Annotated in this window: 107 protein-coding genes (2 of these 107 cut by a window edge); 55 read left to right on the top strand and 52 right to left on the bottom strand. The window is 51.1% G+C overall.

Going from position 1 to position 115,093, the window contains the following annotated elements; translation table 11 throughout:
* Window positions 1–377, bottom strand: partial view of a LysR substrate-binding domain-containing protein gene (locus CRO57_RS16515; protein ID WP_097154592.1) — the beginning only. The gene continues 598 nt to the left of window position 1, outside the view; 377 of the gene's 975 nt are visible here — the first part of the coding sequence; its start codon is at window positions 375–377; its stop codon lies beyond the left edge, outside the window.
* A 9-nt stretch (window positions 378–386) separates the two neighbouring features.
* The gene (locus CRO57_RS16520) at window positions 387–1,181 is read right to left on the bottom strand and encodes an aspartate dehydrogenase (protein ID WP_097154593.1); all 795 of its coding nucleotides are present in this window, start codon (window positions 1,179–1,181) and stop codon (window positions 387–389) included.
* Window positions 1,182–1,433: 252 nt separating this feature from the next.
* Here CRO57_RS16520 and CRO57_RS16525 point away from each other — a divergent pair, with 252 nt between their 5' ends.
* A complete protein-coding gene (locus CRO57_RS16525; RefSeq protein WP_097154594.1) occupies window positions 1,434–2,387 on the top strand; it encodes a dihydrodipicolinate synthase family protein in 954 nt (317 codons plus the stop codon).
* Between the two features lie 40 nt (window positions 2,388–2,427).
* Window positions 2,428–3,297, top strand: coding sequence for an EamA family transporter (locus tag CRO57_RS16530; RefSeq protein WP_141401266.1), 870 nt, complete (start codon window positions 2,428–2,430; stop codon window positions 3,295–3,297).
* 10 nt (window positions 3,298–3,307) lie between these two features.
* Here CRO57_RS16530 and CRO57_RS16535 read toward each other — a convergent pair whose 3' ends face one another.
* Complete coding sequence (locus CRO57_RS16535; protein WP_097154596.1) at window positions 3,308–4,336, bottom strand: LacI family DNA-binding transcriptional regulator; 1,029 nt, start codon at window positions 4,334–4,336, stop codon at window positions 3,308–3,310.
* A gap of 128 nt (window positions 4,337–4,464) precedes the next feature.
* Between CRO57_RS16535 and CRO57_RS16540 the strand changes: the two genes are divergently transcribed.
* From CRO57_RS16540 to CRO57_RS16570, 7 genes are all read left to right on the top strand, one after another.
* A complete protein-coding gene (locus CRO57_RS16540) occupies window positions 4,465–5,325 on the top strand; it encodes a sugar phosphate isomerase/epimerase family protein (RefSeq protein WP_097154597.1) in 861 nt (286 codons plus the stop codon).
* Between the two features lie 5 nt (window positions 5,326–5,330).
* On the top strand, window positions 5,331–6,905 hold the full coding sequence (locus CRO57_RS16545; RefSeq protein WP_097154831.1) for a sugar ABC transporter ATP-binding protein: 1,575 nt from the start codon (window positions 5,331–5,333) through the stop codon (window positions 6,903–6,905).
* A complete protein-coding gene (locus CRO57_RS16550) occupies window positions 6,902–7,867 on the top strand; it encodes an ABC transporter permease (protein ID WP_097154598.1) in 966 nt (321 codons plus the stop codon). The genes CRO57_RS16545 and CRO57_RS16550 overlap by 4 nt, the downstream gene beginning before the upstream one ends.
* Entirely contained in the window at window positions 7,864–8,862 is a 999-nt protein-coding gene (locus CRO57_RS16555; RefSeq protein ID WP_097154599.1) for an ABC transporter permease, read from the top strand. Before CRO57_RS16550 ends, CRO57_RS16555 begins: the two co-directional genes overlap by 4 nt.
* Before the next feature lie 40 nt (window positions 8,863–8,902).
* Complete coding sequence (locus tag CRO57_RS16560; RefSeq protein WP_097154600.1) at window positions 8,903–10,033, top strand: substrate-binding domain-containing protein; 1,131 nt, start codon at window positions 8,903–8,905, stop codon at window positions 10,031–10,033.
* Window positions 10,034–10,178: 145 nt separating this feature from the next.
* Window positions 10,179–11,234, top strand: a complete 1,056-nt coding sequence (locus tag CRO57_RS16565; protein WP_097154601.1) for a sugar phosphate isomerase/epimerase family protein — start codon at window positions 10,179–10,181, stop codon at window positions 11,232–11,234.
* A gap of 32 nt (window positions 11,235–11,266) precedes the next feature.
* Window positions 11,267–12,418, top strand: coding sequence for a Gfo/Idh/MocA family protein (locus CRO57_RS16570; protein WP_097154602.1), 1,152 nt, complete (start codon window positions 11,267–11,269; stop codon window positions 12,416–12,418).
* On the opposite strand, the gene CRO57_RS16575 is transcribed toward CRO57_RS16570, so the two are convergent.
* Window positions 12,419–14,839, bottom strand: coding sequence for a methyl-accepting chemotaxis protein (locus tag CRO57_RS16575; protein WP_170956148.1), 2,421 nt, complete (start codon window positions 14,837–14,839; stop codon window positions 12,419–12,421).
* Window positions 14,840–15,365: 526 nt separating this feature from the next.
* Between CRO57_RS16575 and CRO57_RS16580 the strand changes: the two genes are divergently transcribed.
* The 3 genes from CRO57_RS16580 to CRO57_RS16590 all read left to right on the top strand — a co-directional run bounded on the left by CRO57_RS16580 (window position 15,366) and on the right by CRO57_RS16590 (window position 22,868).
* Complete coding sequence (locus CRO57_RS16580) at window positions 15,366–17,294, top strand: autotransporter assembly complex protein TamA (RefSeq protein ID WP_170956149.1); 1,929 nt, start codon at window positions 15,366–15,368, stop codon at window positions 17,292–17,294.
* 328 nt (window positions 17,295–17,622) lie between these two features.
* Window positions 17,623–21,624, top strand: coding sequence for a translocation/assembly module TamB domain-containing protein (locus CRO57_RS16585; RefSeq protein WP_097154605.1), 4,002 nt, complete (start codon window positions 17,623–17,625; stop codon window positions 21,622–21,624).
* A gap of 185 nt (window positions 21,625–21,809) precedes the next feature.
* Window positions 21,810–22,868 (top strand): siderophore-interacting protein, encoded by a 1,059-nt coding sequence (locus tag CRO57_RS16590; protein WP_097154606.1) that lies wholly within the window; start codon window positions 21,810–21,812, stop codon window positions 22,866–22,868.
* A 41-nt stretch (window positions 22,869–22,909) separates the two neighbouring features.
* On the opposite strand, the gene gcvA is transcribed toward CRO57_RS16590, so the two are convergent.
* Window positions 22,910–23,791 carry a transcriptional regulator GcvA gene (gene gcvA, locus CRO57_RS16595; RefSeq protein WP_097154607.1) on the bottom strand — a complete coding sequence of 294 codons (882 nt, stop codon included), beginning with the start codon at window positions 23,789–23,791 and terminating at the stop codon, window positions 22,910–22,912.
* Window positions 23,792–24,038: 247 nt separating this feature from the next.
* Here gcvA and CRO57_RS16600 point away from each other — a divergent pair, with 247 nt between their 5' ends.
* Window positions 24,039–25,637 carry an aldehyde dehydrogenase (NADP(+)) gene (locus CRO57_RS16600; RefSeq protein WP_210200921.1) on the top strand — a complete coding sequence of 533 codons (1,599 nt, stop codon included), beginning with the start codon at window positions 24,039–24,041 and terminating at the stop codon, window positions 25,635–25,637.
* Window positions 25,638–25,767: 130 nt separating this feature from the next.
* Here CRO57_RS16600 and CRO57_RS16605 read toward each other — a convergent pair whose 3' ends face one another.
* From CRO57_RS16605 to CRO57_RS16615, 3 genes are read right to left on the bottom strand one after another with little or no spacing between them, the layout of a single operon-like run.
* Entirely contained in the window at window positions 25,768–26,502 is a 735-nt protein-coding gene (locus CRO57_RS16605) for an amino acid ABC transporter ATP-binding protein (protein WP_097154608.1), read from the bottom strand.
* Window positions 26,499–27,329 carry an amino acid ABC transporter permease gene (locus tag CRO57_RS16610; RefSeq protein ID WP_097154609.1) on the bottom strand — a complete coding sequence of 277 codons (831 nt, stop codon included), beginning with the start codon at window positions 27,327–27,329 and terminating at the stop codon, window positions 26,499–26,501. The genes CRO57_RS16605 and CRO57_RS16610 overlap by 4 nt, the downstream gene beginning before the upstream one ends.
* Entirely contained in the window at window positions 27,329–28,153 is an 825-nt protein-coding gene (locus CRO57_RS16615; protein ID WP_097154833.1) for an ABC transporter substrate-binding protein, read from the bottom strand. The genes CRO57_RS16610 and CRO57_RS16615 overlap by 1 nt, the downstream gene beginning before the upstream one ends.
* A 304-nt stretch (window positions 28,154–28,457) precedes the next feature.
* Here CRO57_RS16615 and CRO57_RS16620 point away from each other — a divergent pair, with 304 nt between their 5' ends.
* The 4 genes from CRO57_RS16620 (at window position 28,458) to CRO57_RS16635 (ending at window position 30,811) form a co-directional block, all read left to right on the top strand.
* A complete protein-coding gene (locus tag CRO57_RS16620) occupies window positions 28,458–28,838 on the top strand; it encodes a hypothetical protein (RefSeq protein ID WP_097154610.1) in 381 nt (126 codons plus the stop codon).
* A gap of 111 nt (window positions 28,839–28,949) precedes the next feature.
* The gene (locus CRO57_RS16625; RefSeq protein ID WP_097154611.1) at window positions 28,950–29,654 is read left to right on the top strand and encodes a L,D-transpeptidase; all 705 of its coding nucleotides are present in this window, start codon (window positions 28,950–28,952) and stop codon (window positions 29,652–29,654) included.
* 39 nt (window positions 29,655–29,693) lie between these two features.
* A complete protein-coding gene (locus CRO57_RS16630) occupies window positions 29,694–30,161 on the top strand; it encodes a disulfide bond formation protein B (protein WP_097154612.1) in 468 nt (155 codons plus the stop codon).
* Window positions 30,158–30,811: a DsbA family protein gene (locus CRO57_RS16635; protein WP_097154613.1), complete on the top strand. Its 654-nt coding sequence runs from the start codon at window positions 30,158–30,160 to the stop codon at window positions 30,809–30,811. The genes CRO57_RS16630 and CRO57_RS16635 overlap by 4 nt, the downstream gene beginning before the upstream one ends.
* A gap of 94 nt (window positions 30,812–30,905) precedes the next feature.
* Here the strand turns inward: CRO57_RS16635 and CRO57_RS16640 are convergent, their stop codons facing one another.
* Window positions 30,906–31,724 (bottom strand): hypothetical protein, encoded by an 819-nt coding sequence (locus CRO57_RS16640; protein ID WP_097154614.1) that lies wholly within the window; start codon window positions 31,722–31,724, stop codon window positions 30,906–30,908.
* Window positions 31,725–31,793: 69 nt separating this feature from the next.
* The gene (nhaC, locus tag CRO57_RS16645) at window positions 31,794–33,230 is read right to left on the bottom strand and encodes a Na+/H+ antiporter NhaC (RefSeq protein ID WP_097154615.1); all 1,437 of its coding nucleotides are present in this window, start codon (window positions 33,228–33,230) and stop codon (window positions 31,794–31,796) included.
* Window positions 33,231–33,328: 98 nt separating this feature from the next.
* Here nhaC and CRO57_RS16650 point away from each other — a divergent pair, with 98 nt between their 5' ends.
* On the top strand, window positions 33,329–34,267 hold the full coding sequence (locus CRO57_RS16650) for a LysR family transcriptional regulator (RefSeq protein ID WP_097154616.1): 939 nt from the start codon (window positions 33,329–33,331) through the stop codon (window positions 34,265–34,267).
* Window positions 34,268–34,302: 35 nt separating this feature from the next.
* On the opposite strand, the gene CRO57_RS16655 is transcribed toward CRO57_RS16650, so the two are convergent.
* The 7 genes from CRO57_RS16655 to CRO57_RS16685 all read right to left on the bottom strand — a co-directional run bounded on the left by CRO57_RS16655 (window position 34,303) and on the right by CRO57_RS16685 (window position 41,351).
* Window positions 34,303–35,511: a tyrosine-type recombinase/integrase gene (locus CRO57_RS16655; RefSeq protein WP_097154834.1), complete on the bottom strand. Its 1,209-nt coding sequence runs from the start codon at window positions 35,509–35,511 to the stop codon at window positions 34,303–34,305.
* A gap of 68 nt (window positions 35,512–35,579) precedes the next feature.
* Entirely contained in the window at window positions 35,580–36,380 is an 801-nt protein-coding gene (locus CRO57_RS16660) for a phosphodiesterase (protein WP_170956150.1), read from the bottom strand.
* A gap of 80 nt (window positions 36,381–36,460) precedes the next feature.
* The gene (locus CRO57_RS16665) at window positions 36,461–37,261 is read right to left on the bottom strand and encodes a carbohydrate ABC transporter permease (RefSeq protein ID WP_097154618.1); all 801 of its coding nucleotides are present in this window, start codon (window positions 37,259–37,261) and stop codon (window positions 36,461–36,463) included.
* Window positions 37,258–38,151 carry a carbohydrate ABC transporter permease gene (locus tag CRO57_RS16670; protein WP_097154619.1) on the bottom strand — a complete coding sequence of 298 codons (894 nt, stop codon included), beginning with the start codon at window positions 38,149–38,151 and terminating at the stop codon, window positions 37,258–37,260. Before CRO57_RS16670 ends, CRO57_RS16665 begins: the two co-directional genes overlap by 4 nt.
* A 62-nt stretch (window positions 38,152–38,213) precedes the next feature.
* Window positions 38,214–39,473: an ABC transporter substrate-binding protein gene (locus CRO57_RS16675; RefSeq protein ID WP_097154620.1), complete on the bottom strand. Its 1,260-nt coding sequence runs from the start codon at window positions 39,471–39,473 to the stop codon at window positions 38,214–38,216.
* Window positions 39,474–39,528: 55 nt separating this feature from the next.
* The gene (locus CRO57_RS16680) at window positions 39,529–40,593 is read right to left on the bottom strand and encodes an ABC transporter ATP-binding protein (RefSeq protein WP_210200910.1); all 1,065 of its coding nucleotides are present in this window, start codon (window positions 40,591–40,593) and stop codon (window positions 39,529–39,531) included.
* A complete protein-coding gene (locus CRO57_RS16685) occupies window positions 40,590–41,351 on the bottom strand; it encodes a DeoR/GlpR family DNA-binding transcription regulator (RefSeq protein WP_210200911.1) in 762 nt (253 codons plus the stop codon). The genes CRO57_RS16680 and CRO57_RS16685 overlap by 4 nt, the downstream gene beginning before the upstream one ends.
* A gap of 539 nt (window positions 41,352–41,890) precedes the next feature.
* Here CRO57_RS16685 and CRO57_RS16690 point away from each other — a divergent pair.
* From CRO57_RS16690 to CRO57_RS16700, 3 genes are all read left to right on the top strand, one after another.
* The gene (locus CRO57_RS16690) at window positions 41,891–42,190 is read left to right on the top strand and encodes a hypothetical protein (protein WP_141401267.1); all 300 of its coding nucleotides are present in this window, start codon (window positions 41,891–41,893) and stop codon (window positions 42,188–42,190) included.
* A gap of 275 nt (window positions 42,191–42,465) precedes the next feature.
* Entirely contained in the window at window positions 42,466–42,759 is a 294-nt protein-coding gene (locus CRO57_RS16695; RefSeq protein WP_097154624.1) for a hypothetical protein, read from the top strand.
* Window positions 42,760–43,028: 269 nt separating this feature from the next.
* Window positions 43,029–43,325 carry a hypothetical protein gene (locus tag CRO57_RS16700; RefSeq protein ID WP_097154625.1) on the top strand — a complete coding sequence of 99 codons (297 nt, stop codon included), beginning with the start codon at window positions 43,029–43,031 and terminating at the stop codon, window positions 43,323–43,325.
* 250 nt (window positions 43,326–43,575) lie between these two features.
* On the opposite strand, the gene CRO57_RS16705 is transcribed toward CRO57_RS16700, so the two are convergent.
* The 5 genes from CRO57_RS16705 to CRO57_RS16725 form a co-directional block, all read right to left on the bottom strand.
* On the bottom strand, window positions 43,576–44,694 hold the full coding sequence (locus CRO57_RS16705; protein WP_097154626.1) for a fumarylacetoacetate hydrolase family protein: 1,119 nt from the start codon (window positions 44,692–44,694) through the stop codon (window positions 43,576–43,578).
* 12 nt (window positions 44,695–44,706) lie between these two features.
* A complete protein-coding gene (locus CRO57_RS16710) occupies window positions 44,707–45,543 on the bottom strand; it encodes an amidohydrolase family protein (protein WP_244580129.1) in 837 nt (278 codons plus the stop codon).
* On the bottom strand, window positions 45,540–45,971 hold the full coding sequence (locus CRO57_RS16715; protein WP_097154627.1) for an RbsD/FucU family protein: 432 nt from the start codon (window positions 45,969–45,971) through the stop codon (window positions 45,540–45,542). Before CRO57_RS16715 ends, CRO57_RS16710 begins: the two co-directional genes overlap by 4 nt.
* Window positions 45,972–47,030 (bottom strand): aldo/keto reductase, encoded by a 1,059-nt coding sequence (locus tag CRO57_RS16720; protein ID WP_097154628.1) that lies wholly within the window; start codon window positions 47,028–47,030, stop codon window positions 45,972–45,974.
* A 110-nt stretch (window positions 47,031–47,140) separates the two neighbouring features.
* Window positions 47,141–47,851: a GntR family transcriptional regulator gene (locus CRO57_RS16725; RefSeq protein WP_097154629.1), complete on the bottom strand. Its 711-nt coding sequence runs from the start codon at window positions 47,849–47,851 to the stop codon at window positions 47,141–47,143.
* 111 nt (window positions 47,852–47,962) lie between these two features.
* On the opposite strand from CRO57_RS16725, the gene CRO57_RS16730 reads away from it, so the two are divergent.
* The 6 genes from CRO57_RS16730 (at window position 47,963) to CRO57_RS16755 (ending at window position 54,830) form a co-directional block, all read left to right on the top strand.
* The gene (locus CRO57_RS16730; RefSeq protein ID WP_097154630.1) at window positions 47,963–49,489 is read left to right on the top strand and encodes a UxaA family hydrolase; all 1,527 of its coding nucleotides are present in this window, start codon (window positions 47,963–47,965) and stop codon (window positions 49,487–49,489) included.
* Between the two features lie 96 nt (window positions 49,490–49,585).
* Window positions 49,586–50,335: an SDR family oxidoreductase gene (locus tag CRO57_RS16735; RefSeq protein ID WP_097154631.1), complete on the top strand. Its 750-nt coding sequence runs from the start codon at window positions 49,586–49,588 to the stop codon at window positions 50,333–50,335.
* Window positions 50,335–51,861, top strand: a complete 1,527-nt coding sequence (locus CRO57_RS16740; protein ID WP_097154632.1) for a sugar ABC transporter ATP-binding protein — start codon at window positions 50,335–50,337, stop codon at window positions 51,859–51,861. The genes CRO57_RS16735 and CRO57_RS16740 overlap by 1 nt, the downstream gene beginning before the upstream one ends.
* A complete protein-coding gene (locus CRO57_RS16745) occupies window positions 51,858–52,862 on the top strand; it encodes an ABC transporter permease (protein ID WP_097154633.1) in 1,005 nt (334 codons plus the stop codon). Before CRO57_RS16740 ends, CRO57_RS16745 begins: the two co-directional genes overlap by 4 nt.
* A gap of 105 nt (window positions 52,863–52,967) precedes the next feature.
* Window positions 52,968–53,915 (top strand): ABC transporter substrate-binding protein, encoded by a 948-nt coding sequence (locus CRO57_RS16750; protein WP_097154634.1) that lies wholly within the window; start codon window positions 52,968–52,970, stop codon window positions 53,913–53,915.
* Between the two features lie 60 nt (window positions 53,916–53,975).
* A complete protein-coding gene (locus CRO57_RS16755; RefSeq protein ID WP_097154635.1) occupies window positions 53,976–54,830 on the top strand; it encodes a fumarylacetoacetate hydrolase family protein in 855 nt (284 codons plus the stop codon).
* Between the two features lie 71 nt (window positions 54,831–54,901).
* On the opposite strand, the gene CRO57_RS16760 is transcribed toward CRO57_RS16755, so the two are convergent.
* The 3 genes from CRO57_RS16760 to CRO57_RS16770 form a co-directional block, all read right to left on the bottom strand.
* Window positions 54,902–56,299 carry an aminotransferase-like domain-containing protein gene (locus CRO57_RS16760; RefSeq protein WP_097154836.1) on the bottom strand — a complete coding sequence of 466 codons (1,398 nt, stop codon included), beginning with the start codon at window positions 56,297–56,299 and terminating at the stop codon, window positions 54,902–54,904.
* 73 nt (window positions 56,300–56,372) lie between these two features.
* Entirely contained in the window at window positions 56,373–57,821 is a 1,449-nt protein-coding gene (ccoG, locus tag CRO57_RS16765; RefSeq protein WP_097154636.1) for a cytochrome c oxidase accessory protein CcoG, read from the bottom strand.
* 288 nt (window positions 57,822–58,109) lie between these two features.
* Entirely contained in the window at window positions 58,110–59,123 is a 1,014-nt protein-coding gene (locus tag CRO57_RS16770; protein WP_097154637.1) for an Ldh family oxidoreductase, read from the bottom strand.
* 218 nt (window positions 59,124–59,341) lie between these two features.
* Between CRO57_RS16770 and CRO57_RS16775 the strand changes: the two genes are divergently transcribed.
* Complete coding sequence (locus CRO57_RS16775) at window positions 59,342–60,643, top strand: glycerate kinase type-2 family protein (protein ID WP_097154638.1); 1,302 nt, start codon at window positions 59,342–59,344, stop codon at window positions 60,641–60,643.
* A gap of 111 nt (window positions 60,644–60,754) precedes the next feature.
* Here CRO57_RS16775 and CRO57_RS16780 read toward each other — a convergent pair whose 3' ends face one another.
* The 8 genes from CRO57_RS16780 to cofG all read right to left on the bottom strand — a co-directional run bounded on the left by CRO57_RS16780 (window position 60,755) and on the right by cofG (window position 68,448).
* Window positions 60,755–61,384: a TetR family transcriptional regulator C-terminal domain-containing protein gene (locus CRO57_RS16780; RefSeq protein WP_097154837.1), complete on the bottom strand. Its 630-nt coding sequence runs from the start codon at window positions 61,382–61,384 to the stop codon at window positions 60,755–60,757.
* Between the two features lie 310 nt (window positions 61,385–61,694).
* Window positions 61,695–62,696, bottom strand: a complete 1,002-nt coding sequence (locus tag CRO57_RS16785; protein ID WP_097154639.1) for a TIGR03842 family LLM class F420-dependent oxidoreductase — start codon at window positions 62,694–62,696, stop codon at window positions 61,695–61,697.
* A 75-nt stretch (window positions 62,697–62,771) separates the two neighbouring features.
* Entirely contained in the window at window positions 62,772–63,440 is a 669-nt protein-coding gene (npdG, locus tag CRO57_RS16790) for an NADPH-dependent F420 reductase (protein WP_097154640.1), read from the bottom strand.
* Window positions 63,437–64,261: a coenzyme F420-0:L-glutamate ligase gene (gene cofE, locus CRO57_RS16795; RefSeq protein WP_097154641.1), complete on the bottom strand. Its 825-nt coding sequence runs from the start codon at window positions 64,259–64,261 to the stop codon at window positions 63,437–63,439. The genes npdG and cofE overlap by 4 nt, the downstream gene beginning before the upstream one ends.
* A complete protein-coding gene (cofC, locus tag CRO57_RS16800) occupies window positions 64,258–64,938 on the bottom strand; it encodes a 2-phospho-L-lactate guanylyltransferase (protein ID WP_097154642.1) in 681 nt (226 codons plus the stop codon). The genes cofE and cofC overlap by 4 nt, the downstream gene beginning before the upstream one ends.
* Window positions 64,935–65,918 (bottom strand): 2-phospho-L-lactate transferase, encoded by a 984-nt coding sequence (gene cofD / locus CRO57_RS16805; RefSeq protein ID WP_097154643.1) that lies wholly within the window; start codon window positions 65,916–65,918, stop codon window positions 64,935–64,937. Before cofD ends, cofC begins: the two co-directional genes overlap by 4 nt.
* A complete protein-coding gene (gene cofH / locus CRO57_RS16810; protein WP_097154644.1) occupies window positions 65,918–67,312 on the bottom strand; it encodes a 5-amino-6-(D-ribitylamino)uracil--L-tyrosine 4-hydroxyphenyl transferase CofH in 1,395 nt (464 codons plus the stop codon). Before cofH ends, cofD begins: the two co-directional genes overlap by 1 nt.
* Complete coding sequence (gene cofG / locus CRO57_RS16815; protein ID WP_097154645.1) at window positions 67,309–68,448, bottom strand: 7,8-didemethyl-8-hydroxy-5-deazariboflavin synthase CofG; 1,140 nt, start codon at window positions 68,446–68,448, stop codon at window positions 67,309–67,311. The genes cofH and cofG overlap by 4 nt, the downstream gene beginning before the upstream one ends.
* 426 nt (window positions 68,449–68,874) lie before the next feature.
* Between cofG and CRO57_RS16825 the strand changes: the two genes are divergently transcribed.
* From CRO57_RS16825 to CRO57_RS16855, 7 genes are all read left to right on the top strand, one after another.
* A complete protein-coding gene (locus tag CRO57_RS16825) occupies window positions 68,875–70,446 on the top strand; it encodes a Re/Si-specific NAD(P)(+) transhydrogenase subunit alpha (RefSeq protein ID WP_097154647.1) in 1,572 nt (523 codons plus the stop codon).
* Window positions 70,447–70,456: 10 nt separating this feature from the next.
* Entirely contained in the window at window positions 70,457–71,890 is a 1,434-nt protein-coding gene (locus CRO57_RS16830; RefSeq protein ID WP_097154648.1) for an NAD(P)(+) transhydrogenase (Re/Si-specific) subunit beta, read from the top strand.
* Between the two features lie 284 nt (window positions 71,891–72,174).
* On the top strand, window positions 72,175–73,503 hold the full coding sequence (gene aptA / locus CRO57_RS16835; RefSeq protein ID WP_097154838.1) for an omega-aminotransferase AptA: 1,329 nt from the start codon (window positions 72,175–72,177) through the stop codon (window positions 73,501–73,503).
* A 174-nt stretch (window positions 73,504–73,677) separates the two neighbouring features.
* Window positions 73,678–74,928, top strand: a complete 1,251-nt coding sequence (locus CRO57_RS16840) for a Zn-dependent hydrolase (protein ID WP_097154649.1) — start codon at window positions 73,678–73,680, stop codon at window positions 74,926–74,928.
* Between the two features lie 61 nt (window positions 74,929–74,989).
* Window positions 74,990–76,444, top strand: coding sequence for a dihydropyrimidinase (gene hydA, locus CRO57_RS16845; protein WP_097154650.1), 1,455 nt, complete (start codon window positions 74,990–74,992; stop codon window positions 76,442–76,444).
* A gap of 132 nt (window positions 76,445–76,576) precedes the next feature.
* The gene (locus tag CRO57_RS16850) at window positions 76,577–78,076 is read left to right on the top strand and encodes an NCS1 family nucleobase:cation symporter-1 (RefSeq protein ID WP_097154839.1); all 1,500 of its coding nucleotides are present in this window, start codon (window positions 76,577–76,579) and stop codon (window positions 78,074–78,076) included.
* 84 nt (window positions 78,077–78,160) lie between these two features.
* Window positions 78,161–78,448, top strand: coding sequence for a DUF1330 domain-containing protein (locus tag CRO57_RS16855; RefSeq protein WP_097154651.1), 288 nt, complete (start codon window positions 78,161–78,163; stop codon window positions 78,446–78,448).
* Between the two features lie 388 nt (window positions 78,449–78,836).
* Here CRO57_RS16855 and CRO57_RS16860 read toward each other — a convergent pair whose 3' ends face one another.
* Window positions 78,837–79,067 (bottom strand): hypothetical protein, encoded by a 231-nt coding sequence (locus CRO57_RS16860; protein ID WP_097154652.1) that lies wholly within the window; start codon window positions 79,065–79,067, stop codon window positions 78,837–78,839.
* Window positions 79,068–79,087: 20 nt separating this feature from the next.
* On the bottom strand, window positions 79,088–79,555 hold the full coding sequence (locus CRO57_RS16865; RefSeq protein WP_097154653.1) for a group III truncated hemoglobin: 468 nt from the start codon (window positions 79,553–79,555) through the stop codon (window positions 79,088–79,090).
* A gap of 235 nt (window positions 79,556–79,790) precedes the next feature.
* Between CRO57_RS16865 and CRO57_RS16870 the strand changes: the two genes are divergently transcribed.
* From CRO57_RS16870 to CRO57_RS16880, 3 genes are all read left to right on the top strand, one after another.
* Window positions 79,791–80,237, top strand: coding sequence for an RrF2 family transcriptional regulator (locus CRO57_RS16870; protein ID WP_097154654.1), 447 nt, complete (start codon window positions 79,791–79,793; stop codon window positions 80,235–80,237).
* A gap of 165 nt (window positions 80,238–80,402) precedes the next feature.
* Window positions 80,403–80,804: a hypothetical protein gene (locus CRO57_RS16875; protein WP_097154655.1), complete on the top strand. Its 402-nt coding sequence runs from the start codon at window positions 80,403–80,405 to the stop codon at window positions 80,802–80,804.
* Window positions 80,782–82,239: a methyl-accepting chemotaxis protein gene (locus CRO57_RS16880; RefSeq protein WP_097154656.1), complete on the top strand. Its 1,458-nt coding sequence runs from the start codon at window positions 80,782–80,784 to the stop codon at window positions 82,237–82,239. Before CRO57_RS16875 ends, CRO57_RS16880 begins: the two co-directional genes overlap by 23 nt.
* Window positions 82,240–82,312: 73 nt before the next feature.
* On the opposite strand, the gene CRO57_RS16885 is transcribed toward CRO57_RS16880, so the two are convergent.
* Window positions 82,313–83,152: a helix-turn-helix domain-containing protein gene (locus CRO57_RS16885; protein WP_097154657.1), complete on the bottom strand. Its 840-nt coding sequence runs from the start codon at window positions 83,150–83,152 to the stop codon at window positions 82,313–82,315.
* A 124-nt stretch (window positions 83,153–83,276) separates the two neighbouring features.
* Here CRO57_RS16885 and CRO57_RS16890 point away from each other — a divergent pair, with 124 nt between their 5' ends.
* A complete protein-coding gene (locus CRO57_RS16890; protein ID WP_097154840.1) occupies window positions 83,277–83,489 on the top strand; it encodes a DUF2061 domain-containing protein in 213 nt (70 codons plus the stop codon).
* Between the two features lie 59 nt (window positions 83,490–83,548).
* On the opposite strand, the gene gph is transcribed toward CRO57_RS16890, so the two are convergent.
* The 12 genes from gph to CRO57_RS16950 all read right to left on the bottom strand — a co-directional run bounded on the left by gph (window position 83,549) and on the right by CRO57_RS16950 (window position 95,878).
* Complete coding sequence (gene gph / locus CRO57_RS16895) at window positions 83,549–84,226, bottom strand: phosphoglycolate phosphatase (protein ID WP_097154658.1); 678 nt, start codon at window positions 84,224–84,226, stop codon at window positions 83,549–83,551.
* 10 nt (window positions 84,227–84,236) lie between these two features.
* Window positions 84,237–84,938 (bottom strand): HAD family hydrolase, encoded by a 702-nt coding sequence (locus tag CRO57_RS16900; protein WP_097154841.1) that lies wholly within the window; start codon window positions 84,936–84,938, stop codon window positions 84,237–84,239.
* Window positions 84,935–85,633, bottom strand: a complete 699-nt coding sequence (gene rpe, locus CRO57_RS16905) for a ribulose-phosphate 3-epimerase (protein WP_097154659.1) — start codon at window positions 85,631–85,633, stop codon at window positions 84,935–84,937. Before rpe ends, CRO57_RS16900 begins: the two co-directional genes overlap by 4 nt.
* Window positions 85,630–86,592 carry a CbbX protein gene (gene cbbX / locus CRO57_RS16910; RefSeq protein WP_097154660.1) on the bottom strand — a complete coding sequence of 321 codons (963 nt, stop codon included), beginning with the start codon at window positions 86,590–86,592 and terminating at the stop codon, window positions 85,630–85,632. Before cbbX ends, rpe begins: the two co-directional genes overlap by 4 nt.
* 79 nt (window positions 86,593–86,671) lie before the next feature.
* Complete coding sequence (locus CRO57_RS16915) at window positions 86,672–87,058, bottom strand: ribulose bisphosphate carboxylase small subunit (RefSeq protein WP_097154661.1); 387 nt, start codon at window positions 87,056–87,058, stop codon at window positions 86,672–86,674.
* A 96-nt stretch (window positions 87,059–87,154) separates the two neighbouring features.
* Window positions 87,155–88,624, bottom strand: a complete 1,470-nt coding sequence (locus tag CRO57_RS16920) for a form I ribulose bisphosphate carboxylase large subunit (protein WP_097154662.1) — start codon at window positions 88,622–88,624, stop codon at window positions 87,155–87,157.
* A 21-nt stretch (window positions 88,625–88,645) separates the two neighbouring features.
* Complete coding sequence (gene fba / locus CRO57_RS16925) at window positions 88,646–89,728, bottom strand: class II fructose-bisphosphate aldolase (RefSeq protein WP_097154663.1); 1,083 nt, start codon at window positions 89,726–89,728, stop codon at window positions 88,646–88,648.
* Window positions 89,729–89,746: 18 nt separating this feature from the next.
* On the bottom strand, window positions 89,747–90,955 hold the full coding sequence (locus CRO57_RS16930) for a phosphoglycerate kinase (protein WP_097154664.1): 1,209 nt from the start codon (window positions 90,953–90,955) through the stop codon (window positions 89,747–89,749).
* A complete protein-coding gene (gene gap / locus CRO57_RS16935) occupies window positions 90,952–91,953 on the bottom strand; it encodes a type I glyceraldehyde-3-phosphate dehydrogenase (protein WP_097154665.1) in 1,002 nt (333 codons plus the stop codon). The genes CRO57_RS16930 and gap overlap by 4 nt, the downstream gene beginning before the upstream one ends.
* 9 nt (window positions 91,954–91,962) lie before the next feature.
* Window positions 91,963–93,954 (bottom strand): transketolase, encoded by a 1,992-nt coding sequence (gene tkt, locus CRO57_RS16940; RefSeq protein ID WP_097154666.1) that lies wholly within the window; start codon window positions 93,952–93,954, stop codon window positions 91,963–91,965.
* Between the two features lie 14 nt (window positions 93,955–93,968).
* The gene (locus tag CRO57_RS16945) at window positions 93,969–94,841 is read right to left on the bottom strand and encodes a phosphoribulokinase (RefSeq protein ID WP_097154667.1); all 873 of its coding nucleotides are present in this window, start codon (window positions 94,839–94,841) and stop codon (window positions 93,969–93,971) included.
* A 29-nt stretch (window positions 94,842–94,870) separates the two neighbouring features.
* On the bottom strand, window positions 94,871–95,878 hold the full coding sequence (locus CRO57_RS16950) for a class 1 fructose-bisphosphatase (RefSeq protein WP_097154668.1): 1,008 nt from the start codon (window positions 95,876–95,878) through the stop codon (window positions 94,871–94,873).
* A 103-nt stretch (window positions 95,879–95,981) separates the two neighbouring features.
* Between CRO57_RS16950 and cbbR the strand changes: the two genes are divergently transcribed.
* From cbbR to CRO57_RS17010, 12 genes are all read left to right on the top strand, one after another.
* Window positions 95,982–96,905, top strand: coding sequence for a LysR family regulator CbbR (gene cbbR / locus CRO57_RS16955; protein ID WP_097154669.1), 924 nt, complete (start codon window positions 95,982–95,984; stop codon window positions 96,903–96,905).
* 240 nt (window positions 96,906–97,145) lie between these two features.
* Window positions 97,146–98,048: an FAD binding domain-containing protein gene (locus tag CRO57_RS16960; protein WP_097154842.1), complete on the top strand. Its 903-nt coding sequence runs from the start codon at window positions 97,146–97,148 to the stop codon at window positions 98,046–98,048.
* Window positions 98,033–98,524, top strand: coding sequence for a (2Fe-2S)-binding protein (locus tag CRO57_RS16965; RefSeq protein ID WP_097154670.1), 492 nt, complete (start codon window positions 98,033–98,035; stop codon window positions 98,522–98,524). Before CRO57_RS16960 ends, CRO57_RS16965 begins: the two co-directional genes overlap by 16 nt.
* On the top strand, window positions 98,524–100,950 hold the full coding sequence (locus CRO57_RS16970; protein ID WP_097154671.1) for an aerobic carbon-monoxide dehydrogenase large subunit: 2,427 nt from the start codon (window positions 98,524–98,526) through the stop codon (window positions 100,948–100,950). Before CRO57_RS16965 ends, CRO57_RS16970 begins: the two co-directional genes overlap by 1 nt.
* A 93-nt stretch (window positions 100,951–101,043) precedes the next feature.
* Complete coding sequence (locus CRO57_RS16975) at window positions 101,044–101,922, top strand: AAA family ATPase (protein ID WP_097154672.1); 879 nt, start codon at window positions 101,044–101,046, stop codon at window positions 101,920–101,922.
* Window positions 101,913–103,142 (top strand): vWA domain-containing protein, encoded by a 1,230-nt coding sequence (locus CRO57_RS16980; RefSeq protein ID WP_097154673.1) that lies wholly within the window; start codon window positions 101,913–101,915, stop codon window positions 103,140–103,142. The genes CRO57_RS16975 and CRO57_RS16980 overlap by 10 nt, the downstream gene beginning before the upstream one ends.
* Window positions 103,132–103,905, top strand: coding sequence for an XdhC family protein (locus CRO57_RS16985; RefSeq protein ID WP_097154674.1), 774 nt, complete (start codon window positions 103,132–103,134; stop codon window positions 103,903–103,905). The genes CRO57_RS16980 and CRO57_RS16985 overlap by 11 nt, the downstream gene beginning before the upstream one ends.
* Window positions 103,902–104,516, top strand: coding sequence for a nucleotidyltransferase family protein (locus CRO57_RS16990; protein WP_097154675.1), 615 nt, complete (start codon window positions 103,902–103,904; stop codon window positions 104,514–104,516). Before CRO57_RS16985 ends, CRO57_RS16990 begins: the two co-directional genes overlap by 4 nt.
* Window positions 104,517–104,520: 4 nt before the next feature.
* Window positions 104,521–105,075, top strand: coding sequence for an SRPBCC family protein (locus CRO57_RS16995; RefSeq protein WP_097154676.1), 555 nt, complete (start codon window positions 104,521–104,523; stop codon window positions 105,073–105,075).
* Window positions 105,075–105,386: a hypothetical protein gene (locus CRO57_RS17000; RefSeq protein ID WP_141401268.1), complete on the top strand. Its 312-nt coding sequence runs from the start codon at window positions 105,075–105,077 to the stop codon at window positions 105,384–105,386. The genes CRO57_RS16995 and CRO57_RS17000 overlap by 1 nt, the downstream gene beginning before the upstream one ends.
* The gene (locus CRO57_RS17005; RefSeq protein WP_210200914.1) at window positions 105,383–106,387 is read left to right on the top strand and encodes an XdhC family protein; all 1,005 of its coding nucleotides are present in this window, start codon (window positions 105,383–105,385) and stop codon (window positions 106,385–106,387) included. Before CRO57_RS17000 ends, CRO57_RS17005 begins: the two co-directional genes overlap by 4 nt.
* A 64-nt stretch (window positions 106,388–106,451) precedes the next feature.
* A complete protein-coding gene (locus tag CRO57_RS17010) occupies window positions 106,452–107,573 on the top strand; it encodes an MHYT domain-containing protein (protein WP_097154678.1) in 1,122 nt (373 codons plus the stop codon).
* A 52-nt stretch (window positions 107,574–107,625) separates the two neighbouring features.
* On the opposite strand, the gene CRO57_RS17015 is transcribed toward CRO57_RS17010, so the two are convergent.
* Window positions 107,626–108,198: a cupin domain-containing protein gene (locus tag CRO57_RS17015; RefSeq protein ID WP_210200915.1), complete on the bottom strand. Its 573-nt coding sequence runs from the start codon at window positions 108,196–108,198 to the stop codon at window positions 107,626–107,628.
* 165 nt (window positions 108,199–108,363) lie between these two features.
* Between CRO57_RS17015 and CRO57_RS17020 the strand changes: the two genes are divergently transcribed.
* The 4 genes from CRO57_RS17020 (at window position 108,364) to CRO57_RS17035 (ending at window position 113,107) form a co-directional block, all read left to right on the top strand.
* Complete coding sequence (locus tag CRO57_RS17020) at window positions 108,364–109,641, top strand: 4-aminobutyrate--2-oxoglutarate transaminase (RefSeq protein WP_097154680.1); 1,278 nt, start codon at window positions 108,364–108,366, stop codon at window positions 109,639–109,641.
* A gap of 3 nt (window positions 109,642–109,644) precedes the next feature.
* Window positions 109,645–111,087 (top strand): NAD-dependent succinate-semialdehyde dehydrogenase, encoded by a 1,443-nt coding sequence (locus tag CRO57_RS17025; protein ID WP_097154681.1) that lies wholly within the window; start codon window positions 109,645–109,647, stop codon window positions 111,085–111,087.
* A gap of 229 nt (window positions 111,088–111,316) precedes the next feature.
* Entirely contained in the window at window positions 111,317–112,612 is a 1,296-nt protein-coding gene (locus CRO57_RS17030; RefSeq protein WP_097154682.1) for a molybdopterin-dependent oxidoreductase, read from the top strand.
* A gap of 99 nt (window positions 112,613–112,711) precedes the next feature.
* Window positions 112,712–113,107: a hypothetical protein gene (locus CRO57_RS17035; protein ID WP_097154683.1), complete on the top strand. Its 396-nt coding sequence runs from the start codon at window positions 112,712–112,714 to the stop codon at window positions 113,105–113,107.
* A 115-nt stretch (window positions 113,108–113,222) separates the two neighbouring features.
* Here the strand turns inward: CRO57_RS17035 and CRO57_RS17040 are convergent, their stop codons facing one another.
* The 3 genes from CRO57_RS17040 to CRO57_RS17050 all read right to left on the bottom strand — a co-directional run.
* On the bottom strand, window positions 113,223–114,023 hold the full coding sequence (locus CRO57_RS17040) for an anti-sigma factor family protein (protein ID WP_141401269.1): 801 nt from the start codon (window positions 114,021–114,023) through the stop codon (window positions 113,223–113,225).
* 7 nt (window positions 114,024–114,030) lie between these two features.
* Window positions 114,031–114,564 carry an RNA polymerase sigma factor gene (locus CRO57_RS17045; RefSeq protein ID WP_170956151.1) on the bottom strand — a complete coding sequence of 178 codons (534 nt, stop codon included), beginning with the start codon at window positions 114,562–114,564 and terminating at the stop codon, window positions 114,031–114,033.
* Between the two features lie 255 nt (window positions 114,565–114,819).
* On the bottom strand, window positions 114,820–115,093 hold the end of the coding sequence (locus CRO57_RS17050) for a PLP-dependent cysteine synthase family protein (protein ID WP_097154686.1). The gene runs 638 nt beyond the window's last position; the window shows 274 of its 912 coding nt (coding positions 639–912); the start codon falls outside the window, past its right edge — the gene reads right to left on this strand; it ends in the stop codon at window positions 114,820–114,822.

Here is a 115,093-nt window from a genome sequence, read left to right on the forward strand (position 1 = left end):
TCAATGGCTTTGGGCAGAATCCAGGGGGAAGCGGCAAGGAGTGAGCCAACCACGACCCGGCCGGAGCTGCCATCATTGAGGTCGTCCAGTTCCTGCGCGGCATTGGCAACCTGCGCCAAGATCAATTGTCCATGGCGGATCAGAGCTTTGCCAAATTCTGTAGGAATGACACCGCGATTGGTGCGATCGAACAGCTGCACTTCAAAATCCAGCTCCATGTCCTGGATCATCTTGGTCGCAGCGGGTTGTGAGACATTCAGATCTCGCGCAGCACTTTGAATATTGTTGTGTCGCCCTACGGCGACAAGCAATCGCAATTGTCTGAATTTAAGACGGGTTTGAACCTTCTCGACAATTCGTGTGTGCCGACTGACCAATGGATGCTCCTAGAATTTTAGCCGTTCTGCATATTGGGTTATGTTAGCGATTACACTCATGGCTGCAAGAGCAGAGGTGCGGGGATTGGAAGGCATAGGATTGCATTCGATTTCGAATTTGCATTTTCCAAAAGCGCCTTCGGCTTCAATCTCATGAATGTTGCGTTCAATGGAAGGGTCGGCGACCAGCTCCACCATGGTTTCGTCAAAACCGATACCGGAGAGTGCAACAGCGGCTGCAACGTTGGCATTCTTTGGATATTGAAGAGCGGCTTCTCGTGCTGTGCCTCGGAAATGCTGTTGTGGTCCTTCAAACTCGCCGTCCAAATCCAAAACATTCTCAGCCGGGGAACCTTTCCAACTTTTGGGTGGTTTACGGCCTTTATAGCAGACAGATTTCAGTGTTCCGGTTCGTGCGGATCGCAGGATATCAAGTGCGCCAATGGCCCCAGATGCAAGAATGATATTGCTATCGCCTTCGTTGGCGGCCTGATAAAGCCTGTCATGAACGCTTTGATCTGCAAATGCACCAATGGAAACAGTGAGCAGATCATGGCCAGCTCTTAAAATGTCTTCGCCATGAGCCATCAAGCCTCCATGTCCGGCGCAATCGACAAACAAATCGATTGTGCCTTCGATATCGGCAAATGCTCTGGCAAATTGCAGATCTTGGGGGAGCCTATCGCCATCAGGTGCCTTGAACGATGGAGATGCGATGACTGCGGCCACCTGATGCTCTGAATTTGCCAGTTGCTCAATTACATAATTTGCAATGGTGCCATAGCCGATAAGGGCAAGTTTCATGGAGCAGTCCTTTCAATGTTGCTAATTCAATAGCTGAATTGAAAGGCTTCTGATAACGGTTTTTGTTATATCAAGATATTTTCTTTCGATTTGTCTTTCCAAACGCAAAGACCATACTCGCCACGAACAACCTACATAACCGGGTGTGCTCTCGCACCTTGGTGTTTTTGGTGCCGATGGATGATCGGTTACAGCGGTTCCCGAAAAGTTATTCGGCTTTTCGGATAAGAGCTCGCTTTAAGGAAGCTGGTGATGAAATATTCCAAACATGATGCAAAAGATTATGCCCGTGCCAATATGAAGGGCATCTGGGCCGCAGCACTGAACCCGTTCAATAATGACATGTCTTTGGATGAGGCTGGTCTTCGCTCAAACATTCGTCACTGGGTTGATGATCTGGATATTCAAGGCCTTTTCATTGCGGGAAAGCAGGGCGAATTCTTTTCCATGAGCCTGGAAGAGCGCAAGCGCAATTTTGAAATTGCGGTCGATGAATGCGGTGATAAAGCGGGCACGATCATGTCGGTCTCGGACCAGAATTTCAATACGGTTCTGGAACTGGCCCAGCATGCCCAAGATTATGGTGCGGACTATATTGTGGTTCATGCGCCAGTTCTGAGCTTCGTGCAGGATCGAGGCGAGGTGCTTTATCAATATTATAAGGCGCTTTGCGACAAGCTTGATATTGGAATTGCCATGTGGAGCCATCCGGACAGCGGCTATCTGATGAAACCGGAAGAATGCGCCCGTATTGCAGATTTGCCCAATATTGTGGCCATCAAATATTCTGTTCCGCGCGATATGTATGTGAAACTTACCGGAATGGTTGGCGACAAGATTCACGTCTCCACGGCAGCGGAACACGAATGGATGGACAATATCGAGGAGCTGAATTGGAAACTCTATCTCTGCTCCTCTCCGCCTTATCACTTGCAGACCAAAAATGACAAACGCATGCATGACTATACACAGCTTGCATTCGAGGGGAAATTTGCCGAAGCTCGCAAGGTTTGCGACAGCCTGAACCCGGTAAGGGATGCCATGGCTCGATCTCGTCCTGCGGACAAACCGCAAGCCTTTGGCAAATATTGGCAAGAGCTTTTGGGGCAAGTCGGCGGCCGCGTGCGCCATCCTATGCTGGAGCTGACCGAGAATGAAAAAGCGGTCATTCGTGAAGCTTTTGAGGGATGTGGGCTGAAGCTCTAAAACCCGACTATATGATCTCATCCAATTGTGGAGACTGACAGTGGGTGAGCTACTCGCAATCCTGTCTGCCGCCTTTTACGGTCTGGCGGGTGTGACAATCGCCAAGGGACGCCACGATTCCAAAGGGGATAATGGCGTCTTTCTATCTGTTGTGGTGACGGCTCTTCTCAGCTTCTTTCTGTGGAAAGGGAGTGAAGCCACTCAACAGAACGTAATAGCGCAGGAAATCTGGATTGTGGCAGTTATGCTGTTTGCAGCTGCCGGGCTTTTCTCAACAGTGCTTGGCCGTATCACCATGTATCGCTCGACCGAGTTGATTGGCTCGGTCGGGGCAAGCATGACGCGGCGCTTGATCCCGATTTTTGCAATCCCTATCAGTATCTTGCTGATCAGAGAATGGCCTGTATCCAATGATCTTGTTGGGGGACTTCTGATCTTTTTTGGAGTTTTCGTCTTCTGTGCGAGGAGAGGGCAGCTTGAGCTGTCAAAAGGATTGCTTCTGGGGATAGCTTCTGCCGCCTGCTACGCGTTGTCCTATGTCTTGCGCAGAGCTGGGTTAGAAGACTTGGCTGATCCCGCATTTGCGACTTTCATTGGAGCTGCAACCGGACTGCTTGTCTTTTTAGGATTGGCTCTCGTAGCGAATAATCCTAGAGAGAAACTGCACTATATGACGATTGATCGAGGGATTTGGCCGCTCTGCACCGCGACATCACTGGCGATTGGTCAAACTCTGCAACTCTATGCCTTGCAAACCGCGTCAGTTGCCATTGTTGCCTTCATCGGTTCCATCGACATTCTTTTCACCACACTCTTCGCCGCTCTCCTGATGGGAGACAAAAATATTCGCAGTTTACGCTTTTTGCTCGCAATTCTGTTTGTTCTTGCTGGTTCGGCATTTCTGGTGTGATTGATAAATCTTAGGTTTGGATTTTCCGAACGCTTTGACGCTGAATGAGGCTGAATTCCAGATTGGAATGCTCTTGCGTGATTGCCTCGCCATTCAATATTTTCAGCAACTTATGCATTGCTAGCTTGCCAATTTCGCTGCGTGGCTGGTGAATGGTGCTGATTGGTGGAATGAAAGTACGGGCGAACTGAATATCGTCAAAGCCCATCAGGGATAAATCATCTGGCACTTTTAGCCCGGCTTGGGTGAGACCAAAGGCTGCCCCCATCGCCATTTCATCATTGGCGCAGAAGAGAGCGGTCGGTCGTGCAGGTTTGTCGAGCAATTGCGCTATGACATCAATGCCGCTTTGAATAGAGAAATCACCGGGAAGAATAGAAATATGGTCGCCGAGGCCAGCCTCACGCATCGCAGTTTCATAACCTTTGATACGCAGTTGGGTCAGAATATTGCTTTCGGGGCCGGATAAGTGGGCGATTTTCTGGTGACCCTGCGTAATCAGATGGTCAACGGCTGCTTTGGCTGCCGCTTTATTATCTATGCCAACATGGGCAATATTGGCTTCGGGAACAGCCTCACAAACCGAAATGACAGGAATGTTGCCGCCATCGCTGGTTGGCAAACTGCTGATCACTTGGTCAGGTAGATAGCCATTGAGTAGAAGAGCACCATCAGCTTTGCCATTTCGCAGAAAATCCATCAACCCTTCTGTGCGGCTGCCATCCTTGGAAGCATCCCCTATCAGGATGGTGTAGCCTGCCTCAGAGGCAATTTGTTCAATCCCGAGCAATATTTCAGAAAAAAATGTATTGCCGATATCAGGGACAATTACCAAGACAGATCCAGCTCGATTCCGACGTAGATTCTGAGCTGCAGAATTGATGCGATAGCCAGTTTTTCGGACAGCGTCCTGAACAGCTATCCTCGTCTTTTCTCTCACCAATTCCGGTTTCTGCAAAGTGCGGCTGACGGTTGCGGTCGAGACGCCAGCAATCTGTGCAACATCCTGAATCGTGGGCCGTGTGTCATGCTTCTCCATGGGTCTCTTTCATAACGATCTTGGCAATCAGGTCAAATGTAATCCTTTACAAATAATAATGTAATGGATTACATTTCATGGCAAGCAGGAAAATAACCGGGAAAAACCGGACTGTTTGGGAGGTCTGAATGCGGCTGAGTGTCAATCTGCTTTGTGCGACGGGATTCGTTGCGAGCGATGATTTATATCTGATCGATCTGGCGCAGCAGTGCGGATATGACGGAGTGGAAATTCCGCTGCTATCCGGTGATGTGGATCATTATCAATGGTTGGGTGGCGAGTTGGACAAGAGAGGCATTGCTCGCACCTGTACAGCCATTTGTCCCGACGCAGAAACGGATCCAACCAGCGCAGATAGCGAGGTCCGGTCGAAAGGTGTGTCTCATCTGGATTGGATTGTTGATTGCGCCTCGGCCATGGGAGCAGAAGTGATTGGTGGACCTTTCCATGCCCCTATCGGCCATTTTACCGGATCCGGCCCTACATCCGATGAATGGAAGCGGGGAGCAGAAGCGCATCACAGAATGGCTGAACGTGCGACGAAACTTGGAATGAAGTTGGCGCTGGAACCGTTGAACCGTTTTGAGAGCCATTATCTCAATACATCTGAGCAAGCCAAGCGCTATGCCGGGATGGTTGATCATCCCGCCTTCGGCATCATGTATGATACCTTCCATGCCCATATCGAGGAGAAGTCTCAAACAGAGGCGATCCATGAGCTTGGCTCGGTCATGAATGTTCTGCATGTATCCGAAAATGATCGCGGTATTCCGGGAACTGGTCAAATCGACTTTGCGGGCATATTCGCAGCAGCTCAAGACCAAAAATTTGATGGCTGGGTAGTACTGGAAGCGTTTGGTTCCGGATTGCCGGAGCTGGCTGCAGCCACACGCATCTGGCGGCCCATGTTCAAGGATCACGAAACCCTGTTTCAAGAGGGGGGTGATTTCATTCGCTCATGCTGGAGCCAGGTGGAGGTGCAAGTGTGAGTGAGATGGAAACAGGCCATTCGGTTTTTGAGTTGCGCGGTATCACCAAGAGCTTTCCCGGCATCAAGGCACTGGATGATGTGAGCTTTGATTGCAGAGCAGGAGAGGTTCATGCACTAGCCGGGGAGAATGGTGCAGGCAAATCCACGCTGATCAAGACCTTGTCCGGCGTCTATCAGGCGGATGAAGGCTCGGTTCATTTGTTGGGGGAGGAGGTGCGTTTCACCCATCCTCTGCAGTCCATTGAAGCTGGCATCAGCGTTATCTATCAGGAATTCTCTCTACTGCCGGATCGTAGTATTGCCGAGAATATCTTTCTGGGCCGAGAGCCGGTGCGTTGGGGAATTATCGATCATGCGCGTATGCGTGAGGAAACCAATGAAATCCTGACCATGTTTGGTGATCAGCACCAGCTCCATGCGGATAAATTGGTAGGAGAGTTGGCTGTTGCTGAGCAGCAGATGGTGGAGATTGCCAAAGCCATCTCATTGGATGCACGCGTGATTGTCATGGATGAGCCAACTGCGGCATTGAATGAGCAGGAATGTGAAATTCTATTTGCACTGGTTGAGACGCTTCGCGAGCAGGGACGTTCCATCGTCTATATCACTCATCGTATGCGCGAGATTCAACGGCTTGCCAATCGTGTGACTGTCCTCAAGGACGGTAGTGTTGCCGCCCGGTTTGATCATGTGCCCGAGGCTGACAAAATCGTCCATGCGATGGTTGGCAGGGATATCGGAAACTTCTATCCGGATCCTGCAAAAGCGCATGAAATCGGCGAAGTGGTTCTTTCCGTTGAAGAGGGAGGAAATGCGAGCTTATCTCAAATTTCTCTTGGCTTGCGAGAAGGCGAGATCACCGGATTTGCCGGGGTGCAAGGCGCTGGGCGCAATGCTTTGGCGCAAGCCTTGTTCGGGATAACCCCGTTTACAGAAGGGTCAGTCCATATCAATGGAAAGCGAGTGAGCTTTACCAGCCCACGCGATGCTATCCGATCAGGTCTTGTCATGCTGCCCGGAGATCGAAAATCTGAAGGTCTCGCTTTGATGCAATCGGTCGAGGACAACGGCATGATTTCGCCACGGGCTTTCTCGTCAATGTTTGGGTATCCGAAGCAAACAGCTCATGGCGATGTGAAAGACATGACAGTGGCCTTCAATGCGCTGGATCTGCGCGCTGCCCATTATGGCGTTGAAATCCAATCGTTATCTGGTGGTAATCAGCAAAAGGCCATTGTGGCTCGCTGGCTGGCGCTAGCACCCAAAATTCTGATCTTTGTCGAACCAACCCGCGGTATTGATGTCAATACCAAAGCAGGCATCTACCACCGCATGCGAGAGTTGGCGAGAGAGGGAGCAGCCATCATGGTGATCTCGTCTGATCTGCCGGAAGTGTTGGGTGTTTCCGATCGGATTTTGGTGATGAATGCAGGCAGGATTGTTGCCGAATTTGGTCGCGATGCAAGCGAGCAGGAAGTCATGCATGCTGCAACCGACGATGATCTGCTCAACACCCCAGCTCTTGGCACTGTAGGGCAATCTCCCGAAGTCACCTCTAGTGAGGGAGCGTTGCAATGATCGCATCAAAAAGCCAACGTTTGTCCCGTTTTGTGCCGGTATTCTTGTTACTGGCAGCTTTCGCAATCTACATTGCTATCGCTCTGGCTACCGGACAAGCGCAATATCTGACACTGGGCAATCTGGAAGGTTTGCTCGGACGCTCCATTGCGCTCGGTATAACGGCCATTGGTCAGACCTTTGCCATCCTGATCGCTTCGATTGATTTAAGCGTAGCCAACCTGATTTCAGTTTCTGCCGTCCTGGCTTCCTTCATCATGTCCGGGGACCCTGGCATGATCATTCCGGCAGTTTTGGTCGTCCTCTTGGTCGGCACTGTGGTTGGGGTGGCAAATGGATTGATCATCACACAATTGGAGGTCAATCCGCTGATTGCGACCCTTGGTATGGCTTTGCTTCTGCAAGGCCTGCTCTCAGCCTCTTTCAATAATTTTGCAGGGGCTGTACCTGAGGAGTTTCAGGCTTTTGCCTATGGCGAGGTTGCTGGTCTCTCCGTCAGTCTGGCCTTCTTGCTGCTGCTCACCCTGGCGGCATGGCTGGTGCTTCGCTTCACTCGTTTTGGCTCCAATATCTACTCGGTCGGTGGCAATGCAGATGCTGCGCGTCTGGCTGGAGTGAAGACCAAGCGCACAATCATCTTTGCTCATGTCATTTGCAGTCTTTGTGCCTCTGTGGCCGGGCTTTATCTCGCCAGTCGCTTGCGTTCTGGCGCACCATGGATCGGCCGAGATGGAGTCTATGATCTTGAATCCATTGCAGTTGTCGTGATTGGCGGTACGGCTCTCGCCGGAGGGCGAGGGGGTGTCTGGGGCACACTGGTGGGGGTGATGATCTTCTCGCTCATCGATTCCATTTTCAATCTTTCAGGCGTTGATGCCTTTGCCAAACAGATATTGCGCGGTGTCGTGATCGTGGCTGCCGTTGCGCTTTATGCCGCCAGAAGCAAGAGGATCGAGGCATGAGTGAGAGAACTGAAATCCAACCAATATCAGGATTGTCGCGCATGTGGGATCGTCTGAAGCAGATCAATCCGGTCTTTCTGGTGCTGCTGGCTCTGATCATTGTCATTGCAATCATTAGCCCGCATTTTCTGGCTCCGACCGGCTATATGAATTTCCTGAAACGAGCGGCACCCATCGCCATTCTGGCAGCAGGGCAATTGTTTGTGATTACATCCGGTGGCTTCGATCTCTCATCTGGTGCCTTGGTCACTCTGACGGTGATTGGAAGCTCAATCCTGCTCAATGGAGACCCCAATGCCACATGGTGGGTGATCTCTGTCATGCTGGGTGTCGGTGTGTGTGTTGGTGTCATCAATGCTCTGGTTGTCGCCTATCTGCGGGTACCGTCCATCATCGCCACACTGGGCATGATGATCACATTGGGTGGGATCGCCTTGACATGGTCAGGTGGTGCACCGCGTGGATATCTGCCCGATACGTTCCGTTTCTTTGGCCGAACGCTGATCAAGGATGTGCCACTGATCAAGATCCTGCCAGTTTCAGTCATCGTAATGGTGGTGATCTGCGGGCTCCTCTGGTGGCTCATGCACCGCACCAATTATGGCAAGATGCTGCATAGCCTTGGCGATAATCCGAAGGCAGCTGCTTTTGCTGGCGTGCCGACCGTTCCTGTGCGGATGCTCGCCTTCGTGCTCTCATCCTTATCCGCTGTGATTGCAGGTATTCTGCTTGGCGGTTTTGCGGGGGTTTCGACCGATGTGGGCACAGGGTTAGAACTTCAGGCGATCACCGCCGCTGTGATCGGTGGTGCGCAATTGTTGGGCGGACGCGGTGCCGTTGGCGCGACTGTTGCGGGGGCGTTGGTTCTACAGGCCATTTTCACACTTCTCAATATGCTCGGATTTCCCAAACCATTGCGCGATGTGGTGCAGGGATTGATCCTGATTTCCGCCGTTGCTTTGGCAACATATCGAAGACGTAAATCCGCCGGGTGATGCCGACCGGTAACAAGAACACGGCACAAGGGAGGAACATATGAATTTACTAAAACTCACCACAGCTCTGGTAGGCCTGTCCTTCATTGCAGGGGCCGCTCAGGCGCAAAATTATGATGATCCAAAGGAGTTTGCCAAACAAAAGGCCATGCTATCGGCCAAGGCCAATGGTCCGGCTGATAAGCCTTGGGAGCAGTATTTTGGCGATGTCACGGCTGATACGGCCAAATACAAGAAGGATGGCAAGGCCACCATCTGTTTTTCCAATGCAGGCGTGAACAATCCATGGCGCGTGGTTGGTTGGAACACCATGCAGGCCGAGGTCGATCTGCATAAGGATGAGATCGCGGACTTCGTCGTGACTGATGCAGAAGGGTCCGACGACAAGCAGATTGCCGATATCGATGATCTGTTGGCTGGCGGTAAATGTGACGTTTTGATCGTCTCACCCAACACGACCGCTGCTTTGACACCGGCGGTTGAAAAGGCCTGCGAGAAAGTGCCGGTCGTAGTCTTCGACCGTGGTGTGAACACCACTTGCCCGGTCAGCTTTATCAAGCCAGTCGGTGGTTATGGTTTCGGTATCCAGTCCGGTGACTATATCGCTCAGAATGCCCCAAAAGGTGGCTCGGTTCTGATGCTGCGTATCCTGCCCGGCGTGGATGTTCTGGAGACCCGTTATTCCGCTGCCAAACGCGTCATGGAAGAAGCTGGCATGAAGATTGTCGGTGCCGAATTCACCGATGGTGATCGTGCCAAGACCAAATCCATCGTCGAGGACTATCTGCAACGCGAAGGCAAACTGGATGCGGTCTGGATGGATGCGGGGGCGACTTCTGTTGCCGCAATCGAAGCCTTTGAAGATATGGGCATGGATGTTCCGATTGTCACTGGTGAAGATCAGCAGGATTTCTTGCAAAAGTGGCAGGCACTGGGTCTGAAAACCATCGCTCCGACCTATCCAACCTACCAGTGGCGCACGCCAATCATCGCATCCCTGAAGATCCTGAAAGGCGAAGCCATTCCGGGACCTGAATGGAACTTGCCGCAACCTGCTATCACAGCAGACAATCTGGCCGATTTTGTCAATCCAGATATGCCACCTCTGCATTATGCAGCCTGCGGCTGCGAAGGCATGCCGGATTATCCAAAGCGCTGGGGTGGCAAATAAGCCCCGGATTTCGCTTTAAAACCCAAGCCCTGACTTCGACGCCATAACCCCACCACCCATGTTGTCGAGGTCAAACCGGGCGGATCATGTTTGGTCCGTCCGGAACCAATATGTTTCAAGATATTGATTTCAAGGATCTTTCGCCATGCCGGGAACCATCAAAGGACCAGCAATCTTTCTGGCGCAATTTGCGTCCGACGAAGCACCGTTCAACTCCTTGCCTTCCATTGCAAAATGGGTGGGAAAGCTTGGCTATAAAGGGGTGCAGGTTCCGGCTTGGGATACGCGCTTTATTGACCTCGATAAGGCGGCGATCAGCAAGGGCTATTGTGATGAACTGAAAGGCCAATGCGCGGAGCATGGGGTCGAGATTACTGAGCTGGCCTCTCACCTGCTCGGGCAATTGGTTGCCGTGCATCCGGTCTATGATGCGCAATTTGATGCGTTTGCTCCATCGCATGTTCATGGAAATCCGCAAGCCCGGCGAGAATGGGCAGAAGATGCTTTGATCAAAACTGCCAAGGCTTCACGCAATTTCGGGCTCGATGTCAGTGCCTCCTTCACCGGTGCTCTGGCTTTTCCTTTTCTCTATCCTTGGCCACAACGTCCTGAAGGGCTGATTGAAGAAGCCTTTTCAGAACTCGCTCGTCGGTGGACACCGATCCTTGATGTTTATGAGGATCATGGTGTTGATGTGGCTTATGAGCTGCATCCCGGTGAGGATGTCTTTGACGGCGCCACCTTTGAGATGTTTCTGGAAGCTCTGGGTGGGCATCCACGTTGCTGTATCAATTATGATCCATCGCATTTCCTGCTTCAGCAGATGGATTATCTCGCCTTCATTGATATCTACCACGATCGGATCAAGGCGTTTCACGTTAAGGATGCAGAGTTTAATCCTGACGGACGGCAGGGTGTCTATTCTGGCTATCAGCCTTGGCTGAACCGGGCCGGGCGTTTCCGCTCGCTTGGCGATGGACAGGTGGATTTCAAAGGTATTTTCTCCCGCCTTGCCACACATGGCTATGAGGGTTGGGCCGTGTTGGAATGGGAATGTTGCCTCAAACACCCGGAGGACGGAGCGGCCGAAGGTGCGCCATTCATCGCCGATCACATCATACGTGTGACCGACAAGGCGTTTGACGATTTTGCAGGTGGAGAAACCGATCCAGCGATGCTCCGTCAATTGCTGGGATTTTGAATGGGTGAGAATGGAAGGGGAGAGACTAACAAATGAGCGTGATTAATCAGCCAATCAGATTGGGTATGGTCGGTGGTGGTCAAGGAGCCTTTATCGGTGCGGTTCATCGCATAGCATCTCGCATGGATGGGCAATATCAGTTGGTTGCTGGTGCTTTGTCATCAAACCCTGATCGCGCTCGTGCTTCTGGTGAAGAACTGGGGTTCGAACCTGATCGCATTTATACCGATTTCAATGAGATGGCTGAGCAAGAAGCCAATCGGCCTGATGGGATTGAAGTCGTTGCGATCGTTACACCCAATCACATGCATTTTGCGCCTGTGAAAGCTTTCCTTGAAGCTGGTATTCATGTCATTTGCGACAAGCCTCTGACGGCAACATTGGAAGAAGCGCAAGCGCTTGCCCAAATCAAACCAGTCAACAATGCCCGCTTTTTGCTGACGCATAATTACACTGGCTATCCGATGATCCGCTTGGCGCGGGAGATGGTCGCTGCGGGAAAGATTGGTAAGATCCGCCTTGTGCAAGTGGAATATCTGCAAGACTGGTTGGCTGAGGATGTTTCAAATAAACAGGCTGATTGGCGAACAGATCCTGCCCGTTCCGGGGCAGGTGGTGCCATCGGTGATATCGGCACCCATGCCTATAATCTACTGCGGTTCGTTACCGATCTGATACCTGCTCAGATCAGTGCCGAGTTGGATAACTTCGTCCCGGGTAGAAAGCTTGATGACAATGCGCAAATGATGTTGCGCTTTGAGGGCGGGGCCAAGGGTATGCTTTGGGCCAGCCAAGTTGCTACGGGGTGTGAGAATGATCTTTCCATCCGCATCTATGGCGATAAAGGTGGTTTGGAATGGTCACAAAAAGATTGCAACTCTCTCTGGTTCACAGAGCTCGACCAACCTCGCCAACAACTACGTAGGGGCGGACCAGCACCAATTGATTTCGAGTGGCCAATCCGTGTCCCCCCCGGCCACCCGGAGGGTTATCTGGAAGCATTTGCCAATCTCTATCAAGATTTTGCAAGAATCTTATATGGGGAACAAGGCTATACTGTTGTTCCCGGTATGAGCGATGGTCTGGAGGGGCTGATTTTCATTCAAGCAGCCATCAGATCCAGCCAGAACAATGGAATCTGGCAGGATCTGAATATTCTTGAAGAGCCTTTTACGTCATTTTGATCATGCACTTCGTTGCAGGCCGATCTGCTTATGCCCCAGGTCGGAAGTAAAGCCTGCCTGGCCATTTTTGATCCAGACTGTTTTCAAAGTGGCCTGAGTGCCATCGTCCAAGATCATGGTGACGATTTGATCATCTTGCAAATTGTCGGGAATGTTGGTCAGGCAGAAGCCTGTATCCGTGCGATTGATCATGACACAATCAAATTCACGATTATCAATCAGTAAGGTCACCGGATCATTGGTCGCTGTGCGCAAGGCTTTTCGGCGTTCTTCGACATCCCTTGACACATCGGACAGGAAGGCTTCTACAGATTTGGAGAGCTTTTCAGCGATTTTCGACAGATTGTCCGAGACTGTCTGGACATGTTCTGCCTGTTGGCTGGTCTCATCAATGGCTTGGCCTACGCCCTCAACATTCTCTGATGCTTCGGTACTCCCATCGGATGCCAATGAAATGCTTTTTGAAATTTCTTGTGTGGCAGCATCCTGCTGGTCGGCAGAAGCCGCGATACTGGCGGTCATGTCATCGATCTCCGTGACCGCCCCGGCAATACCTTCAATTGCTGATACAGCATCCTTTGTGGACATCTGAATGGAACTGATCTGGTTGGCGATTTCTTCCGTTGCCTTGGCCGTTTGGGTAGAGAGATCTTTTACCTCTGCTGCAACGACGGCAAATCCCTTGCCAGCTTCTCCCGCACGAGCAGCTTCAATGGTGGCATTGAGAGCCAGAAGATTGGTCTGTTCGGCAATGTCGCGGATCATGCCAACCACAGTACCCACCTGATCGACCGATTGGGCAAGCCCGGATACGTCGCTTTCTGCTTTTTCTGCAGTATTGCGTAACTTTCCGACAACTTCATAAGTGCGTCCGGACTGTTGAGCAATTTCGCGAATAGAGCCGGACAATTCCTCAGCCGCGCTGGCAACTGTCTGAACGTTGCTTGAGGCACTTAGCGTTGCGTTGGACGCATTATTGGCTTTCTGGTTGGCTGTCTGTGCCGTGGAATTCAGCGTATCTGCGGTATCCGCCATACGTTCATTGCCATCACGCATATCGCCTAACACACCGGAAATGGTGCCACGGAAACTATCAACAATATTGCTGATATGGTGCTGACGTCGCTCCTCACGCTGACGTTCTTCGACGGCTTTGGCCTCGAGTTCCTGACGCTTGATTGTATTGTCGCGGAATATTGACAAGGCGCGTGTCATGTCACCGAGCTCGTCCGTTCTTTCCATGCCACCAAGGCTGACATTTGGATCATCTTTGGCGAGTATCTTCATGTCGTCCAGTAACTCTGCCATCGGGCGGGTGATGCCGCGGGCAATAAAGAAACCCAAAGTGCCAAGTATGGCAACAAGAGCAACAACGGTAATGAGAATGGCATTGCGCATCGCATAAACCGGTGCCTCGAACTCATCAACACTAACGACCGCCGCTACAACCCATTTGATGCCATGAAATTGCAGAGGGACGGCAGCAAACTTCATGTCCAGATCGCGATAGATATCGGTGGTTTCCAAGCCGGATTTGCCATTGATGGCATTTTTGATAACGGGGGCTTCGATCCGTGTTTGCAGGAAGCTTTTGCCATCGGCGAAAGGAGAGTTGTTGCGTAGGATCAGATCTGAACCAATAACAACAAATTCACCAAACTCTCCCAATCCAGCCCGGTCTTCGAGAATTTCCCCGGCAACATTTGGCAATTGGAAAACCAATGCGCCGGCTGCTTTGCCTTTGTCATCCAGGATCGGAGTGGACATGAAGCTGGCTGGAGCGTCGTTGCTCGGGCCGTATGGACGGAAATCAAAAAAGGAGATGGAGCCGCGTGTGCCATTCATTGCTTTTCGATAAGCATTGGCCAAGTCTGTTGTTTTCCAGCGACCGTTCTGCATGTTGGTTGCATAGTCGAGTTCTTTGAAAACGGAATAAACCAGATTGCCATCTCTATCGATTATGAAGACATCGTAGAAGCCATTTTGTTCGAGAAGATCCCGATACCAAGGATGATAGGTGCCGTGCACCTCGTCATAGCTGGAGCCGGTGGATGCTTTATCCAGCTTGTCTTTTTGCCCGGTGGGATGCGGATTTTTCGTAATATAAGCTTGTTGCAATTGGTTCTCAACGCCATCGCCCATCTCTCTCCAGGCGTTTGAGAATGAACTCAGTGCTTGTCGTGTTTGCGGGCTGTTTGCGGTGAGAGAGAGCGTGCGATCAATCTCTTTCAGGCGATCTTGAACTCGTTCCTTGCGTTCTTCTGCCATAATGACGAGATCGTCGCTGACCAGACCATGAACGATATCGCTGGTGAATGTGAAGGCCAGAACACCAACCAACATTGTTGAGAGGAGGACACTGGCAAAGATTATTGCAGGAATTTTTTTGCTTAATCTGATGTTGAAAATATTTGCAAGCATAAGAGTCACCTTCCGATAGCCTGCGATCATGAGAGTATATCAAGGTTAAAAATTCATTTTGAATATCACTACTTAAAATAAAAGCTGCTCGAATTCTGAGTTTATTTGTCATTTTTATTTTGACTATATTTGTTCAAAATGAATTTTGCCTATTTGATCTATAAATTAAATTTGAATGTTGGTTGATATCTGCACATTCTCAAGTGTGCAAATTTACACTCAATCTTGCATACATTCTGATCGCTCAGCAATGAATTGTCATGCGATAGCCGCGGTCATAGGAAATTCGGACACAATTGTGAAATCAGTGCTTTCCTATCAATTTGGAAAGAAACTTCCTTTACCATGTCGATGTGTTCCAATAAGATTGCTCGCCGGGTTTACTGAGTCTGTGTCTCAAAATGGGTGCGAGAGCGGATCTTTTGGTGCCAAGTTTCAGTGTGTATTGCTGGACATTGCGCCGGTCATGATTGAGTATTTGTGTATGTGGTTCGGGATGCAAGTCTTCGAGAAAAAGAGAAAAAGCGTGCGGTTTTTGGCCGGGCGGCATTTTCTATTTGCTTCTCTTGCAAGTACATTCCTGATTGGTAGTGTTGCTATTGTTACACCAGCTTCTGCATTGGATTTGTTCGGTTACTCCTTTACTGCATCGGGCATTAAAGAAATTGAGGCCAGCAAACCAAGTGAAGATGTTCCAGATCCCACTCCTTATACGGCAAATCTGACGGTTTCAGGTCAAGGTGATGTTGAAGCTTTGCGCAAAAACCTTGAAGAAGCTTCGATATTGCTTGGCAAACAAGAGAACCCGCCTTCGGGTAGTGTTGGTTTGCTGACCAGGGCGAGAGCCGATCGCAAGCGTCTTGTTGGTGCTTTGTTTGGTGCGGCGCATTATGGCGGTGTGGTCGAGATCAAGATAAATGGGCACAATCTGGATGAAATTGCTCTGGATGCGGATTTGAAATCCTCTGGTCCTGCTTCCATCAGCATAAATGTGGATACTGGTCCGGTCTTTTCCTTTTCGCAGCCAAAGGCAGTGACAATGGATGGCGCGCCTATTGCGCTGGATGCATACGATATCCGTGCAGGCGATGCGGCCCGCTCTTCTCTGGTGCTTGAGGCGGAAGAGGCTATCGTGAAGGATTATCAATCACGCGGTTACCCCTTCGCACGTATTGAGAAACGAACGTTGGAGGCAGATCACAAAATCAATCAACTGGATGTGTCTCTGATGCTGGATCCCGGACAGCAAGCACGGTTTGGCCGGGTGACGGTTGAGGGGGCTGAGGAAGTTGACGCCACCTTCATTGCTCAGCAAGCCAATATTCCGCAGGGTGAACTTTACAGTCCAGACCAGATTGCCAAAGCCACCAAACGGTTACGGACTCTTGGTGTTTTTGCTAGTGTGATCATTCGTCCGGCAGAAACCTTGGACGCCGACGGCAGTGTGCCCATGATTATCGAGGTCAAGGAGCGCAAGCATCGTACAATTGGTGCAGGTATTACCGCAGGTAATCTGGACGGTGTTGGAATGGAGGGCTTCTGGACAACACGCAATCTGTTTGGTAGGGCCGAAAGCTTGCGTTTTGAAGGATCAGTTTCAAAGATCGGGCAGAATTCCATCGACAAGCTCGATTATCATTTGGCTTTGTTGTTTGCAAAGCCCGGTGCTTTTGGGCCATCCAGTGTGTTTGATGCCAAGATTGCCGCAGACATCAACAATTCCGATGCATTTGAGAAGCGCGCCATTTCTGGAGAAATGGGTGTCAGCCATCAGTTTTCCGAGCAGATTTCTGGTCGGGCAGGTGTTAAGGTTGAATATTCCCGTCTCAAGGAAAGCTCTGGTATCTCAAATAGCCTGCTTGTTTCCACGCCACTGGAACTTTCCTACGATAGTCGAGATAATGTTCTGGATCCAAGCGAAGGTATTCACCTGCTTCTGAAAACAGAACCAACCATTTCCAATCGCAACAAGGCGAAATTTGTCAAATCGAGTGTGTCACTATCTGCTTATCAGGCATTGGACGATGCCAAACGCTTTGTGATTGCGGGGCGTGTCGAGGCAGGCACTATATTGGGGGCTTCCAGGGCCGATATTCCAAAAGATCGATTGTTTTTCGCAGGGGGTGGTAATTCCATCCGTGGCTATGCTCATCAGGCGGCAGGCCCAAGAGGGACAGATGGCAAGCCCTCTGGTGGACGTTCCTTTACCACGGCATCGCTGGAAGCAAGGGTAAAGATGACTGATACCATTGGCCTTGCTGCGTTTGTTGATACTGGTGGTGCTTTTGATGGCACAAAGCCAGGCAAAAACGGACAATGGTTCACCGGTGTCGGTGCTGGCGTGCGCTATTTGACGCCGATTGGGCCATTGCGCGCCGATGTTGCCATTCCTTTGAAGAAAATCAAAGGAGAGCCACAATATGGTGTTTATTTGGGATTAGGTCAGGCATTTTAGGACGTAGACTCATAAATGCGTTGCATTTGGTAGAGGCAAGTTTTTCCGATCACAAGGAGGAAGGATGCAGACAATGTGTTGCATTTTCAAATCCTTGCGACGTGGTGATCGGAAAAAATCGCTCTATCCTTTGGACGACAAAATGGTCAAGATCTGACGCCGGCAAAGAGCTTGAATGGGCAACAAGCCCATCCTTCCCTCTTTTTCTAGCCATATCAGACCATTTTGGCGCCAAATCCAGCTCATTTATGAGTCTACGTCCTATACCTTGATTTGCTCCTGATGCATATGGCCGGGACACTAAGCTCCGGCAAGACCGAGAAAAAGCATGACAAGACCCGGCATCTGGCTGACCCGCACACTGATAGCGGTTTTCGCAACCATTCTGATGCTCGTTTTGTGTCTTGTTTTGCTGCTGGGTACATCCTTTGGGCGCGATGTGACGTCCAAGCTGGTCAATTCCCTTGCCTCCAGTGATCATTTCAAAATTGAGCTAAGTGGATTTGATGGTGCTCTTGGTGAGATTGTACTCCAACGCCTGACACTGGCGGATGCGGAGGGCATCTGGCTGGAAGCAAAGGATTTGAACGTTGATTATGCGTTTGGGGATTTGTTTTCTGCGCAGATTAGTTCCGAACAGATCAAATTGCAGCAGTTGAATATTCTGCGAAAACCTCTTCCCTCGCAAGAAACTGATCCCAGTGAACCGGGACCACTAGTTCCTGAAATTCCACTTCTTCGCGCCTCTATAAAAGATATCAGCATAGAGCAAATTTCTCTCGGTAGAGACATTCTAGGCATCCGGGCTGAGCTGGCTTTGAAAGCCAATCTCGCACTTGATGATGCACCAATGATGATCAAGGGAGGGTTTGAAGTTCTACGTCGAGATGGTGCGGCGGGTACAATCAAGGGAAATTGGAATATTCGGCCGGATAAAGACGTTCGGCATCTCTCTTTTCAAATTAGCGAGCCGCGTGGGGGACTTGCAGCGCGGTTGCTGGATATTGCAGACCTCCCATCCCTTGATTTGTCTATTGAGGGTGACGGGCTTCCTTCTGATTGGGTCGGAACTCTGGCCCTGCAGTTGGATGGCAATGTTGCGGTTGAAGGTGAGACGAGGCTGGCGCTCGCTGATCAAGCTCAACGCATCCGTGCCTCGTTGGATGGACAATTGGCGCCATTGGTACCGTCCTCTGTTCTGCCGCTGGTGGCGGGTAAAAGCGAACTTCGGCTCGATATCGCTCGAAACAACTCTGGTGTTATTGATGTGAAATTGGCGGAATTCTCATCCGCTCTTAGCCAATTGAGGATACGTGGTAGCATTGATCAGGCGCGTAATGTTGTTGATCTTACTTCGCTTTTCATATTGGGAGAAGAAGGAACAGAGATTGCACTTGCTCTGGATGAAGCAGGGCAACCAGCCGTTAGCGCAGGTAGAATTTACCTGACAAGCCAACTGAGCGGAAAGCTCGATCATGCGGTGCTTTCCAGCCGGCTGGATATTGCTTCGCTACAACAGCAAACTCGCTCGCTGGGCCCTGTTCGCATTGATGTTCAGTCCAGTGGTTTGAATTTATCTGCTGGAACCGGTCCGCTAAATGTTGTTGTTCAGACCAGCAATGTCGAGACCGGTTCTCCAGCGCTGAATGCCATGCTTGGCTCCACACCGAGTTTGACATCCAATCTGGAATTGACTGGTGGCGGTGCGATGACTTTGGAAAGTGTCGAACTTGCCGCGAAAACTCTGGGTGTCAATCTTGCAGGTAATATCGGCCCGCAACAACTCGCTCTTGATGGCAAGGTTCTTTTGTCAAAGCTGGAGCTTATTGATCCGGCTTTATCGGGTGATTTACTCACTACGCTCAAGTTCGAAGGAACACCTGCAAAACCAACTCTATCGCTGGACTTGGCTGGCAGGGCATTGAGTGTTGCCCGGATCCCTCTTGAGGATTTGCGCGGCGTGGTAGAGGCTGATGCCGAGCAAAATGCGCGTGTTCGCTTATCTGCAAATTATGGCGAGGCTCCGTTGAATATTCAACTGGATGCATCTCGTGATGAAAGTGGCAGTCGTAGGCTCGAGAATATCTCCATTCTTGCACCTGGGAGTGAAATCAAGGGAGCCATCCTGATAAAAGATAATGGATTGGCGACAGGGGATTTGGTGTTGAATTTTGCCGACCTTGGCAGATTGGGGCCTTTGCTATTACAGCCCGATCTGTCGGGCTCACTGACCGGTAATTTGCAATTGGCAGAGAGCAATCAGGCGCAGACCATCAAGTTGAAGGTGCGTTCCGATCGATTGACAATGGGCCTTAATCGCATAACCAACCTTTCGCTGGATGCTGATGTAACGGATCCCGCCAACCGGGCCAATGTCACGGCCAATCTAACGGTCGGTCAGTTGATTGCTGGAGGTGAAAGTGTCAAGAATTTGGCTTTTCGTGTCAATGGTCAGGAGGGCGTGTTACCATTCCAACTGAGCGGGCACATGTCGGGCAAGCCATTGCGGGCGTCCGGCACCGTGCGACAAACTCCGACAGCGACCAATATCGAGCTTGCGCAATTTGCTGCAAACTGGCGCGGGGTTGCGGCCTCGTTGGTTCAGTCGACAACGGTCCGGTTGCAAAATGGTCAAACTATCCTGACCGACTTCATCACCTCCATCGATGGTGGGAGAGTAGGAATCTCCGGTAGTGTCGGTGAGCAATTGGCACTCGATGTGAGTGTCTCCAATCTGCCACTTTCCATTGCCAACAAGTTGGCGCCAACCGGGCAAGCGGTACAAGGCAGGTTGGATGCATCTGCTCGTATTACTGGTCCATCAAGTGCTCCGAATATAGCCTGGAGTACAAGGATCAATTCTCTATCTGTCCTTGCTACCCGTCAGCAGGGTTTGCCCGCCTTGGGCATCGAAGCCAACGGCACCTTGAGAGGCGAAAAACTCTCTTTGCAAAGCCGTACCAGCGGCGGTGGACTAGATCTCAATGTTTCTGGTGATGTCAATCTTGATGGCCCAAGGCTCAATTTGGCGGCCAAAGGCAGGCTTCCATTCACATTGGCAGCCAAGACGCTAGCTGAATCCGGATTGCAATTGAGTGGTAGCGCAAATTTGGATGCACGCATCACAGGTCTTGCCGGTAAGCCGGATATTTCGGGCTCCATTGTCACCAAAGGGGCACGCTTTGCGGAGATTTCTTCAGGCCTTGTTATTCGAAATCTTGGTGGAACAATTCGTCTGGCGCGGCAAACTGCGACACTGGAGAATATTCGCGGTAATATCGGCAAGGATGGTGTGCTCTCCATCAAAGGCTCCATCGGAATTGATGCGGAACAGGGACTGCCGGTTGATATCAAGCTTGGCATTTCGAATGGTACATTCAATCACGAGGATATCCTGACCACGAGCTTTGGAGCAGATATGGCACTGTCAGGTCAGCTGGCTGGCCGTTCGAAAGTTTCTGGTATCGTCAATCTGTCCCGCACGGATATTTCCATCCCGGAAAGCCTTCCCGGTTCTGTCTCACCTGTCTCGGTAAAACACAAGAATGCCCAAGGCAGGATTGCCAAGCAAGCCGAGGATTTCCAGCCCAAATCCGATGCGAACAAAGGATCGGGTGCTGGTCCTTCCATGACATTGGATCTGACCATTGCATCCCCCCGTCGCATATATCTACGTGGACGCGGCATTGATGCCGAATTGGGCGGCACTATTCAAATTCGTGGCACCACTTCTGCTCCACATCCGGTTGGGTCCGTATCGCTATTGCGTGGACGTATGGATGTTCTTACCAAACGCTTTGACTTCGATCGCGGTTCTGTCGCCTTTTCCGGCACACTCGATCCGGCGCTTGATTTCAGCGCCAGCATGTCTGATAGCTCTGCCACCTATACAGTGGGTGTTGGGGGATATGCATCTGCGCCGGAAATCATTCTTTCCTCCTCGCCGGATCTGCCGCAGGATGAAATCCTTGCCAAGATGTTCTTTGGCAAGGAATTGGCCAATCTGTCACCCGTGCAAATCGCACAACTTGCCAATGCCGTCGCCACCTTGAGCGGTGTGAATTCCGGTCCCGGTGTTCTTGATAGGCTTCGCAATTTGGCAGGTATTGACAACATCGATGTGAAGTCGGACGAAAATGGCGGTGGAACAAAGGTAGGTGTCGGACGTTATCTGAATGATCGGACCTATGTGAATGTTGAAAAGGGTAGCAGTGCGCAAGATGGTAAGGTGACCATTGATCTTGGTATTACCGATAGCTGGAAGGCGCGTGGTGAAGCGGGTCAGGATGGGAGAACCAAGGCTGGGATTTTCTTCGAAAAAGACTATTGAAGTTGGTTGTCAACACTGTATGACCAAAAGATGTACAAAAAACTCAGGAATTATGATAGGGCTGCTTTGTCGGCTCTGGCTGGCATCTTTGTTTTTAAAAGCAAAATGGAAGAGATCAAGCCGAACATCCTGCATTGGATAGCGTTTCTCGGCTTTTCTCCAAAAGTAAAAGAACGGTCCAGCCAATGCTCACTCTTGATCCGATTATCTTCAAGCTCGAAAGCCAGATCCCCTATGTTTCACCTGATCAGGCTATTGCGTTGTTCGATGCCGAAGCAAAGGAGCATAATCTTGTTTTGGCTCCTTTGGGAAAAGATCAATACCGGATCGAGACACCGATGGGCATGATTGATTTGCTCACCCATGACGACGCAGTACGGCTCAAAATTTCCTCACCCAATAAGGAAGCGCTTTATCTGCTGAAAGAGGGCGTGGATGATCATATTGGCCATAGCACCAATCACTCACAGGAGCCGCTTCAATGGCGTGGCGATCTGCCTGCAGGAGAGACACCGCCAAATTTTCGTGAAGTGAGTGTGACCTCTACTCAGCCGATTGGTCGGACCTTTGTGCGGGTGACCGTGCGAGGCAAAGGGATTGAACGCTTCTTCGATACCGGCATGCATTTCCGTCTTGTGTTCCCCAAGCAGGCTGGCTCCGTCCCTGTGTGGCCCTATTTGGATGAGGCAGGTCGTACCGTCTGGCCAAAGGGAGAGCAGGAATTGATGCGTCCAGTTTATACCGTTCGCAAGATCGATAAAGAGATACCGGCCTTTGATTTTGATGTTTTCCTGCACGAAGGTGGCCCAACCGCAGACTGGGCAAGCCAAGCCAAGGAAGGCGACAAGGTAGGTTTGATGGGTCCATCTGGTGGCTGGATTCCAGAGGCTGATAATATCTTGATCGCAGGGGACGAGACTGCCATTCCCGCCATTTCGCGTATTCTGGAGACCATCCCGGTTTCGACAAAAGGCACTGTGTTTCTGAGCATTGAAAAAGAGGGTGACCAGATTCCAGTGACACATTCTCCCTCGATTTCGGTCGAATGGGTCATTCGTGATGGGCGGTCCCATGAGTGTTTGCTGGATCAGGCGAAGAAGGCCGAATTACCCGAAGGCAAAGGAGCTTTTGTCTGGCTTGCCGCCAAGAAGAGTGTTGCGCGCAAGGCCAAGCATTATTTCCGCGATGAAAAGGGCTTCAATACCAAGAACAGCTATATCGCTGGCTATTGGGAAGAGGTTTGAGTATTCGATTGACCTCCGCTTTTTGGTGGAGGTCTTTGTCTTTATGTGGCTTCCCCTGCCAACAGGCTCTGGATCCAGTCACGAAAGAGCGGGATGGATCGGCGTTGCTCATGGCTTTCCGGATAGACGAGATAATAGTTGCGCATACCGGCAACTGAATGATCCAAGACTTGGGTAACGCGTCCGCTTGCCAGATCATTTTTCAGCAATTGTGGATCCATCAGTGCGATACCCGCGCCCATGAGACAGGCCTCCAATATTTGCGAATTGTTTTGAAATTCCAGCCGGGCAGAGGAGGGGGTGAATTCATGCCCCAGTTTAGCGAACCATTCCGGCCATTCACTTGGTACTTGAGAGTTATAGAGCAGGCTCGCCTTTTGCAGATCTTGTAAGGACGATATCTGATCGGCAACGGAAGGCAGAGCCACGGCGATCAATTGCTCCTCCATCAGGAGATGCTGATGCATACCTTCCCAGGAGCCGCCACCACGACGGATGACGAGATCAAGGTCTTCCAGATCAAAGTCTGATTTCTGCGTGCTAGTCTGGATTGCCAATTCCCAGCCGGGATGCTGAATCTGAAAGGTCTCGAGCTTTGGCATCAGCCAACGGGTGGCGAAAAAGGGAACCACGGACATGCGGATTTGCCGGTCTCGCATCGGGTCCATGATCGAGTTTGTCGCTTGAACAAGGATCTGGATTCCTTGCTGTACATTGTTGAAGTAATACTCACCTTTTTGCGTCAAAATCACCCTCCGCCCTGTGCGGCCAAACAGTTTCACGCCAAGAATGTCTTCCAGTTGTCTTATCTGATGTGACACCGCAGAAGCACTAATATGTAGCTCTTCCGCTGCTTTTTGGAAACTTTCATGGCGAGCAGCAGCTTCAAAAGTGCGTAAAACGTTGAGAGATGGAAAGGCCATGGCAGGTTCCGTGATTGAACTCTATTAATGAGTATTTATTCATCTATAGGCATGAATTCCTCTTTTGTCACTATTGAACAGGATTTCTATGATGGGGCAACTTTCAAACTACCCTTCCAATCCATGTTAAAGCCTTATTGAATGATAATCGGACCATACGAAAGGCTTTAACACTTTATTTCGAAGCGAATTCTTATCCGAAAAGTGCTTCAACTTTTCGGGAACGCGCTTTAAGTCAGATAGGATGATGAATATGAGTCTTACCGGCAAGCAACTGATCAATGGAGCTTGGAAAAGCGACGCCGAAGATGGTGCATTTGCGGCACTGAACCCGGCAACCAACGAGAAACTGCCAACCGAGTTTCAAAATGCAAATCTGGATGAAGTGAACGAGGCAGTGGCTGCTGCTGATGCGGCATTCCCGATTTTCTCCACCTTGACTGCAGAAGAACGTGCGTCTTTCCTCGATGAGATCGCCTCTCAGATGGAAGCGGCAGCTGACGTTATCGTTGAGCGCGGCATGGCTGAAACCGGTCTTCCAGAAATGCGTTTGCGTGGTGAGCTGGGCCGTACCACCGGTCAGCTGCGTCAATTCTCCAACGTGTTGCGCCGTGGCGACTGGAAGCGTGCTGTTATTGATACCGCTATCCCGGATCGCCAGCCTGTACCAAAACCAGACATTCGATTGACCCAGATCGCTCTTGGTCCTGTTGTGGTTTTTGCGGCTTCCAACTTCCCATTGGCATTCTCCACCGCTGGTGGTGATACGGCTTCAGCTCTGGCAGCTGGTTGCCCGGTTATCGTCAAAGCCCACTCCGCTCATCCTGGTACGTCCGAGTTGGTTGCTAAGTGTATCAAAAAAGCCATCGAAAAATCCGGTGTGCCCGCTGGTACCTTTGGCCTTATCCATGGTCCAGGCCAGACGGTTGGTGCAGCTTTGGTACAGCATCAGGACATCAAGGCAGGTGGCTTTACCGGTTCTGTTGGTGGCGGTCGTGCGCTGTTCAACCTCGCAAGCCAGCGTCCTGAGCCAATTCCTTTCTTTGGTGAACTGGGTTCTACCAACCCTGTTTTCCTGCTGGACAAAGCCCTTAACGAGAAAGCGGAAGGCATTGCAGAAGCGTTCGTTGGTGCGATGGTGCTTGGCGCAGGTCAGTTCTGCACCAATCCTGGTATTCTGGTGGTCAAAGACGGCAAAGATACCGATGCATTCCTTGGTAAGGCTGCCGAAGGCATTGCCGCGCAGCAGGCACAATGCATGCTGACACCGGGCATTAGCAGCTCTTTCAATGATGGCAATAAAAAGCGTCAGGCTTCCAATGGCGTTAGCGTCAAGGCTTTCGGTCCTGAGACTGACGGCAACAATGCCCAGCCGGTTTTGATGGTGGTTTCAGCTAGTGATTATCTGGCTGATGAAGAGTTGCAGGAAGAGATCTTTGGTCCATCCACGCTCGCGATTGTCTGCGGATCTGACGAAGAAATGTTGCAGATTGCTGCCAGCTTCCACGGTCACCTGACCAGCTCCATTTTTGCTGAAAGCGGTGATCTGGTGATGAGCCAGCGCCTGTCTGCAGTGATACAGAACAAAGTTGGTCGTTTGATCTTCAACGGTTACGGCACTGGCGTGGAAGTGTGTGCTGGCATGTCTCATGGCGGCCCATATCCTTCAAGCACCAATGTGCAGTCCACTTCCGTTGGTGAGCGTGCCATTGATCGTTTCGTGCGTCCGCTCTGCTACCAGAACACCCCGCAGGAATTGCTGCCACTTGAACTGAAAGATGAAAATCCGCTGGGTATTCCACGTCTGGTCAATGGTGCCTGGACCACTGATCCGGTTTCTGCTTAAGGCATATCCCAAAAATAAAACGCTTTTGATCAAAAGCGCTTTATTGCAACGATTTAAGGCCCTTCTAATGATTTTTTGATCATTGGAAGGGCTTTGTCTTTTCAGGCTTGTTGGAAGAGGTTTTGCTCAATCAATGCTTGCGCAAGACGCGGGCAAGGAAGTCTCTGGTGCGCTCTTCCTTGGGGTTGGAGAAGATTTGCTCCGGTATGCCTTGTTCCAAAATGCGGCCTTTATCCAGGAAGCAAACACGGTCGGCGACATCCCTTGCAAAGGCCATTTCGTGGGTTGCGAGGACCATGGTCATACCATCATCTTTAAGGGACTTGAGCACTTCAAGGATTTCACCTACCAGCTCAGGATCAAGCGCCGATGTAATCTCATCAAACAGCATGATCTCGGGATTCATCGCAAGAGCACGAACAATCGCAACCCGCTGCTGCTGTCCCCCGGACAATTGATCTGGATAATGCTGCATGCGATCCAAGAGGCCGAAGCGATTGAACAAAGCCTCGACTTGCGGGCGAAGTGCATCACGGGACTTTTTGAAAATCCGTCGTGGGGCCAGCATTACATTCTCCTCCGCTGTCATATGCGGGAAGAGATTATAGGATTGGAAGACAATGCCTATCTTCTGGCGCACAGGTTGAGGATCAAGTGCAGGATCGCCAATTTCTGCGCCATCGAGCCAGATTTCGCCGTCATCAACGGGTTCGAGCAGGTTGATACAACGTAGCAATGTGGATTTGCCTGAGCCAGATGCGCCGATCAGGCAGATCATTTCCCCCTGATCCACATTGAGCGAAATACCATTCAAGATTTTATTGGTCCCGAAGGCCTTATGCAGATTGATCAGTTTCAGCTTCATGAACGGGCTCGGTTTTGCTTGGAAATCAGGTGATCTGCAAGGCGCGTGGCGGGAATGGTCACAATGAGGAAAATCGCAGCTGCCACCACGTAAGGAGTGAAGTTGGCCAGCAGAGATTTGAACACACCGGCCTGCCGGAAGATTTCTACCGGTCCGATGAAGGACAGCAGAGCCACATCCTTCTGTAGTGCGATCAAGATATTCATTTGTGCCGGAATTACCCGCCTTATGGCCTGTGGCAGCACGACAAACCGCATGGAATCAGAAGGCGAAAGCCCTAAAGACAAAGCTGCGTTTCGCTGAGATTGATGGATTGACTCTATGCCTGCCCGGAAAATTTCCGCAACATAGGCCGCATAGGTTACAACCAGCGCAACCGTACCCCACAGGTAGGGGGAGTTGAACGGTCTTTGTAGGCCAAGGCCGGGGATGCCAAAGCCAACCAAATAGACCACCAATACGACCGGCACACCGCGAAAGATATCCGTGTAAAGCGCGCCAAACATGCGCAAGGGATATAGGGCTGGGTTGCGTACATCTCTGGCCAGTGCAATGGCAAGGCCAAGAGCGGCAATCAGTGGTACCGACCAGGCAAAAATGGCGACATCCATCAAGAAGGCGCTGAGCAGTTTGGGAAAGGTTTTAACCATTACATCCCAATTGAAAAAGCTCTGTTTTACCTTCTCCCAGCCGGGGGCCATTGGAATGAGCGCCACCAGTGCCAGAAAGACTGCACTGGTGGAGATAGCTGCGAGAAAAATCGAGCGGCGTTTGAGCTTTTGTTCAAACACCTGACGACGGGTCAAACCCTTCGAATTTACCGACATTATTTGATGACCGGAACGCTCGTGGTCTCAGAAAGCCAAACGGCTTCGAGCTTGGCCAAAGTGCCGTCAGTTGTCAGTGCCTTGATTGCTTCATCAACACATGGTTTGAGCTTGCTGCCTTCTTCCATCAGCATGCCGAACTGATCTGGATTTTCAGTGCGATCAGCTGGGAACTGGCCAAGAACTACGCCGTTGTCAACAACAACTGCTGCCAGGTAAAGCGCAGTTGGCAAATCGAAAAGGGCAGCATCAATCTGACCTGCCTGAATTGCGGCGGATACGTCGGCCTGCTCATTGTAAAGCAGTGGATCACTCTCTGGTTCAACAAGACCAGTCAGCATGGGAACTGCAGTTGTGTTTGCATCCGCACCCCATTTGAGCTTTTTCAGCGATGCCAGCTCTGGTTTCGCACCGGCTTCAACGACTGACTTGGTTGTCAGCACCGCCATGGCAGAGGAATAATATGGCAAGGAGAAATCAACGATCTTGTCACGATCCGCAGAGATGGAGAATTGCTGCAAATTGACGTCGAAGTTTTTTGGACCTGGTTGAATGGATTCATCAAAACTCGCACGCGCCCAGATAACATCGTCTTTCTCGAAGCCCATTTTTCCGGCGACAGCGTATGCGACTGCGGCTTCAAAACCTTTTTCGCTTTCTGGGGCATCATCAATCACCCAAGGGAAATAGGCTGGATTGCCTGTGGCGATCGTCAACTTGCCTGCTTCCAGTGTTTTGCCTGCAGCACATTGTTCAGCCTGAGCTGCATTGCTGAAGGCGGCCAGCGCCAGCGTGCAAACGGTGAGTTTCAGCAAGGATTTCATGACAATGTCCTTTGATAGTTCTGTCGCTATCGGGCTAGTGGCTGTTGAGAGCATCAAACAAAAATAGTCTGATATAGCCCGGGTGGGAAATTTCAGCATGATCGGAAAAAAACGGTCAATGCAAGTTGACCCTAGAAGATACAAATCAGCCCCTTCTGTCCAGTCTTGGGTTGATATTTTGTCACCACGATCGCCAGCATTGTGCATAGTCGGAACGCGATAAATATGTGACACTCTTCAACGCTGACATAAAAGTCAGCGCTAGCTGGTTGCCAGCAAACCGCGAAGCGCGTAAGAGGGATTCATGCGTTGGATTGCTCACATATTAACTGTCTTTGCCGTGATTGGCTGTCTGGTTGGTGCCGGACAGGCACGGGCTGACTATGTGACGCATACCGAATGTAAGAATTCTCAAAGCACCAGCACTGCCGAATATGTTTCTGCCGCTTTGGCGCCTATCGTGGTGGGTGTAGATCGTGTATCGATACAACAGCCCTCTGATCAGACTTCAGAGAGCGAGTTGAGCAAAGCCAAACATTGCTCCTATTGCTGGGCCAATCTTCCTTTGCCAGTCGGGGGTGTTATACCGCCTGAGGAAGTATCCTTGCTGGACTGGACGGACCATCGTAGCGACAGCTTGCCTGTTGCTGGGCTCGACCGCCCTCCCAAGCTTCTGCATATTTGATCCTTTTTCATGCATTCTGAAATCATGAATCTTCTCGCTTGTTTGGGCTTGAAAAGACTTGATCCATGAATTCGGGGTGATTGATGTGGCTTAAATGCAGATCTTTTCTTCATGACGAACTTTACAAAATTTAAAAATGGGCTGAATAGAGGCCCGATCTCCCTGTCTCGTCGTTCTTTTCTTTGCGGAGCGATGGCACTTGGCCTTGGTGGTTGTCAGAGTACGCGAACAGCACCACTGAAAACAGCAAAGCTTTCCGTGCCTGATATGTATCAGGCGCGTCCAAAGGAGCGCTTTCCACTTCCCGCCGTCAAACCTGGCGACGTGCCGCGCAAATTCTGGCGCAAGCTGGTGGATGATCCGACCGGCGAGCGTCCTGGTACTCTGGTGGTCGATACACCTCACAAATATCTCTATTGGGTGATGGAAGATGGCAAGGCCATGCGCTATGGCATTGGCGTTGGTCGACAGGGTTTTTCCTGGGCGGGGCGAGCCAATGTCGCCTGGAAACGTGCCTGGCCAACCTGGACACCACCTTCCGAGATGATTGATCGGCAACCGGAGCTGAAAAAATGGCGTAAAGGTATGCCACCTGGTCTTGGAAACCCGTTAGGTGCGCGCGCGCTTTATATTTTCTCGGGCGGGAAGGATACCCTCTATCGATTGCATGGCACCAATGAGCCACGCTCTATTGGTAAGGCGGTGTCTTCGGGCTGCATCCGTTTGCTTAATCAAGACATTATCGATCTCTATAATCGAGTGCCGAAAAACACCCCGATTGTTGTGATCCCTGATCCTAAAACCAAGATCGCGTAAGATAAAGGAGAGGGGAGCCCATGGGCTCCCCTTCTATCCATGACACAAGACGAACCGGGCAACAAAACGTCCGCATTACCAAATGATCAATGGGGGTTGCTTGCGCTTGCAGCACTTGTGGCGTTGATCTCCACTTTGTCAGCCCTCTTCATCGGCGAGATCATGGGGCAGATGCCATGTCTGCTGTGCTGGTACCAGCGCATTTTCATGTTTCCTCTGGCAATCATCCTGATCATCGCGCTTTATCGCTCTGATGTTGGTATCTGGCTCTATGGGTTGCCTATGGCGATCGGCGGTTTGGGTTTTGCGCTCTATCACAGTGGCCTCTATGGTGGATTGATCCCAAAACCCATTGTTCCATGTTCTCAAGATGGTCCATCTTGTATGGATGCAAATATGACCATTTTCTCCTTGCCACTTCCCTATCTATCAGTACTGGCTTTCCTGATCATTGTCGTAGCTCTCGGACTTCTGGCAATCAAAACCCGCGAAGGAAATGCCTCATGACCCGTAAAAGTCTGGTTCTTATTGTCCTCATCGCCTTCGCCGCCATATTTGCGGTTGGTGGTTATCTATATAAAATCAATCAGGGTGAGCTGACTGCTTCTCCCCAGATTGCACAAGTGAGCAAGGATGCTCAGTTGGAGCGCGATTATTCTCCTACCTATGGACCAGAAAAGGCCAAGGTCACGATCGTTGAGTTTCTCGATCCCGCTTGCGAAGCTTGTCGTGCATTTTTTCCATTTGTGAAGCAGATCCTGGCTGCCAAGCCAGATGAGATCCGCCTTGTTGTACGCTATGCCGCATTCCACAAGGGCTCAGATGCCGTAGTTCGGCTGATGGAAGCAGCTCGTTTGCAACGAAAATTCAAGGAAGTGACCGCAGCTCTCTTTGCAGATCAGGCCAAATGGGCCATCAATCATCAGGCTGATCTGGAAGAAGCGATGAAGATAGCCGCATCGGTTGGCTTGGATATCGACAAAGCGCGCAAAGATATGATGATACCGGAAATCACGACACGTATTAATCAGGATGCAGCAGATGTTGAGGCTTTTGGCGTCAACAAGACTCCGACTTTCTTTGTGAATGGCAGGCCTTTGCCAAGCTTTGGCAGTCAGCAATTGGTGGATCTGGTGGCTACTGAGTTGCAAAAGTGATGACCTTGGCAGCCGTGTGCCTAGGTTCATGGATCGAACTTTGATAGGTGGGGTGACACTTTATGAATGCCACCCCAAGTATCGCTCACCAAAGCTATTTATCAAATTGAATTGAGGCTAGACCGTTATCCTGATCTCGAAGGATCACGGTCGAAAATTCCGGCGTTGCGGAATAGATGACCAAATGGCGGCCGATTATATAGGCATCGCAATGGATGGCCCATGGTCCCATGTGGATGGCATAACCAAATGGGATCTGGAAAGCAGAGACACGATTGATGCCATCATCACCACACATGCCGACGATCAGATAACCGCCGCAGTCTTTATCCAATGGCATGTGAAAGTGGGGTCGGTCATGAACTTCGAGATAAGCACCACCGCCAAGATCTTCCTTGAGCAGATAATTCTCGGGATAATCTTCACCAACGGACGTGATAGTGACCGGCAGATTGCCTGTGCTGTCAAAGCGTATCAGGTCGCCTGATTTTACCAGATAGCTTCCGTAATAGGCCAGATGTTCCGGCGTGGTTTCTGCTATGGGGATAGTGATGTGGTTTTCCCCATTGGGTACGACATATCGACCATTGCCACCCAGGATATTCGAGTCATCGTTGGTATAGTCGATTTTTGTTTCCCATTTGCCGCTCAGGACCAGATGGGGAGGTTCAACAGGGGCCGCCAATTTGATTGGTTCACCGCTGGTGGGAACAAAACCCTTGTCGAGGCTTACTTGATAGACTGTGTCCGGTTCACAATGACCGATGAAATTCTCGGTTCGCATATAGGATGTCTCGGTGGAACCAAGACGATTGACCATCAGAACCGGGATGCCATCAATCAGGTCTTGCGGCATGGCGCGGGTAAATTGCAAAGCATCGTAGGTGATTGCCAAAGACGATTTGGTGGGCATGGAATTTTCCTGATCAAAATGAGTTTGGAGCCGGGCTATTCATGAGTGGAGCAGCCCGGCTTTTTGAAGTTAACCAGCAGAGGCAGGTACGGCTTTGGCTGTTGTTGTTTCCTCTTTTTTGGGCTTGGCCTTGAAAATGAACAGGCCAAACAGAGCAAAGAGGATCGCAATGATCGGGTTCATCCAGTTCAGCAAAGCCCATGGTGCATAATCCAGAACGTTGACGCCCAGTGTGGCAGCGAAGAATGCACCGCCTGTTGTCCATGGGATCAATACGGTGGTGAGGGTTGCCCCTTCTTCAAGACTGCGGGACATGACGGAGCGGTCGATGCCTTTTTCATCATATGCAGTGCCAAAGAGCTGACCTCCCAGAATGATGGACATATAGGCTTCGCCCATGGTCATGTTGCCGACCAGACAGGTGACAATAGTGGAGGTGACCAGGCTGAATGCGGATTTGATGCGGATCAGAACCACAGAGATCAATGATTGCAGGAAGCCAAAACCATAAAGAATGCCGCCGAGTGCCAGCGCCATTAGAGCCAGAGACAAGGTCCACATCATGGAAGAAATGCCCCCGCGACCAAGCAAGCCATCAAGGGCTTCGATACCAGTGGAGCCTTTGCCACCTCCGCTATAAAGTGCATTCATCACAGCCACCGGATCAGCTCCTTGCATGAAAATTGCGAGTATGACTGCGGTTGCTGCTGCTGCGACCATGGCAGGTTCTGCCGAGACCTTTGCAGCGGTCAGAGCAATCATCACGATGAAGGGCAACAGGCAGAACAGATTGATGGCATAAGTATTGTCCAGCGCCTCAATCATTGCATTGACACGGTCTACGGACATTGCGTTGTCGGCAAACTGCATGCCGATCACGGCATAGATTACCAAGACAATCAAAAAGGTCGGACCAGTTGTATAAGTCATGGAGCGGATATGCTTGTACAGATCCACTTCCGAGGACATGGCAGCCAGATTGGTGGTATCGGAAACCGGTGACATCTTATCGCCAAAGCAAGCACCAGACACCACGACACCGGCGACTATCGCCAAGGGAATATCCATGGCGCCTCCCATACCAATAAGGACGACGCCAGCGGTACCCACTGTTCCCCAACTTGTACCGGTGGCAACTGACATGAAGGCACAAAGGATCAGTCCGGCAGGCAAGAAGACAGCAGGTGAGATGAATTCAAGGCCATAATAGATCAGGGTGGCAACAGTGCCAGACTGAATGAAGGCGGCGACCAAAACCCCGATGAGAATGAAGATATAAATGGCGCCAAAGGCACGAGAGATTCCATCATTCATGGCGTTGCGTATGGATGTGAAGTCGCCCCCGGCCAATCGCCATGCGCTGAATGTCGCAATGACGAGACAAACCAGCATCAGGCTATGCAAGCTAATTTTGAGAATGAACAGTCCGATTCCGATGGTTGCTACAATCAGACCAAAGGTCAGCGCAGACTGCGCAAAAGATGGGCTTGTTTTGTTATTTTCCACGTTAGTCCTCCCCGGCAAGTGGTAATAACCCGTAGACCTATCAGTGTTTATTGGTTAGAAAAATACAAAGTTAGTAATTTTACTATTAGGATTTTCTAATGTCTATTTGGTCGCTGCCATCAGAAAAAGTGTTTCGGGTTTTTGAAACTTGCGGGACATATCAAAGCTTTACGGCCGCAGCCAATGCCTTGGGTGTGACGCAAAGTGCAGTGAGCCAACAAATCAAGATGTTGGAAGAAACTCTGGGTATTACTCTGTTTAAAAGGCAAGGGCGACAAATTGTTTTGACGCCATCGGGCAAAAAATTGATGGATGCGCAGAAGCGTGCATTTGGTGAAATGCGTGAAGTGATACTGGCTGAGCGTAACAAGAAAGAAAGTCTGGATGTCTCGGTAGAGGTCTTTCCCGGCTTCTCTGTGCGCTGGTTGTTACCACGCCTCTCTCTTTTTTTTGCGGCGCATCCGGAAGTCAATCTTAAGATTCTTACGTTACCCGGTGATGGGCCGGAGGTCGCAGGTGATGCAGATTTGACCATCCTCTACACCAAGCAAAATTCCGAGAATTGGTTGACACAAGATTGTCTGTTTCCCGTCGCCTCGCCGGACTTTGTGAAAATGCATCATCTGGTCGATTGTTCCGATGAGGAATTACCCGAGAAATTTATGTCGCTTCCCCTTCTCGGGGATACATTTTCCGGTGCAGATGATATCTGGGCAGAATGGTTGAAGGGGAGTGGTCATGGTCCGACGCCACACGGGATCTGTCGTTATCCTCAATCCAACATGAGTTTATTGCTGGCAGAGCTTGGACAGGGTGTTGCCATGGGGCGGACCATTCTGGTGCAAGATGCACTGAAAAGTGGTGCACTGGTTCGATTGGGAACAATCGAAAAACCATCTCCGGCCAATTATGTCATCAGAAAAAACGAAATGCGACCCATGAGCAAGGGCAGCAGGATATTTTCCAGCTGGCTAGCAAAAGCTCTGATTGATTGTGCAGACGGAACAATTAGCCAGAATTGCTCTTTCATTCGATAGTGACAATTGCTTGTCCGGAAATCCAAATGGAGAATTCAACCGAGCATACGGGCAGATTTGCGTCTGCTTTTGCTGGCTTCGCTATAATAGCGAGATGCCTGAATGACTGATTTGTGACGGGATTGCAGCATGGCATCCTGTAACGGGATATCGCGATTTGCGGCTTCGGTCAGAAAGCCCGAACGCAAGCCATGGGCGCTATAGTCATCCGGATTCAATCCGGCCTTTTTGATACGGCCCTTGATAATGAGATTGATGCTTTGGGCACTCAAGGGACGTTCGCTCAAATGTCCCCATTGATTAATGGCCCGAAAAATAGTGCCATTCTTCACTTTGGCCACTTTCAACCAATCTTGCAGGGCATGCACCGGACGCCCGATCAGCACGACATCGTTATCATCTTGGCCATCTTCGGTTTTGGTTCGGCCAAGACTAAGTGTGAGGCAGGGGAGCAACTCGCTGTCTGTATCATTGGGATCTGCCAAAACAGGGTCTTCAAACTGGATTTGCGACAAACGCAAACCAGCCAGCTCGGACCGGCGGCGCCCACCGGAAGCAAAGCCAAGCATCAGGATGGCCGCATCTCGATGATCGCGTAAACTGGGGCGCATAGGTGGTTCGCCCAGACAGGTTTTCAGGATTTCTTCCAGAATATCAGCCGTGATCGGTTTCTTGCTTTTTCGTTTGCGCGGGCGGTCCGCGACACGCACGGCCAATCGTATGGCTGCGCGAATGGCGGGGGAAGAAAAAGGTCCTTCCAAGGAACGCCAACGATGCAAGGTTGACCAACTGGCCAAACGCCGTTGGACAGTGCCCGGTGAATGTGGCCCGGATGTGCGAAGAAGGCCCTCTTGCCGTAAATGATCGCCCACATATTTTGGCATGCCATGATCGGGGTTTTGGGCTTTCTCTTCCTCGGACCAGAGATGATGAGCTATGAATTTCAACACTAGATCTTGCGGCGCTGGCCAGGTGAGGGAATAGCCGGTGGCCACTCGACACCAGGCTTGTAAATAGCCAAAATCTGATGCTAGCGCGCGTAGACTGTTCGCCCCCATGCCTTCATGGGCGAGATGGCGCAAGGTGGCGACATCCTCATCTTCCAACAGATGGGCCAGTGTTTCATTGCGCCCTTGCGGCAGGATGGCAGCAAAGGAATCCAGCTCTTCCAGACGTTGGTCAAAACCCTCTTTACCAGCCTTGGTAAGGTCTTTCTGAGAGGGATCTGGTCTGTCTTGATGCATGAAAGCCGCTTCTCTTCTCATCTTATCCGTGAGGAATCACTTCTCATCAGGATAAAGGAGGATTTTCCTCAAGAGAAGGGAATTGATGGGCTGGCTGGTGCAACCGGAATCTGAATGCTCTGAAAACCATCGCGATAGTCATGCAAGAGCATGCCACCATTTTCAATGGTAAAGCTGTAGGGTACATCCTCGCGCAACTCCAGCGTCACTCCGTGCGAGACGCCGGGAGCAATGATCAAATCAGCTTCGGCAAAGCGGCTGGTCACCAGTTGATGCACATGGCCACAGCAAATTTTGCACGGGCCTTTATAGGAGGCAACCAAGGTCTTGAAGCGTTCAGCCTCAATCAGGTTGATATCATCCATCGGGCGAATACCCATGCGGATGGGCGGATGATGCAATATGATCATCAAGGGTTTGCCATTCAGTCGTTGCATGGTTTCAGACAAAAAGGCAAGGCCAGCCTTAGTCAACTGACCATGAGGAGCATCCGTTACAGACGTATCCAATCCAACAAGACAAAAATCCTCAAATTCTCGAACCCATTGGATAGGACCATCCTCTGGCATCCAGTCCTGATCGGCAAAAGACTTGCGCATGGTTTCCCGGCAATCGTGATTACCAGGCAAGGCGAGATAGGGAAGCTTCAAATCCGCCATGGTGGCTTTGAAAGCCGCATATTCTTCGGGTTTGCCATGTTCAACCAGATCGCCGGAGACGATGACGTAATCGATTGGCCCAATACGTTCAAGATCATGGTTGATCCTCTCAATTGCCATTCTTAGGGCCGCTCTTGTATCGACCTTTCCATAATAAAGGGAGCCGGGAGCCACGATATGCGTGTCGGAAATTTGTAAAATGCGTGTCATTTTATGCAACTTGAAATGCTTTGCTCTCATTGGGCGAGATCTGTGAAGAGGCGCGTTTGCGCACGCCTCTTTAAACGGGGCTATTTGATGCCTGCAGTCAAAAAGGCCTGAACAAAGCGGCGTTGGAAGACCAGGAAAAGGATCAGGAGCGGGGCAATCACCATCACGGTTGCAGCGGAAATTACCGAGATATCAACGCCATTTTCCGGAGCACCGAACAAGGACAGGCCAACTGTCAGCGGGCGGGTGCTCTCGGAGTTGGTGACAATCAAAGGCCAGAGGAAATTGTTCCAGTGGGTGGAGACAGACACCAGGGCATAGGCGATATAAGTGGGGCGCGCCGCCGGGATATAAACCCGCCAAAGAACTCCCAGCAGACCGCAACCTTCAACGCGAGCTGCTTCATCCAGCTCTTTTGGGACCGATTTGAAGGCCTGCCGCATCAGGAAAATGCCAAAAGCTGAAGCCATATAAGGCGCTCCGATACCGAGGATTGTGTCAAACAGGCCAAGTGTGGCAGCTACGCGGTAGTTCTCAACGATCAAGACTTCGGGCAGAATGAAGAGCTGCAACAGGACAAGAATGAACAGAACTTCCCGGCCTTTGAACTGAACTTGTGCAAATGCATAGCCAGCAAGTGTGGTCAGGAAGAATTGTCCGATCAGAATCATGGTCACCAGAAGGAAACTATTGAGGAAATAGCGTAGCCATGGCGTGCCGTTCCATGCAGTGACGAAATTGTCCAGGGTCAGAGGTGCCAACAGGCGGAAATTCACGGCGTCTGAGACATCATGCAGGGCCGCCCAGAGGGCAAAGAGCAGCGGAGAAATCCAAAGAATAGCCAGAACTATGGCCAAAAAGGGTTCTAGATAGCGCATCATCTGTAGTGAGCCCTCCGGTCAAGGAATGTGAACTGGATGGCTGCCATTACGCCAAGGAGCAGAAGAACCATAACGGTCATGGCTGCTGCGCTCGGACGATCAAAATAGGCGAAGGCATTTTCCCAGATATAATAGAGGATCAGCTTGGTGCTATCGGATGGTCCACCCTTGGTCAGAATGAAGAGATGATCGATCAGCTTGACCGAGTTGATCATGGCATTGACCAGAATGAATAGAGTGGTTGGCATCAGGAGCGGCAACACAATGCGGCGTGTATAGGTCCAGCGAGATGCGCCCTCGATATCGGCCGCTTCCTTCAGATCAGGTGGAATGGTTTGAAGGGCAGCCAGATAGAAGATCATGAAGAATCCGGCTTCTTTCCAGATGGTGACCATGCACACGGCCCAAAGCGCGGTCTCTGGCTCCCCAAGCCAATTGACAGAATCCATACCAAACAGGCTGCCAATCTGGTTGAGAATTCCAAAGCTTGGCGTATAGAAGAACAGCCATAGATTGGCTGCAGCAATCATCGGCAAGACAGTGGGCGTGAAATAAGCGGTGCGCACAAAGGAGCGGGCCGGGATCTTGCTATTTGCCCAGAGCGCCATGATCAGCGCAAAGATGATCGAGGCTGGAATGGTTACTCCGGCATAGAAAAGATTGTTCTTGGCTACCAGCCAAAAGGTCGGATCACCAAACAGCGTCTGATAATTTTCCAACCCCACAAATTCAGAAGGGTTCCGCCGTGTTCCGCGCGAAAACAGCGAAGTCCAGAGCGAGGAGATGGACGGAATGAAGGCAAAGGCGGAGAGCATCACGAAAGCAGGTGTGATGAGGAGCCAGCCATGGATCGTACTTCGAGTGGGGGAGAAAATTGACGCGCGTTGCATGAGCCTGCCATGTTGGAGGGGGAGGGGCACTACCTGGAGAGTAGCAGCGCCCCATGGGAGGATTACTTGTAAGCCTTCAGTGCCTTTTCAGCCGCTTTCTGTGCTTCATCCAGTGCAGCCTTTGGTTCTTTTTCGCCGGTCAGGGCAGACTGGATGGCCTTGTTCAAACCGTCACGCACACGAGCGGTCTCAAAAGTGGAGAATTCTGCAACTGCATGCTCCAGCTGGTCACGCGCTACCAGTGCAGGAGGGAAGGAGGCTGTATATTCCTTCAGCTCTTTGGTCTCATAAGCGGCAGGGGAAACACCCATATAGCCGGTTGCGATGGACCATTTGGCAGCCTGCTCGGGAGATGTCATGAATTTGATCAGCTCCAGCGCAGCCTGCTTCTCTTCATCCGTGGATTTTTTGAAGAGATAGAAGTTGCCGCCACCGGTTGGTGAGCCGAGACGAACCTTGCCTGGCAGTTTGGCAACACCGAAATCGAACTTGGCATTGTTTTTAACCGCTGTCAGGTTGCCGGTGGAGTGCCACATCATGGCAGTCTTGCCTTCGAGGAAAGCCTGACGCAGGGTGCCCCATTCGACGGTGCCTTCTGGCATGATGCCATGCTCGGAAGACAGGGATTTCCAGAACTTCAGGGTATCGACAACGCTGTCATCGTTGAAGTAAGTGGTGGTGCCATCGTTGGACATCACTTCCTTGCCGTTCTGAATGGCAAGGGCCTGGAACATCCAGTAAGGATAGCCGGTGGATGGGATCATTAGACCAGAAGTGCCATCCTTGGTCAGCTTCTTGCCCATTTCGATGAGCTCGTCCCAGCTGGTCGGCGCTTTTTCAGGATCCAAGCCAGCTTCGCGGAATTTATCCTTGTTGTAATAAGCAACAATGGTGGAACGCTGGAATGGTACGCCCCAGGTTTTACCTTCGATCTTGCCGTTGGCCATCAGCGCCGGGTAGAAGCTATTCAACCAGTTGCCTTCTGCTTCGCCTTCAATCACGTCTTCAAATGGAACGATCAGATCCTGTTCGATTAGATCATAGGCATCAATGGAGAACATCACGGCCAATTGGGCTGGCTGACCGGAATTCAGAGCAGACAAAGCTTTGATGCGGGTGTCATCATAGTTGCCGGCATAAATGGCATTGACCTTGATATCGGGGTTCTGCTTCTGGAAGTCGGCAACAATCCCGTCGACCACTTGGGTCAGTTTGCCACCAACGGCAATCGGGTAATACATGGTCAGTTCGGTTTCGGCCGCAGCCGGGTTGACAAGAACACTTGTCGCGAGCATAGCTGCTAGTGCAGTGATACGGGTCATTTTAAGGGCCTTTTTGGTGATGAAACATTCTCTTCGTTAAGGTGCCTTTCGGCCATCACGAGACGGTGGTTTGGCGACTGTCGGTCTCGTAATTCTGCGTGGGCTCCTTTTTGATTTTGCCGCTCGCGGCGTCGAAAAGGAGCCTTTTATTCTCGGGTAGGGAAATATGAACCTGCTCACCCATGGCAATGGTTGCTTCGCCTGGGGCGGTCACAGTTAGCCCCTTGGTAGAAGGCAGGTCCAGATTATAGCGGGTGCCGCTTCCCAAAAATTCAATATCGGTGACTTGTGCGCTGACATCTGCTGATCTGGCGTCCGCCTCCATCGAGATGAACTCAGGGCGAATGCCGACGCGGATCTGATCATTCAAACCCAGTAGTTCACCAGCCAGATGCGCCATTGGTGGCTCACCAATAAACTCGGCGGCGAAAAGGCTGGCAGGTTTGTTGTAAAGTTCGGCCGGTGTGCCGATTTGTTCCAGATGGCCGCCATTCATAAGTGCTACCTGATCTGACAGGCTCATGGCTTCACTCTGATCATGGGTCACATAAACAACAGTAAGGCCAAGACGACGTTGCAGGGCCTTGATATCCCGGCGCACGGAATGGCGCAGTTTTGCATCAAGGTTGGAGAGCGGTTCATCCATCAGACACAGCGGATGACCGGAGACCGAAGCACGAGCGAGTGCAACGCGCTGGCGCTGTCCGCCGGATAGCTCAGCTGGTTTGCGCAACTCCAACCCTTTGAGACCAGTCATTTCTACCGCTTCTGCGACCCGTTCGGCTCGTTCCGTCTTGGAGACTTTGCGGACTTTCAGGCCGAACTGGATATTCTCGGTAACATTGAGATGCGGAAAGAGCGCATAGGACTGAAACACCATGGAAAGATGACGCTCGGAGGCATTTTGCTCGGTCACATCCTGACCGTCCATGATGATGGAGCCGGTTTGCGGGTGTTCGAGGCCTGCAATCAAACGCAGGAGTGTGGACTTACCACAGCCAGAGGGGCCAAGAATTGACAGGAAAGCGCCTTTTTCGACATCCAGGGAAACATTGACGACACCACCTTCACCGTCCCATTGACGAGTGATGGATTGAAGCGACAGAAATGCTGACATCATGCTTCCTCCCTTGCTACGATCAACTGACCGGAATAGTCGTCCAATTGGTTCGAGAAATCGCCTTCGGGTCTGTCATCTATGACCATAAAATCCGCCTCGTTCAGGTGGCCGCCGACGGCTGCTGCCCGCCGACCAAATTTTGTTTTATCCGCAACCAGAATGGATTGATGGGCATTGCCATGGATCTGCTGACGGATCTGCACTTCTTCTTCGTGAAAATCCAGCAGACTGCCATCGGGATCGATGCCGCCCACGCCATAAATACCAAAATCGGCGCGATAGCCTTCAAACAGGCGAATAGCAGCCAGATTGATCATATCCCGGTCTGGCAGACGCAGCTCACCGCCGGGCAGGATGATGCGATGGGTGGTATTTTGGGCCACAGCCATCGCGGCATTGAGATTGTTGGTGATTACCGTCAGGCCGTTCTTGTCTGCAAGTTCGGCTGCCACCATTGCCGGAGTCGTGCCGATGGATATGAAGACCGTTGCCTCGTCTGGAATCAGGCTGGCAACTTTGGTGGCAATTGCCGTTTTGGCATTGGCATTGAGAATGGCTCGCATGGCATAAGGCAAATTGGCACTACCATCGATAAACTCTGCTCCCCCATGCAAACGGCGTAACTTGGCCTGCTCGCAAAGGACATTGATGTCGCGGCGAATGGTATGTGTCGATACGCCAAATTCCTGCGCCAGGTCGTCTACCATGACGCGACCCGTTCTTTGCGCTTTTTCCAGAATTAGCGATCTGCGATCCATGCTCGTCTCTCCTCTTATTTGCTCAAATAGGCTAGTTTTATGACAATGATATGTCAATTTTTGTCCATATGAGCACATATATGCTGCTCATATGGATATTTTATGTGCATTGCGTCTAAATATGCAGCAATCAAAATCGGTGCATTTTCAAAGGAAAAGCCTATGAAGGGAAATTGTGGGGGCAAGTTCGTTCGCATATGCGATATGGGGATATCTACTGAGCATCGAGTCTGCGGCCTGCACATTCTGGCAGGGAAGAAATGAGCAAGTGAGCAACAGAATGCGTGAAAAGGTGCCGATATACTCCACTCAGGCATTTCAAATTGTGCTCTGTTGATAGCCCCTTTTTGATTGATCGACTCATTCGGTTGCGGAATAGAAGCCTCCAGATACAAGTTTGTCTCACGGAAAAATGATGCAAATCGATGTGAAGACTTGGAGAGTTGCTCGCACTCCAACGTGAGAGTAGTTTACTGGACCAATCGGTTCCAAAGAATTAGCTTTTCCTTATCGCAACAACCCGAGAAAGGGATTTAAAGATGAAGAAACTAGCTCTTACACTTTCAATGCTTGTCGCCGTCTCAGTTGCCTCTGGTGCGCAGGCCATGACCTCAAACAAGGTCGACAGCTCACAGCATTCAAGCTCGCAGCTTCAACAGATGATCAAGGAACATGGCAGCCTCATTTTGCAAACCGGCCCTGGTCTTTTTGATCGCTATGTTTCCAGCCGGGCCCAATGTAGCAGCCATGAAGACACCAGAGCTGCTTATGTCGCGACGATCGATTCCGACAATGCGTTCGTTGGCTATCGCTGCGTGATTGATAGTGACGAAGGCTAAATAATAAAGCCGATAAATCAAGTCTGGTGAGCTGAACTTCAGCTCCTTCAAAGCTCTCCACCATTGCTTTTGATGCATTCATTTGTGCAAAGCATTGGTGGGAGCTTTTTTTGTTTTCAAGGTATATTTCAATCTGCCTCACGTCGATGTGTTTCAAATTCAAGTGATTGAATTTACAATATAAATGCACCTCTATGTGAAAGCAGTTTACTGGACCAATCAGGTCGGAATGATTAGCTTTGGTTCATCGAAAACTGAACATAAAGGATTTGAAAATGAAAACTTTCGCCCTCTCTCTTCTGCTTGCAGCTTCTGTTGCTTCTGGTGCACAAGCCATGACCTCCAGCACGATTGATAGCTCCCAGCATTCTACCTCCCAGCTACAGCGCATTGTTCAACAACAGGGTAGCGTCATCTTGAGCACAGGTCCTGGTTTGTTTGACCGTTATGTTGCCAACCGTTCGCATTGTGGTCTTGGCCAGGAAACTCGTTCGGCTTTCGTACCGACTACTGATTCCAACAACGGCTTTGTTGGCTATCGTTGTGTGAGCGATAGCGATGAAGGCTGATAACAACAAATGACAACTGGTGAGCTGATATCCAGCTCTTCAAAGCTCTCCACCACTGCATTTGGCAAGATCACTTGTTCAAGGCTTTGGTGGGAGCTTTTTTGTTTTGAAAGCAGCATCGTCATGTAGGTTCACACTGAGCTGCATCACATATGGGTGAGGGGCTTGATGAGTGATATGCACTTCAATGTGAGAGTAGTTTACTAGACCAATTGGTATGAAAATATTAGCTTTTCTTCACCGACAAATTTATCCGAAAGGACAGTGTTATGAAGAAATGTGCCCTCGCGCTCTCTGCGCTGATTGCTGCTTTTGTTGCTTCTGGTACGCAGGCCATGAGTCCCAAAAAAATCGATAGCACCAAGCACACAACCGCAAAATTGCAGGATATTATCAAGCAGCAGGGTAGCGTTATCTTGAACACTGGCCCGGGTGTTTTTGATCGCTATGTTTCCAATAGTGGTCAATGTGGTCAGGGACAATTTGCCCGTGCCGCTTATGCACCAACTGCAGATTCTTCCAGTGCTTTTGTCGGCTATCGATGCATATCCGGCAGTGATATGTAGAAATTACGAACTTACGTCACTCCCTGTTAAGAGCCTGATTTAAAAGTCTTGGCCGAGCCCTCTCCCCCTCCCAAACCATCCGATATGGTACCCTCGTAGGCGGTTTGGGAGGGGAGAGGGCTGGCGATGCAGCTTAAAAGTTTCGATTAGAGGCTTTTAAATCGGGCACTAAGACTTGAGATCTTCCATTACAGCCCCTTGCTTCCTTCCTCCAGCAAGTGGCTGTGGCGGAAGTTTTTTCATTTCTGACTTAGAGGAGATCTCGAGCGGCCAGATTGCGCATCAGGGCGGTTGCGCCAAAGATCCATGGGTCGCATATTGTTGATAGCTGAACTCGATTGGTCAGTGATCCAAGCTCTGGGCAGGAAATGGTGACGACGTCGCCAATCTTGTGAGTGAAGCCCTGACCCGGTGTGTCACGATCCTTGGTCGGCGCAAAGAGAGTGCCGAGGAACAACATCAGACCATCTGGATATTGATGATGCCGTCCAATGGTTTGACGCACCAGATCTGCCGGATCGCGACTGATCTGGCTCATGGAGCTATGCCCTTCCAGCACAAAGCCGTCTTCTCCCTCGACGCGTAGATCCAGTTCAGCTTTTCTCACGTCTTCCAGCGAGAAACTGTCATCGAATAAACGGATCATCGGACCAATGGAGCAAGAGGCATTATTATCCTTGGCTTTGGAGAGAAGTAGTGCCGATCGTCCTTCCACATCACGCAAATTGACATCATTGCCCAAGGTAGCGCCCTTGATTTTGCCTTTGGAAGTGACCGCAAGCACCACTTCTGGCTCCGGGTTGTTCCATGTAGAGATTGGATGCAGGCCGACATCGCCGCCAAAGCCGACGGAAGAAAGAACTTGTGCCTTGGAAAAGACCTCTGCATCCGGCCCTATGCCGACTTCCAGATATTGTGACCAAAGGCCTTCTGATATCAGCGCTTGTTTTACCTGTTCGGCTTCTGCTGATCCTGGAGTGATATTGGAAAGACTGTCGCCAATTTTGGCACCTACGCGCTTGCGAATGCTATCTGCCTTATCCGGATCACCTGCTGCTTGCTCTTCAATGACCCGCTCGACCATGGAACCGGCAAAGGTTACGCCGCAGGCCTTGATGGCTTGAAAATCGCAAGGAGCCAGCCAGCTTAATCCGTCAGGCAAGGCAACAACCGGACCAAGTTGTGTGCCAGATGCATTTATTACATAAGAAGCGGTATCCTCTCGCTCCAATATATCCCGCACCGTCGGCGCTTCTCGGCATGTGATGTCCACTAATTGCCCCTTGCGAAGAGTTACGACAGATGGGCCAATACCAGCGCGTTGGATACGACCAAGCCAGAGGCCATCGTGGGAAAGATTGAGAGTCATGTTTGCGTCTCGCTACAGGGAATAGGCTTTGAAGGCATTGCCGCCAAGGATTTGATTGCGCTCTTCATCGGAACACTCGATGAGCAGGGCATCAGTGGTTTCCAGCCAGCGTTCATAGGAACTGGTCAATGTGCAGACGGGCCAATCACTCCCCCAAATCAACCGAGAGGGGCCGAAGGAGGAGAGTAAATGCTCCACATAGGGGCGTAGATCCTCAATGGTCCAATCTGCAGAGGCTTCGGTGACAAGACCGGAGAGCTTGCAATAGGCCTTGGATCCATTGGCAATTTCATTCATTTGCTGTGCCCACTTTTTGATTGAACCACTGGCAATGTCAGGCTTGGAACCATGATCAATCACCACGCGCATTCCGGGATAAAGGTCCAGCAATTGCCGTAGATATACAAGATGTTTGGGTAAGGTGAGTGCATCGAAGGTAAGACCGTTCTGGATCAAAGCTGTGAAAGATGATGCCAGCTTTGGTTCAAGCATCCAGTCAGCCTGCTCAATGTCCTGAATCATGGGGCGAAGGCCTACCAGTTTGGGATGACTTGCAAGCTTGGAAATTTGTTCTGGCGCTGTCTCATCTTCAAAATCTACCCAGCCGACAACGCCCTTGATGAAGGTATGATTCTCGGCAAGCGAAAGCATATATTCGGTTTCGGCCAAAGTTGGTGCGGCTTGTACAAGGATGGTCGCCTCAATGCCAGCGTTTTTCAGGATGGGGGAGAGATCATCTGGCAGAAAATCACGATAGATTGGGACAAGGTCAGGTGTGAGCCAGCCATAATCGTCTCGTGCCAGTGACCAGAAATGCTGATGAGCATCCAGGCGCATTGGTTTGCTCATGGAGCGACCACTCCCTTTTTGACAATGATATTGCCATACAGACGCTGCTCACCTGTTTGCACGACGGCAAAGGCGGACTTGGCACGCTGATAAAAAGCAAAGCGCTCAAGGCTTTGTATTTGCGCCGGGTGATCGGCGACATCGTTGATGATGTCTTGAAACATTAGAACAATTGGTGGTGTTGCACTCGGATCTTCCACCATTTGCATGGTTAGAGCTGGATCAGAGACAAAATTATCCAGCGGCATAACGCTCAAGACTGCTTGAAGTACTTGAGTTGCCTCCAGCCCATCCAACCGGGTGATACGTTGGCCGGTGGAAGTAGCGGGAAAATTAGCGTCAGCAATCACCAGCTCATCTCCATGGCCCATGGCGCGTAGGATATGAAGGAGATCGGGTGAAAGGATCGGATCTATATCACGTAACATCTAAGATACCTCACTCACTTTTTTCTCTCCGGGAAGAGGAGCATCAGAGCGGATCAAACCTTCGATGCGGAGATCTGACCAAAGGCCTTGCGGGATAGGGGTTTGCATCAGCTCTACATTGGCTTTCACTTCGGCTGAACTGACAGCGCCTGGGACCACGGTTTTGACAGCGGGATGACCGAGCACGAATTGCAGGGCAGCTGCGATCAGGCGAGTGTCATGGGCTTTGCAGACCGCCTCGATTTTGTTCACACGCTCCAGAACATCATCTGGTGCTTGTGCATAATTATATTTGGCGCCTTCAATCGCACCAGTTGCCAGAATACCGGAATTGTAGGGTCCGCCAAGAATGATGCCGACATCGCGCTTCTCGCACAGAGGCAGGAAAGAATTGAGCGCTTCCTGTTCCAGCAATGTGTAACGCCCGGCCAGCAGGAAGCCGTCAAAATCGCCAAGGCCAAGCAGTTTCTCGCAAACCTGCCATTCGTTGACGCCTGCACCAATAGCGGCAATCTCGCCGGAATTGCGAAGCTCCGTGAGTGCACGATAGCCACCTTGATCAAACAACTCCCGAACACGTTTATCGCTCATCTCTTGAGAGCCCTGCGAAAAGACACAGACATCATGGATCAAGAGAATATCAGCATTGCTGACCTCTAGGCGTTCCTTGCTAGCCTCATAGGATCGCATGACCCCATCATAACTATAATCGAACACGATGCGTTTTTGTGGAACATCAACAAAGGCTTCAGGGGTGACTTCATGAGGCTCGCAATCGACAAGCAGCCGACCAATCTTGGTGGAAAGTTGCACATTATCGCGCCCAAATCGTTTCAAGGCCTTGCCAAATCGCATCTCGGACCGGCCAAGACCATATTGCGGGGCGGTATCGAAATAGCGGATACCCGCATCAAAAGCAGCTTGCAGAGAGGCTTGCGCATCTTCGTCGCTCACTTTGCGATAGAGATTTCCCAAAGGCGCGCCACCAAAACCCATTCGAGTGAGCGGAACGGGACGTTTGGTGCGATGATTGAGCAAGTTGGTTGTCGATATGTCCATGTCAGGTCCCTAAAGGTGAGGGGTGGAGTGCGGGTGAGAGGTGAAATCTCGAACCAAACCACGCGCTTTGGGTTGGCGGCGGCAAAGTGCCAGCAAATAAAGTATGACCTCTATTGTTTGAAATAGTCAGGGCGTTCTGCTTCCAAAGGCTTGAGACGTTCGACCAATTGGCTGAGATGTTTTTTCATGGCTGTGCGTGCTGCCTCGGGATCGTGGTTGCGAATGGCATCAACAATGGTGGCATGCTCTTCATAGGAGCGACGGACATTCCCTGGTGTTGGTAGCAAGAGCTGACGGGCGCGATCCACCTGCAGCCATGCGACACTGGCAACGGATACCACGCGGCTATAACCGGTAAAACTCATGATCAGTCGATGCATCTCGTCATCTTCCTGATAGAAGCCTGTATAATCCTTGTCTTCCAGCAGCATCTTTTGCAGGCGTAGATTGCGGGTTAGCTGGCTGAGTTGCTGCTCCGTGCAGTCGTGCGCTACCTTGGCCACAGCCGCCAGCTCCAAGGCTTCCCGCAAGAAAGCTCCTTCCTCGATTTCTTCCATCGAAAAGCGTGAGACCCGTGTGCCGGATTGGGGCACGATATCCACAAGTCCTTCGGATGCCAGTCTCGCCAATGCCTCGGAGGCCGGAGAACGGGAGACGCCAAGCTGCTCGCAAATCATCGCTTTTCGCAGAACGGCACCGGGTGGAAGGTCGAATTTCAAGATTGCTTCCTTGATAGATTCATAGACCCGGCTGGCCAATGAGCCCGGTAAATCACTGATATCGCGCAGTGTGAAGTCGATTTCTTTCTCGGTTTGATTCATAAAATCCCGCCTTTGCATACTAACATGTTAGTTGACATAGAATGCAAGTCAAGCTAAAACACTCATGACTTGAACAGCTCTTAGTCAATTTTTCGGACCAAAGGAACCTGCATGACGGACCAAAGATCAAAGACCCTCCGCCTGCAGGAAAGTGACAACGTCGTGATTGCGCTTGAAGACATGAAAGCCGGGGAACAACCAGAAGGTTTGCCTTGCGGTCTGAAGCAGGACGTTGCTCGTGGTCACAAGATTGCAGCTTGCTCTATTGCGAAGGGTGATGCGGTTCGTCGGTATGGTCAGATTATTGGTGTTGCCAAAGCAGATATTTCGATTGGTGAGCATGTTCATAGTCATAATCTTGGTATGGGCAACCATGTGCAGGATTATGGCTTCGCCAGCGAGTATGAGCCCCTTCCGGCCATTCATTCCGACCGTACATTCATGGGCTATCATCGTGAGGATGGCCGCGTCGGTACGCGCAACTATATCGGTATCCTGACATCGGTGAACTGCTCTGGTTCTGTCGCCCGGTTCATAACAGAGGCTGCCGAGAAATCCGGTTTGCTAGATGGCTTTGACAATGTTGATGGATTTGTGCCGATCGCTCATGGCACCGGTTGTGGCATGGCGGCGAGTGGTGAGGGGTATGAGACGTTGTTCCGTACGCTTTCTGGCTATGCTCAGCATCCCAATTTCGCCGCTATTCTGTTGGTTGGCCTTGGCTGTGAAGTGATGCAGATCTCCAATCTGGTGGGCGGTCGGCAGATCCGTGCTGATGGCAATGTGCGTTTCATGACCATCCAGCAGGCCGGTGGCACACGGGCTACCATTGAGGCAGGTTTGGCTGAACTAAATGAGTTGGCGGCTATCGCCAATAAATGTGAACGTAAGCCTGCGAGTGTTTCTCATCTGACTATCGGGATGCAATGTGGCGGCTCGGACGGTTATTCCGGCATCACCGCTAACCCTGCCCTTGGGATTGCTTCGGATCTTCTGGTCCGTCATGGCGGTACCACCATCCTATCCGAGACATCTGAGGTCTATGGAGCCGAGCATCTGCTGACCCGTCGTGCAGCGAGTGTGGAAGTTGGTGAAAAGCTGATTGATCGGATCCATTGGTGGGAAGACTATTGCGCACGCAATGGCGGCGAGATGGATAACAATCCATCGCCAGGAAACAAACGTGGCGGCTTGACCACCATACTGGAAAAATCTCTGGGTGCAGTAGCCAAAGCCGGTAGTGCGCCTTTGACGGAATTCTATAAATTTGCAGAGCCAATCGACACAAATGGATTGGTTTTCATGGACAGTCCTGGTTTTGATCCTTGCTCGGTGACGGGGCAAGTAGCGTCTGGAGCCAATCTGATCGTCTTTACCACTGGGCGCGGCTCAGTCTCTGGTTATAAGCCGACACCTTGCATCAAGCTGGCCACCAATAGCGAGATGTATGTCCGTCTCTCAGAGGATATGGACATCAATTGCGGCGATATCGTCAGCGATGGTGTGTCTCTGGAGGCGAAGGGCGAGGAAATTTTTGAAACATTCATTCGGGTCGCTTCTGGTGAGCAAACCAAAAGTGAAGAGCTTGGCTTTGGAGGAGCCGAGTTTGTGCCCTGGCAAATTGGAGCTGTGATGTAGAGCTGCGAGGCGGCTTACACAGAATTGGGAGATTGGGCAGCTGAGCTGCCCGACAAAAACGTCCGATGCAAATGCATTGGAACGGGAGGAAAGACAATGGATCTGAATGGCAAGACTATTCTGATCACTGCGGCCGGACAGGGCATGGGGCGTGCATCCGCACTTGCGTGTGCAGCGCGCGGGGCCAGCGTCATCGCTACTGACATCAATGATGAAGCGCTTGCGAGTCTGAAGGCTGAGAATGCCTCAATCGATGTGTGCCATCTCAATGTCTGCGATCCACAGGCCATTTTGGAATTGGCTGCAAATGTAGGGCCGGTTGATGGTCTCTTCAACTGCGCCGGTTTTGTTCATAATGGCACCCTCCTCGACATCAGTGACGACGACTGGGCTTTCAGTATGAACCTGAATGTAACGTCCATGGTCCGCATGGCCCGTGCTTTCCTACCAGGTATGATTGAACGGGCCAAGGAAACGGGCAGCAGCTCCATCTTGAATATGGCTTCCATGGCTTCGAGCATAAAAGGCTTTCCAATGCGCACCGCTTATGGTGCGACCAAGGCTGCTGTCATTGGCCTGACCAAAGGCATTGCGGCAGATTTTGTGAAAGATGGCATTCGCTGTAACGCACTATGTCCTGGGACGGTTGATACACCTTCCTTGCGCGGACGTATTGAAGCAGCACCTGATCCTGTGCAGGCGGAGAAAGACTTCATCGCTCGCCAGCCCATGGGGCGCTTGGCAACCGTCGATGATCTGACTCCGATGATCCTGTATTTGCTGTCTGATGACAGCCGGTTCGTGACAGGGCAGGCCTTGCTAGTCGATGGGGGAGTAACGATCTGATGACCGTTCTTGTCGACATGAAGGCCATCGAAAAGCGCTTTCCTGGTGTTCATGCACTAAAAAGCGTGCATTTCAATCTGCGAGCCGGCGAAGTGCATGCCCTGATGGGCGAGAATGGAGCTGGTAAGTCCACGCTCATGAAGATCCTCTCTGGCATCTACGGAAAAGATGGTGGTGAGATGCTGATCAACGGCAAGGTTGCCAATCCGGAAGGGCCGCGCGAAGCGCAAGATCTGGGAGTTGGCATCATTCATCAGGAACTGAGCCTGATGAATGATCTGACGGCTGCGCAGAATATCTTCATCGGACGTGAGCCGCGTCTTTCCTTCGGGCGACTGGATGAAAAGGCCTTGAATGCGCAGGCGCAGGAAATTTTCGATAGCATGAATCTTGGACTTGACCCCAAGGCGATTGTCGGAGATATGACCATTGCAAAACAGCAGATGGTCGAGATTGCCAAGGCGCTGTCTTATCGCAGTCAGATCCTGATCATGGATGAGCCAACCGCAGCCCTGAATGATGCGGAAATTGCCGAATTGTTTGTCATCATTCGCCGTCTGAAAACCGAAGGTGTCGGCATCATCTATATCAGCCATAAAATGGATGAGCTGAAACAGATCGCTGATCGTGTGACCGTGATGCGTGATGGTGAATATGTCGGCACAGTGGAGGCGGCAGACACCCCCATCAGTAAGATCATTGCCATGATGGTAGGACGCGAGCTGGAAAGCGAAGAGGTTGTCATTCCTGATCTCTCCAACGCCGAGACTGCTTTGGAGGTTCTGGGACTTAAGCGTGGCAAGGAAATTCGCGATGTCAGCTTCTCCGTCAAAAAAGGTGAGATCCTTGGTTTTGCTGGATTGATGGGTGCTGGACGCACCGAGGTTGCTCGCGCCATCTTTGGTGCAGATCCGCTGGATTCAGGTGAAATATCGGTTCATGGCAATGTCTGCAAAATCGGCTCTCCGTCTGATGCGGTTGCCCACGGCATTGGTTATCTGTCGGAAGACCGTAAGCATTTTGGTCTTGCTACGGGTATGGATGTCCGTGCCAATGTGGTGATGGCCTCGCTGTCTGAATTTACCGACAAGCTTGGGCGGCTTGACCAGGCTGCGATGAAAGAAGTGACGCAGGATTATATCCGCCAGCTCGATATCCGTACGCCGTCTGATATTCAGGAAGTGCGGCTTCTATCTGGTGGCAACCAGCAAAAAGTGGTTATCGCCAAATGGCTGTTACGCGATTGCGACATTCTCATTTTTGACGAACCAACCCGCGGCATTGATGTTGGAGCCAAATCCGAGATCTATAAGCTGCTGAATACCTTGGCTGAGCAGGGACGCGCCATCATCGTTATTTCTTCGGAACTACCCGAGGTGATGCGCCTGTCTCATCGAATTGCAGTGATGTGTGAAGGTCGCTTGACCGGCATTCTGTCTGGCGGCTCCAAAACAACTCAAGAAGATATCATGCACCTTGCCACCCAGCGCGAGGCAGCCATGCAACCAGTGGGAGAGGCCCCATGACTGCAGTTAATGCAACCAAACGACCAAGCATCTTCTCTCATCTGATTGATACTGGAGCGCATCAAAAGATGCTTGCCTTTGCCAGTCTGGTGCTTTTGCTGGTGGGTTTCTCCATTGCATCACCAAACTTCATGCAAATGTCCAATATGCTGGCGATTTTGCAGGCAACGTCCGTGAATGGTGTGTTGGCCGTTGCAGCAACATTGGTGATCATCACCGGCGGGATTGATCTATCGGTTGGAACGCTGATGACCTTTTGTGCTGTGATTGCCGGGGTTATCCTGACCAAAGCGGGTTTGCCGCTGCCTTTGGGACTGATTGGGGCTATCGGGGCTGGTGCTTTATGTGGCCTGACGTCTGGCACTTTGGTCGCCAAGGCCAAGATCCCACCTTTCATTGCGACTCTTGGCATGATGCTGGTGCTCAAAGGCCTGTCATTGGTTATATCCGGCACTCGCCCGATCTATTTCAACGACACGCCGGGCTTTGATCAGATCGCCCGTGGTTCGCTGATTGGTGAAATTTTCCCGGCCTTTCCAGTACCAAATGGCGTGTTGATCCTGTTTCTGATTGCTGGCGCTGCTGCTTATATTCTCAGCCGTACCGTTCTTGGACGCTATACTTTTGCTCTTGGTTCCAACGAGGAATCCGTACGCCTCTCTGGCGTCAATACCGAAGCCTGGAAAATGGGTATCTATGCTCTGGCCGGAGGTATCTGTGGCGTGGCAGGTATCCTGATTGCCTCTCGCTTGAATTCCGCTCAGCCAGCTCTTGGTCTTGGCTATGAGCTGGAAGCCATCGCTGCTGTCGTGATCGGTGGCACATCACTTGCCGGTGGTCGTGGCACCATCATGGGAACCTTGATTGGTGCACTGATCATGGCGGTGCTGACCAACGGTCTGCGCGTGCTGTCAGTTGCCCAGGAATGGCAGACAGTGGTGACCGGCGTCATCATAATTCTGGCTGTCTATGCCGACATGGTGCGTAAAGGAAAGACCTGATCCAACATCGAACTTGAAACAATACGAGAGCGGTTCACGTTCCAAGAAGATCATTCAATTCAATGAGAAACAATAAAACCAACCTATCCATTCTGGAGGAAACCCATGCTAAATAGACGTACACTGATCGGTGCCGTTGCAGCGACTGCCATTCTGGCAAGCAGCAGCTTCGCTTCAGCTGCTGACAAGATGTATATCCCGCTGATTTCAAAAGGCTTCCAGCATCAGTTCTGGCAAGCCGTGAAGGCAGGTGCTGACAAGGCTGCAGATGAGTTTGGTGTCGAGATCACTTTTGAAGGTCCTGATAACGAGACCATGGTGGATCGCCAGATCGATATGCTTGCAGCAGCTCTTGCGAAAAAGCCGACAGCTATCGGGTTTGCAGCTCTCGACAGTCAGGCAGCCATTCCACTTTTGCGTCAGGCGAAGGAAGCAGGCATCCCGGTGATTGCCTTTGATTCCGGCGTTGATAGCGATATCCCGCTTGCTACTGCGTCGACCGATAATGTTGCTGCTGCTGCACTGGCCGCTGACAAAATGGCTGAGCTGATTGGTGGTAAAGGTCAGGTTGCCGTTGTTGCCCATGATCAGACAAGTCGTACCGGGATCGACCGCCGTGATGGCTTCCTCAACCAGATCAAGGCCAAGCATCCGGGCATTGAAGTTGTGACCGTGCAATATGGTGGTGGTGACCATCTGAAGTCTACAGAATTGACCAAGGCGATCCTCACTGCCAATCCGGATCTTAAGGGTATTTTTGGTACCAATGAAGGTTCTGCTATCGGTGTTGCCAATGGCGTGCAGGAAATGGGTGCCAAGGGCATAACCATCATTGGCTATGATTCCGGTAAAGCTCAGAAAGAAGCCATTCGCTCCGGCCTGATGGCTGGTGCCATTACCCAGAACCCGGTCGGTATTGGCTATGAAACTGTCAAGGCTGCGATTGAAGCGTCCAAAGGCAAGAAGGTACCTTCTGCGATTGATACCGGTTTCTATTATTACGATGCCAAGAATATGGACAATCCAGAGATCTCTGCCGTTCTCTATGATTGATCCACAACAGCTGACCCGATATTGCTGATCGGGTCAGCTTTTTATCAGGACAAGATATTCATGAAACTTCTTCGCTATGGGCCAGCAGGCCAGGAAAAGCCCGGTCTTCTAGATGCTAACGGGCAGGTGCGTGATCTCTCCGAACATATTGCGGATCTGGCTGGCGATGCTCTTCTTCCCGGCTCGATTGAGAAACTAGGTTTGATCAATCCGGACAGTTTGCCACTGGTCGCGGGCGAAGCGCAGAAAGATCTGCGCCTTGGGCCTTGCGTTGGCAATGTCGGAAAATTTATTTGTATCGGCCTCAATTATGCGGACCATGCAGCTGAAGCAGGTATGGATATTCCGTCAGAGCCTGTGATCTTCAATAAATGGACATCTGCGATTGTTGGTCCTGATGATGATATTCAAGTGCCGCGAAATTCCAGAAAAACTGATTGGGAAGTTGAGCTTGGTGTGATTATTGGCCAGGGGGGCAGTTATATCGAAGAAGCGGACGCGCTGTCTCATATTGCTGGCTTCTGCGTCGTCAATGATGTGTCCGAGCGTGAGTTTCAGATCGAGCGAGCGGGTACTTGGGACAAGGGCAAGGGGTGCGATACCTTCGGTCCAATCGGTCCATGGCTTGTAACCCCTGATGAAGTGGGTGATTTTGATGATCTTAAGATGTGGCTTGATGTGGATGGTAAACGCTATCAGGATGGCTCGACGGCCACCATGGTTTACAAGATCCCGCATCTGATTGCCTATTGCAGCCAGTTCATGAGCTTGCAGCCGGGGGATGTGATCTCCACTGGTACGCCTCCAGGCGTAGGTATGGGCCAGAACCCGCAGGTCTATCTGCATGGTGGTGAAGTGGTGAAACTGGGCATCGAAGGTCTGGGAATCCAGACTCAAAATGTCCAAGGTGGCTAAGGCGCTCCGATCACTTTCAGATATCAGATGGCGAGCTTAATGCTCGCCGCTTTTTGTTTGAGGAGATCAGCTCAAACAATCATATTCATCAGAGCTGGTTCCTCTTTGAGGAAGTCGGTGATGATCTGCAAGCTGCGTTTCAAATCCTCATGATTGTGAGGTGCACCAAAGCCAAGCCGAACGGCTTCTGGTTGATGATTATCGGAAAAAGCGTCGCTTCCTACAACACTGACGCCAGCATTGCGCAATTGTTGGATAAAGGCACTCCGTGTCCACGGAACTGGCAATTTGAGCCAGGCATGAAATCCTTCACTATCGGTGGTAACGAGTTCCTTTGGCAAATAGTCCTTTGCGATCCGTTGACGGATCTCGCTTTCCTGCCTGATGGCATTCAGGACTGCGTCTGCTGTTCCATCTTCAATCCAGTTTGTTGCGATAGCTGTTGTCAATGGAGACGCCATACAAGCGGTTGCTCGCAATGTTCCTACAATACGATTGGCAATCCGAATGTCTGGTGCAACCAGATAGGCAATGCGCAGGGCTGGTGACAGACATTTTGATAGCGAGGAAACATGATATGTCAATTCTGGTGCAAGCTCAGCCAAGGGCTTTGGTGATTGCTTGGGAAGGGCGCCATAGGCGTCATCTTCTATGATGGGCACATGATAGCGTCTGGCGATGTTGGCAATAGCCTGCCGCCGCTCCAATGGAAGTGTGATGGTTGTTGGATTATGCAGAGTGGGTGTGAGATAAAGTGCGGCGGGTTTCCGTTTGACGCAAATTTCCTCAAAGGATGCCGGGAGTATGCCAGCTTCGTCCATGGCAATGGGAGCAAGGATGATGCCTAATTGGGTAGCCAGCGAACGAAAGCCGGGGTAAGTCAACTCTTCAGCGCAGATCACCTCACCGGGGGATGAAAGGAAATTGACGAGAGCAAGCAATGCGCTTTGTGCTCCCGGGCAAACGATCAGGCGATCACGGGTCAGGAGACTGATGCGGGAGGAGAGCCAATGGACACCTGCCTCTCGATCTGGTTCAGTACCGCCAGCGATCTGATATGTGAAGAGAAAGTTGTGGGGCTTGTCATTCTGAGCGGCAATCATGCCGTTCTTCATACGCCGCGCAAGAGTGGCATCATCAAAACAAGGTGGTTGATTCATGGCCATGTCGACGATGCCGGGTGTAACGGGTGCAGATGATTTGGCTTCTATTCCCCTGACATAAGTCCCTTGTCCTACTTTGCCTTCAACCAACCCGCGCTTGCTGGCTTCATTATAGGCGCGACTGATCGTCGTGAAATCCAGCGCCAAAAAACGTGCCAATGCGCGTTGAGGTGGCAGGCGAGTGCCTGACATCAGCGTACCTGCATGAATGTCTGCTTCCAATGCATTTGCAATGGCAAGATAGGCGGGTCCTTCCGCTTTGCGAATGACTGGTTTCCAGCTGATTTCAAACTCGTTGTCACTCATATCTGCCATCCTTGTCGATACTCTGCCTATAGGGAGCAGAGTTTAATCAATTTATTTTCGCATATATGAATTTTTATCGTGATCGGAAGAAGTTTTGAACCTCATCGGTCTCGCCATTTGTTTTGTTGGTGATGCGGAAGACAATATCTTCTGACGGTGCACGATTATTGTCTTTTGGTGCGAGGATTGAGAGGCGAAACTCCTTGGTAGTGTCGCGTTTGACCGGGATTGTGAAACTTAGGGGATCTGCACTTTTGAAACCGGTGGGTGTCAAGGTCAGGCCTTCGGGAGCCTTTATCAGTGCAATTTCGAAGGTGGCAGCTTCTGCCTTGTTGCCAAGACGCAAAGTGTAGTCATTTCGGATGGAGCCATCGGACAACATGACAAAGATCGGATTTCTGTCATGGGTAATACCTGCCTCAACGGTTGACCGGTTGAGGAGGGCATAGAGCATGATGAGGCTGATGCCGATGATCATGGCCACATAGATGAGGGTACGAGGACGAATGACCTTGTAGATACTTTCCTTGCCTTCAAGATGGCGCTGGATATTGATGTCGGTGTCATAGTCGATGAGACCACGTGGCTTGCCGATTTTTTCCATCACGGTATCGCAGGCATCAATGCAGAGACCACATTGGATGCAGCCCATTTGTGAGCCTTTGCGAATATCCACCCCAGTTGGGCAAACAGCAACGCATTGATTGCAATCGATGCAATCGCCTGCTGGCTCTCCCTGTTGCAAGCGGGTGCGCATTTTCTTCAGTGATCCACGTGGTTCGCCACGATCAACCCGATAGGCGACGTTGAGGGCCCATTCGTCAGTCAGGGCTGCCTGAATACGTGGCCAGGGGCACATATAGAGACAGACCTGTTCGCACATGTGACCGGCGAGAATGTAGGTGGTGGAGGTCAGAATGGCGATCCAGACATAGGCTACCATCGGCGCGTCACCGGTAAAGATACTCATGGTTAGGGTGGGCGCGTCAGCAAAATAAAGGATCCATGCTCCACCGGTCATGCAACCAATCACGATCCACAAGACATGTTTCAAGGTCTTTTGCGCAATGAGCTTTAAGGTGAGGGGCTGTTTGCTATTCTTCATTCGTACGCGGCGATCACCCTCTATCCATCTCTCGACAGCAAAAAACAGATCGGTCCAGACTGTTTGGGGGCACATGTAACCGCACCAGACACGACCTGCCAGCGCATTCATCAGGAATAGCGCCAGAGAGGCGATGATCAGAAGCCCTGTGAGATAGTAGAATTCAGTCGGCCAGATTTCGATGAAGAAGAAATAGAAACGACTGGAGGGGAAATCGATGAGAACGGCCTGATCGGGAACGCCTGGACCACGATCCCAACGAATGAAAGGTAGGCCATAGTAAAGCCCCAAGGCAAAAATCATGAAGGCCCATTTGATGGATCGAAATCGCCCTTTGACACTCTGCGGATAGATTTTGGGCGCCGCTTCATAGAGGATTTCTGAGCTGGTCTGGGCTCCATGGGTCTCGGCCGTCATCGCTGGTCTCCTGACATCGGGCTCTTGAACTGCATCATTCTCACATAACGAATGTATATACGAGTGATGCATACAATATGAATCAATATACGATCAATGATATATATTGTGCTAAAGTGACGCAGGATAATTGAGTGAAATTAGATTTCTATGATGGAAAATTTATAAATAACCATCAGAATTATAAGGGAAAATTTTGATTCTTCTCAGGTTATTTTGTTAATTTCATCAATATGCATTCAATGAAATATTGAATGCATATTGACTAAATCTAACGTGCATCATACTTCAGAGAAGCACCAGAATGTCTTCATGCAATTGTTTTGGAATGGTGACTGTACCAGCTTCCAGATTGCGGGCACGTGCTGCATAGCGTCGTTGCGATGGTAGACGTGCGCCCTGCTCCGAGATCGATGCGAAGAGGGCTTCGGCCAATCTGGTATTGGTGGCAGTATCCGTGCCACCCAAAAGCTTGGGGTCAAAAGCTATGATCACCTCTCCATGCAATGGTGTGCCGCCTTGGTTTCCATCCTTTTCAAGGGAGGCAAGGCTGGTGAGATCTCCAATCATTGGGCCAGCCATCAGCTCGATCATGGTGGAAAGGGCAGAGCCTTTGTAACCACCAAAGGTCAGCATTGCGCCTTTCAGGGCTTCATTGGGATCTATCGTCGGCTTGCCATGCTCGTCAATAGCGGCGCCTTCTGGAAGCGGATGTCCAGCTCGTTTTGCGAGCTCAATTTCGCCACGTGCAATGGCACTTGTGGCAAAGTCGAACGTATAGGGATTTTTCTCGCCACGCGGCCAGGAAAAGGCGAGTGGATTGGTGCCAAGGCTTCCCTTTGTCCCACCAGAAGGTGCGACCCAGGCATGGCTTGGAACCATAGCCATCGCGGCAAGACCTGCCTCGGACAGCTTCTCTACTTCCGGCCATAAGGCAGAGAAATGAAAACAATTGTTGATGGCCATCAGGCCGACGCCATTCTTTTTTGTTTTCTCAATCAGATGAGGAAGACCGGTCTCAAACGCCAAAAGAGAATATCCATTCTTTGCATCCACGCGGATTGAAGCAGGACTCGGTTCGCTTATTTCCACGCTCTCGTTCCCATCGACAAGGCCCGCTCGGACGGTATTGACACAAATCAGGAGACGATAGAGGCCGTGAGAGTGGCAGTCATCCAATTGACAGCGATAGATAACGTCCATGATCGATCTAGCGTGGGCTTCGTTGAAGCCATTAGCGCGCAAGACCTTAAGACCAAGCTCCTGTGCTTCTTCAAGGTCGAGGGCGATTTGATCGCTCATGGTCTCTCTCCAGTTTGCTGTCTCGGTAAATTGGTAAACAGCTAATCTATCTATTTGTATGTATTTTTGGATACAATATACTTTTCTTGCGCTTTTTCAAATCTCAAATCGCTTGGTAAACTTGCATTTCTTCTCCGCACACAATGTTAGCAATTGAGCGTCGGGCAAGATCCGATAAAGTGGACTTCCCGTTTGATGAGATCGGAAAGCAATAAGAAATGACAACTAAGATCGAAACAATGCGTCAGCAGGTACGTGAAATCTTTTTGGCTGGTGTTGCTGCTGCCGACCCGCGAAATTCGGTCCTTTCTCATTTGAACGATAGTCCGTTGAATTTGGCGGATAACGGCAAGCTTTTCATTGTAGCAATTGGTAAAGCAGCGCTTGGCATGGCGGAATCAGCTCTGGATCATTTTGAAAGCCATCCTGATGTGACGGCAATTGCTGTCACCAATTATGAAAATCACGAGGCCTTGCAGCAGAAACTCAAAAACGGCCGGTCAGGTTTTTCAGGGACTTGCTATGCGGCGGGACATCCTGTCCCCGATGCAAATGGATTGATTGCAGCAAAATCAGTGAAGGAGTTGGTGGAAAATGCTGATGAGAAGGATTTCGTATTGTTCCTGATCAGTGGTGGTGGTTCGGCTTTGTTGCCGCTGCCAGCCATTGGTCTCAGCCTTGAAGACAAGATGGACGTCAATACCCGACTGTTGGCATCGGGGGCTGATATCACCCAAATGAATTTGGTGCGGCAGACCCTTTCCGCAATCAAAGGTGGGCGTTTGGCAGCTTGCGCCAGGCCAGCGCGCATGCGCAGTCTCATTCTTTCTGATGTGATTGGTGATGATCTGAGAGTGATTGCCAGTGGCCCGACCATTGCACCGATCGGAAACAATCGACAGGCCCGACAAATTCTGGAAGATCTCGATCTGTTTGATCAATTGCCGATGCATGTCCAGGCGCATCTGCAACAAGATGATGATCACGATGGAGCGGCAATATCAGAAAACAAGAGTGAAGCAGTGCTCGTAGGCAGCAATGCCGGCTCTGTTGAAGCGATGATGAAACATTGTAAAGGCGTGGCCAAGAGGATCGAGATCCCCTTGGATGGGACGGTTGATGAGGCGGCACTCTTCATCATGCAACAGGTCGAGGATGCCAAACCCGGTGTCCCATTGCTTTTTGGCGGTGAAACCACCGTACATCTCAAGGGAGACGGGCTTGGCGGGCGCAATCAGGAACTTGCACTTCGTGTTGCGATGTTAATGGAACAGGCAGACTATCAGGGAGATTGGATTTTCCTGAGTGGTGGCACAGATGGTCGAGACGGACCAACTGATGCAGCAGGTGCGATTGTTGATGGCGGCACGCTTTCGCGTATTCGAGAGGCCGGAGGAAATCCGCAAGCCTTGCTTGACAACAATGATAGCTACCACGCACTTTCCATGGCCAATGATCTGTTGCTTACTGGTGCAACAGGAACCAATGTCGCTGATCTGCAGATTTTCCTGATCTCATGAATGAGAGATTGTCTCGTAATTGGAGACCTTGTTGTTTTTCTACTACTTTCTGGCACAGATCATTTTGAAGAAACCACTCTGAATGTATCGGCAGATATAGGGATTGGTATTTCATGATCGAGGGGTGAGAGCACTTCTGAACAGAAAATCCAGATATTTGGATGCATCTTCGAATCTGTCTTTGGCTTTTGGGCCAGTCAGTGTGCGTACCTGCACATCAAAGTCGGCATAATGCTGTGTTGTGGACCAGATTGAAAAGAGCAGATGATGAGGATCTACATCATTGATTTTGCCTGTTGCAACCCAATTGGCAATGACAGAGACCTTTTCATCAACCATCAGCTTCAAGGTGCCTGATATCAGAGTATCGATACGTGGGGCGCCTTGCAGGATTTCGTTTGCAAAAAGGCGGCTCTCACGCGGATAATCGCGTGCCATCTCAAGCTTGCGTTGAACATAGGCACAGATTTCTTCTACAGGCTCACCCTCTTCATTGAGCTGGTTCAGAGGATCCAGCCAGATATAGAGAAGACGCTTGATCAACTCTGCATGGACAGCTTCTTTATTGTCGAAATAATAGAGAAGGTTTGGTTTGGAGATCCCGGCTTTTTCCGCCACCTGATCAATTGTTGCTCCACGAAAACCATAGGCAGAGAAAATATCCAGCGCAGCAGAAAGAATCTGCTCTGTTTTTTCCTTCTGGATACGCGTTTTGCCTTTGGAATTTGAGGCTCTTGCCATTGTGTGAAGATCTCTCTTTTGAAATTTGCCCACGAGAAACTCGCAATGCATGTCTCTATTGCACTTTCCAGTCTTCAACCATAGGGAAAGCACGGAGCACACGCAATTATACGAAATTTTCTATCTGCTGGTTTTCTTCAATAGTTAAGTCCATTGCGAAATCGGTGTTGCCAATAGCAGATAAAGCACAGAATTCAAAGTATCCAAATCACAGAAAAGTTGAATATGGCAGTTTGCTCCCTGGATTGTGATAAGGCCGGGTGTTGAGAGACCCGGCCTTGATCATGAGTGAAATTCGGTAAAGAGGAAATCATGCAAAAGCGGGAATGATTTTCTCACCGTAATCGGCGATGATTTTCTCTTCGTTTCCACTATCCAGATAGATATTGAACTGGGTTACACCCGCTTTTTCCAACTCGTTTAGTTTGGAAATATGCTCATCTGTTTCACCCAATACGCAGAAGCTGTCGATGACATCATCAGTGATGAAGTCGAGATATGGGTTTGAACTCTGACCGTGCTTGGAATAGTCGTAGCCCTTGCGATCCTTGATATAGGACGTCAGGGAAGATGGAATATCTTCACGTTCGGTGCCATATTTTTCGACAATATCCGCGACATGATTGCCGACCATGGCAGGGAACCATTTGGTCGCCGCGCGGCCTTCCTCACGGGAACCAGTCCAGGCTGGTGCTGCCGCCTGAATACGGAAATTGGACATATCGCGTCCTTCGGCTTCACCTGCTGCCTTTGCCTGGTTACCCAGCCATTTACAAATTGCTGGCTCAGCAATCTGCAGGATCAAACCATCGCCTACACGACCAGCAGAAGAAAGAGCTTTCGGACCATAGGCTGCCACCCAGACAGGGAGCTCATATCCGTCGGCCCAAGGGAATTTTACCGGCTCCGGGCATTCGCCATATTGCGCTTCTTCGCCACGAATAAGAGCTTTTACCACATGGGTGAATTCTTCCAGACGTTTCAATGGCGCTGGCTTCTTCCCCATGACACGAACCGCACTATCACCACGACCAAGGCCAATATCAAAACGACCATTGGATTGTTTGGCGAGGGAGCCGAACAAGCTGGCTGCATGAGACCAGTCACGGGTGTTGGGGTTGGTTACACAAGGACCGAAGCGCATGGTCTTGGTGTGTTCCATGCACATGGCCATTGCCACATAGCTCTCGCGCCACAGAATGTGACTGTCATAAAACCAGCAATAGGCAAAGCCAGCATTCTCTGCCTGGCGAACCAATGCCCGGGCGCGATCTGGCTCAACGAAGCCTTTAAAACAAATTCCAAATTCCATGAGATCCTCCTGTCGGTATGTCTGTGCCCCCGTTCAGGGTGCGAATTGATGTAAGATGATTGTTTGAATGAGGGATCAATGATCCGGAGCCCAGATCTTGATGCCAGCATGTGTGAAGGGAACGGCCTTGGAGATATTCTGACGGATCAGAATGGGTGTTATGGCCTCGATGCAGCGTGCAGCTTGCGCATTGCCTGCGTTATAGGTCTGCACATCCAGCTTGGAGACAAGCGCCATGACCTTCTTGCGGGCTTCTAACGAGTTGCCACAAATCAGAATGTCGCAATTGATTGGCCAATCCAGATTGTTGAGGGTCGTGGCAGACACGTTATGCAGAGCGCCTATCACAGGGATATCGCTGCCAAGCAACGCTTGAGCTGCCTCAGTTGCAGATCCTTCCGGTGGCATCTCCACCAGTTTTGGATCGTTAGCTGCGAGAGGCACAACGATATCGACCAGAATTTTGCCGGCAAGGTGTGGCCTCAGGCTTTCCAATGTCACATTGTGAGCAGAGAAAGGGACCGCCAGAACCACCATTTCGTCGGCTGCCTGTGTTGCAGCGATATTATCGATGCCGATAATATCTGCTGATCCTTCTGGCAATTTCTTCATCAGAGAGGCCGCGATTTCCGCGCCGCGTATACCATCGCGTGAGCCAAGGGCGACGCGAACGCCTGCACGGGCAAAACGTAGGGCAAGGCCTTGTCCTTGCGGACCTGTGCCGCCAATGATTGCTATCGTCATTTGAACATATTCTCCTTATTGGGGCGCAACAGGTCTTGCGCTGCACTTTCAGTTTTCTGCCAATCCAGCCCACGGAACAGCACCACAGGTGTTTGGGCGGACTTGCGAATGACAAGTCCCGATGCTGCTGCCAGTTCATCGGCAAAAGCAGGCTCGGTTACACTGAGAAGACGACCATGGGCGTCGAGGTTGCCTTGCTCGCGAATGGTTGCGGGAAGGTCGGCCAAACCGACTGCGACATTCACTTGTCCGATGCGCCAAGGGCGGCCAAAGGTGTCGGTGATTGCAAATCCGATACGGGCGTTGAAGTGCCGGGAAAGGTAATCGCAGACTGCCTTTGCGCTGGCATCAGGATTGTGTGGCAGAAGGATGAGGCTTCCATCCTCACCGGTATTGGATTCATCAACTGCGGCATTGGCCGAAATGAAGCCAAGGCGGTGCTCGCAAATCATCGTGCCCTCATTTTGCTCAGGACGCTTGAAAGAGCGAATGACGCGCTTGCTTTGGGAGAGAATGACTTCGATCTTGCGAGGGTCCTTGTTCAGTTCCTCCGCGTAGCGCATGGCTTCCTGACCCGGTGTTACATCGGCCATATTGACGACGGCGCCTTCGGCCTTGGAGAAAATTTTGTGAGCTGAGGTGAGAATGTCACCGTCAGTCAAGGATAGCTGAGCATTCTCCAGACACTTTGCGATGATCACTCCAAGATCGTCGCCTTCCGAAATCTCAGGGATATTGGGGATAGGTGCAATCTGCAGTGAGAAGGGGGACGAAGACAGGTTGGTAAGGCTGTCCAATGGTCTTGAATGAGCAAGTGTCATGAGCGGGCCTCCTGAATGCGGAAAGAGCGCGTTTTCAACAGGTTGCGAATGGCAGAGGAAACAGGACGAGCCAAATCATTGGCGCTGTCGATATCGTGAGAAATACCTTCAAGTGGCAAGATTACAGCAAGAAGACCCACGTGCTCTGCCTCTTCCAGATGACGATGAAATGACTGTGCGCCATAGCAGAAGGGCAAGGCGTTCGGCGGGGTGATCATCAGTGCATTCGTACCTTGGTCTTGCGAGGGGCAAATGATGATGGAGCGATCAGTCCGTGCGCAACTTAGAAGACGAAGGTACTCTTTGCTGTCATGATCGGCGAGATCTGCGGGAAGAATGCAGACAGAGCGATAGTCATGGGCTGTTGCCCAGTCACATCCGGCGGCAACGGCTGCATTGAGGCCGCCTTCATCGCTCTGCTGCAAAGTTCCCACACCAAAATCGCTGGCCAAATTGGTGATAGGCTGAGAATTCGTGACGACGAGAATGCCGAAATCACATCCGGCTTGTTTCGAAAGACCGGTAAGAAAAGTCAAAGTCTGCCGATAAAGGGTCAATGCCAGACGTTGGCGTGTTCCATCTGTCAAGACATTGGAGAGGCGGCTTTTGGCACGTTTCGGATCCTTCATTGGTACGATGAAGAGTAGATCCTTAGGAGATTTTTCCTGATGTTTCATTGGGCGGCCTCCGATGAGACGAAACCATTGAATGACACATGATTGGCAAGGATCGACCGGGCCAGACGAACCTTGTCCGCCTGATCACGCATGGAAATATCATCAAGACCACAGGCAATCCCCATGTCTTCAATTTCAGCTGTCGCTTCACAATCCTGATCATCAATCACAATCTGGTCGATCAAATCGCGATAATGATTGGCAACCCCTATGGCGGATGCTTCCAGGCCCAGAGATGCCATGACCTTGTCGGCAGGGCCCTTGAATGGTTTTCCGGCAATCAAAGGGCTGACTGCAAGGATGGAAGCTTTGGAAGATTGGAGCGCATCTTTTAAGCCCGGAATGGACAGAATGGGCTCGATGCTGAGAATAGGATTGGACGGCGCAATGATGATCAGATCAGCTTGCTCAATTGCTGTCAGTGCTTGCGATGTAGGCTTGGCTTGTTCCGCGCCTTCAAAGCGAATGTCCAGCACATCTGGCGCGCATCTTTGGCGCACAAAATAGTCCTGAAACAGGATCCAGCCTTCATTTGTTTTCAGTCTGGTCTGAACAACATCGTCGGTTGGCAAGATCAAAGGGACTTTGACGCCCAGAGATTGAGCAATTTCGCTGGCAATTTCTGATCGGCTGTAACCCTGCCTTAGGCGGTTGGATCGATGGATATGAAGACCGAAGTCCTTGTCACCCAAAAACATCCAGGTGTCATTGCCAAGGATTTTGAGCATCTCAAGCGCTTTTGAGCCTTCATCTGCAAGGCCCCAGCCCTGATCACGATTGACCAATCCGGACAGGCTATAAGTCAGGGTGTCTATGTCAGGCGAGACCCACAGGCCGTGGAAGATTTCATCGTCGGCAATATTTCCGATGATTGAGAGACTGATCCCTTCCATTGCGGCCAGGCCTTCTGCCAGTTTTGCTCCACCCACGCCACCAGCAAGCAACAGGATATTGGGTTTGTTCACTTTAAACTGTGTCATTAGCTCGCTCCCCCATTTGCCGCATTTTTGCTTGCGCTTTGCCGCCCCCCAACCCAAAGCGATTGGCTTGGTTCGAGATGTCCTCTCTCACCAGCGCCAGCTTGCTCACGAACATCAGGGAACATGCGCAGGAAGCTGAGATTCTGATCGACACTGCGCTCAACCAATGGCGCTTGCTCTTCAGGGTCGCTGTTGGCGTAGCAAGCCTTGGTCTCATAGATGGTGTTGCGTTGATAGGGGACCCGTCCTGCCCCTCGAATGATCTGAACCATTTCATGGGGGGTAATTTCCTGGCCGAAGTCCGATCCGGCAGAACGGGAAATGCTTTCATTCATCAATGTGCCACCAAGGTCATTCACCCCGGCTTGCAACATCTGCCTTGCTCTATCTGGTCCCAGCTTTGTCCAGGAGACCTGAATATTGTCGATCCATCCGTGCAACATAAGACGAGCGACTGCATGCATCTTGTCGACCTCCATTGAAGTCGGACCTGGGCGCACCTTGTCAGGATTTTGCGTGTAAAGCGGACTGTCAGAATGAACGAAACTGAGGGGCACCAGCTCGGTAAAGCCACCGGTATCTTTTTGAATATCTCGCAACAGAGCGAGATGCGCTGCCCAATGCTCAGGTCCATCAATATGGCCATACATGATAGTGGCGGTGGTCGGCAGTCCGACTTCATGAGCGGCCCGAATGATCTCAACCCATTTTTCTGTGCTGAGTTTGTTTTTGGTGAGCTGTTGGCGGATCTCGGTGTCGAGAATTTCGGCAGCTGTGCCCGGCATGGAACCAAGGCCTGCTTCCATCAAATCAGAGATGAAGTCGTGGTAGGACATGCGGCTCTTGGCTGCGCCATACCAGATCTCATAGGGTGAGAAGGCATGAATATGCATGTCTGGTAGGGCTGCTTTTATAGCCTTGCAAAGATCCCGATAATAGGTGCCTTCCAGCTTGGGGTGAAGTCCACCCTGAATGCAAACTTCCGTTGCTCCGCGATCCCAGGCTTCCTGAGCCCGGGCGACTACCTGATCAAATGACAGGAATTCCGCGCCTTTGTCTTCAGAGCGTTTGGCGAATCCGCAGAATTTGCAGCCCATGTAACAGATGTTGGTGAAGTTGATGTTGCGATTGACCACAAAGCCAACGCGATCGCCATGGACCTGATGACACAGATGGCTGGCTGTCCGTTTCAACGCATCCAGATCAGCTCCTTCGCATTCAAACAGTGTAATGCCTTCAGCAATGCTGATTTCCTCGCGAGCCAGTGCTTTGGCCAAAATCAGCCGAATTTGTTCGCTCAATGCACTGATCTCAAGGTTCAGGTCTCTTAAGGAGCGCAATCCGGAGAAGGCAATCCGCTCTGCTGATGAGGAGAGTGAATTCGTAGGTGTCATACCAAATCTCCTGAAACTTGATGTTTGGCCAGCCCATCGGTACGAGCCATGGCACTGGCGCGAGCAACGAGGGCGGGATCCATAAAGACATCGTGATTGCGAAGGAAGCGCGGATAGATGGTCAGGCGCTCTTGCAGGGTCAGGCCTGCTTTGGATGTAGAGGCGGCAAGGGCATCAATCTCTGGCCAGCTATGCTGCGGATTGATGAAGTCGATGGTTACAGGGGAAATGCCGCCCCAATCATTGATACCGGCTGCCAGATAATCGGCGTGGCGCACATGCAGGTTTGGCGGAGCTTGCAGGCTGATTTCTGGAGACAGCATCAGGCGGGCAACGGCGAGTGTCCGCAACATGTCATCCAGACTTGGTTCTGGATGATTGGCCATTGCAATGTCTGGCTTTGTCTGGAAATTCTGAATGATCACTTCCTGAATGTGACCATGACGTCTATGTGCCTCATTGATGGCTGCGAGTGCTTCCACACGCTCTTCCCATGTTTCGCCAATACCAATCAGCAGACCTGTGGTGAAGGGAACCTGCTTCTGCCCGGTTCTCTCCAGAGTGCGCAGGCGTTGAACGGGAACCTTGTCCGGGCAGGCATAATGCGCTTGCCCTTTTTGGGTCAAGCGGCGGCTGATGGTCTCCAGCATCATACCCATGGAGGCGCTATATGGACGGAGCTGGTCGATCTCATCGTCAGACAATGTGCCAGCATTCACATGGGGTAGGAGAGAGGTCTCGTCGAGAACCAACTGACACATGTCTGCCAGATAGGCGACCATGCTGTCATAGCCCAGCTGGTTCAAAGCTGCGCGCGCTTTTTCATAGCGTAGCTCGGGCTTCTCACCCAGACTGAAGAGCAATTCCTTGCATCCCTGATCTTCACCGCGTCTTGCCGTGGCAAGAACTTGCTCAGGAGACATGATGTTGGCGTCCGGATGATCGGGATGTTTGACGAAGGTGCAATAGGAGCAGGTATCCCTGCACATGTTGGTGAGAGGTACGAATACTTTGCGGGAATATGTGACCACATTCCCCCAGTGCTTTTCCCGGACATCCGATGCTGCTTGCATCAGATCTGCGAGCTCAGTTTCGCTGATATTTCCGAGTGTTAGAGCAGTCTCAAGTGAAAGCATGTTTTTACCTCCCGATAAAATTTTTATCAAAAGGTAAAATTGAGGTCAATGGATCAAGTGTGAAGTGCAAAGTTCGATGAATCTGAAAATAGCACTCAGAAACAGGAAGGGGGAATTTGCTTGGATTGTTTTCATATTATTGATTTATATATATTTATTTCGAAAATTGAAGTGGACTCGCGCCTTGTTTTGGCATGTATATGCATGTTTGGCGACTTCAGCGTTTATCACAGGGCTTAAGAAAAATTTAGCATATAGATTTCATGGAGTTAATCGAACTTTGAAATTTATTTATTTTTTGACCATTTGATAAATTTATTTTTCTTATCTATCCTAGCCTCAATAATAATGAGCCATAGGAGCATATGTTCCTGGGCCAGCCATCAACAATACGGGCTCGCTCTGTTCGTTGAAGGAGGAACAAAATTGAAGATAGGAACACCTAGAGAGGTGTTTGGTGGGGAGGCTCGTGTTGGAATGACGCCTTCAGTTGCCAAGCATTTACAGAAGCTGGGCTATGAGTGTGCGATTGAGATTGGTGCGGGTCAGGCAGCGGGTTTTTCGGATGCGGACTATGAAGCGGCGGGCGTTGAGATCATTGCAACGGCAGCGGCTTTGTGGAAGGCTTCTGACATCATCGCCAAGGTCCGTCAGCCAAATGTGACCGAGACCAAACGCCTGAACAAGAACAAGACGCTGATCAGCTTCTTCAACCCGGCCGGGAATGAGGAAGGCATGGAGATTGCGAAGTCCAAGGGCGCCAATGTGATTGCGATGGAAATGGTCCCTCGTATCTCACGTGCCCAGAAGATGGATGCTCTGTCCTCCATGGCCAATATTGCCGGCTATCGTGCGGTGATTGAGGCTGGCAACAATTTCGGACGCTTCTTCACCGGTCAGATCACGGCAGCGGGCAAGGTTCCGCCAGCCAAGGTCCTGGTGATTGGAGCAGGCGTTGCAGGTCTGGCAGCGATTGGCACCTCTACCTCTCTTGGTGCCATCACTTATGCCTTTGACGTGCGCCCTGAAGTGGCCGAGCAGGTTGAATCCATGGGCGCGGAATTCGTCTATCTGGATTTTGAGGAAGAACAGCAGGATGGTGCTGCCACAGGCGGCTATGCAGCTGTCTCCTCTCCGGAGTTCCGCGAAGCCCAGCTGGCCAAGTTCCGTGAACTGGCACCAGAGATTGATATCGTCATCACCACCGCCCTGATCCCGAACCGTGAAGCACCGGAGCTGTGGACCGAGGATATGGTTGCCTCCATGAAGACCGGATCCGTGATCGTGGATCTGGCAGCGGAAAAGGGTGGCAATTGCAAGCTGACCGTGGCTGATGAGAAGATCGTGACCGAGAATGGTGTGACCATCATCGGCTATACCGATTTCCCATCCCGCATGGCCAATCAATCTTCCGAGCTTTATGCCTCCAATATCCGTCACATGCTGACCGATCTGACCCCTGAGAAGGATGGCCAGGTTGTCCATGATATGGAAGATGATGTGATCCGTGGTGCGACCGTCACCTATCAGGGTGAGATCACCTTCCCGCCTCCTCCTCCAAAGATTGCAGCCATTGCGGCTCAGCCGAAGAAGGAAGTGAAGGAGCTGACGCCGGAAGAGAAGAGAGCGGCCGAGGTTGCCGAGTTCAAGGCCCAGACCAGGAGCCAGGTGACCCTGCTTGGCGTTGGTACGGCTCTTATGTTGCTCGTCGGTGCTGTGGCGCCTGCCAGCTTCATGCAGCATTTCATTGTGTTTGTGCTGGCCTGTTTCGTGGGCTTCCAGGTCATCTGGAATGTCTCTCACAGCCTGCATACGCCTTTGATGGCGGTGACCAACGCCATTTCATCCATCATCATTCTGGGGGCCCTGATGCAGATCGGCTCCGGTTCCTGGCTGGTGATCATCCTGGCGGCCCTGTCCGTCTTCATGGCCGGCATCAACATCTTTGGTGGGTTCCTGGTCACCCGGCGCATGCTCGCCATGTTCCAGAAGTCATAAGGAGGGCGACATGGATTTTGGTTTTACCACTGCCGCCTATGTGGTTGCGGCTGTTCTTTTCATTCTTAGCCTTGGCGGTCTGTCCGGTCAGGAAAGCGCCAAGCGCGCTGTCTGGTATGGCATTGCCGGTATGGCTCTGGCGGTTCTCGCCACCCTGATTGGTCCGGGCTCCGGCCTGTGGCTGCTCTCGCTCCTGCTGATTGCCGGTGGCGGTGCCATTGGCTATCAGGTGGCGCAAAAGGTTCAGATGACCGAGATGCCACAGCTTGTGGCTGCGATGCACTCTCTCGTTGGTCTGGCGGCTGTCTTTGTCGGCTTCAATGCCGATATCGAACTGAGCCGTGTTCTGGCCATGGACGAGAGTGCCCGCAAGGGTCTGGAAGGCTTTGCTGCTCTGCTGGCCAAGAAGTCCAGCGCCGAGCTGTCCATCCTCAAGGTTGAAGTCTTCCTTGGCATCTTCATTGGTGCTGTGACCTTCACCGGCTCTGTCATTGCCTTTGGCAAGCTGGCAGGCAAGGTGACTTCCGCTGCAGAAAAACTGCCCGGTGGTCATGCCCTCAATGCCGGTGCAGCCATTGGCTCCCTGATCCTCGGCATCATGTATTTCAATGACGCTGGTATCTGGACCCTTGTGGTCATGACCCTGCTGGCCTTCTTCATTGGCTATCACCTGATCATGGGCATTGGTGGCGCGGATATGCCGGTTGTTGTGTCCATGCTCAACTCCTATTCCGGTTGGGCGGCAGCGGCCATTGGTTTCTCCCTTGGCAATGACCTTCTTATCGTGGTCGGTGCGCTTGTTGGCTCCTCCGGTGCGATCCTGTCCTACATCATGTGCAAGGCCATGAACCGCAACTTTGTCTCTGTGATCCTTGGCGGCTTTGGTGGCACCGGTGGTCCTGCGATGGAAGTGTCTGGTGAGATGATTGCCATCGAGTCTGATGGGGTTGTTGCAGCGTTGGAAGAGGCTGACAGTGTCATCATCATTCCAGGCTATGGCATGGCTGTGGCGCAGGCTCAGCAGTCCGTATCCGAGTTGACCAAGCGTCTGCGTGCCAAGGGCAAGAATGTCCGCTTTGCCATCCATCCGGTGGCTGGCCGTCTTCCCGGTCACATGAATGTTCTGCTGGCTGAAGCCAAGGTTCCTTATGACATCGTTCTGGAAATGGACGAGATCAATGAGGACTTCCCGGAAACCGATGTGGCCATCGTCATTGGCTCCAATGACATCGTCAATCCGGCGGCACAGGATGATCCGAACAGCCCAATCGCTGGCATGCCCGTCCTTGAATGCTGGAAGGCCAAGCAGGTCTTCGTTTCCAAGCGCGGACAAGGCACCGGTTATTCCGGCATCGAAAACCCGCTCTTCTACAAGGAAAATACCCGCATGTTCTACGGAGACGCTAAAGCATCTCTAGATAGCCTATTGGGATCAATTTCATGAGATTTGTCCAGAGGAAGAATTGAGCAAAAAGAGAACCAAATGGTCAAAAAATAAACAAAAGAATTCGGAATTTTTGACATAAATACTCTGTTTTCTACTCTGGACCATTTCTAAAACAAGGTCTAACAGACTGAGAGAAAAGGCTAAAAGTAGGGAAAAGTCGTCAACTTTGCCTTTTGTGGTCGATTTTTTCAACAACAGAACAAAATTAAATTCAAGATTGACTGTCTGATTAAAATATTCTTAAATTTTATCAAATGGTCAAATTTGAGATGGAGATCAAGATGAACGTCGCTACCTCAGCAGTGCCGAATGACCTAAATGCCTTCTGGATGCCATTCACATCCAATCGCCAGTTCAAAAAGTCGCCGCGCATGTTTGTCGCTGCAGACGGCATGTATTATACCACCTCGGACGGCCGTCAGGTTCTGGATGGAACCGCAGGGCTGTGGTGTGTCAATGCTGGCCATAAGCAGCCTAAGATTGTTGAAGCAGTCAAGAACCAGATTGAAGAGCTGGATTATGCGCCCGCATTTCAGATGGGCCATCCAAAGGCATTTGAGCTGGCCAATCGTCTGGCAGATCTTGCTCCGGGTGATCTCAACCATGTTTTCTACACCAATTCCGGGTCTGAATCCGTTGAAACTGCTCTGAAACTGGCCATTGCCTATCATCGTGCCAAAGGGCAGGGGACACGCACTCGCCTGATTGGTCGCGAACGCGGCTATCATGGTGTGAATTTTGGCGGTATCTCTGTTGGTGGTATCGTCAATAATCGCCGCCATTTTGGCAGCCTGTTGACCGGTGTTGATCATCTTCCTCACACGCACCTGCCTGAAAAGAACGCCTTTAGTAAAGGTTTGCCGGAGCATGGTGCGGATTTAGCGGATGATCTGGAGCGTATCGTAGCTCTGCATGGTCCGGAGACCGTTGCCGCTGTCATAGTCGAGCCAATGGCAGGATCCACCGGTGTGTTGTTGCCACCAAAAGGCTATTTGCAGCGTTTGCGCGACATCACCAGGAAGCATGGCATTCTGTTGATCTTTGATGAGGTGATCACTGCATTTGGTCGTCTTGGTGCACCATTTGGTGCCGACTATTTTGGCGTGGTGCCCGACATGATCACCACCGCCAAAGGCCTGACCAACGGTATCATTCCAATGGGTGCGGTGCTGGTGAGTGATGAAATCCATGATGCCTTCATGAATGGCCCGGACTATATGATCGAGCTGTTCCATGGTTATACCTATTCCGGCAATCCGATGGCAGCAGCAGCAGGTCTCGCATCGCTGGATGTCTATAAAGAACAGCAATTATTCGAGCGTGCTGCTGAATTGGCGCCTTATTGGCAGGATGCGTTGTTCAGCTTGAAGGGGCTCCCTCATGTTACAGATATTCGCTGTGCTGGTCTGATCGGTGCAGTCGAGTTGGAGCCTATCGCCAATGAGCCGACTCGCCGTGCCTTCAGCGCTTTCCTGAAAGCCTATGATAAAGGCAGTCTGATCCGAACAACTGGTGACATTATAGCCATGTCTCCTCCTTTGATCATAGAAAAGCACGAGATTGATCAGCTGATCGATACTCTTGGCGATGTCTTGAAGGAGATCGACTAATCATCCAGAGTGGTCGGGTGGAGTGTTCTTCTCTACCCGTAAGCTCTCTCTTCGTTTGACAGGTGCATCCAGTTCATAAGCAATCACCACAGTCGGATGCCCTCTTACCCTTAAAGACCTATTCAAACCCGGTCATGCGTTCGCTGGTCCAGCCGGGCCTTTTGGAGGAATATCATGAGCAAATTGGGCTCAAATCACCGTATTAATCCCGATCGTCTTTGGGACAGCCTGATGGAAATGGCAAAAATCGGCCCTGGCATGCGTGGCGGCAACAATCGTCAAACACTGACTGATGAAGATGCAGAAGGCCGTCGTCTATTTACCAGCTGGTGTGAAGATGCAGGCATGACCATGGGGATTGACACCATGGGCAACATGTTTGCTCGTATGGAAGGCGAAGATAACAGCCTTGATCCGGTCATGATCGGCTCCCATCTCGATACCCAGCCAACAGGTGGCAAGTATGATGGTGTGCTTGGTGTTCTGGCTGGGCTGGAAGTGGTACGTGCCATTCGTGATCAAGGCATCAAAACCCGCCGACCGATTGAAGTAGTGAACTGGACCAACGAAGAAGGCACCCGTTTCGCCCCTGCCATGCTGGCGTCAGGTGTTTTTGCTGGAATGCATACTCAGGATTGGGCTTATGATCGTGAAGATGCGGAAGGTAAGAAGTTTGGTGATGAGCTGAAGCGTGTGGGCTTTGTCGGCGATGAGCCTGTCGGTCAGCGCAAGCTGCATTCCATGTTCGAATTGCATATCGAACAAGGTCCAATTCTGGAAATTGAAGAAAAAGATATTGGCGTTGTCACCCATGGCCAGGGCCTGTGGTGGCTCGAAGTTACCATTACCGGTAAAGACAGCCATACCGGTTCCACGCCAATGCCTATGCGTAAGAATGCCGGTCTTGGCATGGCGCGCATCACCGAGCTGGTGCATCAGATTGCCATGGAAAATCAACCTGAAGCTGTTGGTGCTATCGGCCATTGCGATGTCTATCCAAATTCACGCAACGTAATTCCGGGCAAGGTCGTCTTCACCATCGATTTCCGCTCGCCACATCGCGATGTTCTGGATGGCATGAAAGCCAAACTGGAAGCTGAAGCACCAAAGATTGCAGCAGAACTCGAACTTGGTATTGAGATTGAAGCCGTTGGCCATTTTGATCCTGTGACCTTTGATGAGCGCTGCGTGACATCCGTGCGGGATGCTGCGGAGCGCCTTGGCTATTCCCATCGCAACATCATTTCTGGTGCAGGTCACGATGCCTGCTGGGTCAATCGCGTCGCTCCAACTGCAATGATCATGTGCCCTTGTGTTGATGGCTTGAGCCATAACGAAGATGAGGAAATTTCCAAGGATTGGGCAATGGCCGGGGCCGACGTGTTGTTCCACGCAGTGCTGGAAACGGCTGAAATTGTTGAGTGAAATATACGGGCGCGCCTTTTGAAATGAAGGCAGCGCCCGACCAATATTAAGGGAGGTTCAAATGAGCAAGGTTATCAAAGGTGGCACAATCGTCACGGCAGATTTGACCTATGAAGCCGACATTCTGGTTGAGGGCGATAAAATCGTCGAAATCGGCAAAAATCTGTCCGGTGATGAAGTGCTGGATGCAACGGGGTGTTATGTGATGCCCGGTGGTATCGATCCTCATGTGCATCTGGAAATGCCTTTCATGGGCACACATTCCGCTGATGGCTTTGAAAGTGGCACGCGTGCGGGGCTGGCTGGTGGCACCACCATGGTGGTCGACTTCTGCTTGCCAAATCCAGGACAATCCTTGCTGGAGGCTCTTGCTATCTGGCAGCAGAAATCAGGTCTGGCCTGTTCTGATTATTCCTATCATATGGCCATCACGTCATGGAACGAGCAGGTCTTCAATGAAATGAGCGAAGTGGTGGATCGCGGGATCAACACCTTCAAGCATTTCATGGCTTATAAAGGCGCATTGATGGTCGATGATGACGAGATGTTCGCATCCTTCCAGCGCTGTGCAGCCTTGGGTGCCATGCCATTGGTGCATGCTGAAAATGGCGATGTGGTTGCCACCATGCAGCAAAAACTGCTGGCCGAGGGCAATAATGGTCCTGAAGCTCATGCTTATTCACGTCCGCCGGAAGTGGAAGGGGAAGCGGCCAACCGTGCTGTCATGATTGCTGATATGGCAGGTGTGCCTCTTTACATCGTGCATGCTTCCTGTGAGCAGGCCCATGAAGCCATTCGCCGGGCACGTCAGAAAGGCATGCGTGTCTTTGGTGAGCCATTGATCCAGCACCTGACTCTTGATGACAGCGAATATCGCAATCCTGATTGGGATCATGCAGCGCAGCGGGTGATGTCACCGCCATTTCGAAACAAACAACATCAGGATAGCCTCTGGGCTGGCTTGCAGTCAGGATCGCTTCAGGTGGTTGCGACTGATCATTGTGCCTTCACTATCGAGCAAAAGCGCTTTGGTATTGGTGATTTCACCAAAATTCCAAATGGTACAGGTGGTCTGGAAGATCGCATGCCTATGCTCTGGACCTACGGTGTGCGTACTGGTCGCTTGACCATGAATGAGTTTGTGGCGGTCACCTCTACCAATATTGCCAAGATCCTGAACATGTATCCGCGCAAAGGGGCCATTCTGGAAGGTGCTGATGCCGATCTGGTGGTTTGGGATCCGAACCGCTCCAAGACCATCACGTCCAAGTCTCAGCAATCTGTCATCGAGTATAACGTGTTTGAGGGTAAGGAAGTCGTTGGCTTGCCACGCTTTACTCTGACCCGTGGCCGTGTCGCGATTGAAGAAAGCACCATTAAGACGGAGCCGGGTGTTGGCGAATTCATTGGTCGCGATGCCTACCCGGCGGTCAACAAAGCCCTTTCTCAATGGAAAGAGATTACTGCCCCGCGCAAGGTCGAGCGCAAGGCAGAAAATATGCCTGCGGGAGTCTGACCCGAGAAATGACCATAATACCAGCGTACCGAATGAATTGGCGCGTTGGAAACTATCCTGTGCCCGGTGAGGAAAATCACAAAACAATCAGAGGGCTTTGCCGGCACAAACCTTTAAATGGGAGCTATTCCAATGTCCGAGACAGTCGCCTCTTCGGGTGAGAATCTCACTACAGATGAATTTGGTATCGTCCATCAGAAAATTGATGGAATTGATGCAGAACTTTATAACGAAGATCAATTGCCGACCTCTACCCAAGCCCGTACCTGGGACTGGGTTTCCATTGCTGCGCTTTGGGTCGGTATGGTTGTTTGTATTCCGACCTATCTACTCGCCTCATATCTGATTGGCGCAGGGATGTCCTGGGATCAGGCTGTAACCACCATCTTGCTCGCCAACGCCATTGTTTTGATTCCAATGGTTCTGGTCGGACATGCTGGAACAAAATACGGCATTCCTTTCCCGGTCTTGTTGCGTTCGTCCTTTGGCCCAACCGGTGCGAAGATCCCGGCTGTCGCCCGTGGTATTGTTGCCTGTGGTTGGTTCGGTATTCAGACATGGGTTGGTGGATCTGCGATCTATGTGATCCTCAACACCTTGATGGATGGAGCTCTGGCTAGTGACGCCTTGCCGGTTCTGGGCATCAATCTGGCAGAATTTGTCTGCTTTGTTGCTTTTTGGGTGTTGCATTTGTGGTTCATCAAAAACGGTACGGAATCTATCCGTTGGCTGGAAACCTATGCCGCACCATTCCTGCTGTTGATGGGCGTTGCTCTTCTTGTCTGGGCTTACTTGAAAGCTGGTGGTTTTGGCGAAATGCTGTCCACTCCAAGCGCATTTGATGCCGGCCAGCCAAAAGAAGGTCAATTCTGGGCAGTCTTCTGGCCAAGCCTCACCGGTATGGTTGGCTTCTGGGCGACTTTGGCACTGAATATTCCGGATTTCACCCGTTATGCGAAGAGCCAGAAGGATCAGTTCCTCGGCCAGCTGGTTGGTCTGCCAATCCCGATGGCAATGTTTGCCTTCATCGCATCTGCCGTGACGTCTTCCACGGTTGTGATTTTCGGTGAGCCCATCTGGGATCCGATCCAACTTGCTGAGCGCATGGGTGGATTTGGCATTATCATCGCCTTGGCTGCACTTGTGGTCGCAACCCTGACCACCAACCTGGCCGCCAACGTCGTAGCACCTGCGCACGGTTTCTCCAACTTGGCACCAAAGCGTATCAATCTGCGTCTGGGTGGTTATATCACTGCAGGTATTGGTCTTGCCATGTTCCCATGGATTCTGGTCAATCACATCATCGGTTGGTTGATTGCATATTCTGCTCTGCTGGGTCCAATCGCAGGGATCATGTTGGCCGACTACTATCTGCTGCGTAAAACAAAGCTAGTTGTGGCAGATCTGTTCCGCGCCAATGGTATTTATTCCGGCTCCAACGGATGGAACTGGGCCGGTATTGGCGCGTTGATTATCGGTATCCTACCAAACTTGCCTGGCTTCCTGGCTGGTGTGGGCCTTAGCTCTGGCGCATCGCCATTTTTTGCGACCATCTATACCTATGCATGGTTCGTCGGTCTGTTTGTAGCAGGTATCGCCTATCTGGTGCTGAGCAAGGTACTGAACAAGTAATTCTGTTCAGAATTAAAAAATGCTGATATAGGGCGGCACATTGTTGTCGCCCTTTTTCGTCAACTCTCAAAAGAAAGTAGAACAATGCCAAAGGCTTACTGGATCGCTCATGTAACTGTCACCAATCCTGACCCCTATGCCCTTTACGCAGCAGGTGCAACCGAGGCCTTCAAGCAGTTCGGTGCCAAGGTCCTTGCCCGTGGCGGACCGGTGGAGCAGCTGGAAGGGGAAGGGCATCCACGCAATGTGGTCATCGAGTTCGAAAGCATGGAACAGGCTTTGGCTTGCTATAACAGTGGGCAATACCAAGCCGCAAAAAAGCATCGAGCTGATGCAGGCATTGCCAACATCATGATTGTGGAAGGCGCCTAAGTTTCTATAGGCAAAGGTCCAGTGTCAGGATTGGCAAGGGAGCCTTGTTTGTTTACCAGGCGGTGGTGAAGATGTCGGGCTTGTCAACTGCTGCCAGAAGAGAATTGCTGTGCTTTTTGTTCGTTAAATACAATCAACAGGAAGAATGCGTTCGATAAAAAGAGCCGGCATACATTCTCAAGACTGATTTGGAGGATGCATGCCGACCCTGTGCCGAGTTCGATACTTGCTTTATCTGGACCAAAGTTTCGAAGCCGGGGAGCTGCTATTCGAGCGTGAAATTATAGAATAAGGGCAATGACCAGCCATATCCATAAGGGTGCTGGTACAATAGCCCAGACAAATAGAGCAGGAAGATACTTGGTTAAGCTCATAACATTGATCCCTTTCAGGAGAAATTGGTTAGACCGGAAATTTCGCTTACTGACATCAAAACGACGACTGAAATTCCGACGACCACGAAGATCCTGACATGTCTCAGGAAGGCACGTTCAAGAGGAGTTTTTTTGGCAATACCATAGGATCTTCCTTCAAGATAACCGCTGGTGATAAGGGTTAGAAATAGAAGAAACCAGATCGCGACCAAGCCTTCTGCGATCAGGACTATTGCGGGTAACATGGGATATCTCCTTTTCCAACTCAGGATGCTTCTCGCGCATAATGAGGGTGATGCTCCTGTGCGTTTATCCAGTTTGGAATGGTATCAAAAGGGGATCCAAACATCGCCATCCATAGGCTTTGAGCGATCCGTTCAGCGGCCTCCACGACGAGTGGTGTGGCTTCAGGTTCGAAGATTTCCTGGGCCGTTGGACGGAAGATGGAAAGCCAGATGCGGAAGTCTTCCGATTGTGCTTCCGACAACTGCATGTGAGCAGGCATAGGCCTGCCTTTGAAGCGTCCAGTGCGAAGTAAGACTGAGGACCAGAAATCTTTCATTTTGGTCAGATGCTCCGGCCAGCGCCCATCAAGGCGACCCGTGAAAACCGGGCCTAATCGTTCGTCATCCTGCACCCGCATATAGAAAAGCTCGACGAGATCCGAGATCTGCTGTTCCGTAATGGAAGGATGGACTGGAATACGGTTCAAGATATAGTCAGATGTGGTCATGTCATCCTCTTAACATCTATTTTGAATATATCTTTATCATGAGTGGATTTAAAAAGAAATATATAATTTATATGTTTTATGAAGAAACCTTATGTTGTCCTGATGCGAAAATTCGATTTATGGGAAATTTTCCTTTTAGATCAATGTCTTGATGATTTTATGAGCTATCAGAATTTTGCCGATGATTTAGGCGAATCTTTATGATATATATTGTATATATCTTTGGAGAAGCTCTATGCGTCTTAATCAGGCAAGCGATTTTGCCCTTCGTCTCGTTATGCAATGCGCCATGCAACCCGATGTGATTCATCGGATTGATCAAGTTGTCCAACAACAGGGATTTTCCAAGGGTCATGTCATGAAACTGGTCAATCAGTTGGCGCGAGCAGGTATTTTTGAAACCGTCAGGGGGCGGGGTGGTGGCTTTCGGTTGGGGCGCTTTGCCAAAGATATCTCCGTCGGAGATGTCGTGCGAGCAGTGGAAGCTGATTTTGCTGTTGTGGAATGTTTGCGGACTGGTTCAGCGGAAACCAAGAATTGCTGCTTTCTTCCTGCTTGCAGGCTGAAGCCATTGATGAACAAAGCCTCCAGTGCATTTCTTTCAGTGTTGGATGGGATGACGATTGAAGCTGCAATTGCTGATTTGCCTGTGCCCGAAGCTCTGACCATGTCTTTTGATTGACAGGATGCAAGCCCTATTCTTCTTCCAGCCGTATCGGACCATTTCTGATGCCAATTTAACAGATTGATGAGTTTGCATCCTAATTTGCTGACAGATCATTAACTAAAAATAAAGCATAATTCTCCAGTCTCGGTATCAAGCTTTTCGTCAAGTGGGCACTGGGTGATGTCAACTAGAAACCGCCAGAATTTGATCAGTTTTACGGTCTTTGCATGTCTGACCGTAAGCATCTTTCTGCTCACCGCTCTACCACAATCAGAAACAGACACTGTTGTCGTTTTTGTCTTCCCTGGTTCGGAGAGCTCTCATGCGGTGGAAGTCATTGCCCGGGCTGGTGGATATTTGATGAATTCCGGGTCCTGGCCATGGATTGCATTGGCCAGTTCATCCGATCCCGATTTTGTGAATGAACTCTATCGGGCTGGTGCCCTGTTTGTTGGCAGCGGGCGTCTCTTTTCAGCCTGTTTTCCCAATCCAATTTCTCCATCCAAACAATCGGTACTAACCATTTCGCCTCTCCGCGACAGGATCAAGGGTTTCAAGAATGCACGACTTACAAACACTTAGACAGCAATTTTCCAAGGTTGTTGTAGGCTTGCTATGGCTGAATACCGCATTTGCAGGGCTTATGGCTTTGACTATGTCGGGTGCTTCTGGATGGGTTGCCGTGGTAATTTCCACACTGGCAGCCGGTGCCACAACCTTCTCGCTTAGTCAATCAGGTTGCAGTGTTCTGACCCGCGATATCAGCGCCATTTCATTGGCCTCGCAGGTGGCTTTGATTGTTTTCATTTTTTCCGGTCATCCTTACCAGATTGATTGGCATATGTATTTCTTTGCCGCCATGGCGGTATTGGCCGGTTGGTGTTGCTGGCGTGCCATTCTGGTGGGAACGGCCGTGGTTGCAGTTCATCATCTGGTATTGAACTTTGTTTACCCAATGGCAGTCTTTCCAGGTGGTGGTGATTTCACACGGGTTGTCATGCACGCTGTCATTCTGGTTCTCCAATCCGGCACATTGATCTGGCTGACTTCGCGTCTGTCCGCTGCCATCGATGCTTCCACCAAAGCTGTGGAAGAAGCCAATACGGCCAAAGCTCAGGCAACAGATCTGTTGGCTGAGCAGAAAATGGTCCAGACTGAAGGTCAGGAAAGGGTCACCAGAGTTGATCAGTTGATCGAAGATTTCCAGCAAACTGTCGAACAGTCTTTGGGCCAAGTTACAACCAACAGTGATGCTATGGAACAGACTGCGCAGTCGCTCAGCTCCATGGCGCAACATACTCTGGAGCAATCCAACGGTATTTCAGCCTCTTCACAAGAAGCCGCCAGTTCTGTTGGTGTGGTGGCAACCGCAGCAGAAGAATTGTCAGCGTCGATTGCAGATATCAATAGTCAGCTGCATCAGACCAAGGCCATTGTTTCGCAAACCACCGTTTCAGCTCAGAACAGCAATGAGAAAGTCTCCAGTCTCGATACTGCTGCTCAACGCATCGGGCAGGTCGTAACCCTCATTCAGGATATTGCCGAGCAAACCAATCTTCTGGCTTTGAACGCTACAATTGAAGCTGCACGTGCTGGCGATATGGGTAAGGGATTTGCCGTTGTGGCGGCGGAAGTGAAGGAATTGGCGAACCAGACCTCCAAGGCTACTGAAGAAATTTCCTCCCAGATTGGCGATATTCAGGTTTCCACCAAGGATGCGGTAAGCGCGATTGAGAAAATTGCGGAAACCATGCAGCAGGTGGATGAATATACCACTTCCATTGCCACAGCAGTGGAACAACAAGGTGGTGCAACGCAGGAAATCAGCCAAAGTGTTCAGCAGGCAGCGAACAGTACGGACATGGTGCATTCCAATATCGCAAATGTAACGACTTCAGTTTCTTCTACGTCTGATTCTGCGTCGCAAGTGATGCTGGCCTCAAAGGAAGTCTCTGACGAAGCCAATCGTCTGAAGGAGCAAGTGATGAAGTTTCTTACGGATGTGAAGGCTGCCTAGAGACTGAGGTAGATCTCGACAATGGCCAAGTGTGCAAAAGCTTTGGCCATTGTCGTATTTGGCAACGGAATATTTAATCAATCAGATTTTCAATATGTTCTGCTACGTGACGAGCGTCAATTTCCGCTTCTCTAACCAACCAATCAAAATGATCGGTTAGCGAGTTTACTCGATCTGCCTCACGAAATGCGAGATAGCATTGTCCCACATATATGACGGCAAGTTTGGGTCCGAAAATGGTGATAGGGGCACTAAAAACTCTACGAGCATTAAACAGGAAGAGCCTCAGACGTGGAAACATGTCTCGGCAAGTCTGTGCGATAAACTGTAACTGCTCCCGTCGAATATCCTCATCCAGATCTGCATAATAGGAAATCCCTCTGGCACAGGCTTCAAGCTCATGTAGTGGGATGGCAATTTCATAGTCCGATTGCCGTGTTTGCAGCCAATTGAGCTGAGGATGAATGGAATCCACCATTTGTGTGCTGTTTTGGTTCTCGAAAGACGGATATTCCCAATTCAACACCCGTTCGGTTTTCAGAATATCGGGTAGTGTTGCTGGAACATGACGTATCTTGTAACCAGTTGCTTCCTGATGCCAGTCGAGCAATTGCGCATCTGCAACAGTGCGTTCTGCCGGACTTAGCGCCATAGCCCCCGCTATAATATCACCAGGGCTTTCCGGGCGATTTGTCAAACCAAGAAGCCAATCAATACTGACGCTCAATGTAGCGGCCAAATCAGCAACCAATTGACCGTTTGGAAGGCGAGGCGATGTTTTGTTGAGGAGTTGTCCGATTGTGGAGCGATCAACATGCGTCAAGCGTGCTAAATGACTGCGTGATAAACCTGATACGTCCATCGCATCCGATAGACGTTTTCTAAAAATATCGGCTCTATCGCGTTTGTCCATTTTTATCACCTATGCAGACTTAAATCTGCAAAGTGGAATTATTGCAGCGCAAATACCAAATGTCCAACATAAATTTTTTTAGGTAACAGTTGGATATATTTTGCAACAGGATGCGGGTGAAAATTTGGATACTTCCTATCGAATATTTATCAAATCAATTACTTGGCAAGTATTGGGGCTTTTTTCCATGACGCTGGTTGGCTATCTGTTCACCGGTTCCCTGACTGCCGGAGGTGGCATTGCACTTGTGAGTTCGGCTATAGGCTTTGGGTTCTATTTCATGCATGAAGTGATTTGGTCCAAGATTAAATGGGGACGTGCGACACGTTCCTTGTAGCAAATCTCAAAGTTCGTTTGGTTCTGACCGACCAATAAGACGAACCTCGGATTTGGTTATCAGGACCATTTACTATTGATCAGATATTCCAACTCGGCATAATCATTGAAGGCTACTGTGTGTGGTAGCTGGTTTATTGGTGATTTTCGATATCCGTCTGTAAACAGGAAAAATGGAATCTCAGCTGCCTTTGCTGTGGCTGCGTCGACCTCGCTGTCACCGACATAAATCACATCATCTGATGATGAAGCTACACCTAACCCCAGTTGACGGAGTGTTTCCTGCAGTGGCTCGATTGCAGGTTTCTTTACCGGTAAACTGTCGCCACCAATGATGGCACCGACAAACCGTTCCAGATCCAGTCCTTTGACGATAGCACGGGTTTGTGCTTCCGGCTTATTGGTGCAAATGCCGATGGAGAAACCTTGAGCCTTCAGAGCATCAAGACAATCGACAACACCGGGATAAAGCACGGTTTTGTCATGCAAAGCTGCATCATAATGCGCCAGAAACTGTGTGACCATGGAAGCATGTCGAGCTTCATCTCTATAAAGATCGCGTGCTTTCAAAACCCGTTCGACCAGTTTGGGCACTCCATTGCCAACAAAGGATCGGATGGTTTCCAGCGACAAAGGCTCTGTATCCAAATCAGCGAGCAAGCGGTTGCTGGCCTGATGCAGGTCCGGGGCACTATCGATCAAAGTGCCGTCCAAATCGAAAACAATTGCTTTTGTCATTTTTGTCTCTTCATGCCGTCACCAATTGTGTCCCAAGCAATTGCGCTATCAGCGGATCTGTCAAATCTTCAACCAGCCAATCGCTTTTTGAGACATCGTCACCGCTTGTATACCAGCTTGGTGCGGTCAGTACCGGAATTTTGGCTGCTTTTGCAGACAAAACACCATTGCGACTGTCTTCGATGGCAATGCAGTCCTGCGGTCCCAGACCCAACCTTTCAAGTGCTAAAAGATAGACATCCGGCGCTGGCTTTTTCGTGTCTACTTCATCCCCGGCTGCAATCACCTCGAAAACTTCATGGGCTGGCAGGTTCCAGCAACACTGGATAAGAGCATCCACATTGGGGATATTGGTTGTGGTGGCTATGGCAAGACGGATGTTGCTATTTCTGGCGCGATTGATCAGCGTCTCCACTCCGGGACGCAAGGAAAGGTGGCCTTCCGCCAAGATCTGGCCATAGCGCCTAGTCTTTTGTTGATGCAGATCTGCAATTTGAGCCTCGTTGAGAAATGGATGCGCTTGTGTCAATCCAGCCTGATAAGCATTCATACGCTCCTTGCCGCCCGTAACTTTCAGCAAATCCCGGTATAGCTCCTTGCTCCAATGCCAATCGAGGCCAGCCTGTTTGAAGGTTACATTGAAAGCTTGCCTATGGGCTTCTTCAGTCTCTGCCAAGGTGCCATCAACATCAAATATCAGCGCTCTGATCATGCCGCCACACATGCAGCAGAAGCAGCTTCCCGAATTGCTCTGATGTTATGACCATATATATCGGCTTGATCAACAGAGCCACCATTGAAGATAGCGGAGCCTGCAACCAGAACATCCGCTCCGGCTTCGGCGACCAGAGGGGCGGTCTCAGATGTCACGCCACCATCAATTTCGATATGGATCGGGCGATCTCCAATCATGGAGCGGAGTTCACGGATCTTCTCAATCTGGGAGTGAATGAACTTCTGCCCGCCAAAACCGGGATTAACGGTCATGATGCAGACGAGATCCACCATATCCAGCAGATATTTCACATCGTCCAGACCTGTGCCCGGATTAAGCGCCAATCCAGCCTTTGCTCCGGTTGCTCGAATGGCTTGCAGGCTGCGATGAATATGCGGGCTGGCCTCGCGGTGGATGGTGATGATGTCAGATCCTGCTTGCGCAAAAGCCTCAACAAGTGGATCAACTGGTTCGATCATCAAATGCACATCCATCACCGTCTTGATATGGGGTCGGATGGCGGCGCAAAGCGGCGGGCCAAAGGTCAGGTTTGGCACGAAATGACCGTCCATGACATCAACATGTACCCAATCACAGCCTTGTGCTTCAATGGTCTCAATCTCCTTGCCGAAATTGGCAAAGTCGGCAGAAAGAATGGAGGGAGCAATCTTGATATTGCGATCAAAATTCATGAGGTTTCTCCCTCAGTTGAAGCCTTGGTGACAACGGGTCGATCAACATCCAGTCCACCTTCAAAAACTCGGCTCTGGCGAATATCGCTTTGCTCAATGGTTGAAAGGGCTTTGGCATCCAGCGAGCCTCTATTGCTGGCAAAGAGGCGATTGGCCTGTCTCAGTCGGGCGCGATCCAGTGCATTTCGAATGGAGCGGGCATTTGCAAAATGAGGCTGATTGCGTCGTAAGCTGACATATTCTGCCATGGCGGCTCTGGCTTCTTCATCAAAGCCATAATTCTGCTGGTCGAGCATCAGCTCGGAAATTGAGAGCAGTTCATCATCAGTATAGTCAGGGAATTCGATATGGTGGGCGATGCGTGACCGAAAACCGGGGTTGGCGGCGAAGAATTTGTCCATACGATCAGCATAGCCAGCCATGATCACAACCAGATCATCGCGGTTGTTCTCCATCACTTGCAAAAGAATCTCGATGGCTTCCTGACCATAATCGCGTTCATTGTCGGGTTTATAGAGATAGTAGGCCTCATCAATGAAGAGCACACCACCCATGGCCTTTTTCAGCACTTCCTTGGTCTTGGGGGCGGTATGGCCGATATATTGCCCCACCAGATCGTCGCGGGTCACGGTCACCAGATGACCCTTGCGCACATAGCCAAGACGTTTCAACAATCCGGCCATCATCAGCGCGACTGTCGTTTTGCCCGTGCCAGGATTGCCGGTGAAAGACATATGAAGAGTTGGTGTTTCGGTCGATAGTCCCATATCACGACGGGCACGGTCGACCAGAAGCAAAGCAGCGGTCTCTCGAATGCGCTGCTTGACTGGCTCCAAACCGATCAGGTCCTCGTCCAGTTCTCGTAATACATCCGCCACGCCGGAGCTTTCATATTCGGCAGCCAGATCCACTGTTTGAGGCAACTCGCGGTCGGGCTGGCAATCGCTGTTGATGTTCATGTCTCAGGCCCTCTCATTCATTAATCTTTTCAAGTTGGGAGACAAGGGGCGCTGGAGCCCCTTATCATGTGGGGTCGTGCTATCGCACGTCCCAGGCATATTTCTGAGCACGATCGACAAAGTCGGTGCGCTGCATGTGCAGGGTGGGTTCGACAGAGGGGCGATTGACGATGAAGGCAGTCTTTACCGATTCCACACCACGTGTATCGTCAAAGGCAATCAGGCGGATATAATTGTCGCCATGGGCCTTGCGGCATTCATCGAGTTCCATCATCACGCCCTTGGCGTCACGCAGATCGAACATTGGATTGCCCCACATGTTCCAATAGGTATTTCGTGGGTGCGGATCGTCGGTATATTCCACGCCGATAGCCCAGCCATTTTCCAGACAATATTCGACCTGTGCAGTGATCTGTTCGTCATTGAGATCAGGCAGAAAACTGAAACAACCTTGTGTGATACGCATCTTTCTCTCCTCTTCAGATTTATCAGCGGGGTGAGAGGCAGCTCGCTCAGACGAGTTAGGGATCCCGAAGCAAGCTGCCCCTTGTTGCTGGTCTGGTTACATGGCTGGTGTTGCAGTCGGCACGAAGTCGGACGTGTCGGTTGAGGTATAATTGAAGGTAATATTGCCCCAAGTATCGAGTGCTGCTTCCAAAGGCTTGCACCATTTGGCTGCATCACGCAGGATTTCCGGGCCTTCATTGGCGATGTCACGGCCCTCGTTGCGGGCCAGGATCATGGCTTCCAGCGCTACGCGGTTAGCGGTGGCTCCGGCCTGAATGCCCATCGGGTGACCGATGGTGCCACCACCAAACTGCAGGACCACATCATCACCAAACAAGTCAATCAGTTGGTGCATTTGCCCTGCATGGATGCCACCTGATGCAACCGGCATGACCTTGTTCAGATCCGCCCAATCCTGCTCAAAGAAGATGCCGCGAGGCAGATCCACCTCGTTATGGCTTTCACGGCAAACATTGTAGTAACCCTGTACGGTCAGCGGATCACCTTCCAGCTTGCCGACGGCCGTACCGCAGTGCAGATGATCAACACCTGCCAGACGACACCATTTCGCGATAACGCGGAAGCTGATGCCATGGTTCTTCTGGCGGGTATAGGTGCCATGGCCCGCACGGTGCATATGCAGGATCATGTTGTTGTCACGGCACCATTTGGAGATGGATTGAATGGCTGTCCAGCCAACGATCAGGTCGACCATTACAATGACGCTACCAAGCTCTTTGGCAAACTCGGCTCGGGCATACATCTCTTCCATAGTGCCTGCCGTGATGTTGAGATAATGACCTTTGATTTCACCGGACTCGGCACTGGCTTTGTTCACGGCCTCCATGCAATAGAGGAAGCGATCACGCCAATGCATGAAAGGCTGGGAGTTGATATTCTCGTCATCCTTCATGAAGTCGAGCCCGCCTTTCAGGCCTTCATAGACCACGCGGCCATAATTCTTGCCGGACAGACCGAGTTTGGGCTTGGTGGTGGCACCCAGCAGAGGTTTGCCGAACTTATCCAGTCGCTCGCGCTCCACCACCAGACCGGTTGGTGGGCCGGCAAAGGTCTTCACATACGAAGTCGGAAAGCGCATGTCCTCCAGACGGGCAGCAAGGATAGGTTTGAAGGAGAAGACATTGCCGATGATCGAGGCGGTCAGGTTGGCAATGGAGCCTTCTTCAAACAGAATCAGATCATAGGCCACATAGCAGAAATATTGTCCGGGATTATTCGGTACTGGCTCTACCTTGTAGGCCTTGGCACGGTAGCTGTCGCAGGCGGTTAGTCGGTCGGTCCAGACCACGGTCCAGGTGGCGGTGGAAGACTCACCTGCTACAGCCGCAGCGGCTTCGATTGGGTCCACGCCTTCCTGTGGTGTGATGCGGAACAGCGCCAGAACGTCAGTGTCTTTCGGCTGGTAATCGCCATCCCAATAGCCCATCTGGGCATATTTCAAGACGCCAGCAGAATAGCGTTTCTTCTTGTCCTTGATCTCCTGAGGATTGCTGAGTTCATTCATGATAATCTCCTCTTGTTGGTTCTATTCAGCGGCAATTGCAGTGGTGTTGGTCGGGTCCAATGCCCCCACGGCATAGCGAGAAGCCATATCGTCCATGGGGATTACTTTGATTTTGGAAGCTTGCCCGGCTGTTCCAAAGCGCTCGTATCGATCACGCACCAGACGCTCCATTTCCTCCATGGCGGGGATCAGGAATTTGCGCGGGTCAAACTCGCTGGGCCTGTCAGTCGCCAATTTGCGAAACTGTCCTGTCATGGCCATGCGGCAATCGGTGTCGATATTGACCTTGCGAACACCGTGACGAATGCCTCGCTCAATTTCGTCAACGGGTACGCCATAAGTTTGGGGCATGTCGCCACCATGGGCGTTGATCAGATCCTGCAGCTCTTGGGGAACCGACGACGAGCCATGCATCACCAGATGGGTGTCGGGCAGTTTTTGATGGATCGCCTCAATGGTAGTCATGGAGAGGATATCACCATCAGGCTTGCGCGAGAATTTATAAGCGCCATGACTGGTGCCGCAGGCGATTGCCAATGCGTCACATTTGGTGCGAGATACAAAATCTGCAGCCTGATCGGGATCAGTCAGGAGTTGATCTTGTGCCAACTTTCCTTCTGCACCAGAACCATCTTCCTTGGCTGCTTCTCCCGTTTCCAAACTGCCCAGAACACCGAGTTCACCCTCGACCGAGGCCCCCACAGCGTGGGCAGCTTCAGCGACCTTGGCGGTGATCTCGACGTTATAATCGTAGGAAGCCGGAGTTTTCATATCCGCCTCCAGTGACCCATCCATCATCACACTGGTAAAACCGTGGCGAATGGCTGAGAGACAGGTGGCTTCGTTGTTACCATGATCCTGGTGCAAGCATACTGGAATGTCGGGATGCATCTCGGCCAGCGCCTGCACCATGTGGCGCAACATGATATCGCCAGCATAGGATCGAGCCCCACGACTTGCCTGCAATATGACTGGAGCATCCAGTGCCTCAGCTGCTTTCATGATGGCGAGCCCTTGCTCCATATTGTTGATATTGAAGGCTGGCACGCCATAGGAATATTCGGCGGCATGGTCCAGCAATTGTCGTAAAGTGATAAGTGCCATGAAAGTCTCTCCTGTTGGCTATGCCACTTTTTGAGGATGGGTGAGGGCTGCAATGCCGGGTAGGGTCTTACCTTCCAACCATTCGAGGAAGGCACCACCTGCGCTGGAGACATAGGTAAAGCTGTCTCCCACATCGGCAGCATTCAAAGCAGCCACAGTGTCGCCACCACCAGCAATGGCAATCAGCTTGCCGTCTTTGCATAGCCCGGCTGTTCTGCAGGCCAGTGTCAGAGTGGCAATGTCAAAAGGCTGGATTTCAAAGGCACCCAGTGGTCCATTCCAGAGCACGGTTCTGGCGCTGACAATTTCTTGCTCAAAGAGCGCAATGCTTGCTGAGCCTGCATCCAGAATCATCGAGTCTGCCGGGCATTGCATGGCTGAGAGACGGATGTTTGGAGAATCTTTCTCGAACTCTCTTGCAACCACAATATCGACAGGCAGGATGAGACGGCAGCCATGTTCTTCGGCGAGAGCTTCGATCTCGCGAACCATTGCAACCTGATCTGCTTCATGCAGGGATTTGCCCATTGGTGCACCCCTGGCGTGAAGGAAGGTATTGGCCATACCACCGCCAATGATTACGGCATCGAGTTTTCGGACCAGATTTTTGAGTACTGCAATCTTGGAAGACACTTTGGCTCCGCCGACAATGGCAATGGCCGGGCTTTGCGGTGCTTCCAGAGCGCTCGACAAGGCATCCAGTTCTTCCATCAACAAGGGCCCCGCATAGGAAGGCAAAAGCGAAGCAATAGCGCTGGTGGATGCATGGGCACGATGAGCGCAGGAAAAGGCATCATTGACATACAAGTCGCCAAGCTTTGAAAGAGCTTTGGCAAAGGCCAGATCATTACTCTCTTCGCCTGCTTCAAAACGCACATTCTCGCAAAGCAAAACTTCGCCATCTTTCAAGGCATTGGCTTTGGTTTCAGCTTCACTGCCAATGCAAACTGCAGCAAACTGAACTGTACAAGGAAGAGCCACCTCCAGGCTTGGGATGAGCTGAGCAACTGAAAAATGCTCCTCCGGTCCATTCTTTGGGCGACCCAAATGGGTGAGAATGACCAATCTCGCACCGCGATCCAGCAAGGGACGTATTCCAGCGGCAAAGCGTTCGATGCGAGTGGTATCACTCACTGCTCCGTTGTTGAGTGGTACGTTGAGATCGGCCCGGACAAGTAGTCGCTTGCCTTTGACATCCTGATCCAGAATGGAATGAAAATTCCTCATATCAGCCTCCCGAGCGCGACGGCGGTGTCTGCCATGCGGTTGGAAAATCCCCATTCATTGTCGTACCAGGACAGGATGCGTACCATGGTGCCGTCCATGACCTTTGTCTGGTCCATATGAAAGATGGAGGAATGGGGATCGTGATTGAAATCGACCGACACATTGGCGAGATCGCTATAGCCAAGAATGCCTTTCAATGACCCATCTGCAGCGGTGCGAATGGCGGCATTTACCTCTTCTGCACTGGTGGGGCGGTCGGCTTCGAACACCAGATCGACAACAGAAACATTGGGTGTGGGGACGCGAATGGCCACACCGTCCAGTTTGCCGTTCAATTCTGGCAGAACAAGGCCGACCGCCTTGGCTGCGCCGGTGGAGGTTGGGATCATGCTCATGGCAGCAGCCCTGGCGCGATAGAGATCACCATGCATGGTATCCAGCGTTGGCTGGTCGCCGGTATAGGAGTGGATGGTGGTCATGAAGCCACGTTTGATGCCGATGGCATCATTCAGCACCTTGGCTACTGGCGACAGGCAATTGGTGGTGCAGGAGGCATTGGAGACGACCAGATCGTCTGTAGTCAGGCTGTCATGATTGACCCCATACACAATGGTTTTGTCTGCATTGGATGCGGGCGCAGAGACCAGAACACGTTTGGAGCCATTCTTCAGATGTGCGGACGCCTTCTCACGTGTGGCGAAAATGCCGGTGCATTCCAATGCCACATCCACGTCATTCCAAGGCAAATCTTTCGGGTCACGAATGGCTGTGACTCTGATTGGTCCGCGCCCAGCGTCAATGCTATTCTCCGTTGTTTTGATCACACCGGGAAAGCGCCCATGCACGCTGTCAAATTTCAGCAAATGTGCATTGGTCCCTACCGGTCCGAGATCATTGATAGCGACGACCTCTATGTCCGTTCGATCCGTCTCCAGGATGGCACGAAGCACATTTCTCCCGATACGGCCAAAGCCGTTTATGGCAACTTTAACAGTCATATCAATTCCTTAGCTAATCAAATTGGCAGCTGTGCGAGCGACATTCTCAGCCGTGATGCCGAAATGGCGATAGAGATCATCCGCTGGAGCAGAAGCTCCGAACCCTTGCATGCCGACAAAGGCGCTCTTTGGTCCCAACAGATCGGACCATCCCTGGCGAACAGCAGCCTCAACCCCGACGCGAGGTGCTGTGCCAAGGACGGAGAGACGATAGGCGTCTCCCTGTCGCATGAAGAGTTCGAAGCAAGGCACCGAGACCACCGCTGCCTGAATGTCCTGTTCTTCCAGGATGTCTGCTGCTTCCAGTGCGATTGTGACTTCGGAGCCGGTGGCGAAGAGTGTCACATCTCTGTCCTTGGTAGCCTCGCGCAAGACATAGGCCCCCTTGGCCGTCATGTTGGCAGCATTGTGGGTCTTGCGGATCGTTGGCAGCCCTTGCCGGGAAAGGCATAGAACAGATGGCGTATTGGAAGAGAGCAAGGCCAGCTCCCAAGCCTCTGCTGTTTCCACCGCATCAGCTGGTCGGAAGACATCCATATTGGGCATGGCGCGCAGGCTTGCGATGGTTTCAACTGGTTGATGGGTTGGACCATCCTCGCCAAGACCAATGGAATCGTGGGTCATGACATAGACCACAGGTTGCTCCATCAGTGACGAGAGCCGCATCGCCGGACGGCAATAGTCGGCAAAGGCCAAGAAGGTGCCGCCATAGGGCAGAAAGCCGCCATGCAAGCTGAGGCCATTCATTATGGCAGCCATGCAATGCTCGCGGATGCCATAATGAATATAGGAACCGCTAAAATCATGCCTGGTGACCGGCATCATCGCCTTGGCACGGGTATTATTGGAGCCAGTCAGATCGGCCGAGCCACCTGCGAGATTGGGCAATACATTATGGATCACATCGAGCGTGATTTCGGATGCCTTGCGCGTTGCGACTTTGGGCATGCTTTCACTCAACCCTTCCTTTAAAATCTGAATGGCGGATTGCAAGGCTTTGGCATCTGGTGAAGCCAGCGTTGTCGCAAAGTCTTCCTTTCGCTCGGACTGGATCAGGCGATCTTCCCAGACCTGTCGTTGAAGGGCACCGCGTTCTGCAATAGCACCCCAGGATTGATAAATGGAATCCGGTATCTCGAACGCATCATGGGGCCAACCCAGAGCCTTGCGAGTGGCTTCGATTTCGGCTTCGCCCAAAGGCGCGCCATGCACACCGCTCGTACCTTGCTTGGCAGGAGAACCAAATCCGATCATGGTTCTGCATGCAATCATGGAGGGGCGGTTTTCCCGCCGAGCCAGATCGATGGCGCCTGCAACGGCCTTTTTGTCATGACCATTGATTTCCTGCACATGCCAACCTGCTGCTTCAAAGCGTGCACGTTGATCCATGGAGGTGGAGAGATCGGTCGGGCCATCAATGGTGATGTGATTATCATCCCAAAAGACAATCAACTTGCCCAATCCCATATGTCCGGCAAAGTCGATGGCTTCCTGGCTGATGCCTTCCATCAGGCAACCGTCGCCAGCGAGTACATAGGTGTAGTGATCGACAAGCTTGTCTCCAAAGCGGGCATTTTGCATCCGCTCGGCCAGCGCCATGCCAACGGCAGTGGCAATGCCTTGTCCCAGTGGCCCGGTGGTGGTCTCGATTCCTTTTGCATGTCCATATTCGGGATGTCCAGCCGTGCGTGCTTCCATCTGGCGGAAATTGCGCAACTGATCCATATCCATATCATCGTAGCCAAGAAGATGATGAATGGCATAGATCAGCATGGATCCGTGCCCGGCCGAGAGCACGAAGCGATCCCGGTCAGGCCAATCGGGATTGGTCGGGTCGATCTTGATGAAACGATTGAAGAGGACGCTGGCAATATCGGCCATACCCATGGGGGCACCGGGATGGCCGGAATTGGCCTTTTGTACCGCGTCCATGGTCAGGGCGCGCACAGCGTTGGCCATCAGGTCTTCGGCATTGATGATTGGGATTGTTTGTTCATTCATTGCGTCTCTCCTGATTAGCTGCGGCGGGATTCACTGATGAGGCGGTGGACCATCGGCGTCAGGATCAGCTGCATGGCCAGGTCCATCTTGCCGCCGGGAATAACGATGGAATTGGCCCGGCTCATCCAACTGCCCTCGATCATGGAAATGAGGTAAGGGAAATCGATGCCACGTGGATTGCGGAAGCGGATGACGACGATGCTTTCATCCGGTGTCGGGATCCAGCGTGCGATGAACGGATCGGACGTATCCACCACCGGTACCCTTTGGAAATTGATATCCGTACGGATGAATTGCGGGCAGATGCAATGCACATAGGCATGCATGCGGCGCAGAATGGTGTCGGTAATGGCTTCTGTCGAATAGCCACGCTTGTCGGTATCGCGATGGATCTTCTGAATCCACTCCAGATTGATCACCGGAACGACACCGATCTTGAGATCGGCAAGGGCAGCGAGGTCGACCTCGTCATTCACCACTGCGCCGTGCAAGCCTTCATAAAAGAGGAGATCGGACCCCTCATCAAAATTTTTCCAGTCGGTGAAGGTGCCGGGATCTCCGCCCCATTTCTCGGCCTCAATGTCATCATGAATATAATGACGGGTCATTCCGTTGCCGGTTTCGCCATAAGAACGAAACGCTTCCGCCAATTTTTCCAGCTCATTGGCTTCATAGCTGAAATGGCTGAAGGTCTCATCACCCTGACTTTTACGGTGTTCAAGTTGCTGCTTCATTGCAGCGCGGTCATAGCGATGAAAGGCGTCACCCTCGATCGAGACGGCCTTGATCCCTTCGCGGCGAAAGATCTGATCAAAAGTGGTTTTGACCGTGGTTGTTCCGGCCCCGGATGATCCGGTCACAGAGATGATGGGATGCTTCTTGCTCATCTGGATTTCCTCTTAACTCGGAACTGAACTTACGCCCGGAACAGGCCGCGACTGTTGAACAGGGCAGAGACTTCCTGTTCTGATAGGGAGAAATAATCTGCTATGCGCGAGACATTGTCGGGCGAGCCAAAAACAAAGGAGGTGCGGGCATGAAGCGAAGATGCGCTCTGCTGCATGATCGGCATGGTGCCGTCAGTTGCCTTGCCCCCGGCCTGCTCAATCAGAAAGGCGATGGGTGCACATTCATACACCATGCGCAGACGGCCTGATGCATAGCCGGAACGGCTGTCCGAGGGATAGAGGAACACACCACCCCGGCTGAGAATGCGATGGGTTTCGGCCACAAGGGATGCCACCCAACGCATGTTGAATTCTTCACTTCGTGGGCCTTCGCTCCCCGCTATGCAATCATCGATATAGGCGCGGATCGGCTTGTCCCAATGGCGGTAATTGGAGGCATTGATGGCATATTCGGTGGAGCTATCGCTGACCCTGATGCTCGGATCGACCAACTCAAAGCGATTGCTGTCGGGATTGAGCAAATAGAATTGTGTTCCCGCACCAAAAGTGATGGCAAGACCGGTTTGCGGACCATAGATGATGTATCCAGCAGCGATTTGTTCTGAAGCCGGACGCAGGAAGCTTTCGTTGGCTTCACCATGGGCCTCATATATTGAGAAAATGGTGCCAATGGATACGTTCACATCGATATTGGATGAACCATCCAGAGGGTCAATTGCCAAGGCATAGCGGCCCTCTCGATCCAGTGATATTACATCCTCTTGCTCTTCAGATGCATACCAGCGGATATTGGCATTACAAAGCTTGGCCAGAAACATGTCATCGGCCAAAACATCCAATGCTTTCTGCCCATCACCATCACTGTTTTCACCCACTTCGTGGCCAAGAGATTGACCCAAGGGTCCTTTGGCAATGATCACGGCCAACTCCCTTGCAGTGTCGCAAAGGGCGTTGACTACCGGCTGCAAATTGGCCGGGATATGATCACCGGAGATGGCTGTACTCGATATTCGCATAATAATATTTCAACCTCAGCTCTTGACGAGACTGAATATTTCATTCCACATTTCAATCTATGAAAAAATTTAAAAAAAAGAATGTGAGATTAAATAAAATTTAATGCCAAAGCTTGAAGCCATAACCCTCAAGCAGTTGCGCGCTTTACGCGCCATTGCCGACCATGGGTCCATTACTGCCGCAGCCAATGAGCTGGGGCTGACGCCTCCTGCGGTTCATACACAAGTCAAGGGATTGGAGCAGGCGCTCAATTGTACAGTGCTGGAATCCAGCCGCCAGCATGGACCGACTTTCACGCCGGAAGGGCAGACCATACTGGATGCTGAGCGGCAAATTCTGGCTATATTGAACAGCTCGGTCGAACGGGTGAGAGCACTGAAGCATGGACAGACCGGTGTGGTGGTTTTGGGTGTTGTCAGTACGGCAAAATATTTTGTCCCCGGCCTTGTTGCACAAATTGGAGAAGCCTATCCGGATATTGATGTGATCCTGAAAGTGGGCAATCGGCAGGACATCATTCGTGAGTTGTCAGAGCGAACCATTGATATGGCCATCATGGGGCGTCCACCAAGAAGTCCCGCCAATATTGCTGAAGTGATTGGAACTCATCCTCATGTTTTCATTGCTGCTTCCGATCATCCGCTGGCAGGCAAGGAGGATATCAGTCCTGCGGATTTTCTTGCTCAGACATTTCTCAGTCGAGAGCAGGGATCAGGTACCCTTATCCTTATGACCCGTTACCTGGATCGACTTGGAGAGGGGACCCCCTATCGGGCGATCGAGATGGGATCGAATGAGACCATCAAACAAGCAGTCATCGCCAACCTTGGTATCGCTCTGATCTCGCAACATACCACGACAGAAGAGATCAAATCTGGCCGCTTGGTGACATTGGAAGTGGAGGGTTTACCCATCGTCCGCCAATGGTTTTTACTCCATCGAGAAGATGTCGAAATTTCCAATACGCTTAAAACCGTGCGCGACTTCATCCTCGATCTCAAAGCCAGCTTCTTGCCGACTCTCTGATTGAGAATTTTGCCTGGTAGGCCCATTCAGTCGTCATTCGCGTTCGCATCTCGTGCAGCTATGGCGCACTTAAAGAAAAATCATCGCAGATAAGGAGATGCCCATAGACCTGAGCGAGCTGTTTTGTCGCAGTTAAACATCATGAATGCATGAATGTGCAGTGACCCGGACCCGTCAATCATCGACAATATGAGATCCAATCCTGCCATTCAAAATGATGTGGGAGGACCGAATAGAGCGATGATTCCAGGTGATTTTGATTATTTGCGGCCCAGGACCAAGAGTGAAGCACTTACCATGCTTCGCGAAGGTGGCGATGAGGCCAGACCCATTGCTGGAGGCCACAGCCTCATTCCGATGATGAAGCTTCGCATGGCAACTCCAGAACGCCTTGTCGATCTGGGTGCTTTGAGCGATCTCAACTATATCGACATTGACAAAGAGGTTCGCATTGGCGCTTCAGTCACGCAGCACCAATTGATTGAATCTACAGAGCTGCATGATGCCTGCCCAATCTTGCGCGAAACGGCACTTCTGATTGCTGATCCGCAGATCCGTTATTGCGGTACCATCGGTGGCAATGTGGCCAATGGTGATCCGGGCAATGACATGCCAGCGCTGATGCAGTGCCTGGATGCGACCTACATCATTGAAAGCACCAACGGCAAGCGTGAGGTCAAAGCCCGTGATTTCTATCAAGGTGCTTATTTCACGGCATTGGAGACGGTCGAGCTGATCACTGGCATTCGCTTCAAAGCTCCTGCTCAAGGGCATGGTTACTCCTATCAGAAGCTGAAGCGCAAGGTTGGTGATTACGCCACGGCTGCTGCGGCTGTTGTGCTCTCGATGTCTGAAGACAATGTGTTGGACGCTTCTGTCGCGCTGACCAATCTTGCCGATACTCCGCTTTATGTGGCCGAAGCAGAAAGCATCCTGACCAGTGCTCCTCTAAGTCCGATCACCATCAAGGGAGCGGTGAAAGCAGCCGAAGCCATCATGGCACCTGCGTCTGATGGCCGTGGTTCCAGTGAATATAGAACAAGAATGGGTGGTGTGATGGTTCAGCGAGCTATCGAAGCTGCCGTTGAGCGTGCTGATAAAACTGCCAAAAAGGGAGGGCTCTTCGGATGGCTAAAACGCTGATCAAACTGACCGTCAACGGCGATGAAATGGAAGTCGCCGTCGAGCCTCGTGATTTGCTGATCCATACTTTGCGCGAGCAATTGGAACTGACCGGCGCCCATATTGGCTGTGATACCAGCCATTGTGGTGCATGCACCGTCGATCTGGATGGCCGTTCGGTCAAAAGCTGCACCATGTTTGCGGTACAGGCAGACGGGGCGGAAATTACCACCGTAGAAGGTATGGCCCATGCCGATGGCACATTGCATGCAATACAGGAGGCCTTCCGTGAAATGCATGGTCTTCAATGTGGTTTTTGTACGCCAGGCATGATCATGCGGGCTCACCGTCTGCTGCAGGAGAATCCGATGCCAACTGAAGACGAAATCCGCTGGGGCATCTCCGGCAATCTGTGCCGCTGCACAGGCTATCAGAACATTGTCAAAGCCGTTCAAATGGCTAGCGAAACACTCAGTCAAAAGGTGGCAGCGGAATAATGGCAGATACAGGTATTATTTCCATTGAGGAACGCACCGATCAGCTGGAAGGCATTGGTTGCAAGAGAAAGCGAGTCGAAGATATTCGCTTCACCCAAGGACGCGGCAATTATGTGGATGATGTCAAATTGCCGGGCATGTTGTTTGGCGACTTTGTCCGCAGCCCTTTTGCCCATGCACGCATCAAGCATATCGACAAGGATAGTGCTCTGGCTGTGCCTGGTGTTGTGGCGGTTATAACGGCAGAAGATCTGATCCCGCTGAACCTGCATTATATGCCAACGCTGGCAGGGGATGTTCAGGCTGTTCTGGCGCATGAAAAGGTTCTGTTCCAGAACCAGGAAGTGGCCTTCATCGTTGCCAAGGACAGATATGCAGCTGCTGATGGTGTGGAAGCGCTGGCCGTTGAGTATGAAGAGCTGGAACCTCTGATGGATGCTCACAAAGCCATGGACGCGAATGCTCCTGTCTTGCGCGAGGATCTGGCAGGGAAGACCGAAGGGGCTCACGGCCCGCGGACCCATCACAATCACATCTTTACCTGGACTGCTGGTGATGAAGCCGCAACGCAAGAGGCGTTCGACAAGGCGGATGTGGTGGTAAAGGAATATCTGGCACATCCGCGCGTTCATCCTTGTCCGCTGGAGACTTGCGGTTCGGTTGCTGATATGAATCCGATCACAGGGCAGCTAACATTATGGGGTACTTTTCAAGCTCCTCATGTCGTTCGTACTGTTGCGTCGCTCATCTCCAATATTCCAGAGCACAAAATCCGCGTGATCGCTCCGGATATCGGTGGCGGCTTTGGTAACAAGGTTGGCGTTTATCCGGGCTATGTCATGTCCATTGTCGGCTCCATTGTACTCAAGAAGCCGGTGAAATGGATCGAAGACCGGATGGAGAATCTCTCCACCACCGCTTTTGCCCGAGACTATCATATCGAGGCAGAGCTGGCGGCGACCAAGGATGGTAAGATCTTGGGTATGCGCAGCCATGTGCTGGCTGATCATGGTGCCTTTGATGCCTGTGCCGATCCCTCCAAATATCCGGCAGGCATGTATCATATTTGCTCCGGCTCCTATGATATTGGCGCAGCCTTTTGCTCTGTTACTGGTGTCTATACAAACAAAGCGCCGGGCGGTGTGTCCTATCGCTGCTCCTTCCGTGTGACGGAGGCGGTCTATACCATTGAGCGCATCATTGAAGTGCTGGCCATCAAGCTTGGAATGGATGCAGCGGAATTGCGCCAGAAAAACTTTGTTCAGCCAGAGCAGTTCCCATACACTTCTGCATTTGGTTGGGAATATGACAGCGGTGACTATCCAACAGCCATGAAGAAAGCCATGGATGCTGTTGACTATGATGGATTGCGAGCAGAGCAAGCTAAAATGGTTGAGGATTTCAAAGCGGGTAAATCCCGTGAAATCATGGGTATCGGCGTTTCTTTCTTTACCGAGATTGTCGGGGCTGGTCCGTCCAAGAATTGCGATATTCTTGGTATCGGAATGTTTGATAGCTGCGAAATTCGTGTTCACCCAACCGGGGCTGCGATTGCCCGCCTTGGGGTAAAAAGTCAGGGACAGGGGCATGAGACGACCTTTGCTCAGATCCTGGCCAGTGAAACTGGTATTGCTGCGGACATGATCACCATTGAAGAAGGGGACACGGATACCGCACCATATGGTCTTGGCACTTATGGCTCGCGTTCCACACCTGTGGCGGGGGCTGCCGCCGCCCGTGCTGGTCGCAAGATCAAGCATAAGGCGCAGCTGATTGCTTCCCATCTGTTGGAAGTGCACCACGATGATCTGGAATGGGACGTCGATGGCTTTGCGGTCAAAGGCGCACCAGAAAAACGCAAGAGCATGAAAGAGCTTGCTTGGGCGGCCTACAATAACGTGCCTGAAGGCATGGAGATGGGGCTGGAAGCGGTTGATTATTATGATCCGCCGAATTTCACGTTCCCTTATGGAGCCTATTTCTGTGTTCTGAAGATTGACGTTGATACCGGTGTCTACAAGATCGAGCGTTTTTATGCGTTGGATGATTGCGGTACCCGTATCAATCCGATGATCATCGAAGGGCAGGTACATGGCGGCCTGACGGAAGCCTTTGCTGTGGCCATGGGCCAGCTTATCGACTTTGATGACACCGGCAATGTGATAGGAGCCAGCCTGATGGATTTCTTCCTGCCAACAGCAGTGGAGACCCCTCATTGGGAAACCGATCATACAGAGGTGCCAAGCCCGCATCATCCAATTGGGGCCAAAGGAGTTGGCGAAAGCCCCCATGTTGGCGGGGTTCCGGCCTTCTCCAATGCGGTCAATGATGCCTTCCGCCCTTTCGGTGGCGTGCAGACCCATATGCCACATACAGCGGCGAATATCTGGGCCTATGCCAAATCATTGGGCATGACCGATCAGTGATGCATGAAGGATTGCGGTTGGCTAGGGCAGAGTAAGTCTCGGCCAACCCTCTCATGCAGCTTTGTAAACTGACCGTCAGATCAGGAATTCAAGATGACTTCTGCTAAGGATTATCAGCAGCTGCTGGCCTCTGCTGGCTATGTGGCTGATGGGCGGCTGTCGCTCGCGCTCTCCATGGCCAGCATGCTGGAGCGTCCTCTTCTCCTGGAAGGGGAAGCTGGCGTGGGCAAGACCTTCGTCGCCCAGTCTATTGCCAAGGCGATGGATCGTGCCCTGATCCGACTGCAATGTTATGAAGGGCTGGATGCTCAACAGACGATTTATGAATGGAACTATCAGCGTCAGATGCTAGCTATTTCCCTTGCTGGAAAGCAAGGAACCAGTCTCCAAGAAGCTGATCTGTTTTCGCAAGATTATCTGATTGAGCGACCTTTGCTGGAAGCCATTCGCCAGCCTGAGCCACCCGTGTTGCTGATCGATGAAGTGGACCGAGCAGACGAGGAATTCGAAGCATTCCTTTTGGAGATCCTGTCTGACTTTCAGGTAACGATCCCCGAACTTGGTCCCCTTCCTGCGATCACCAAACCGCTTGTAATCATCACGTCGAATGGTGTGCGGGACATATCGGATGCATTGCGTCGTCGCTGTTTGTTTCATCACATCGACTTTCCTGATATCGCAACTGAGCTGCGCATCATTCAAACACGACTTCCAGACTGCAATATCAAGCTTGCACAAGGGGTAGCCTCCTTTGTTGCGGCCTTGCGCAACGAAGATTTGATCAAAGTTCCCGGTGTTGCAGAGACGTTGGATTGGACTGCAGCTCTGATCGGGCTGGAGATTGAAGATCTGGCGGATGATCTCGAGCAATCCTACCAGGCGCTGGTTTGCCTCTTGAAGACACGGGTAGATCAGGAACAGATTCCTTTCCCGGTCTATGAACGACTGGTGGCAGGTGCATCATGCGCGTAAATCTGTATCCCACCCATGAGCCTGATATTGGAGAATTGCTCACCTGGCGGTTGACGCAGTTTGTACGGTTGTTGCGTGACAATGGTTTTTCCATCGGGCCAAGTGATAGCGAACAGGCGATAGGGCTCTTCTCTGATCAGCCAGAGCTTTTGGGAAAGCATGCCTTTCGTCAGAGTTTGCAAATTCTCTTTTGCAATCGGGCCACTGAGCTTGAGCGTTTTGATGAAATCTTTGATGCCTACTGGCTTGGCAAAGCCAGCCTCAAAGCAACCATCTGGCGTGATGTTTCCCTGGCCGCACAGAGCGTGGTGGAGAAAAATACCCAAGGGGATGGCATCGCCGGTCCGCAGCAGGGATTGGCGCATTACTTCGAATGGCGCGAGGCACAAAACGATAATGCGGAATCTGATGAACAAAGCGAGCAGGATACCAATGCTGCCAAGTTAGGTGGTGCTTCAGGCCAGAGTAATCGTCAATCGGCCGATTTTGGCAAAGTAAAAGATGAAGAAGAAGCTGATGAGCTGTTAGCGCTGGCTGCAAGGCTCGGCAAACGGCTGCATTATCGTCTTTCACGCCGCAAGAGCATCGCAAATAAAGGGATGCAGATTGATCTTCGCAAAAGCATGCGTCAAGCCTTGGCGAGCGATGGCATTCCACTGCAGCTTGCGAAAAAGAAACGCAAGAAGCCACCGGTCAAGTTGGTGATCTTCGTTGATGTTTCTGGCTCTATGGATGCCTATTCCATCTTCTTCGCCCAATTCATGCTGGCGCTGTTGCAAGAGGCCAAACAGGCCAATGCCTTCTTGTTCAATACCCGGCTGGTACCGGTCTCAACCCGTTTTCACAAAGCCAATGCCAAGGTGCTGACGGATAAGCTCAGTTTATTGGGGCGTGATTGGTCTGGAGGTACCAGGATCGGCGAGATACTGGCCGTTTTCAATGAGCAATATGCAAAGCAGTTGGCCAGCAAACGTACCATTTTCCTGATGATGACTGACGGTTTTGACGCCGGTGGTACGGCTGATCTTGATCGGCAGCTCAGCCAACTCAAACGCAGCTGCAAGAAATTTATCTGGTTGAATCCAATGCTGGGGCGTGACTGCTATGCGCCCGAGGCACGCGGAGCCTCAAAACTGATGGCTCATGCGGATCTGGCGCTTCCCGTTCACAATCTGAAATCCCTTGCTGCTATCGAGAAAGTTCTGATCCATGACTGTTAATGCCTCATTCTCCTGCCTTACATCGCAGGATCAGGTCGTGCAATTGGAAGCAGATTTCGTTGCATCAAGGACGTCATATGTTCGGATCACAGTGATCCGAGTGGATGGCACGGCAGCCTCCCGAGCAGGAGATCGCTATCTTGCGACCTGTGAGGGAGAATTGCTCGGTTTTACCGGTGGGGGCTGCATCCGCTCGGCGGTGAAAAAGGCAGTCCTTGAGGTGTTGGAAAGTGGTGAGACCAAACTGGTTCACGCTGTGCCAAAAGCAAAAGCCGATCAACCGGATGATGGCAGAGGGGTACAGCGGGTTGTCAATCATTGCCCAAGCCAGGGTGAGTTGGAATTCTTTGTTGAACCGGTCTTCGCCAAGCCTGCAATTGCACTATTCGGTCAATCGCATCTCGCTCACATCTTGAAGGAATTATGCGCCTTTGCCGGTTTCAGTCCGGTGATACAGGAAGATGGTGAAGCCGGGAAAATCGGCCGCTATGCTCTCATTGCCACCATGGGACAGGGAGATCTGAATGCGCTGAAAGGTGCCCTTACCGCGGGATATGAGCGTATTTTCTTTGTGGCAAGCGACAAGAAAGCCAATCACCTCATGACCAAATTGGCTGAGGAGTTCGAGCCCTCCCAGATTGCAAGGATTATATCTCCGGCGGGGCTGAAAATCGGGGCGCAAAGCCCGGAAGAAATCGCCATTTCCATTGTTTCGCAATTGATCGAACATCGCCGTCTCAAAGAGAAGGATGGCGAGCAATGAGCAATTATTCCAACTTTGAGGTCATTTTGCTGGCGGCAGGGCTCTCCAGGCGAATGGGATCGGTGAACAAGTTGTTGCTACCGATTAGAGACGAGGCCTTGGTACGTAGAACAGCATCGCTTTATTGCTCACTTGGCATGCGGGTGCATGTCATTTTAGGGCATGAAGCGCCTAAGGTTCGCTCTCAGCTTCAAGGATTGCAACTGACCACCATTGTCAATCCTGACTTTGAGCAGGGGCAAAAGACGTCTGTGCGGGTTGGATTGCAGCATGTCTTACTGGATGGAGATGGTCTCCTTATCGCGCTGTCCGATCAGCCTTTGCTTCAATCATCGGACATTGCCGCGCTTTGCGATGCCTATCTGCAAGGACAGCAAGACAAGGTTCTGGTGCCTCATTTTCAGGTAGAGCGAGGAAATCCGATCCTCTTTCCATCGTCTCTGGCCAAACAGATCAGCGATCAGGGCCGTGTGCCGGGATGTCGCCGTTTCATCGATGCCAATCCTGATCAGGTTCAGTTTTTTGCAGCCAAAAACAACCATTTCACCTTCGATCTCGACACCCCCGAGGATCTCGCGAGATCAAAAGAAACACTGAAAAGAACAGGGTAATTATATGGAAATCAAAGGTTCTAGCGTTATCGCCGCCGATAAGGAAACAGTCTGGCAAGGGCTCAATGACCCAAACATTCTGCAGGCCTCCATTCCGGGCTGTGAAAGCTTGGAAGCCATAGGCGAAAACCAGTTCAAAGCCACGGTTGCCACGAAGATCGGTCCGGTGAAGGCACGCTTCTCCGGTCAGGTGGAGTTGCAGGATCTCAATCCTCCCAATGGCTATGCAATCGTTGGTTCCGGCTCTGCTGGTGGTATGGGCGCGGCCAAAGGCACCGCCAAGGTGGCTCTCAGCGAAGATCCAGAAGGCACTCGCCTTGATTATCTGGTGGATGCGGAGCTCAGCGGCAAGATTGCCCAGCTTGGCGGCCGTCTCATCCAGAGCACTGCTGGTGTTCTGGCCGGACAATTCTTTGGAAACTTCTCCAACCAGATCAGCGGGCCGGATGCCTCTGGGGCTGCTGCGATGTCCAAGGAGCCCTCGGGCTCTGGTTTATGGCTCTATCTGGGTATTGGTGCCGCTCTGCTCGCCATACTCGCCTATGTGATTGCGAACTGATGATGGAGATAGCATCCCAACAGCAGGGCAGCTGCAACCTTGGCCAACGCTCCGCGGGTCGAATTGCTTGCACCCTCATTCTTGCCCTTGCTGTTGGGATCGCTCTGTCTGCCACGCCCACCATCGCGCTTGAGCGCAGTCCGGATGGGCGCTTCTGGTCAGTGATCTGTACCTCTGAGGGTATTTTCCATGTCGATCTGACGACGGGGGAGAAGCGTAAATCTGACCGCCCGAGCAATCAGGAGCAGAACCAGTCTTGCCATAGTGCCAACGGCCGCCGTGCAAAAATACAAGAAAGGAAAACAGGATGACCCGCGTAACCCCTGCCATGCTGGAGCGCAAAAGCCTGCGAACCTTCGATCTTGCAAGGGAAGGGCCATTTCTGGAGCATCCGCAAGATGTGCTGTCCGCAGCGCTGGATCTGTATGAAACCGGTCTGGATGTGGCTTTGGTCGTGCTGGTCAAGACAGTTGGTGGGGCCGTGCGAGCACCTGGTGCTTTGATGGCTGTCTCCGCTGAAGGGGATGTAGTAGGCTATCTGTCTGGTGGTTGTATCGATGCCGATGTTATCGCCAATGCGCAGCTTTCGTTGCAATCGGGGAAGCTTACCGAGTTGAAATATGGAGCTGGCAGCCCCTACTTCGATCTACCATTGCCCTGTGGTGGTTCTATTGATTTGATGATCTTGCCGCAACCCGATATGGAAATTCTTCGCTACGCACATGGTCGATTGGCGTCGCGCCAGACCGTCAGCATTGGTTTTCACAGAAACGGGGCAGTTTCAATCAATGATGATGAAGATGATACAGATTTTACAGCTCACTATGTCCCGAAATTGAAGCTGCGCATTGCGGGTAGGGGAGCTGATTGCATTGCCCTGCTGCGTGCTGCCAAGGCATCTGGTTTTGAGGTGCATTTTCAATCTCCCAAGGAAATTGAAGTTTCCATTGCCAGACGATTGCAGATTGATCAGGTTGATCATTTGAAGTCTGCCAGCAGTCTTCCATGCTCGGAAGACGATCCTTATACTGCATTTGCTTTGATGTTCCATGATGTGGAATGGGAGAGTGTGCTGCTCAAACAAGCCTTGGCGGGACAGGCTTTCTATGTGGGGGCTGTAGGTAGTGTGAAGACACATGAAAGACGCTGTGAGGAGCTTGGCAAAATAGGCTGTTCTGCGGATGAAATCGAGCGTATTTCCGCGCCGATTGGACTGGTTCCCTCGTTACGGGACGCCAGTTTACTCGCTACATCGGTACTGGCAGAAATAATTGCCTCTTTTCAAGTGCTCCAAGCGAGGCTAGCATCCTAATATCATACATATAATTACGGACCAATTTTCAGATGCCTTTCAAGGATCAGGATCACCTCGATCAATGCTGACTTATACCTACAGTCTTCCGCTGGTTATGGCATCCATCATCATTGCCATTCTGGCCGCATTTACCGGCCTTGCCCTGACCAATGGCATCTCGGAATTGTCCATTACACGCCGAAAATTGCAGATTGGCATGGCGGCCATTGTGATTGGCGGCGGTATCTGGTCCATGCATTTTGTGGCTCTGCTGGCGCTGAAGCTACCTGTTTCCATCTCCTATGACCTGATCTGGACAATTGGTTCTGTTTTGATCGAAATATTGATGAGCGGAGCAGCTCTGCTCATCCTGCATTTTGCCAGGCGCAATTGGTTGAACATGTCGATAGCCGGCTCGCTTATGGGGTATGGCATCGTCACCATGCATTTTGTGGGCATGCTGGGCATTCGAGGCTGTATTCCGGTCTTCTGGTTGACAGGAAAGCTTATTCTGGTTGTCGTGGGGCCTGCGACCGGTATCCTGGCCGTCTGGGCGGCTTATCGCTCCAGAACACGGCTGAATATCATTCTCGGTTCCATCATTTTCGGCCTGTCGGTCTCGGTTATTCATTATGTGGGCATGTATTGGACCGGATTTGCGGCCTTGCCACCGGAAGAGGCCATCGTGACAGCTCTTGATAATGGCATGTTGGCATTATGGGTGTTGTTTTCCGCCTTTGCGATCTGTGGGTTTTTTCTGCTGACTTCAGCAACCTTCCTAGCACCCCAAACAACAAAATATGTCGTTGAAAATGGTCCTGTACTGCATGACCCTGCTTCCATTGCAGAGGAAACAAAAGAGCAAGCGTCTCTAGCTTTGCGCGTACCCTATGAGAAGGAAAATAGTATACGATTTATCAATAGCGATGAGATTGCTGCAATTCAGGCAGAAGGGCATTATTGTGTGCTTTATACCGAGAATGAGCGACTTTTTTGCCCATGGTCCATTTCCAATGCCATGGATAGAATGCCAGACAATTTTATCCGTACTCATCGCTCCTACATGGTCAATGTCAATTTCGTCTCCGGCTTTGTGCGCAACAAGGATAATGGTCGCTGCATGATCGAGAATATCAGCGAATTGGCAGAGGTGCCCATTTCCCGCTCGCGTATTGAAGATGTCAAACTTGCTCTGGGTCTTTGAGCTTTAGTGCCCGATTTAAAAGTCTCTGGCTCAGGACTTTTAAATCGGGCTTTTAGAAACTTGGTGGCGTGCAAGCTGACACGATCACGCATGGATCCGGCCCAACTGCGCGAAAGCGATGCGGATTGTGGCTATGGAACAGATAGGCATCGCCCGGCCCGAGGATACGCCGTTGCTCGCCAACCGTGATCTCGATCCGACCTGATATCACCACGCCGCCTTCTTCGCCATCATGCCCATACATCACGCGACCGGTATCGGCGTCTGGCTGATATGTCTCATGGAGAATTTGCAGATTGCGGCCAAAGAGGTTGTTGCCGACCTGTTTCAGGGACAATTTCCCCTTGCCAATCTCCTTCAACTCTTCAGCGGCGAAGAAGACCGCCTGTTCAGGTTTGGTTTCAAAGGAAAAAAATTCGGCCAATCCAATCGGTATGCCATCCAGAATGCGTTTCAAAGCACCAACAGATGGATTGATTTTGCCTGATTCTATTTGTGAGACCATTGAATTGGCCACGCCAGCATTTTTAGCCAAAGCCCGTTGCGACAGGTCTGCCTGTTTGCGCACCGTCAATAGGCGCTGACCGACATCCAGTTCCTCTCTAAAATTGTTTATTTTGCTCATTATATAGAACATTTCCTATTCGAGTTCATATTTTTCAATAGCTTATTTTACAAAAGAAATAGACTTTTCCAAGATAGAAAACACTTTAGACTCGCTGCAAATCTTAAAACCGATCCAGTCACTCACTTTTTGAGAGAGCATCCTCTCTCGCTCAGGGGGAAGATTATGCAGAATTCCGAAATCTCCAATCGCAAATCAGATGCTATTGCCCGTGGCGTTGGCATGATGACCCAGGTCTATGTGGACCGTGCCAAGAACGCCGAAGTCTGGGATGTAGAAGGTCAGCGCTATATAGACTTTGCCGCAGGTATCGCCGTGGTCAATACAGGGCATTGCAATGACAAGGTCATGGCTGCCGTGGAAGCCCAGATGAAGCGCTTCACTCATACCTGCCATCAGGTTCTGCCATATGAAAACTATGTCCATCTTGCAGAGCGCTTGAACAAGGCTGTTCCAGGTGATTTTGACAAACGTACCGTCTTTGTGACGACCGGCGCAGAGGCCGTTGAGAATGCGATCAAGATAGCCCGTGCTCACACCGGGCGTCAGGCCGTGATTGCCTTTGGTGGCGGTTTCCATGGTCGGACTTTCATGGGAATGAGCCTGACCGGCAAGGTTCAGCCCTATAAGGCTGGCTTTGGTGCCATGATGGGTGACGTTTTCCATGTACCATTCCCGGTCGATTTGCATGGCATGAGTGTCGAGCAGAGCCTTGCTGCCATCCAGCAATTGTTCAAATCTGATCTCGATCCAAAGCGCGTTGCGGCGATCATTCTGGAGCCAGTTCAGGGTGAGGGTGGTTTCTATCAGGCACCTGCCGAGTTGATGTGCGCAGTCCGTGCTTTGTGCGACGAGCATGGCATCGTGATGATTGCCGATGAAGTGCAGACCGGCTTTGGTCGTACCGGCAAGCTGTTTGCCATGGAGCATTATGATGTGGTGGCTGATCTCACCACCATGGCCAAGGGGCTGGCTGGCGGCCTGCCTCTGGCAGCTGTCACAGGCAAGGCGGACATCATGGATGCAGCCAATCCCGGCGGCCTTGGTGGCACCTATGGCGGTAATCCGCTTGGTATTGCGGCAGCACATGCTGTGATGGATGTGATCGAAGAAGAAAAGCTCAGCGAGCGTGCAACGATACTGGGCGACAAACTGAAAGCTGTTCTGGAAGGTCTGAAAGCGGATATTCCGCAGATTGCCGACATCCGTGGCCCCGGTTTCATGACAGCAGTGGAATTCAACAAGGCTGATGGTTCCGGCCCTGATGCTGACTTCACCGCTCGGGTAAAGGATGAGGCGTTAAAACGCAATCTGGTGCTGCTCACCTGCGGTGTTTATGGCAATGTGGTGCGTTTCCTTGCGCCTCTTACCATCGAAAATGAGATCTTTGATGAAGCCATGGGCATCTTGAAAGAAACCATGCTGGCTGCAAAGGAGGCTTGATCCATGAAACTGAATGATAAAAGCCTGCTTGAAACCCGTGCCTATATCGGCGGTGAATGGCGCGATCTGGATGACAAATTCGATGTGACCAATCCCGCGACTGGTGAGGTGATTGCCTCGGTCTCCGACTGCTCGGTTGCCGATGTGAAGGAAGCCATTGATCTTGCCTATACCGCGCAGAAGGAATGGGCGAAAAAGACCGGCAAGGAACGCGCTGGCATTCTGCGCAAATGGTTCGATCTGATGGTGGAAGCAGCAGATGATCTGGCAGCAATCCTCTGCGCCGAGATGGGCAAACCATTGGCTGAATCCAAAGGCGAGATCCTCTATGGAGCGTCCTTCATTGAATGGTTCTCTGAAGAAGCCAAACGTGTTTATGGCGATACCATCCCCGGTCACCAGCCAGACAAGCGCATCATTGTCATGAAGCAGCCAATTGGTGTTGTGGGATCCATCACACCTTGGAACTTCCCCAATGCCATGATTGCCCGCAAGGTAGCACCGGCCTTGGCAGCAGGCTGCAGTTTTGTGGCACGTCCGGCAGAACTCACACCGCTTTCCGCTCTGGCCATGACCGTGCTGGCCGAACGGGCTGGGATACCCGCTGGTGTCTTCAATGTGGTGCCAAATAGCAAAGCGGCTGAAGCAGGCGAAGAGCTCTGCTCCAATCCGAAAGTTTCCAAGATCACTTTCACCGGTTCCACTCGTGTGGGGCAGATCCTGATGCGCCAATGTTCTGACGGCATCAAGAAGATGAGCCTTGAGCTGGGTGGCAATGCGCCTTTCATCGTCTTCGATGACGCAGATCTGGATGCAGCGGTAGAAGGCGCGATGATCGCCAAATATCGCAACAATGGTCAGACCTGTGTTTGCGCCAACCGCATCTATGTGCAGGCTGGTGTCTATGATGCTTTTGCTGAAAAACTGGCTGCAGCGACAAAAGCTTTGAAGGTTGGCAATGGTACTGAGGATGGCGTGACCACCGGACCACTGATCAATGAAGCAGCTTTGGCAAAAGTGGAGGCCCATCTGGCTGACGCCAAGGAAAAGGGGGCCAAGGTGTTGACTGGCGGATCCCGTATCAAGGGGACTTTCTTTGAGCCAACCGTGCTCACCGACGTGCCAATCGAAGCCATGGTCTCGAAGGAAGAAACCTTTGGTCCCCTTGCTCCGCTCATTCGCTTTGAGAGCGAAGAAGAAGTGGTGGCTCTGGCCAATGACAGCGAGTTTGGTCTGGCTGGTTACTTCTATGCCAATGATCTCTCTCGTGTCTGGCGTGTAGCTGAAGCTTTGGAGACCGGTATGGTTGGTGTCAATACTGGCTTGATCTCGACCGAAGTTGCACCATTTGGTGGCATCAAACAGTCTGGGCTTGGTCGGGAAGGCTCCAAATATGGCATGGATGATTTCCTGGAAATTAAATATGTCTGTCTTGGTGGGATCTGAGCTGATCGGGACATGTGTCTCGTTTGGTCGCCATCTTTAATGTCGAAAGCCCGGAGGGAGTGCCTTCCGGGCTTTATTTTTTGGATTTAAAATTATTAATGAAAATAGGCGCTTATGTCTAAGTAGATATACTTTTGGGAAAATAATGTAGCTTGTGTGGAATAATGTCGCACTCTGAGCCGTGAGTCTTCCAAATGCATGAATTGGTCGTGCAAGACGGAGGACGGTTATGACCGACAAGAAAACAGACCCAAAAAGCCTGAGCGAATTTTTCAGCAAAGACCCGGAAGCCGCGGACAAAGCCTTTTTTGGCCGTGTGTCCAATCCTGATCGCCGTGGATTTCTGAAAGGTGCTGGCCTTGCGACCATGGGCGCGATGCTGGGGTCTGCAATCCCGTTTCATCGCACAATGCCAACAGGACTGGTGCCGGTGGCTCTCGCTGATGAAGAGATCCTTGTCGGTAAAGATGGCCTGACCCTGCTCAATGATCGCCCGGTCAATGCCGAGACCCCTGCCCATCTGCTCAATGACGCCATCACCCCAACGGCTCGTCACTTTGTGCGTAACAACGGTATTCCGCCAGAAGAAGTGGATGTGGACGCCTGGACACTGACCATTGATGGTCTGGTAGACAATCCAATGACCTTGAGCATCAAGGATCTGAAAGAGAAATTTGAAGTCCACGAAATGGCTTTGGTAGTGGAATGTGGCGGCAATGGTCGTGCAGCCTTTGATCCACCTGCCAAAGGCAACCAATGGACGCTTGGCGCGGTGGCATGTTCCAAATGGACCGGTGTGAAACTGAAAGATGTTTTGAACGCTGCAGGTGTGAAGAGCAACGCAATCTATACTGCTCATGTTGGTGCGGATGAGCATCTGTCTGGTAATCCAGACAAGCTGCCAATCTCTCGCGGTATGCCAATTGAAAAAGCCATGAACGATAACATCCTCATCGCATTTGAGCAGAATGGCGAACCGATCCACCCATTGAATGGAGCTCCGCTGCGTTTGGTGGTTCCTGGCTGGCCGGGGTCCTTGTCTCACAAATGGCTGAAGCGTATTTACCTGCGTGATATCGTGCATGACGGCCCGAAAATGACTGGCAAGGCTTATCGCGTTCCAAACCGCCCGGTAGAACCAGGCGAGAAAGTAGACAAGAAAGACTTCGAGATCATTGAGCGTATGCCTGTGAAATCCCTCATCACCTCTCCTGAAACTGGTGGAAATTCAGGTCTCTCCATGAAGGTTAATGGTCATGCCTGGTCAGGTGATCGTAAGGTCAAGCAGGTCGATATTTCTCTCGACTTCGGGGCAACATGGCAGAAAGCTACCTTGAATGATCCGATCAATGATGGTGCCTGGCAGAATTGGGAAGCTGACGTCACCTTCCCGGAAGCTGGCTATTATGAAGTCTGGGCTCGTGCAACAGATGATGCTGGCGAAGCCCAACCATTTGCCATCAACTGGAACCCGAAGGGATATCTGAATAACAGCATGCATCGCATTGCTGTGAGAGTATCTTAAAACCCAGCGCTTCCCCCGGCATCTTGCATCAAATCATCCTCAGAACATCATGTTCTGAGGATCGGGATGCGTATTGCCTGAAGACAAGGACGGATTGTCATGAAATTTTTCAAATCGACCACAGCGCCTTTCTGCATCGTTCTGATGTTTGTGGCTCTGGTTGGCAGTGTCGTTGCCTCAGCAGGCAGCGTGAATACAGATGACCCTGCGGCTCTTCCTCCACTGACGCAGGAAGAGCTGGATGAAATGGACGTCGGGGTGCTGTTCAAGGCTCGCGGCGCGGAAGAGGTCTATGCCTATTGCGCAGCTTGCCATTCAGAACGCATCGTTTCCCAGCAGGGCCTGACCCGAGATGACTGGATCGAACTGTTCGAATGGATGGTAGATGAGCAGGGCATGGAAGAAATTGAGGAGCCTGATCTCACCCTCGTTCTGAACTATCTGGAAAAGAATTATGGTCCTGATCGGCCGAATTTTCCCGGAAAGAAAAAATAGCAAGAACAGTCTCGGCTCTTGAATACAGGAGCCGGGAGCTGAAATAACCAGCAGAGGTTGGCTGAGAACTGGGCAAGCGATCAGCCGACCTCATCCTTTTCCAGAACTGATGTGATCAGGTGCAAGGAGCAGCTTGATTAGAGCCTGAAATTTGAGCCAGAACCGTGCCCTTGCTTGTGTCAGCATTCAGCGTGACAACTTGCTTTACATAAGCACTTATATTGTCAAAGCGGTTCTTATCCATGCCCAACGCCACGATATGATAAGATAGATCATTGATCGTCCATGATGCACTCATCATGGAGGGATTGGTATCTTTTGGCATCGGCTTGGCTGTTTTCCCAACCCAAAGTGTCAGTTTGCAGTTGCGGGGGCCGCGATAATGCAGGACGGCGCGTTGATCTGACCCTTTATCGAACACGCGATAACTGGCGAGCTTCAACTGAGCTCCAGTGAGATCCGGGACAGCTACATCACCCAGAGCTTTCAGGGAGGCTTCGCGCAAGTTACCGATCTGGTCGGGTTTTTTAAATGTTTCTTTTGACAGGCTCTGATGCCAAGCCAGAGCATGATCTGGCTCAGTCTTATTTGTGAAGTCGAAGGTTCCCTGCGTCAGCAAAGCCGCTGCAAAGGTGAGCGCTATGATGCTGGCAGCAATTGGCAAAGTCGGTTTGGTCATGCCAAGAAAAGGTTTCTTTGGCATCGGAAGAATTTGAGTGGCAGCTTCTTCTTCATGCAGTAGCTTGACGCCAGCTTTCAGAGACAGGATACGATCATACATCTCCTTAAGCTCAGGCTCTTTTTGCATCTGTGCATGCAGTTGAGCAGCTCTCACATCATCCAGCTCGCCATCCGCCAAAGCATTGAGATGCTCGAACGTGCGCTCGTCAATTTGTTTATTTGCGCCTGTTGTCATTGTCTCGTCACTTTGCGTCATCTATTCGGCTCTGCTCGCCCATATCCAAGGGATCGTCTTGCAGATGTTTCATCATCTCGGCTCGCGCACGGCTGATCCTGCTCATCACGGTGCCCTTGGGAATGTCCATAACTTCCGCGACTTCCAGATATTTCATTCCCATCACATCAATCAGAAACAGAATTTCACGATGAGACTCTTTTAGCATTTTAAAAGCCTCACGAACGGCTAATTGATCCGATGCGTCAAAAGATCGCGTATGGATCTCACTTAATACACGTTCCTGCTCGGTAGAATATTCCATTCTTATTTTCTGTTTGCGCAAATAATCAATATAGAGATTGCGCAGCATTCGAAAGGAATAGGGCTTCAGGTCGTCAAATTCTCTGGGAGCGTGTGGGGTGACAAGAAGTTTGGTCAGAGTTTCCTGAGCCAGATCAAAGGACAGATCCGCATCACCGATAAGGGCGCTGGCATAACCATGCAGATCTGGCGATAAACGCGCGACCTGCTTTTCTCTTTGCCATCTCCACCCAAACACATCAATTCCTCTTGCTAATCACTTTTACATAGCACGAGTGATAAGCAAACGAGCAAGCGTTTATTAGAAAATTCTAACATTTAAGCCGGTTTGGTAAATCTCGACAAGTGGACTTGGTGGGATATGATTGTATGAACCCTGTTTGAGGTTCCTCCGGCTGTGATGAATTGACATTGCCTTCGGCTAGCAGCTCGCTGACCCGTCCGTGATTGTGTTTAGGGTTTTGGACAATATGGAAAGCTGATTAAGGCACGGCTATCGATATAAATCGCCATTGAGGTAACGAAGCCCTGTATCAATCACCACAGTCACAATGCTATGGCCAGGTCCCAATGCCTTGGCCCGTTGCAAGGCTGCCCAGATATTGGCACCAGAGGTGATCCCGCCAAGAATTCCTTCCTGCCGGGCGAGCTTATGGGCACCCTTGTAAGCCTCTTCGTCCTTGACCGGAATGACTTCATCAATCAGATCCCGGCGCAGGATTTTTGGTAGAAAGGAAAGGCCGATCCCTTCCAGCCGGTGTTTGCCG

It is taken from the genome of Cohaesibacter gelatinilyticus, assembly GCF_900215605.1.
Taxonomy (GTDB): domain Bacteria; phylum Pseudomonadota; class Alphaproteobacteria; order Rhizobiales; family Cohaesibacteraceae; genus Cohaesibacter; species Cohaesibacter gelatinilyticus.

Excerpts from the sequence above, each read along its gene's own strand:
- CRO57_RS16520 (WP_097154593.1), bottom strand. The coding sequence starts at position 1,181 with ATGAAACTTGCCCTTATCGGCTATGGCACCATTGCAAATTATGTAATT.
- CRO57_RS16525 (WP_097154594.1), top strand. The coding sequence starts at position 1,434 with ATGAAATATTCCAAACATGATGCAAAAGATTATGCCCGTGCCAATATG.
- CRO57_RS16535 (WP_097154596.1), bottom strand. The coding sequence starts at position 4,336 with ATGGAGAAGCATGACACACGGCCCACGATTCAGGATGTTGCACAGATT.
- CRO57_RS16540 (WP_097154597.1), top strand. The coding sequence starts at position 4,465 with ATGCGGCTGAGTGTCAATCTGCTTTGTGCGACGGGATTCGTTGCGAGC.
- CRO57_RS16545 (WP_097154831.1), top strand. The coding sequence starts at position 5,331 with ATGGAAACAGGCCATTCGGTTTTTGAGTTGCGCGGTATCACCAAGAGC.
- CRO57_RS16550 (WP_097154598.1), top strand. The coding sequence starts at position 6,902 with ATGATCGCATCAAAAAGCCAACGTTTGTCCCGTTTTGTGCCGGTATTC.
- CRO57_RS16555 (WP_097154599.1), top strand. The coding sequence starts at position 7,864 with ATGAGTGAGAGAACTGAAATCCAACCAATATCAGGATTGTCGCGCATG.
- CRO57_RS16560 (WP_097154600.1), top strand. The coding sequence starts at position 8,903 with ATGAATTTACTAAAACTCACCACAGCTCTGGTAGGCCTGTCCTTCATT.
- CRO57_RS16565 (WP_097154601.1), top strand. The coding sequence starts at position 10,179 with ATGCCGGGAACCATCAAAGGACCAGCAATCTTTCTGGCGCAATTTGCG.
- CRO57_RS16570 (WP_097154602.1), top strand. The coding sequence starts at position 11,267 with ATGAGCGTGATTAATCAGCCAATCAGATTGGGTATGGTCGGTGGTGGT.
- CRO57_RS16575 (WP_170956148.1), bottom strand. The coding sequence starts at position 14,839 with ATGCTTGCAAATATTTTCAACATCAGATTAAGCAAAAAAATTCCTGCA.
- CRO57_RS16585 (WP_097154605.1), top strand. The coding sequence starts at position 17,623 with ATGACAAGACCCGGCATCTGGCTGACCCGCACACTGATAGCGGTTTTC.
- CRO57_RS16590 (WP_097154606.1), top strand. The coding sequence starts at position 21,810 with ATGCTCACTCTTGATCCGATTATCTTCAAGCTCGAAAGCCAGATCCCC.
- gcvA (WP_097154607.1), bottom strand. The coding sequence starts at position 23,791 with ATGGCCTTTCCATCTCTCAACGTTTTACGCACTTTTGAAGCTGCTGCT.
- CRO57_RS16600 (WP_210200921.1), top strand. The coding sequence starts at position 24,039 with ATGAATATGAGTCTTACCGGCAAGCAACTGATCAATGGAGCTTGGAAA.
- CRO57_RS16605 (WP_097154608.1), bottom strand. The coding sequence starts at position 26,502 with ATGAAGCTGAAACTGATCAATCTGCATAAGGCCTTCGGGACCAATAAA.
- CRO57_RS16610 (WP_097154609.1), bottom strand. The coding sequence starts at position 27,329 with ATGTCGGTAAATTCGAAGGGTTTGACCCGTCGTCAGGTGTTTGAACAA.
- CRO57_RS16615 (WP_097154833.1), bottom strand. The coding sequence starts at position 28,153 with ATGAAATCCTTGCTGAAACTCACCGTTTGCACGCTGGCGCTGGCCGCC.
- CRO57_RS16620 (WP_097154610.1), top strand. The coding sequence starts at position 28,458 with ATGCGTTGGATTGCTCACATATTAACTGTCTTTGCCGTGATTGGCTGT.
- CRO57_RS16625 (WP_097154611.1), top strand. The coding sequence starts at position 28,950 with ATGACGAACTTTACAAAATTTAAAAATGGGCTGAATAGAGGCCCGATC.
- CRO57_RS16630 (WP_097154612.1), top strand. The coding sequence starts at position 29,694 with ATGACACAAGACGAACCGGGCAACAAAACGTCCGCATTACCAAATGAT.
- CRO57_RS16635 (WP_097154613.1), top strand. The coding sequence starts at position 30,158 with ATGACCCGTAAAAGTCTGGTTCTTATTGTCCTCATCGCCTTCGCCGCC.
- CRO57_RS16640 (WP_097154614.1), bottom strand. The coding sequence starts at position 31,724 with ATGCCCACCAAATCGTCTTTGGCAATCACCTACGATGCTTTGCAATTT.
- CRO57_RS16650 (WP_097154616.1), top strand. The coding sequence starts at position 33,329 with ATGTCTATTTGGTCGCTGCCATCAGAAAAAGTGTTTCGGGTTTTTGAA.
- CRO57_RS16655 (WP_097154834.1), bottom strand. The coding sequence starts at position 35,511 with ATGCATCAAGACAGACCAGATCCCTCTCAGAAAGACCTTACCAAGGCT.
- CRO57_RS16660 (WP_170956150.1), bottom strand. The coding sequence starts at position 36,380 with ATGACACGCATTTTACAAATTTCCGACACGCATATCGTGGCTCCCGGC.
- CRO57_RS16665 (WP_097154618.1), bottom strand. The coding sequence starts at position 37,261 with ATGATGCGCTATCTAGAACCCTTTTTGGCCATAGTTCTGGCTATTCTT.
- CRO57_RS16670 (WP_097154619.1), bottom strand. The coding sequence starts at position 38,151 with ATGCAACGCGCGTCAATTTTCTCCCCCACTCGAAGTACGATCCATGGC.
- CRO57_RS16675 (WP_097154620.1), bottom strand. The coding sequence starts at position 39,473 with ATGACCCGTATCACTGCACTAGCAGCTATGCTCGCGACAAGTGTTCTT.
- CRO57_RS16680 (WP_210200910.1), bottom strand. The coding sequence starts at position 40,593 with ATGATGTCAGCATTTCTGTCGCTTCAATCCATCACTCGTCAATGGGAC.
- CRO57_RS16685 (WP_210200911.1), bottom strand. The coding sequence starts at position 41,351 with ATGGATCGCAGATCGCTAATTCTGGAAAAAGCGCAAAGAACGGGTCGC.
- CRO57_RS16690 (WP_141401267.1), top strand. The coding sequence starts at position 41,891 with ATGAAGAAACTAGCTCTTACACTTTCAATGCTTGTCGCCGTCTCAGTT.
- CRO57_RS16695 (WP_097154624.1), top strand. The coding sequence starts at position 42,466 with ATGAAAACTTTCGCCCTCTCTCTTCTGCTTGCAGCTTCTGTTGCTTCT.
- CRO57_RS16700 (WP_097154625.1), top strand. The coding sequence starts at position 43,029 with ATGAAGAAATGTGCCCTCGCGCTCTCTGCGCTGATTGCTGCTTTTGTT.
- CRO57_RS16705 (WP_097154626.1), bottom strand. The coding sequence starts at position 44,694 with ATGACTCTCAATCTTTCCCACGATGGCCTCTGGCTTGGTCGTATCCAA.
- CRO57_RS16710 (WP_244580129.1), bottom strand. The coding sequence starts at position 45,543 with ATGAGCAAACCAATGCGCCTGGATGCTCATCAGCATTTCTGGTCACTG.
- CRO57_RS16715 (WP_097154627.1), bottom strand. The coding sequence starts at position 45,971 with ATGTTACGTGATATAGATCCGATCCTTTCACCCGATCTCCTTCATATC.
- CRO57_RS16720 (WP_097154628.1), bottom strand. The coding sequence starts at position 47,030 with ATGGACATATCGACAACCAACTTGCTCAATCATCGCACCAAACGTCCC.
- CRO57_RS16725 (WP_097154629.1), bottom strand. The coding sequence starts at position 47,851 with ATGAATCAAACCGAGAAAGAAATCGACTTCACACTGCGCGATATCAGT.
- CRO57_RS16730 (WP_097154630.1), top strand. The coding sequence starts at position 47,963 with ATGACGGACCAAAGATCAAAGACCCTCCGCCTGCAGGAAAGTGACAAC.
- CRO57_RS16735 (WP_097154631.1), top strand. The coding sequence starts at position 49,586 with ATGGATCTGAATGGCAAGACTATTCTGATCACTGCGGCCGGACAGGGC.
- CRO57_RS16740 (WP_097154632.1), top strand. The coding sequence starts at position 50,335 with ATGACCGTTCTTGTCGACATGAAGGCCATCGAAAAGCGCTTTCCTGGT.
- CRO57_RS16745 (WP_097154633.1), top strand. The coding sequence starts at position 51,858 with ATGACTGCAGTTAATGCAACCAAACGACCAAGCATCTTCTCTCATCTG.
- CRO57_RS16750 (WP_097154634.1), top strand. The coding sequence starts at position 52,968 with ATGCTAAATAGACGTACACTGATCGGTGCCGTTGCAGCGACTGCCATT.
- CRO57_RS16755 (WP_097154635.1), top strand. The coding sequence starts at position 53,976 with ATGAAACTTCTTCGCTATGGGCCAGCAGGCCAGGAAAAGCCCGGTCTT.
- CRO57_RS16760 (WP_097154836.1), bottom strand. The coding sequence starts at position 56,299 with ATGAGTGACAACGAGTTTGAAATCAGCTGGAAACCAGTCATTCGCAAA.
- ccoG (WP_097154636.1), bottom strand. The coding sequence starts at position 57,821 with ATGACGGCCGAGACCCATGGAGCCCAGACCAGCTCAGAAATCCTCTAT.
- CRO57_RS16770 (WP_097154637.1), bottom strand. The coding sequence starts at position 59,123 with ATGAGCGATCAAATCGCCCTCGACCTTGAAGAAGCACAGGAGCTTGGT.
- CRO57_RS16775 (WP_097154638.1), top strand. The coding sequence starts at position 59,342 with ATGACAACTAAGATCGAAACAATGCGTCAGCAGGTACGTGAAATCTTT.
- CRO57_RS16780 (WP_097154837.1), bottom strand. The coding sequence starts at position 61,384 with ATGGCAAGAGCCTCAAATTCCAAAGGCAAAACGCGTATCCAGAAGGAA.
- CRO57_RS16785 (WP_097154639.1), bottom strand. The coding sequence starts at position 62,696 with ATGGAATTTGGAATTTGTTTTAAAGGCTTCGTTGAGCCAGATCGCGCC.
- npdG (WP_097154640.1), bottom strand. The coding sequence starts at position 63,440 with ATGACGATAGCAATCATTGGCGGCACAGGTCCGCAAGGACAAGGCCTT.
- cofE (WP_097154641.1), bottom strand. The coding sequence starts at position 64,261 with ATGACACTTGCTCATTCAAGACCATTGGACAGCCTTACCAACCTGTCT.
- cofC (WP_097154642.1), bottom strand. The coding sequence starts at position 64,938 with ATGAAACATCAGGAAAAATCTCCTAAGGATCTACTCTTCATCGTACCA.
- cofD (WP_097154643.1), bottom strand. The coding sequence starts at position 65,918 with ATGACACAGTTTAAAGTGAACAAACCCAATATCCTGTTGCTTGCTGGT.
- cofH (WP_097154644.1), bottom strand. The coding sequence starts at position 67,312 with ATGACACCTACGAATTCACTCTCCTCATCAGCAGAGCGGATTGCCTTC.
- cofG (WP_097154645.1), bottom strand. The coding sequence starts at position 68,448 with ATGCTTTCACTTGAGACTGCTCTAACACTCGGAAATATCAGCGAAACT.
- CRO57_RS16830 (WP_097154648.1), top strand. The coding sequence starts at position 70,457 with ATGGATTTTGGTTTTACCACTGCCGCCTATGTGGTTGCGGCTGTTCTT.
- aptA (WP_097154838.1), top strand. The coding sequence starts at position 72,175 with ATGAACGTCGCTACCTCAGCAGTGCCGAATGACCTAAATGCCTTCTGG.
- CRO57_RS16840 (WP_097154649.1), top strand. The coding sequence starts at position 73,678 with ATGAGCAAATTGGGCTCAAATCACCGTATTAATCCCGATCGTCTTTGG.
- hydA (WP_097154650.1), top strand. The coding sequence starts at position 74,990 with ATGAGCAAGGTTATCAAAGGTGGCACAATCGTCACGGCAGATTTGACC.
- CRO57_RS16850 (WP_097154839.1), top strand. The coding sequence starts at position 76,577 with ATGTCCGAGACAGTCGCCTCTTCGGGTGAGAATCTCACTACAGATGAA.
- CRO57_RS16855 (WP_097154651.1), top strand. The coding sequence starts at position 78,161 with ATGCCAAAGGCTTACTGGATCGCTCATGTAACTGTCACCAATCCTGAC.
- CRO57_RS16860 (WP_097154652.1), bottom strand. The coding sequence starts at position 79,067 with ATGTTACCCGCAATAGTCCTGATCGCAGAAGGCTTGGTCGCGATCTGG.
- CRO57_RS16865 (WP_097154653.1), bottom strand. The coding sequence starts at position 79,555 with ATGACCACATCTGACTATATCTTGAACCGTATTCCAGTCCATCCTTCC.
- CRO57_RS16870 (WP_097154654.1), top strand. The coding sequence starts at position 79,791 with ATGCGTCTTAATCAGGCAAGCGATTTTGCCCTTCGTCTCGTTATGCAA.
- CRO57_RS16875 (WP_097154655.1), top strand. The coding sequence starts at position 80,403 with ATGTCAACTAGAAACCGCCAGAATTTGATCAGTTTTACGGTCTTTGCA.
- CRO57_RS16880 (WP_097154656.1), top strand. The coding sequence starts at position 80,782 with ATGCACGACTTACAAACACTTAGACAGCAATTTTCCAAGGTTGTTGTA.
- CRO57_RS16885 (WP_097154657.1), bottom strand. The coding sequence starts at position 83,152 with ATGGACAAACGCGATAGAGCCGATATTTTTAGAAAACGTCTATCGGAT.
- gph (WP_097154658.1), bottom strand. The coding sequence starts at position 84,226 with ATGACAAAAGCAATTGTTTTCGATTTGGACGGCACTTTGATCGATAGT.
- CRO57_RS16900 (WP_097154841.1), bottom strand. The coding sequence starts at position 84,938 with ATGATCAGAGCGCTGATATTTGATGTTGATGGCACCTTGGCAGAGACT.
- rpe (WP_097154659.1), bottom strand. The coding sequence starts at position 85,633 with ATGAATTTTGATCGCAATATCAAGATTGCTCCCTCCATTCTTTCTGCC.
- cbbX (WP_097154660.1), bottom strand. The coding sequence starts at position 86,592 with ATGAACATCAACAGCGATTGCCAGCCCGACCGCGAGTTGCCTCAAACA.
- CRO57_RS16915 (WP_097154661.1), bottom strand. The coding sequence starts at position 87,058 with ATGCGTATCACACAAGGTTGTTTCAGTTTTCTGCCTGATCTCAATGAC.
- CRO57_RS16920 (WP_097154662.1), bottom strand. The coding sequence starts at position 88,624 with ATGAATGAACTCAGCAATCCTCAGGAGATCAAGGACAAGAAGAAACGC.
- fba (WP_097154663.1), bottom strand. The coding sequence starts at position 89,728 with ATGGCACTTATCACTTTACGACAATTGCTGGACCATGCCGCCGAATAT.
- CRO57_RS16930 (WP_097154664.1), bottom strand. The coding sequence starts at position 90,955 with ATGAGGAATTTTCATTCCATTCTGGATCAGGATGTCAAAGGCAAGCGA.
- gap (WP_097154665.1), bottom strand. The coding sequence starts at position 91,953 with ATGACTGTTAAAGTTGCCATAAACGGCTTTGGCCGTATCGGGAGAAAT.
- tkt (WP_097154666.1), bottom strand. The coding sequence starts at position 93,954 with ATGAATGAACAAACAATCCCAATCATCAATGCCGAAGACCTGATGGCC.
- CRO57_RS16945 (WP_097154667.1), bottom strand. The coding sequence starts at position 94,841 with ATGAGCAAGAAGCATCCCATCATCTCTGTGACCGGATCATCCGGGGCC.
- CRO57_RS16950 (WP_097154668.1), bottom strand. The coding sequence starts at position 95,878 with ATGCGAATATCGAGTACAGCCATCTCCGGTGATCATATCCCGGCCAAT.
- cbbR (WP_097154669.1), top strand. The coding sequence starts at position 95,982 with ATGCCAAAGCTTGAAGCCATAACCCTCAAGCAGTTGCGCGCTTTACGC.
- CRO57_RS16960 (WP_097154842.1), top strand. The coding sequence starts at position 97,146 with ATGATTCCAGGTGATTTTGATTATTTGCGGCCCAGGACCAAGAGTGAA.
- CRO57_RS16965 (WP_097154670.1), top strand. The coding sequence starts at position 98,033 with ATGGCTAAAACGCTGATCAAACTGACCGTCAACGGCGATGAAATGGAA.
- CRO57_RS16970 (WP_097154671.1), top strand. The coding sequence starts at position 98,524 with ATGGCAGATACAGGTATTATTTCCATTGAGGAACGCACCGATCAGCTG.
- CRO57_RS16975 (WP_097154672.1), top strand. The coding sequence starts at position 101,044 with ATGACTTCTGCTAAGGATTATCAGCAGCTGCTGGCCTCTGCTGGCTAT.
- CRO57_RS16980 (WP_097154673.1), top strand. The coding sequence starts at position 101,913 with ATGCGCGTAAATCTGTATCCCACCCATGAGCCTGATATTGGAGAATTG.
- CRO57_RS16985 (WP_097154674.1), top strand. The coding sequence starts at position 103,132 with ATGACTGTTAATGCCTCATTCTCCTGCCTTACATCGCAGGATCAGGTC.
- CRO57_RS16990 (WP_097154675.1), top strand. The coding sequence starts at position 103,902 with ATGAGCAATTATTCCAACTTTGAGGTCATTTTGCTGGCGGCAGGGCTC.
- CRO57_RS16995 (WP_097154676.1), top strand. The coding sequence starts at position 104,521 with ATGGAAATCAAAGGTTCTAGCGTTATCGCCGCCGATAAGGAAACAGTC.
- CRO57_RS17000 (WP_141401268.1), top strand. The coding sequence starts at position 105,075 with ATGATGGAGATAGCATCCCAACAGCAGGGCAGCTGCAACCTTGGCCAA.
- CRO57_RS17005 (WP_210200914.1), top strand. The coding sequence starts at position 105,383 with ATGACCCGCGTAACCCCTGCCATGCTGGAGCGCAAAAGCCTGCGAACC.
- CRO57_RS17010 (WP_097154678.1), top strand. The coding sequence starts at position 106,452 with ATGCTGACTTATACCTACAGTCTTCCGCTGGTTATGGCATCCATCATC.
- CRO57_RS17015 (WP_210200915.1), bottom strand. The coding sequence starts at position 108,198 with ATGAGCAAAATAAACAATTTTAGAGAGGAACTGGATGTCGGTCAGCGC.
- CRO57_RS17020 (WP_097154680.1), top strand. The coding sequence starts at position 108,364 with ATGCAGAATTCCGAAATCTCCAATCGCAAATCAGATGCTATTGCCCGT.
- CRO57_RS17025 (WP_097154681.1), top strand. The coding sequence starts at position 109,645 with ATGAAACTGAATGATAAAAGCCTGCTTGAAACCCGTGCCTATATCGGC.
- CRO57_RS17030 (WP_097154682.1), top strand. The coding sequence starts at position 111,317 with ATGACCGACAAGAAAACAGACCCAAAAAGCCTGAGCGAATTTTTCAGC.
- CRO57_RS17035 (WP_097154683.1), top strand. The coding sequence starts at position 112,712 with ATGAAATTTTTCAAATCGACCACAGCGCCTTTCTGCATCGTTCTGATG.
- CRO57_RS17040 (WP_141401269.1), bottom strand. The coding sequence starts at position 114,023 with ATGACAACAGGCGCAAATAAACAAATTGACGAGCGCACGTTCGAGCAT.